Here is a 115,343-nt window from a genome sequence, read left to right on the forward strand (position 1 = left end):
GCGTTTACCGGTCATGGTCGAGTTTAATGACGGACAAGTTGGTGTAATTGATAAGGCCGATACTCAAGGAAATGTCAGTATCCAGTTTAGTGGGGATCAGGGACTTTCGCAAAATGCGTCTTTAAGTGCTTTGAAAGATACGGTCAAAAATATTTATATTTTGCGCCCTGAAACGTCTATTCCCGATGCGCGTATTGACGAATATATCAAACCATACGAAGCGAGCTGGTTCTGGTCGATTGTTTTAAGAGACTGGAAACGCTACGTTGACATTATGTTTGCCTCACTGATTGCAAATGTACTGGCCCTGGCAACCATTATTTTCTCAATGCAAGTGTATGATCGTGTTGTACCTTCACAGTCTATCCCGACTTTATGGGTGTTGGCAGGTGGTGTACTCATTGCAGCGCTTTTTGAGTTTACTTTACGTGTAGCTAGAGTTTATTTATCCGATATTATTGGTAAACGTGCTGACTTACGAGTGTCTGATCGTGTATTTGGTCATGCCTTACGCATCAGAAATAAAGACCGCTCAAAGTCTACAGGTAGTTTTATTTCCCAGATTCGTGAGCTGGAAGGTGTTCGTGAGCTGGTGACTTCAACCACCATTACTGCGATGGCAGATTTTCCGTTCTTTTTCCTATTCCTGATCATTTTTGCGATTATCGGTGGAAAACTGTTTTGGGTGATGTTGTTGGTTGTGCCACTTATGCTTTTGCCGGGTATTCTGGCACAGAAAAAGCTAGCGCAACTCGCACAAGAGGGCATGAGAGAGTCCTCAATCCGTAACGCCATTCTTGTTGAAGCGGTGCAGGGTATTGAAGACATCAAGTTATTACGTGCTGAGTCTCGCTTCCAAAACCAGTGGAACCACATGAACGAAGTTTCAGCTGACATTGGTATGAGACAGCGTAAAATTGTCGGTACCTTAATGGCATGGACCCAAAAGATTCAAGGTTTGACCTACGCACTTGTCGTTTTGGTGGGGTGTTTTGCGGTGATGGATGGTGAAATGACGACAGGTGCATTAGTGGCTTGTTCAATTTTATCTTCACGAATGTTGGCACCGATTAGTCATATCACAGGTGTTTTAGGGCGTTTACAGCAGGCGAAAGTTGCAAAACAAAGCCTAGATGAGCTTATGCAACGTCCGATTGATCAGCCAGAGCGTTCTCATCTGGTACATAAGGCTGTTTTAAATGGCGATTACGAACTAAAAAATGTCTTGTTTCAATATAGTGAGGATGAACCGCGTCCTAGCCTTGCGGTTCGTCATTTAAAAATTCGCGCTGGTGAAAAAATTGCAATATTGGGGCGTAACGGTGCAGGTAAATCAACACTGCTCCAGCTTCTATCGGGTATGCAAGTTCCAACTCAAGGCGCAGTACATTTAGATGGTCTGGATCTTTCATTAATTGATCCGTCTGATGTACGTCGTGATATGGGCTTACTCAACCAGAATGCGCATCTTTTCTACGGTACGATTCGTGAAAACCTCACTTTGGGCGCACCGCTTGCAACGGATGAAGAGATTCTTCGTGCATTAGTGGTAACGGGTGCATTACCTTTTGTTCAAGAGAAAAAAGAAGGGCTTGATCACCTGATTTTAGAAGGTGGTGTTGGTTTCTCTGGTGGTCAGAAACAAGCATTGTTACTGGCTCGTCTATTGATTCGTCAACCTAACATTTTATTGTTAGACGAACCGACAGCAGCCATTGATGACGTGGCAGAGAAACAACTGATTGATCATTTAAAAGGTTGGCTGGCACATCGGACCTTGGTCGTTGCGACCCACCGCCGCGCTGTATTAGAACTTGTAGACCGTATTATTGTCGTGAATGAAGGCAAAATCGTGATGGACGGTCCAAGAGATCAGGTACTCAATCAATCAACAGCCCAACAAAAACAAGTGAGCCAAGGGGGTAATTCATGAGCGAACCACAACAAGAACAACAACTCACCCGTTCAATGAATGTCTCTTATAGTGAGCCACCATTACCACGTGCCAGTCTAGTGATCTGGATTGTGGGCATTGGCTTGGTTATTTTCTTTATCTGGGCGTGGGTATTTAAACTTGACGAAGTTTCTACTGGTACGGGTAAAGTCATTCCATCATCTAAAGAGCAGGTCATCCAGTCTTTAGAAGGCGGTATTTTAACCAAGCTGAATGTACAAGAAGGTGACATCGTTCAAAAGGGCGAAATTCTTGCGCAGCTTGATCCAACCCGTTTTGCATCAAATGTTGGTGAATCAAAATCTTTACTGATCTCTGCTCAAGCGACAGCAGCGCGTTTGCGTGCGGAAGTAAACGGTACACCTTTAGTTTTTCCTGAAATTGTGATGAAAGAACCAAAGTTAGTACAGGAAGAAACTGCATTGTATACATCTCGTAGAGCCAATCTCGAAGAAACCCTTGCGGGTTTTAGGCAAGCTCTACAGTTAGTACAACAAGAACTGGCGATGACAGAACCGCTGGTGGCTAAAGGTGCAGCAAGTGAGGTTGAGGTTTTACGTTTACGTCGTGAAGCAAATGATTTACAAAACAAAATGAATGATGCGCAGAACCAGTACTATGTGAAAGCGCGTGAAGAGTTATCTAAAGCGAATACGGATAGCGAAACGCAACAACAAATCGTACTGGGTCGTAGTGACAGTTTAGATCGTGCAGTGTTCAGAGCACCGGTACGTGGTGTTGTCAAAGAAATTGCAGTGACTACCCATGGTGGTGTTGTTCCACAAAACGGTAAACTAATGACGATTGTACCGATTGATGAACAACTACTTATTGAAGCGCGTATTTTACCGCGCGACATTGCCTTTATTCGTCCGGGACAAGAAGCACTGGTTAAGATCACTGCCTATGACTACTCAATTTATGGTGGTTTAAAAGGTAAGGTTACTATTATTTCACCAGATACCATTCGTGATGAAGTAAAACAGGATCAATTCTATTATCGTGTTTATATCCGCACTGATTCTGACAAGCTTTACAATAAAGAAGGTAAAGCGTTTGGTATTACACCGGGTATGGTGGCAACAGTAGATATTCGTACTGGTCAAAAAACAGTACTTGATTACTTACTTAAACCATTTAATAAAGCCAAAGAAGCGTTGCGAGAAAGATAAATAAATGTATATCCATATGGTTTTTAAATGTTTAAAAACCATATAGATATTAATAAAGGAAATATCTTGTTTTAAATATGTGGTTTTTATTGTTTGTGTTTTAAAGCATAAAAAAATTAAAAGCATATTATGATTTTTTTTAAATTCTAATACTTTGAAAAATAATAAATAATATATTTTTTTTTATTTTGGTTAATAAATAAACTCCTCTTTGTTGTTTTTTTTGTGACGTAATTCATGTTTATAATTGAGTTGTGCGTTGAGGTTGGCCTTTGTTTTATCTAATTTATTCCTTAATTTGGGCTCTTCTTATTTCATAAAATTTAAGAGCTCTAAATTGGATTGGTTTAATTAAATAATCCTACGAAGGGGAAGAAATATGTCTGAGATAAGGGTAGTTTCTAAGGAGAGTCACGAAACCTTAGAAATTACGACAAAGGATACAGTCTCTCTTTCCGAAGCATCAGTTATTTTAATAAAAGTAAATAAAGATGATGTTTCTGAAATTAGACAAGACGGTAGAAATGCAATTATTACTTTAAAAAATGGTGAACAAATAGTAATAGTTGATTTCTTTAATGGTGGTAATTATTCAACCGATAATAGTCTGGTTTTTGAAGATGATAATCACAAGTTAATTTGGGTACAATTTACTGATGCTAATGGTGCATTATTAGAACATATTACTTATAGTTATATCGATAGTATTGAACCACTACTTTATCATGATGGAGCTGCATCTCCATGGGCATGGTTATCTGTACCGCTAACCGCAGCAGGAATTTTGTGGTGGGCTCATAATAGCGACGATAAAACAGATGACACAAAACAAAAAGATACAACTGCTCCTGATGCTCCAGTTATAGATCCAATCAATGGTACAGATCCGATTACAGGTACGGCAGAACCAGGTTCAACAGTAACTGTGACATTCCCAGATGGCACTACAGCGACTGTTGTTGCAGGCCCAGATGGTAGCTGGACTGTACCGAATCCTGGCCTTGAAGATGGCGATGAAGTTAAGGCAACGGCAACAGATCCGGCAGGTAACACCTCACCACCGGCAACAGAGATTGTTGATGCTGTAGCACCGGCAGCCCCAGAGATTGATCCAATCAATGGTACAGACCCAATTACGGGTACGGCAGAACCGGGTTCAACAGTAACCGTGACATTCCCGGATGGCACTACAGCGACTGTTGTTGCAGGCCCAGATGGTAGCTGGACTGTACCGAATCCTGGCCTTGAAGATGGCGATGAAGTTAAGGCAACAGCAACAGATCCGGCAGGTAACACCTCACCACCGGCAACAGAGATTGTTGATGCTGTAGCACCGACTGTAACTTTTGATGAATTATCTAGTCATGATAATACACCTACATTAACTGGTACTGTAGATGACCCTACTGCGAAAGTGATTGTAACTGTAGATGGTGTAGAGTACACAGCCGTAAATAACGGTGATGGAACATGGACACTAGCAGATAACACGCTACCAGCTTTAAATGAGGGATCACATACAATCCTTGTGACTGCTACTGATGCGGCAGGTAATGAAGGCTCTACAACAGGTACATTAATCATTATCGGTGAATCTGACAGCGATTCTGATAGCGACAGCGATTCAGACTCTGACAGCGATTCTGATAGCGACAGCGACTCAGACTCTGACAGCGACTCTGATTCCGACAGCGATTCTGACTCTGATTCTGACAGCGACTCTGACTCTGACTCTGATTCTGACAGCGACAGTGACTCGGATTCTGACAGTGACTCGGACTCTGACAGCGATTCTGATTCTGACAGCGATTCTGATAGCGACAGTGACTCTGATTCCGACAGCGACTCAGACTCTGATAGCGACAGCGATTCTGATTCTGACAGCGACTCTGACTCAGATTCCGACAGCGATTCTGACTCTGACAGCGACTCTGACTCAGATTCCGACAGTGACTCTGATTCCGACAGCGACAGTGACTCTGATAGCGACAGCGACTCGGACTCTGACAGTGACTCGGATTCTGACAGCGACTCGGACTCTGACAGCGACTCGGATTCTGACAGCGACAGCGATTCTGACTCTGACAGCGACTCTGACTCTGACAGCGACTCGGATTCTGACTCTGACAGTGATTCAGACTCTGACAGTGACTCGGATTCTGACAGTGACTCTGATTCTGACAGCGACTCGGACTCTGATAGCGACTCGGACTCTGACAGTGACTCGGATTCTGATAGCGACAGTGACTCTGACAGCGATTCGGACTCTGACAGCGACTCAGATTCTGACAGCGACTCAGATTCTGACAGCGACTCTGATTCCGACAGTGACTCAGACAGCGACTCGGACTCTGACAGCGACTCGGACTCTGACAGTGACTCGGATTCTGACAGCGACTCGGACTCTGACAGCGACTCGGATTCTGACAGCGACAGCGATTCTGACTCTGACAGCGACTCTGACTCTGACAGCGACTCGGATTCTGACTCTGACAGTGATTCAGACTCTGACAGTGACTCGGATTCTGACAGTGACTCTGATTCTGACAGCGACTCGGACTCTGATAGCGACTCGGACTCTGACAGTGACTCGGATTCTGATAGCGACAGTGACTCTGACAGCGATTCGGACTCTGACAGCGACTCTGATTCTGACAGCGACTCGGATTCTGACAGCGACTCGGACTCTGACAGTGACTCTGATTCTGACAGTGACTCTGATTCTGACAGCGACTCTGACTCCGACAGCGACTCTGATTCCGACAGTGACTCAGACAGCGATTCTGACTCAGACTCTGACAGCGACTCGGACTCTGACAGTGACTCGGATTCTGACAGCGACTCGGACTCTGACAGCGACTCGGATTCTGACAGCGACTCGGACTCTGACAGTGACTCGGATTCTGATAGTGACTCTGATAGCGACAGCGATTCAGACTCTGACAGCGACTCAGACTCTGATAGCGACAGCGATTCTGACTCTGACAGTGATTCAGACTCTGACAGCGACTCTGATAGCGACAGCGACTCAGACTCCGACAGCGACTCAGATTCCGACAGCGATTCTGATTCTGACAGCGACTCTGATTCCGACAGCGACTCTGATTCTGATAGCGACAGCGACTCTGATTCTGACAGCGATTCTGACAGCGACAGTGACTCAGATTCTGACAGCGACTCAGACTCTGACAGCGACTCTGATAGCGACAGTGACTCTGACTCTGACTCTGATTCCGACAGCGACTCAGATTCCGACAGCGATTCTGATTCTGACAGCGACTCTGATTCCGACAGCGACTCTGATTCTGATAGCGACAGCGACTCTGATTCTGACAGCGATTCTGACAGCGACAGTGACTCAGATTCTGACAGCGACTCAGACTCTGACAGCGACTCTGATAGCGACAGTGACTCTGACTCTGACTCTGACTCTGATTCCGACAGCGATTCAGACTCTGACAGCGACTCAGACTCTGACAGCGATTCAGACTCTGACAGTGACTCAGACTCTGACAGTGACTCAGACTCTGACAGTGACTCAGACTCTGACAGCGACTCTGATTCTGACAGCGACTCAGATTCTGACAGCGACAGCGACTCTGATTCTGACAGCGACTCAGATTCTGACAGCGACAGCGACTCTGATTCCGACAGCGATTCAGACTCTGACAGCGACTCAGATTCTGACAGCGACTCTGACTCAGACTCTGACAGCGATTCTGATTCCGACAGCGATTCTGACAGCGACTCAGACTCTGACAGCGACTCGGACTCTGACAGCGACAGTGACTCGGATTCTGACAGCGATTCTGACAGCGACTCAGACTCCGACAGCGACTCAGATTCCGACAGCGATTCTGATTCTGACAGCGACTCGGACTCTGACAGTGACTCGGATTCTGACAGTGACTCTGATTCTGACAGCGACTCTGATTCTGACTCTGACTCTGACAGCGACTCGGATTCTGACAGCGACTCGGACTCTGATAGCGACTCTGATTCTGACAGCGACTCTGATTCTGACAGCGACTCAGACTCTGACAGCGACTCTGATAGCGACTCTGATAGCGACTCTGATTCTGACAGCGACTCGGATTCTGACAGCGACAGTGACTCTGACAGCGACTCTGATTCTGACAGCGACTCGGACTCTGATAGCGACAGTGACTCTGATTCCGACAGTGATTCAGACAGCGATTCTGACTCAGACTCTGACAGCGACTCGGACTCTGACAGCGACTCGGACTCTGACAGTGACTCGGATTCTGACAGCGACTCGGATTCTGATAGCGACAGCGACTCAGACTCTGACAGCGACAGTGACTCAGATTCCGACAGCGACTCGGACTCTGATAGCGACAGCGACTCAGACTCTGACAGCGATTCAGACTCTGACAGCGACTCAGATTCTGACAGCGATTCAGACTCTGACAGCGATTCAGACTCTGACAGCGATTCAGACTCTGACAGCGACTCAGATTCTGACAGTGACTCAGACTCTGACAGCGACTCTGATTCCGACAGCGACTCAGACTCTGACTCCGACAGCGATTCAGACTCTGACAGCGATTCAGATTCCGACAGTGACTCGGATTCGGACAGCGACTCTGATTCTGACAGCGACTCTGACTCTGATAGCGACAGCGATTCTGACTCTGATTCCGACAGCGATTCTGATTCCGACAGCGACAGTGACTCTGATAGCGACAGTGACTCAGACTCTGACAGTGACTCGGACTCTGACAGTGACTCGGATTCTGACAGCGACAGTGACTCGGATTCTGACAGTGACTCTGATTCCGACAGCGATTCTGATAGCGACAGCGACAGTGACTCTGATAGCGACAGCGACTCTGATTCCGACAGCGACTCTGATAGCGACAGCGATTCTGACTCTGACAGCGACAGTGACTCTGATAGCGACAGCGATTCTGATAGCGACAGTGACTCTGATAGCGACAGCGATTCTGACAGCGACTCGGACTCTGACAGCGACAGTGACTCTGATTCCGACAGCGATTCAGACTCTGACAGCGATTCTGACTCTGACAGTGACTCAGACTCTGATTCTGACAGCGATTCTGACTCTGACAGCGACAGTGACTCTGATTCCGACAGCGATTCAGACTCTGACAGCGATTCTGACTCTGACAGTGACTCAGACTCTGATTCTGACAGCGATTCTGACTCTGACAGCGACAGTGACTCTGATTCCGACAGCGATTCAGACTCTGACAGCGACAGCGACAGTGACTCAGACTCTGACAGTGACTCTGATTCTGACAGCGACTCTGATTCTGATAGCGACAGTGACTCAGACTCTGATTCTGACAGCGACTCTGATTCCGACAGCGACTCTGATAGCGACAGCGATTCTGACTCTGACAGCGATTCTGACTCTGACAGCGACAGTGACTCAGATTCCGACAGCGATTCTGATAGCGACAGCGACTCTGATTCCGACAGCGACTCTGATAGCGACAGTGACTCTGACTCTGATTCTGACAGCGACAGTGACTCGGATTCTGACAGTGACTCTGATAGCGACAGCGACTCTGATAGCGACAGCGATTCTGACTCTGATTCCGACAGCGATTCTGATAGCGACAGTGACTCTGATTCCGACAGCGACTCTGATAGCGACAGCGACTCTGACTCTGACAGCGATTCTGACTCTGACAGCGACAGTGACTCAGATTCCGACAGCGATTCTGATAGCGACAGTGACTCTGATTCCGACAGCGACTCTGATAGCGACAGTGACTCTGACTCTGATTCTGACAGCGACAGTGACTCTGATTCCGACAGTGACTCGGATTCTGACAGCGACAGCGATTCAGACTCTGACAGCGACTCAGACTCTGACAGCGACTCAGACTCTGACAGCGACTCAGACTCTGACAGCGATTCTGACTCTGACAGTGATTCAGACTCTGACAGCGACTCAGATTCTGACAGCGACTCAGACTCTGACAGCGATTCAGACTCTGACAGCGATTCAGACTCTGACAGCGATTCCGACAGTGACTCAGACTCTGATAGCGACAGCGACTCAGATTCTGACAGTGACTCAGATTCTGACAGTGACTCAGATTCCGACAGCGATTCTGATAGCGACAGCGATTCTGACTCTGACAGCGACTCTGATTCCGACAGTGACTCAGACTCTGACAGCGACTCTGATTCTGACAGCGACTCTGATTCTGACAGCGACTCTGACTCTGATTCTGACAGCGATTCTGATAGCGACAGTGACTCTGATTCCGACAGCGATTCTGATAGCGACAGTGACTCAGATTCCGACAGCGATTCTGATAGCGACAGTGACTCTGATAGCGACAGCGATTCTGACTCTGACAGTGACTCAGACTCTGACAGCGACTCGGATTCTGACAGCGACTCAGACTCTGACAGCGATTCTGACTCTGACAGCGATTCTGACTCTGACAGTGATTCAGACTCTGACAGTGATTCAGACTCTGACAGCGACTCAGATTCTGACAGCGACTCAGACTCTGACAGCGATTCAGACTCTGACAGCGATTCCGACAGTGACTCAGACTCTGATTCCGACAGCGATTCTGATAGTGACAGCGACTCAGATTCTGACAGTGACTCTGATTCCGACAGCGACTCTGACTCTGACAGCGACTCTGATTCTGACAGCGACAGTGACTCAGACTCTGACAGCGACAGTGACTCAGACTCTGACAGCGACAGTGACTCAGACTCTGACAGTGACTCTGATAGCGACAGCGATTCTGACTCTGACAGCGATTCTGACTCTGACAGCGACTCTGACTCAGACTCTGATCTGGTTGCGAATGATGACTTGGCAACGCTTGATGCCAATATCGATCCAACCACAAGCCCAGTACCTACACAATCTAAGACATCTGTAGTTTTACCTTCTTACGATGGTTTGATTCTCGACTGGACATGGGCTGTGAACAATGCCTTGCAAGTAGAAGTTCCTCAAGGAACACTTCAAGATTTCAATATTGATATCAGTGGTTTGTATTTGGGTGCAGGTATTGTGAGTTTAGGCCTCGATGTTCTTCGTTTGAATGAAAACACTGGTCAATATGAGCTTTATGAGCATATTCCAAATGCCGGAACTGCTTTTGCAGCACTTGTAGGATTCTATACAGGTGGCACCACGATTAATGATTTACCTGAAGGTCAATATGCCATCGTCATGACAAATGACCAAGGACTTAACTTTACAGGTTTAGGCTTCCCAACTTTAACAATTCCATCAGGTGGTGTAGCAACCGATTATGGTGAGGTTGTTGTAAGTGGTAATGTTATTGTTCCTGAAGGTCCTGGTGATGTGGCGGATGTTGATCCTGAGGGTCAGCCTTTAGTTGTTACACAAGTAATTTCTGAAACAGGTAATACCTTAACTCTAGATCAAACTGCGAATGGTTTCCAAAAAATAGAAGGAGCTTATGGTGACCTCTATATTGATAAAGATGGTAACTATGAATACATCCGAAATCCGGAAATTCCTAATTCAGTAGGTAAAGTCGATACGTTTACTTATACAATTCAAGATGTTGATGGAAATGTAGCAACTGCTAATCTCAACATTCGAATTGATAGTTCTCAAGTAGACATTAATTGGCCAACGGATCCTACTTTAGATGGTACAGTTGATTTAGTTGCTACTAATGATATCAATGCTGCTCAAGTAGATTACAAAAACTTTGTTGAAACAAAATCGGCAGATCTTGGTTCAATGACTGCTTCGGTTACTCGTAGTGGTAGCTTATTTGGTGGTTATACTTATACGCGTGTTTCTGGAACCGATACTTCGGATGTTGTTACCGTAGATCCAAATGCTTCTGCTGTACTATCTATTAAAGTAACTACAACTGATTCATCGGGTGCTAATAATGATACCTTTGGTTATAGCGTACAAAAATTTGTAAGCGGTAGCTGGCAAACTGTATATGTGTCACCAACTACGACTTATAGTCATCCATTCTTGGGTGGTTCGAATGCTACAATCATTGATAGTAGTTATTCGATACCAGCGGATAGTGTGGCGACTCAATGGCGTGTTGTATATACAAGTACAGAAAGTAATGAATCATTCCTTATTAATGGTACTAATAGCACAACAGTACAAACCTCAGTTCAACCAACATTGACACATTATGATGTATTTACAGCTTCTGGAGAATTTACTCCAGCAACTGGCAACATAATTACTGATGATAGTGGCAATGGCACTGATGTAACAGGCGGTGTAGGTACTAAATTATTTGTAGAAAATGCAGCGGGTGTATTTGTTGAAGCTACTGGTCAAACTTTAGTTTACAGTAATGGAACATTAAATATTGCTGCTAATGGTACATATACCTTTACTCCAAATGCCACCGCAGATGGAAGTCAAGCTACAAGTTTCAATTATAAACTTATAGCTGCGAATGGCGATGAAAGTAATGTAGCTACATTAACAATTAATTTGGGTAGACATTATGAAACGGGTACTGGAAATGATTTAATTTCTGGCACATCAGGAAATGATGTTTATACAACTGGTACTGGTGCAGATACAGTTATATTTAAACTTCTTAATGCCACAGATCCTACAGGTGGCAATGGTAAGGATGAATGGACTGACTTTAATTTGGCGCAAGGTGATAAAGTTGATATTAGCTCGTTGTTAAATGGTGCTAATGCCGGCAATATCTCTAATTATGTGTCTGTTACTTCTGACGGTGCGGGTAATACTTTAATTAGTATTGATCGTGATGGTACTGGAAATACCTATAACTCAACTGATCTTATTGTACTGAAAAATACAGATACAACATTGGATGAGTTATTGAATAATAATCAGTTGTTATTTTAATTGATTGTTTTTGATAGAAATCTGTAAATAGAAGAGAAGGCATAAGTGCCTTCTCTTTTTTTATTTAAAATTATTTTAAAAGTAGTATTCAAAATGGCTTATTTAGGATTTATAAAAATAAAATCAATTAGTTTTTTTATTTTTTACGACTTTTTTTAAAAGGTTTTTAAATTTATTTTTCTCTATATTACGTTCGTCCATGCTCTCAAGAGTTATCAATAGGGTATCTAAAATTTGTTCGTTGAAATGAGCTGAATTTTGATCTATTTCCTTCCAATGATATAAGTTCCAATTATTTAAAACAGAAATTTTTTGATCTTGTCTTCCAAGATTTTCAAGAAACTTTCTTATAAAGAGTGTTCCTTTTAAATATTTGTCTTGGAACACAGGTTGTCCATCAGTGTATTTTTGTTGCATGAGAGAAAGTGGTAAAAATAACTGACCATCAGATCTATCTATAAGTGTAGTGAGACGGTTCCATAATTGAGATGTCCTATAAGTTCTTTGCAAGACATATTTTTCAAAATCCTCTTCATTTTCGGGCAAATTTCTTTGCCCATATATACCAAGCTTATCTTTTCTGATAATCCCTTCTGACCAAGCTGCCAAGCTTTCTGTCAGCCAAGGTTGCTTAAACATCGTATAACCATAGGTATAAAGATGAAATAGTTCATGTGCAATTAATGAAGAGTTTGTAGTTAAGTTTGGAATATTATTACTAATAAGAATAATTAGAGCACAAGCATTTTTTTTTAATGGATTATTGATATGCCGATGAGGTTCATCATACGCTAATCCTAGTCCATTAAGCTTCTGTATTTGTATATCAATATATTTAACATCATTTTTATAGCGTGGACTGTTTAAAGGATCTTGGTAACCTAAAACTGACCAAGCTTTTCGTATGGAATTGGCTTGAATAGCAATATTTTCAACATAGTCTGGAATATGATTTAGGTTTTTATCCTGCTGAAATGTTAAAGCATTATCACCAGAAGTAGTATAAAAAATACGCAGATTATTCATGCTATAATAGACTTGATCAAGTTGTTTAACAACAGGAGGGCTACTTGAATAACAATCAGTTTTTGCATGAATATAAGTAGATGCACAAAATGTAGAGAATAATAAAACCAAAGTTTTTTTATGCATGAAAAACATTACTGAATAGCCTGGAAAAGCTCTTGCCATTTTAGAGCAAATTGTTTTTGATCTGTGAGTTGACTACATGCATATGCATTTTCACTAAGTTTAAGCCGTTTGTGTTCATCTTTTAATAAAGAAACTACTTTTTGTGCAAATAATTCTTCATCTTGAAAAGTAACTAAATAGCCATTTTCATCATGTTTAATCATATCTGATGGTCCGTAATCGATGTCATAACTCACGACAGGGCAGCCATGGCATAGGGCTTCTAAAACTGCCATACCGAAACCTTCAGATCGGCTAGAAAAAAGGAATAAGCTTGCCTTATTATATAAAGCATCAGTGTTCTCATTATAGCCCATCAATTTAATATGGTTATTTAACTGATGTTCATCAATTTGACTTTGTAAGAAGTTATGCTCACTTCCAAAACCATAAATGTTTAAATAAGCATTGGGGATTACTTCTACAACTTTTTTGAAAATCCTAATTAAGCTATCTAAATTTTTCGCTTTATCATATCTAGCAATAGTTAAGCAAAACATTGGGTCTCTGTTTGAAAAATTGACATGGTCAATAGTTTTTTCATATATATGTGGAATAACAAATAATTTCTCTTCCATTCCAAAGCGCTGTTGAATATGTTGTTTTTGACGTTCAGTTAAGATTACTAGTGCGTCTAATTCATTACTATATTTAAAATAGCTACGATAATGACGATTAATTGTAGAATTTTGAATATCATGACCATTTAGATGGGTAGCATGAATTGTCCCAATAAATCGCATATTTTCTTGTTTTATCTCTCTAAGTGGCTCATAAAAATGAATTGCACGGTCAATAAGAATATACATCAGATCATTTTCATAAAGTTGAGAGATTTTTAGAAACCAATACTGAATGAGCTGAGATTCAGTCTCAAAAACCTCATTAATAACACCTTGTTTATTAAATAAAAAAATATTCGAAACAATGTTTTTATTCTTTTCGTTAGGTTGATAGTTTTTTATAATAACTGGATGACCTTCTGTATGATAATAAGTTTCAGTTATGATCATTTGATTTTCTGGGTTGATGACTTGAATACAACTAAGATAACCATAAGAATCATAAATAATTCGTCCTGTTTTGACTCCTTTTTTGAAAGTATTCACATACCGTAAAGTGATCGAGTCATTTTGTCGTATTTCATATAAATAGTTTTTATTATTTTTATCATGAAAACGTTGATTATAGGTGAAAGGAATTATAGTTTTTAAAATGTTACTGTTAAACATTTCTATCGCGGGATCATGAATTTTCTTATTAGCCAGTTTTAGATGCGTTCCTTGAAAATCAGCATATAGATTAAGATAACCAATAGAAGGAGGAGCTAAGTTTGTAGCTATAAGACTCCAATAATTTTCTGCAAGAGAGCGATCATACTCAGTAGTAATAATAGTGGGACTAATACCTAATTGTTCATTTAGTATTTTTGCTCGCTTTAAAAGAGCAAAAACTAATCCATTTTTCTTTTGGTCAATTTTTGGAAACAGAAAAAAATATTGAGTTTTCATAATAAATAACCATTTATAAGTTATGCAACATAAAAGATTTATTGGATTTAAGATGATTTCAGTAAATCATTTTTTGTAAAAATTGGTGGAAAGAATTCATTTAATTTTTCTAAATAAATTCTTTTTTGTAAATTATTTATGAAATCAATTGGTTCCATAAAATTTAAGCCTTTTAAATCATTCTTATGAAATCTCCACCATTTTAATTCTGTTAACTCCTTAATCACTGTATCTTCAAATCTTTTACGAATTAATCTGGCAGGGTTTCCACCAACAATAGTATATGGCTCTACATTCTTTGTAATAACACTATTAGATGCAATTATTGCTCCATCACCAATTGTAATATTATTTTTTAAAACTACATCAGCTCCAATCCAAACATCATTTCCGATAGTAACATTACGCCCACTTCTATAATTATGGGTGACTAATGCTGGGTCAGTATTATGATAATCTTCAGTATAAAAGTGAGGAGAAGTAGAAACCCAATCGGTGAAGTGATGAGCACCCATAATTTTAATATTACTAGCTAAGCTACAATAGCGGCCAATAGAAACACCATAACCAAGATTTGAGGATGAGTATGAGAAAGCACCAATTGTACAAAGGCTTAAAACACTATTATAAAAATTATTATATCCTTCAAGTTTCAAATCATTATTTAATGTAATAAGCCGATGTGGATTTTTTTTTAGAAAAAACATATTTATATTGAGTTTTTTAAGATTTTCTTCAATTTTAAAAAATTCAATACTTATTGTTTCATTTGATAAAGTAAATCTTTCTTCATTCATAAAGATACCTTTAATTACTCTATTAAAAATTTTTTGATATGTTGATCCTAAATTTAGAAATTCCAAGCTAATCTTTGAAATACAAATAGTACGCAATATAGCCTGATAAGTTATGTTCTTGATCATCAATACGGGTACGAAAACGATCATGCCTTACATAAAAAGAATTTAATATAGACTTAGGATTTTTCATATACATGGCTACTTCTGGATAGAAAAAACCTGTGCGTTGAAATTCAGTACGTAACTGAATAAGAGATTTTAATTCTTCGAATTTAGAAGATTTAAATAGATTTTCATGACCTTGCTCACTTAGGCGATTCACCATTTTATAAGCAGACATCATCATCTCAAGGAAAGTAGCATATACTGTTTTACGATTTTTAATAAAGTCCATGTGATTTAAATAGTTGTTTATACCAAATTGATAGTATTTAACTTCTGGACATACTACTGTTAATTCATTCGTACAATAACTTAACCAATGATCATGATATTTTTCATATGAATTAGATATGAAGTTATCAAACATTAATTTAACAGTATCTAAAAGAACTTTATTATTATTTAACTGATAAAGCCTTAATAGTGCCAATGCAGCTTCACCATCATAATAAACAATTCTAAATTTTTCTTTAATAGATAAGGAAGGATATTCCAAAATATGAATTGTTTTTCCTGTTTTATCAATCATTTGTAGAATTCCATTTGCTATTTTTTCTGCATATTCTAGATACTTTTTATTTTTAGTAATTTCCTGATATTTTGTTAACATTAAAATAGCAGCTGCATTCGCACCAAGCTTGATCTCATGATTATTGTCATTTCCATCAATCATATGAGCTGTATCTTCATCTATTAGCTTAAAAAATTTTTTGATGCTGTACTCAATTGCTAAGTGAATTTTAGGCCAATATTGATTATTCTCTTCAATCTCAAAAGTTTCTAAAAGAGAATAAATTGAAGTGCAATGTCGTATTGTATTGTAGCTTTTAATTTCATTATCAAAGGCAGGGAAATAGCCGTAGATAAATTTCCCATCTTCTAAAAGTTGATTGGATAGAAATTTAGCATTTTTATTAATTATTTCTTTAATATGAGATTTGTCATTTTTATCAATAAATCTAACCCCATTTTCACAACCGCCACTTTGAAGTTTAATAAATTTCCCATTTTCATAAAATACACTTTCAGTTTTAAAAAGCCATACATCTTTAATTTCACTAATTTCTAATTCTTTTTGAATAGAAGGATATTTTTTCTTGATTGCATTATTTAAATTATTCTGGTCAATAAAATTTTTTTGATCATATGAAATTCCTCGTATGATTGCATTCCCATAAATTTCTTGCTCTAAAAAACATATATTGAAATCTTTATCAAAACTAATACCTTCCCTAAAATGATTATTATGCTTTTGATTAGATATATCATTGGTAACATCAGTCCAACTTTTTTTTTCTATCTGAGTTACAATATCAAGTTTTATATAGGCTAGATAACGTTTATCTTTAAGAAAAATTTTTTCTAAAAAGCTATTTATTTTTTTTTGCAATTTTTGTATATCAGCACTAGTGATTGCAAAAACTTTACAACGTTGATCTAGGCAACCATATGAGATAAAGACTATTTTTTTATCAGAGTCAGTCTGATCATATAGTGATATCCATTCACTAATCTGATTCTTTAAATTACTTAAATCTAAATATTTCAATTGATGTAGCATATTATGACCTAATTAAGTTAATCTTGACTAGAAAACAATTAAATTGTTTTAATCCCTTTCTTAAAAAATAATAGAGTGATATTTAATTCTGATTGTTATTGTATTTGTTTTTTTGTGGTACTAGAAGTGATTTTAAGGCTTGAATTGTGTTTAAAATTATTCGAAATTTAATTCATATGTTTTAATTTGAGTATAGTTTAAAACATAATTTATATTTTTAATGTAATCTAGCTTGTTTTTTTTGATGAAAATAAATAGGTTGTATGGTTTCTAGTATTTAATTTTTATTGTTGTGTTAACTAATCTTGGTTATTAATTTAATTATCTAAAGTTTATCTAAATGAAAAAGGTTAATTATGAAAAAAATAATTTCTTTATTGATGTTGTTTGCTACTAATCATAGTTTTGCTGAAACAGTTAGTATTGATTTAACAAATGGAAACTTTATCGGAGATGATGCATATAAAGTTATTACTTCGACTCAAGCACAATGTACACAATTGGACAATTCTGGAATTGGAAGAACTGTATGGGTTGAGGTAAATTTAAATGGTTACTCATATAAGGAATGTATAAGATATTATTCTGCTGGATTACTCGAAAGCCAAACTAATAATAGAGCAATTGTGTACTTTTCTGGTGACGTAGGAGTTATAGGTGGTGCACCTGCATCATATACTAGCCTAAAACCACAAGATATGGTTAATAAAGCAGTTACTGCTTCTACAGAGTTATATAATTTCCCATATATATTTGTAGCTCGTCCAGGAATTTATGGATCATCTGGTGTACATAATGGTGCTAGAAAGCCATTAGAATCTTTATTAATGTCTGAAGCATTAAATAAAATTAAGCAAAGACATCAAATCCTTAATTATGTGTTAGTTGGCCATAGTGGTGGTGGACATATTGTATCTGCCTTATTATCAAAAAGGACTGATATATTATGCGCGGTTCCAAGTTCAGCACCTTCATCACCAAAAAAACAGGCAGAAGCATTAGGAAAGACCCCAGATCCAAGATTATTTGAAACTGTAGATGCGATAACTGCACTAACTCCTAAACATCCTGCGAATAGAGTATTTGTAGTAGGAGATTTAAATGACAGTATTGTACCTTGGGTTTCCCAACTGGTACTTCATGACAAGCTGATTCAATTATCTTGGGCCTCTAATATTATAAATTTACAAGCAATTGACGGATCTCATCATGATGTGGCCGAGAAAGCTAAAAAGATCGCAGGGATGTGTGCACGGGGGTTGCCAACCTTAAATATTCTTGACCAAGCATCAAGTTTATAAGCTTATTATATGATTTGCGTAAGACTAAAAATACTATCAGTTTTATCCAGTTTATCAAATAAGTTTTACGCAAATATTAAGAAATTAATTTAGATTAAATATATAAGTGGCTCTATAGAATTGATTGTTATTTAAATATAAATTTTATATAAAATAGAGGGGTTGTTTGGTGAATTTTACATGATTATAATAATAGTGCCGCTCTATTAATTTTAAGTATTTTAACTTTAAGCATTTAAAACATGTATTTAAAACATTTTTAATTTTTTTATTTTATAATTATTTGTAAAATAAGAATATTTTTTAAGTAAAAGTAAAGTGGTTCGAATTTATTTAATTTATAATTGATAGTTACTTGTTCTCGTGCAAATATGATCTTGAGGGTGTTAATTATATAAATATCCTCGTATTTCAGGTTTGAGTGATATTCACTAAGTCCACTATCTCTTGGGATGTGGACTCTTCTTAATTAATAAAGAATTTAAAATTAGATTAATTTTTTATTTAAAATTAAGAGAGTGGAGTTAAATTTCACTTAAGCATATTTTGGTAAGATATCTATTCTTAATAATCCTAATTTCATAATTTAAAATGGATTTTATAAAAATAGATTTTTAAATATTTAATATGAGGATTAAAGTTAGTGAAGAAATTAATTCTAACTCAAATCGTATTTTCCTTAACAATGATTTTAGCTGGGTGCGTAAATCAACCATATGGACATCAATCAGTTTATTCACCAGCTTCTCTTAATACCATCGCTAGTCACAAATTGTATTTGATAGCAGAAAAGACAGGCCATCCTAGCTTAGTTACGGGAGAAGTCACTGCAGATAAGGCTTCCCAATACGCAAGTAATCATAAGAAGACAGTTATTTGTGATAAACATCATTACTATGCTGCGAGTAATGCTAGTAGTGATGTGAAACAGACAAAGATTACTTTAGTAAGTGGAGAGGAGATTAATGTCTCTAAATCATGTTGGGTAGAAGATGCAAACCCACAAAATTCAATTTATGTTTCTAAATCATCTGTTAGTCATGGTTTTTGATAATTAAGTACATAGTGGAGATTAAGCATTAGTTGCTTACTCTCTCTGTAAGCTATTAAAATAGTTTAACAATTTTTCTTTAAAACATTAGCTATTTAAATTAAAATAATTGACTGAAGCAATAGCATGAAAATATTTTTTATAAATTTTTATATTAGAATCTAATAAATTATTTTTTTCAATTTCTATTAAATATATTTTGTTCTTATTCACATCTTTTCGATTTAAAATATAATCTATAGCAGAACCTATTTCATTACTTTTAAAATTATTGAATTGGTTTACATTCAATGTAACTAAAAATGAGAAGAAACCTATTTCTTTCATTTTTTTTGCATAAAAGGTGGCGTAATTTTTAGTACTTTTTTTTAATCCTGTATCAAAAATAAGAATTGCTGGAAAAGGGCCACTTCCATTGGGAATGTAAATTTCACCTGTGGCTAAGCCTACTGAGGAATTCCAAAAAATATCATTCATATTAAATATTTGTCATAGTTCAAGAAAAATAAATTTTCATAATAAATGCTTAAAAAAAGCATTTAATTATTCTATAAAGACTGAAATTCATAAAGTTTAAATAGTCAACTGTTAAGATAATCTTTGAAATTTGTAGACACTTTCAATATATTCTTGAAAGTTGTCTTATTTATATCAAAGAAAACAACTTTACTTTGTAACTAAGATATAATCAATAGTAAATACAAATAAATTATGCTTATTCTATAAATAAATGAAAATAAAGATAATTTAAAGATGCTGTATACTAAAATAATCCTAATTTTAGATAGACACTTAATAATAATAAGAGATATTTTAAGATAAAACTAACTTAATAAGTAGTTCTTTTAAGCTATCAATAATAGAAATTAAATTTTAAGCATAAAAATATATCTATATATATCAATATCTTATTAAGTAAGTTCCAATTTTAATGCTTTCTATGATTATGTTGTAAAGGAGTTAACCTTTATTAATATAATATAAGTCATCACTATTCCTTTTTATATTCTTCCATGTGTTTAGTAGATTTAAAATTTAAAATTTAACAATTACAATATGTTATTTTTTGAAGCATTGTTTAAAACTCTCTGAATTACTGTTCTTGTAACAGAGAATTCTTTAGCGAGAGAATATACGCTATAGCCCTTTTTGAACAATTCAATCACTCTATTTTTTTGTTCATTATTCAATATCTCTGGTCTACCAACTTTTCTTGCAGGTTTTAGATCCTTACATTTCTTATTATCAGTCTTAAATAATTTTTCAAATTCAGCGGATAGCTTTAAAAAATGTAAAAAGAAAATTTTTAAGTCACCATTAATTTCATTCTTAGAGTAATCCAAGCATATTAGTCGAATTTTTTTTTGCTCAATTTTATCAAATATACTTAAAATTTCTTCAAAACTATTACCTAAGCAATCCATACTTTTTATCACTAAAATATCACCTTCTTCTAATGAATAACTTATTAGGTTGAGAAATTTATCTCTATAAATAATAGATTTATCAACTGATACTTCTTCTACTACTAATCTATTCTTTTGAATTTTATAACCATACTCATTAAAAAAAGAGATGTATCGAGAAAATTCAAATTGCAAATTAGGCTCAATTCTAACATAGGCATATGTACGCATATTAAAAACACCAAAATTAAACAAAAACAAAACAAATATTAGCATCTTATTTTTTTAAAAAAAACATGAACTAAATCACATAATTGTACTATACAGTGTTTAAAACATATTAATTAAATGCATAGTTGGACTCTCACTACTTATTTGTTTTGATATCATATTTGTTATATTAGTTAATAATTTTATTGATTCTTTATTTTCTATTTTTTTCACATTTAATTACCTCATTGCTTATCTATTTCTGAATTTAATATAAATCTAATATTAAAATCTAGTTTTATTTTTACTAAATTAATTTAAATATCTAAGGTGCGGAAAAAGAATATGTTGTTAATTGTTTAGAAATTTTGTTTTTAAATTATTGATTTTAATAGTTTTTAATTAAATTTATTTTTCATCTTATGTTTAAAATTATTAATAATAGAATACATTTATTTTTTAAAATTTGTCTCATGATATATAAATTTCTCAAAAATTGTGTTTATTTATAATTTATCTATTATTTTTTATTAATTTTATTTTTTGAAATTTAAGTAGTAAAAAATCATACTTGTTAATAATTAACTATTTATATAATATTTTTAAATAATTTAATTTCGGTAGTTGGGGAAATTTTAAAACAGTAGAAATATAAAAATATTTACACTACTATAAAAGTAGGAGATTTATTATATAAAAAACAATAAGAGAAGATCTAAAAGTATATTTTCTTTAAATTTACTTTGATAGATATACTTCACATCACTCTAAGGAATGGGGGAAGAAATGCGTATCTATGCTTATATGCGGATAAATTCTAATAGTGAAGACATTGAAAAAGAAAAAGAGTCTTTTATTTCTTTGCTAGCTAGCTTTAACCATAAAGTTAATTCTAATAGAGTTATTTTTGAAATAGTATCAGTCGATAAATCTATTACGATACGAACTATTTTTTTAAATTTAGTTAATTATTCTTTAGAGGAAAACGATTTTTTAATTATTAAAGGTATTGATTGTTTGGGTAGTAATTTTACTGAAATATTATCTTCAATTAAGCTAATTGAAAAAAAGAAAGTTAAACTTATTATATTGGATTGTTTTAACTGCGAATTTAAAGATGATATTAAAAATAACTTTATTCACTTTATAGAAATTTGCATTAATTTTGAAAAACTTTTTTCATATGATCGTACTGCTCAGAAAAATCATAATTTATCTAGGAAAGGAGGGAGGCCCGAAAAATTAACGAATGATCAGAAGCTAGAAGTTATTAATAAATTCAAAAAAGGATTTAGTGTATATTCTTTAGCTAAAGATCTTGCTGTATCAAGGACGGTAATTCAGAGAATAATTGAAAAATATGAAAATTAGCTATATGAAAAATTAATCTATTATGTATTAAATTATGTTTTAAATTTATATTTAATAATTGTTAAATAAATATTTTAATTTAAGATTAAATTCATATTGATATTTTAATATTATTGTTGATATGGTGTTGTAGTTTTTCTAGATCTTAATGTAAAAAAGTTATATTCATGAACTTTGCTGTTTTATGATTTTGGTAGCTCTAAATATGGATATGAGTATTGATTTAATCAAATGGAAGTGTTCTATATGTGAAGGTTTTATAGTGGTTGATCATTCAAAAATACAAAAAGAAGATTTAGTACAATTTGTATTTAGACGCATAAATAAGAATGATTCTTTTTATTTTATTTATAAAGTTGGTTTAGTTATTGATCGAAAAGAAGAATTATTGATCATCAAATATAAGAATAGAACCTATAAGGTTTTCGAAAAAGATACTTATCCTGCAAGAGCGCCAACTCACCTTATCTATAATATGTTTTGGGTATGTACCTGTTAATTTTTATATTTTGATTTTAATATTTTTTATATGGAATAAATCTTTGATTTGCTAATTCTCTATATATTCAATAAAAAAGCCACTCGAGTAGAGTGGCTCTTTTGATTTGATAAGTTAGACTTACCAGCTTAACGCACCACCAGTTTGGTAGTCAGTTACGCGAGTTTCGAAGAAGTTCTTTTCTTTACGTAAGTCCATCATCTCAGACATCCACGCAAATGGATTCGTTACACCAGCAAATTGCTCTGGTAAACCTAACTGAGATAAACGGCGGTTACAGATGAATTTCAAATATTCTTCCATCATGCTTGCGTTCATACCCAATACACCGCGTGGCATCGTGTCACGTGCATATTCGATTTCAAGCATCGTACCTTCAACAATCATTTGAACCACTTCTTGTTGGAACTCAGCAGTCCAAAGATGAGGATTCTCAATCTTGATTTGGTTAATCATGTCGATACCAAAGTTCAAGTGCATAGATTCATCACGCAAGATGTATTGGAACTGCTCAGCAACACCGTTCATCTTATTACGACGACCCATACTCAAAATTTGAGTAAAGCCACAATAGAAGAAGATCCCTTCAAGAACACAGTAGAATGCGATCAAGTTACGAAGTAAGCGTTGGTCGTTTTCAGGTGTACCTGTGTGGAAATTAGGATCAGTTAAAGATTGAGTATATTTCAAGCCCCAAGCTGCTTTACGTGCAACAGATGGAACTTCACGGTACATGTTGAAGACTTCGCCTTCGTCCATACCTAAAGATTCGATACAGTATTGGTAAGCGTGAGTGTGAATCGCTTCTTCAAACGCTTGACGCAAGATGTATTGACGGCATTCAGGGTTAGTAATGTGACGGTAAATTGCCAATACTAAGTTGTTTGCAACCAAAGAGTCCGCAGTCGAGAAGAAACCTAAAGAACGCATAACAATAGTACGCTCATCTTCGGTCAAGCCATTTTCAGACTTCCAAAGCGCGATGTCATGGTTCATGTTAACTTCTTGAGGCATCCAGTGGTTCGCACACCCGTCAAGATATTTCTGCCAAGCCCATTCATATTTAAATGGTACAAGTTGGTTCAAGTCCGCACGACAGTTAATCATTGCTTTGTCGTCAACTTGAACACGTTGAGCACCCATTTCTAGCTCTTCAAGGCCAGGGGCAACGTCTAAATGTTCTAAGGCTTGAGCGGCTCTAGCCACTGTATCGGAGGCAACTGTTGGTCGCACGGAATGGGTTCCAGCGGATTGTGGAGCTGCCACGCTCGGCGATGATGGCTGCGCAGTAGATACATTCTGCGAATCTGACGCTTTTTCCGATTGGACGGGCGCAGACTTGTGTTCAGGTGTAGTCGGTTTTTGCGAATCATCTTCAAAATCGTCCCAACTAAGGATAGACATTTTTGTTCTCTCTTCGTTGTATATATCTATATTTGACATCTCTTAAACGAAGATGTCCCTACTATACGCTTTTAATGTGTAAACAAAATTAAGTTTTATTGATGCATGACCAAATTTTGGGCCTTTGGTCTCTACTCACTACAACTTATTTTGTTTACGCTGTTGCTTACGTATTGTGATAAATGCGTAAACCATCGGCATATAAAAGAAAATAAAGGCAAAGATTAAAACTCCAACACCAAGCATATAGTTATGGCTGAGATGAGAAAGCATAATCTTTACCTCTTTTAAGGTTGCTCTTTAGTGAAAAAGAGCAATCTTATTGAATGTTATTGGCAAGCTTCACAATCAGGGTTGTCGATTGAACAAGCCATTGGTACAGGAGCTGCTTGAGTGAAGCCTTCTTCCTCAACGGCTGCTTCTGGTTTCTTTGCTTCTACAACAGGGGCAGCAACAGCCGCTGCTTCAACAGTCGCAGGTTTAACTGCGTTTAAAGCACCTGTGTTAATTGTAGATTTTTCAGCAGAAGTTGCACCTAAAGCTCGAAGGTAATAGGTCGTCTTAAGACCACGTAACCATGCCATCTTGTAAGTGATGTCAAGTTTCTTACCGTTTGCACCAGAGATGTAAAGGTTAAGCGACTGAGCTTGATCAATCCATTTTTGACGGCGTGATGCAGCATCAACGATCCAACGTGTATCTACTTCAAATGCAGTAGCAAAGATTGCTTTTAATTCTTCAGGAATACGAGCAATTTTTTGTACTGAACCTTCAAAGTGTTTAAGGTCGTTAACCATTACTGTGTCCCAAAGACCACGTTCTTTTAATGCACGAACAAGGTATGGGTTAATAACAGTGAACTCACCAGACAAGTTAGATTTTACATATAAGTTTTGGAATGTTGGCTCAATAGACTGAGAAACACCACAAATATTAGAGATGGTTGCAGTTGGAGCAATCGCCATCACGTTTGAGTTACGCATACCGTCTTTTTGAACTTTGGCACGTAAAGTGTCCCAGTCTAAACGTTGAGTACGGTCAACTTCGAACATGCGCTCTGGACGAGATTTCGCAACAATTTCTAAAGAGTCGATTGGAAGGATGCCTTGATCCCACAATGAACCTTTGAATGTTGAGTAAGCACCACGTTCAACAGCCAAGTTGCTTGAAGTTTCAATCGCGTAGTAGCTAATTACTTCCATTGATTCATCTGCAAAATCAACAGCAGCGTCTGAACCGTAAGCAATACCCATTTCATATAGAGCATCTTGGAAGCCCATGATACCCATACCAACAGGACGGTGTTTCAAATTCGAGTTTTTCGCTTGTGGTACAGCGTAGTAGTTAATGTCGATCACGTTATCGAGCATACGTACTGCTGTTTTAATAGTGCGAGCTAACTTCTCACGGTCTAACACACCACCTTGAACGTGTTGTACAAGGTTGATCGAACCCAAGTTACATACTGCAATTTCGTCTTGATTTGTGTTCAAGGTAATTTCAGTACATAGGTTAGATGAGTGAACTACACCAACGTGTTGTTGTGGTGAACGTAAGTTACATACATCTTTGAACGTAATCCACGGGTGACCAGTTTCAAATAACATAGAAAGCATTTTGCGCCATAAATCTTTAGCACGTACTTTCTTGTGTAGCATGTTGGTTTCTTTCGCTACAGACTCGTAGTAGGCATAACGCTCAGCAAATTCAGCACCAGTTAAGTCGTGCAAGTCTGGAGTTTCAGAAGGGGTAAATAATGTCCATTCACCATCTTCAAATACACGTTGCATAAACAAGTCTGGAACCCAGTTCGCAGTGTTCATGTCGTGAGTACGGCGACGGTCATCACCAGTGTTTTTACGAAGTTCTAAAAACTCTTCGATGTCTAAGTGCCAAGTTTCTAAGTATGCACACACGGCACCTTTACGCTTACCACCTTGGTTTACTGCAACAGCTGTATCGTTCGCAACTTTCAAGAATGGAACAACACCCTGAGACTTACCGTTTGTACCTTTAATATAAGAGTTCAAGGCACGTACAGGTGTCCAGTCATTACCTAAACCACCAGCCCATTTAGAAAGCATCGCGTTGTCACGCATTGCGCCATAAATGTCATAAAGGTCATCGCCAATTGTTGTTAAGTAACAACTTGAAAGCTGTGGACGTAATGTACCTGAGTTAAACAGGGTAGGCGTAGAAGCCATGTAGTCGAAGCTAGACAATAAGTTATAGAACTCAATTGCACGCTCTTCTTTATCTTGCTCATTGAGTGCAAGACCCATTGACACACGCATGAAGAATAATTGTGGTAATTCGAAGCGAACGCCGTTTGAGTGAATGAAGTAACGGTCAAATAAAGTCTGTAAACCTAAATAGGTAAATTGATTCGAGCGTTCTGGCTGAATTGCTGCTGATAGTTTTTCTAAGTCGAAGTCAAGCAAGTCAGGTGAAAGCAAATCAAGCTCAACACCTTTTTTCAAGAATGCTTCAAGTGCATTGTTTTCTGGTGTGTCTGTTGATAAGCCTAAGAACGTTAAACCTGTGCTCACTAATTCGTTACAAAGCAAACGTGCAGTCACATAAGTGTAGTTTGGTTCTTGTTCAATACGGGTACGTGTTGCCATCATCATTGTAGTGGCAATATCACTTTCTTTTACGCCGTTATATAAGTTTTTAACGGTTTCATCCACAATGGCCTGAACGTCAATACCTTCCAAACCTTCAGCTGCCTTAGAAACAGTTGCTTGCAATGCACTTAAATCAAGTGGCTGAAGCTGACCGTTTGTGTCGGTAACTTGTAAAGTAGGGTGGTGGTTTGAGTTCGTTTGCTGACGAGCGCTAGCACGTTGTTCACGGTAAATCACATAAGCGCGGGCAACTTTTTGTTCCCCAGTACGCATTAAAGCAAGTTCTACTTGATCTTGAATTTCTTCAATATGGATCGTACCACCTGATGGTAAACGGCGAGTGAAAGTATTTAATACCATTTCCGTCAACTGGGTAATACGGTCATGAATACGGCTAGAATCCGAACTCTGTTGACCTTCCACAGCAAGAAAAGCTTTACCAATCGCAACTGAAATTTTCTCTGCATCAAATGCAGCAACATCTCCAGTGCGCTTAATCACCTGAATTTGACCGGGAGTCGAAGTAATTACGCTCATGCCAGCATAGCTCCATTGTCACTTTTGTTATGTTCATAGACCGTTTGAACCGAGCAAAAAACATGCCACGATATTTGAGGGATAAACACAAGACTTAGTAGTTAAAGTTTATTTTCAACACAAGATACGGGATTTTTCATAGCAGATCAATCTTGACTTTTTAGTAATTTTTTATCTGTATGATTTGATGGGAGATAGCATAGCAAAGCTGTTAAAAAACACTTATAGATAACTTTGTGGATAACTCAAAAAACAAACACTTAAATAAATTTAAACTAAACAGAGAAATAATTTGTTTAATATTCATACATTGGAAATATGAATAGAATATGAAATTTAATAACAATAAATAAATCTTAAAAACACGTGAAAATTCAAAGGTTAATAAAATGCAACAAAATACGATGGTCATGTATCAGTTTGGTGAACGCCTACTTGTTTACAATGTAAACGTGTGTATATTGCAAATGATAAACGAATGTATCTGCAAGATTTTTAAGATGCATGAAACGAGATTTATAGGGGCAATGATATGAGCCAAGAAGAAAAGTTACCAAAGATTCTGATCGTTGAAGATGACGAGCGCTTAGCGCGATTAACTCAAGAATATTTAATTCGCAACGGTTTGGAAGTTGGTGTAGAAACTGATGGTAACCGTGCAATTCGTCGTATTATTAGTGAACAACCAGATCTAGTAGTCTTGGATGTCATGTTGCCGGGTGCCGATGGCTTAACAGTTTGCCGTGAAGTTCGTCCACATTACCATCAACCGATTCTGATGTTGACTGCACGTACAGAAGACATGGATCAGGTACTTGGTTTGGAAATGGGCGCAGATGACTATGTTGCTAAACCAGTTCAACCACGTGTTCTTTTAGCACGTATCCGTGCATTATTACGTCGCACAGATAAAACTGTAGAAGATGAAGTTGCCCAACGTATCGAGTTCGATGACCTTGTAATTGATAATGGCGGTCGTTCTGTAACGCTAAACGGTGAACTTGTTGACTTCACTAGCGCAGAATATGACCTATTATGGTTGCTTGCATCAAATGCTGGTCGTATCTTGTCACGTGAAGATATCTTCGAACGTTTACGTGGTATCGAATACGATGGTCAGGACCGTTCAATCGACGTCCGTATTTCACGTATTCGTCCAAAAATTGGTGATGATCCTGAAAATCCAAAACGTATTAAAACAGTACGTAGTAAAGGTTACTTGTTCGTAAAAGAAACCAATGGGTTATAAGATCTGAATAAACTTCCTATAAGGTTGGTCGAGTGTTTAAACACAGTATATTCCTGCGAATATATGCGGGACTGGTAATTCTTGTTGTTTTGGTGGCTGTCTTTGGTTATTTGCTTGTACAAATTATCAATTATCAACGGGCACAAGAATACCGAGAATCTTTAACCGATGGTATTTCTTATGTCATTAGTGAGGGAGTCGCTCGACAACCAGGGAAGCAACAGAAAATAGACTGGGTTTCAGATGCGTCAGATTTATTGGAACTTCCAATTTACTATACTGATGCAAGTAAGGTTGAGTTATCTCGTACCGAGAAAAAACGAATCGAAGCTCAAAAATCTGTTGTCCGTTACGATGCCAGTAATAGTATTGCGTATATCATTATTGGCTTACGTGATGATCCTCAGCACTTTTTATCTATAAAAGTCGACAAAATTACTGAGCGCCAAATGAAGGCTCTCCCTATTTTTGTACTTGATTATCTAATGTTTTATCCGGGGCAAGAACAAGAATATCTTGCCAAGATTCAAAAACATTTCTCTTACCCAATTAATATCTACAATATTCAAGATATTAATCTGGACTCCGAACAAATTGGTCGTTTACGCCAAGACCAAAGCGTCATGTTGTACAAAGACAGTGCAACAGTACGCGGAACAACTATTTCAATCGTCTCTCCAATTCCGAATCAGCCTACACGGGTTCTCGTGCTTGGACCAGTTCCGATGTTTAACTGGATGCCTTTGCAGCTTTCAGCAGGGATTACTTTATTTAGCTTATTTTTGCTGAGTCTAGGTGTCTATGGGTTGATCTTGCCGCTAGAGCGTAAAATTCGCCAAGTACGTTATGCATTAAACCGCATGAAGTCTGGTGATTTGTCATTGCGTGTTCCTATTGAAGGAAGTGACGAAATGGCAAACTTGGCATCAAGTTATAACAACATGTCTGATCATATTCAGCGTTTAATCGAGGCTCAGCGTGAGTTAATGAGAGCGGTATCTCATGAGCTTAGAACACCTGTTGCCCGTATTCGTTTTGGTACAGAAATGTTGGCTGAAGAAGATGATTACAACCATCGTATGCATCAGGTCGATATGATTGATAAAGATATTGAAGCACTCAATACTTTAATTGATGAAATCATGACTTATGCAAAACTAGAGCAGGGTACGCCTTCACTTGATTTTGATGAAATTACTTTGTTTGAGGTGTTAGATCAGGTTGCGGTCGAAACCGAAGCTTTAAAAACGCAAAAAGAAATTGAACTGGTTGCTCCTCCACTTTATGTAAAAGTAGATGCAGAGCGTCGTTATTTACATCGTGTTGTTCAAAACTTAGTGGGTAACGCGGTTCGTTATTGCGATAATAAAGTTCGGATTACCGGTGGTATCCATAGTGATGGCATGGCCTTTGTTTGTGTTGAAGATGATGGTGCAGGTATTCCTGAACAAGACCGTAAAAGAGTATTTGAGGCTTTTGCCCGCCTAGACGATAGCCGTACGCGTGCGTCGGGCGGTTATGGTTTAGGGTTGTCTATCGTAAGCCGTATTGCCTATTGGTTTGGTGGTGAAATTAAAGTGGATGAAAGCCCAACCTTGGGTGGCGCCCGCTTTATCATGACATGGCCAGCAAAACGTTTTAAACAGCCTCCTTTAAAAGCCAATAAAAAAGCACCTTCATAAGGTGCTTTTTTATTGATCTATTTATAGTTGAGTTGCATCTGGTTCCAAAATAGGTTTTCCGCTTCTTAAGCTGGTTAACGCATCTGAATTAAAATCGATCAGTAACGAATTGTTTTTTGCATCAATCTGGTATTTTTGAATAAGAGGTTGATCTCCATTAAGTGTTTCTATTTTATATTCATCTGCAATATGCAAAATACCTTCTAGGTTTGTTGTCGTTGACGCAAAATCCTGTCTAAATATTTCATAGACATCCCGCAAGTCAAAAATTGCATTGTTGGCATCTGGATGTTTGTGAATATAGCTTTCTATATGTCGCACCAGTAATTGTGCAAACAAGTAGTAGTTTGGTTTATGCGTATATTCTAGAGTCATGCATTTTTCTCCTTATTATCTGTTATAAGCATACATGGCAAAACACAGGTTATTGTATAAAATTCATTACACTAGATGATGAAATGAAAAAATTATAAAGAGATAAACACTCGATTACGTCCTTGGCGTTTTGCTTGATATAAAGCGTCATCTGCCTCTTTAAATAAATTTTCAATAGCCCGATGAGAGGATGGGGAATATAAACTTATGCCAATACTCACCTGTATAAAAATTGGTAATTTCCCATAAATATAAATCGGTTGCTGACTAATTTTAATTCGTATTTGTTCAGCCAGTTCAAAAGCACTTTCCTTGGTGGTATCTGCAATAAAAATGGCAAACTCTTCACCACCAAAGCGACCTAATAAATCATGAGGATGCAAAATATTTTGTATGGTGGTGACACAAGTTTGTAGCGCACGGTCACCTATTTGATGGCCATAGTTATCATTAACTTGTTTAAAGTGATCGACATCAAGCATGAAAAAGGCTGAGGTCTTATTTTCTTTTTGTACTTTTTCTTGAAGTAATCTAACTGACTGTAAAAACTGGCGTCGAGTGAGGCTAGATGTCAGCTCGTCATGTGCAATTGCATGTTGAAGCTTCTGAATTAATTCTGAATGTAAAACGCTAATACTGGAAACTGTAAGAGGAGCGATGGTCATCATAATTAATCCAATGCGGATTGAAACCGTGTTACTGAAATAGTCATGTGGATAGAGTAAAAGATAATGCCCAGAAACATGATAAATAATGTAGGCGCTGGTGAAGCTTGTGATAAGTGCAACAACAATAGGTTTGTAGCGAATGGCACACCAGATTAGTGCAGCAATTGGGTAGAGTAGCGAACCAGGACCAGAGTCATAGTAACTGGCTGCAATAGAAATGAGCACAGCCCCAAAAGGTAAAAGGTCGGTTGGCTCTAGGCCACGATTTCTTGAAAAATAATGTTTTACCTGACTATATTGAGGTATGTTTAATATGATAGGTAAAAGAAGCAAGGCATTTTGTAATTCTGACGTGAACCAGTAGCCGAACTCATCCCATAAACCACCAAGCATAAATTTGGTATTAAACATAGGCACGAAAGTTGCTGCAAATAATCCAGCTACTATGCTGCCGACTCCGCATAAAGCAAATAAAAAAAGGTAAGAATAACCTCGGTACGCTGCTTTGATATGCTGATTAAAAAGCATGTAGAGCGCAAATGTAGTAACAACATAAAGAAAATTTGAAGTAGTTAGAACGAGTGTGAGTGCAAATGGTGTGCCCTGAAAGAGATCGGCAATGACATAGCCGCTATATGCACCTAAAAATGTGCTGATTCGACGTGTATTTGGAAAGCGGATCAGTAAACCAAGTAGAACTGAGTTGGCAGGCCAAAAGAATGCAAGAAAACTTAAAGGACGAGATGCGATACCGATGAAACAACATATTGCAATAATGAAGCTAAATAGGAGAAAAAACTTTAAAAAGGAGAGAAATGAAAATTCACGAAGTGAGTATGGCATCAGCTGCCCTTAATGATAAATACTCTTATCCAAGAGTAGTAAATATTATGCATGATTAAACATTCATCATAATTCAGAGGAGAAGCTGAATACAATAAAAAACAAACTAATATTATAAAAAAGTAAGTTATAAAAAGTTAATAAGCAGTTCAACTGTGTAAATATTCTAAAATTAAAAAATGAAAAAAATCATCATAATTAAAGAAACTATTAATTAAACCGATTATGTGCGGTGAAACCCCCCTTACAACACATAGATGAATAGTTTTGTATAGAAAATCATCCGAAAGACTAAGACGCTTCAACTAGCATGGGAAATTAGAAATCAGGTACAATTGGCGGGATTAATTTTGTGTTTGGTGTATTTGAAGGCCAATACATACATTCTTTGTTAAATAATAGGCCTGCCAGGAGTTATCCCCGCATGAGTGCCATTACTCCATACGACTGGGCGATTATCGCCTTCGTGATCGGCGTTACATTTCTTTGCGTCTTTATGCTCACAGTTCCCTTACTCCTCGGGGGAAAATCGTGGGGACGTGCTAAGCAAGAGCAGTTTGAATCAGGTGTCGTGAGTGCTGGTGGCGCTCGCATTCGCCTGTCTGCAAAGTTCTATTTAGTTGCAATTTTCTTTGTTGTCTTCGATTTAGAGGCGCTTTACCTCTATGCATGGTCTACTTCTGTGCGTGAAGTAGGGTGGTTGGGATATACCACTGTAGTGATCTTTGTCGTTGATTTATTGATTGCGCTTGTTTATGCCTTCTCTGTAGGTGCTTTAAGTTGGTCACCAGCAGATCGCCGTAAATCAGCAGGTGAGGCGGTTAAAATCGGTTCACCAACAATGAACATTGCTGAAATTACACGCTTTAATTCTATTGAAGAGCTCGTAACTGACCCTACAGGCCAGATTCCAGCTCAATCATCAGGTCGTGTTAAGTCAAAAACTACACCTGCATTGTCATCTGAAAAGGAGTAAGTCGGGATGAAATATACTCTGACCCGCGCGAATCCGGATGCTGATCAATACCCATTGCAAGAACGTCAAATTGTGACGGATCCGCTTGAAGAGGAAGTGAATAAAAACGTATTCATGACTCGTTTAGAGGATGTCTTGCATACAGCAGTAAACTGGGGACGTAAAAACTCTTTGTGGCCATTTAACTTTGGTACCTCATGTTGTTACGTCGAATATGCAACGACCTTAACCGGTGTGCATGACTTGTCACGTTTCGGTGCAGAGGTTATCCGTGCTTCACCTCGTCAGGCTGACTTGATGATTGTTGCAGGTACCTGCTTCGTAAAAATGGCACCAGTTATTCAGCGTCTGTATGAACAGATGTTAGAGCCTAAATGGGTCATTTCGATGGGTGCTTGTGCAAACTCTGGAGGTATGTACGACATCTATTCAGTAGTACAAGGTGTAGACAAAATTATTCCTGTTGACGTGTACGTCCCAGGTTGTCCGCCTCGTCCTGAAGCATTAATTCAAGCTTTAATGCTTTTACAAGACCAGATTCAATTAGAGCGACGCCCGCTTTCTGCCGTGATCGGTGATGATCTTCAGCCAGTATATAAGCCAAAGATGATGCCAGAACGTGACCGTAAGAATGCAGAGCGTATTGCCGTTAAAAACTTACGCTCTATGGATGAGATTAAATAATTTTTTGACGGTGTTTTGACATATCTAACTGATATGTTCATCGAGAAAATTGACAGAATTTGTATTAAATAGGAAGCCAAGCCAATGGCTGAAACTGACATTGCTATGCCAGAGTCAACAGCAGTTGATTCACGCCCAGCATTTGCAATCGTAGAAGAGCTCAAAACCAAATTTGGTGAGAACTTTTACGTGCAGGCGACTTTTGAAGAGTTTCCAACAGTCTGGGTCGAGCGCGCACGCGTGCAAGAAGTCCTTATGTTCCTGCGTAAAGTGGAACGTCCGTATGTAATGCTGTTTGACTTATCTGCGATGGATGAGCGTTTACGTGTTCATCGTGATGGTTTACCAGCATCTGACTTCACTGTGTTCTATCATTTATTATCGCTTGAGCGTAATAGTGACATTCGTATCAAGGTTGCCTTGAACGAAAATGATCTAAACATTCCGACAGCGACAAATATCTGGCCAAATGCCAACTGGTATGAACGTGAAGCTTACGATATGTTCGGTATCAATTTCGAAGGGCATCCAATGCTCCGTCGTATTTTGTTGCCAACCTATTGGGAAGGTCATCCGCTTCGTAAAGAATATTCAGCACGTGCGACAGAATATACGCCGTACATGCAAGACAAAGCGAAACAAGACTTTGAACAAGAGCACTTACGTTTTGTACCTGAAGACTGGGGTCTTAAGCGTGGTAACGCTGATGAAGACTTCATGTTCTTGAACTTGGGTCCTAACCATCCATCTGCACATGGTGCGTTCCGTGTTGTATTGCAGTTAGATGGCGAAGAAGTGAAGGACTGTGTACCTGATATCGGTTATCACCACCGTGGTGTGGAAAAGATGGCTGAACGTCAAACATGGCATTCTTTCATTCCTTATACTGACCGTGTTGACTACTTGGGTGGTTGTGCTCAAAACATGCCGTATGTGATGGCTGTAGAGCAAATGGCAGGTATTAAAGTTCCTGAGCGTGCGCAAGTGATTCGTGTCATGTTGAACGAGTTGTTCCGTATCAATAACCACTTGTTATTCTGTGGTACGGCAATTCAGGATGCCGGTGGTATGACACCAGTATTCTATATGTTCGCAGACCGTCAAAAAGTTTACGACATTGTCGAAGCAATCACGGGTTACCGTATGCATCCAGCATGGTTCCGTATTGGTGGTACAGCACACGATCTTCCAAACAACTGGCAAAAGCTTGTTAAAGAGTTGCTAGAGTGGATGCCTAAACGCTTAAACGAATACTACACAGCTGCATTGAAAAACTCTGTGTTTATTGGTCGTACGCGTAATGTTGCACAATACGATGCCAAATCTGCACTCGCATGGGGTGTAACTGGTACTGGTTTACGTGCAACAGGTATCGATTTTGACGTTCGTAAATATCGTCCATACAGCGGCTATGAAAACTTCGATTTTGATGTGCCGGTTGAGTATGAAGGCGATGCATACGCACGTGTGCTTGTTCACTTCCGTGAAATTACCGAGTCGCTAAAAATTATTCAACAGTGCTTGGATAACATGCCTTCTGGTCCATATAAAGCGGATCATCCATTGGCTGTTCCACCACCGAAAGATAAGACATTACAAGATATTGAAACCTTGATTACGCACTTCTTGAGCGTTTCATGGGGTCCTGTCATGCCAGCGGGCGAGTCATCATTTATGACTGAAGTGGTTAAAGGTGCAAGTACTTACTACTTGACTTCAGATAAAGCGACCATGAGTTATCGTACTCGTATTCGTACACCGACGTTTACTCACTTACAGCAAATGCCTTCAGTGATTAACGGAAGTTTAGTATCTGACTTAATCATTTATCTGGCGACCATTGACGTGGTTATGGCTGACGTGGATCGCTAAGAGGTAACACATAATGATGATTTTGACTGATAAAAAACCACGTGTGAATGTCGAAGGGATTTTGACTGCGGAAGAAATTCACGAAATCGAACATCACATTGGTCACTATCCATACCCTCGTGCAGCCTCTTTGGATGCATTGAAGTGTGTACAGCGCCGTAATGGTTGGGTAGATGACGCTCAGATGAATGCCATCGCACAGTTGTTGTCGATGAGTGTTGCTGATTTGGAAGGTGTTGCAACATTTTACAACCGTATCTATCGCCATCCGGTAGGTCGTCACGTGATTTTGCTTTGTGACTCAATTGCTTGCTTCTTGATGGGTGCAGAAACACTTGCTGAAGCATTCCAGCGCGAATTAGGAATTCAGTATGGTCAAACGACACCAGATGGTCGTTTTACGCTGCTTCCGATTTGCTGCTTAGGCAACTGCGATAAAGGCCCAACTTTAATGATTGATGAAGATACTCACGGTTTAGTCGAAGTGACATCAATTAAACAGTTATTGGAGAAGTATGTATGAATACTGAACCAAAACCAATTTATGGCGACGGTAATCCGGAAACTCATCCGCTCACTTGGCGTTTAAGCAAACAAGAAGCGGTACGTAATGCTGATGATTACGAAGCACTTGAAGGCTATGCTGGCTTTAAAAAAGCTTTAGGCATGAAACCTGCTGAAGTATTAGACGTCATTAAAGCTGCAACTGTAAAAGGTCGTGGTGGTGCGGGTTTCCCTGCGGGTATTAAATGGTCATTGATGGCACCAAATGATGGTGGTCCACGTTACTTGATCTGTAATGCTGACGAAATGGAACCGGGTACCTTTAAAGACCGTTTGTTGATGGAAAAACTTCCACATCAATTGATCGAAGGGATGTTAATTGCGGGTTATACCTTAGAAGCAACTCAAGGTTATATCTTTATCCGTGGTGAATACATCGAGGCTGCTCAATACCTAAATGAAGCGTTAGAACAGATTCGTGCTAAAGGTTATTTAGGCGAAAACATCTTAGGTTCTGGCTGGAATTTTGATCTGCATGTACATACGGGTGCAGGGCGTTATATCTGTGGTGAAGAAACTGCATTGATTAACTCGCTTGAAGGTCGTCGTGCTAACCCACGTACTAAGCCACCGTTCCCGCAAGTTGCAGGAGCATGGGGCCGTCCGACGATTGTGAACAACGTTGAAACTTATAATAACTTGCCAGCAATCATGCTTCGTGGACCAGAGTGGTATATCGGCTTGTCAGCGGGTAAATCAAAAGATCCAGGCACTAAAATTTATGGTGCATCGGGTAAAGTTAAATTCCCGGGTCTTTGGGAATTGCCATTTGGTACAACTGCACGTGAAGTAATTGAAGATCATGCCGGTGGTATGCGTGAGGGCTTAAAGCTCAAAGCATGGTTACCGGGCGGTGCTTCAACTGACTTTTTACCAGCAGATACCATTGATTTACCAATGGATGCAGACACGATTATGAAAGCAGGTTCTCGTTTGGGAACATGTTTGTTAATGGTGGTAGATGAAACCCAATGCATGGTATCGCTCACTCGTAACTTAGAAGAGTTCTTTGCGCGTGAATCATGTGGTTTCTGTACACCATGTCGTGATGGTTTGCCATGGGCTGTTAAAGCGCTTAAAGCACTTGAAGCAGGCGAAGGTAAGAAAGAAGATATCGACCATTTACAAGAACTAACTCGTAAATTATGGATTGGTAAAACTTTCTGTGCCCACGCACCAGGTGCGATGGAGCCGCTTATGGGCGCACTCAAACATTTCCGTGGTGAGTTTGAAGCGAAAGTGACGAATCGTCCTGTCGTGCAAACCAGCAACGTAGAACAAGCTTAAGGAATTCGACTATGGCTACAATTCATGTCGATGGAAAATCGTATGAAGTCAACGGCTCGGAAAACTTGCTACAAGCATGTTTGAGTCTGGGCATCGACATCCCATATTTTTGTTGGCATCCATCCTTAGGTTCGGTTGGTTCTTGCCGTCAATGTGCTGTTACGCAATATGCGAATCCAGAAGATACGCGTGGTCGTTTAGTCATGTCTTGCATGACACCAGCATCTGACAATACCTATATCTCAATTGAAGACAAAGAAGCAACGGATTTCCGTGCATCTATTGTTGAATTTTTGATGACGAATCACCCACACGACTGTCCAGTTTGTGAAGAGGGTGGTCACTGTCATTTACAAGATATGACTGTAATGACGGGTCATGACCGTCGTCGCTACCGTTTTACAAAACGTACGCATTACAACCAAGAACTCGGCTCATTCATTGCGCATGAAATGAACCGCTGTATTGCTTGTTACCGTTGTGTTCGTTACTACAAAGACTATGCGGGCGGTACAGACTTTGGCGTATATGCCAATGCATCTCGTGTTTACTTCGGTCGTCCGGAATCAGGTACTTTAGAGTCTGAATTCTCTGGTAACTTGACTGAAGTATGTCCAACAGGTGTATTTACTGATAAGACTCATTCAGAGCGTTATAACCGTAAGTGGGACATGCAGTATGCACCAAGCGTGTGTCAAGGCTGTTCTTCTGGTTGTAACATTTCTCCGGGTGAACGTTATGGTGAAATCCGTCGTGTAGAAAACCGTTTTAATGGTTCGGTTAACCAATACTTCCTTTGTGACAAAGGTCGTTTTGGCACAGGTTATGTAAACCGTGCAGACCGTCCACGTCAGCCTCAGTTCCGTAATGGTGAAACTGTTGCAACTGTTTCTGTCGACCAAGCTCTAGATCAAGCGATTGCTAAGCTTCAAGGCAAAAAAGTTTTGGGTATTGGTTCTCCTCGCGCAAGCTTGGAATCGAACTATGCATTACGTGAGCTTGTAGGTCAGGCAAATTATTCAACTGGTATTGCACAAAAAGAGCAAAAGCTTGTTGAACTTGCTGCATCTATCATGCAAACCGAGGGTATTTACAACCCGAATATGCGTGAAATTGAAAGCTATGATGCTGTTCTGATCTTAGGTGAAGACCTAACTCAAACTGCACCTCGTATGGCATTGTCTGTTCGCCAAGCTGCGAAAAACAAAGCACGTGAAATGGCTGCAAAAACACGTACACCAGATTGGTTAGCTGAGCCTGTACAACGTATTGGCCAAGAAGCAAAATCTCCGGTTTACATTTTAGCTGCAACTCAAACTCGTCTTGCTGACGTTGCAACTGGTGAAGTGGTTGCTTCTCCAAATGACATCGCACGTTTAGGCTTTGCAGTTGCTGCGGCAGTGAATGGTGAAGTTGTAAGTGGTTTAGATGAAGATGCAAAAGCATTTGCTCAAACCATTGCTGACACTCTAAAAGCAGCAAACAAACCATTAATTATTGCGGGTACAAGCTTGCAAGATGCTTCTATTATGGAAGCTGCAGCACAGTTGACTCAGAACTTAGGTTCTAAAGCTGGTTTAAGTCTTGTAGTTCCTGAAGTGAACTCTATGGGCTTGGCATTGTTCGGTGGTTTAAGCCTTGAACAAGCATTTGCTCAAGACTACGACACACTTGTTATTGTTGAAAATGACTTGTTCCGTCGCTTACCAGCTGCACAAGTACAAGCTGCATTAGATAAAGCTGAAACAGTAATTGTGCTTGATCACAGTGAAACTGAAACTGTGAAACAGGCTGATATCGTTCTTTCAGCAGCAAGCTTTGCAGAGGGTGATGGTACTGTTGTAAGCCAAGAAGGCCGTGCACAGCGTTTCTATCAAGTTTACGATCCAAGCTATTACAAACCTGAATACGCAATTAAAGAATCATGGCGTTGGTTACATGCTATTGAAACTGGCATTAAAGGCAAGGCTGTAGATTGGACATTGCTTGACGATGTAATTGAAAGCATCGTGAAAAATGTACCAGTACTTGAAGCTATCCAAGATGTTGCGCCTGATGCAGGTTACCGTATACATGGCTTGAAAATCGCGCGTGAACCACGTCGTTATTCAGGTCGTACAGCAATGCGTGCGCCGTTATCTGTTCATGAGCCTAAACAGCCTACTGATCCAGATTCAGCATTAACATTCTCAATGGAAGGTTATGTTGGTCCGCAAAAAGCATCATCATTAGTACCATTTGCATGGGCTCCGGGTTGGAACTCTCCACAATCTTGGAATAAATACCAAGATGAAGTCGGTGGTCACTTAAAAGGTGGTGATTCTGGTGTTCGTTTATTCGATCGCTTGGCAAAACGTCCTGCACGTAGCTACGTTGCTCCAGTGCCGGTTGTTGCAAACCCTGAAAGTTTCCGCTTAGTTCCAATGCACCATATTTTTGGTTCTGGTGAATTCACGATTAAAACACCTGCAATGGAAACTCGTATTCCAGAAGCTGTGTTTGCAGTGGGCGAACAAGATGCAACTCGTTTGAACCTTCAAGAAGGTCAACGCATTACGGTAAAAGCAGGCGAAACTACTGTGAGCTTGCCGGTACAAGTAATTGAATATTTACCTACAGGTTATATTGGTTACCCAGTTGGTTTAGCACCAATGGTGTCACTAGCTGAGCCTGTTTCAGTGGCTTTAGGAGTGTAATTCATGAATCAAGAAATTATACGTCAAACGCCACTTTGGGCTGACAACTGGCCGATTGCTTACGCTGTCGTTCAAGCAGTTGTAATTTTGCTTGTTGTGGTTTTAGTTGCAGCATTGATGTCTTTTATTGAGCGTCGTTTACTTGCTTGGTGGCAAGACCGTTATGGTCCAAACCGTGTTGGTCCTGGCGGTATGTTCCAGATCGTTGCCGACATGCTCAAGATCATGTTCAAAGAAGACTGGACACCAAAATTTGCTGACAAACTTACATTCCGTTTAGCACCAGCTGTTGCAATGGCAACAGCGGTTCTTTCGTTCATGGTAATCCCGGTGAGTCCTTCACTGGGTGTTGCCGACATGAGTATCGGTTTGTTGTTCTTCATGGCAATGGCTGGTATTGCAGTCTATGCGGTTTTATTTGGTGGCTGGGCTTCAAATAACAAATACTCATTGCTTGGTGGTTTACGTTCAGCAGCTCAAACCATTTCTTATGAAGTGTTCTTGGGTATTTCATTGATGGGTGTGGTTGCAATTGCAGGCTCATTTAACCTTCGTGAAATTGTTGAAGCACAACGTGATGTTTGGTTTGTCATTCCACAATTCTTAGGTTTCTTGATTTTCGTAGTTGCTGGTGTTGCGGTAACTCACCGTCATCCATTTGACCAACCAGAAGCAGAGCAAGAATTGGCAGAAGGTTACCATGTTGAATATGGCGGTATGAAATGGGGTATGTTCTTCGTTGCTGAATATGTCAACGTAGTACTGATCTCTGCATTGATCGTGACTTTATTCTTTGGTGGCTGGTTAGCGCCATTCAATTTAGAAATTCCATTTGTTCCACCAGTATTCTGGTTTGTGATTAAAACAGCATTCTTTGTAATGATGTTCGTATTGGCACGTGGTTCTTTAATGCGTCCACGTTATGACCAAGTCATGAACTTTGGTTGGAAAATTTGTTTGCCATTGGCGTTGGTCAACTTGTTAGTGACTGGTGCTGTGATTCTGATGAATCAGGCCTAGGACAGCAGGGAGTACAAAATGTATAAATTTCTAGCTGGATTCGGATCAATTGTACGTACGTTACTCATGGTGTTTAGCCATGCAACGCGTAAACGTGACACGATTTTATATCCAGAAGTTCCGGCTGAACAGATTGTGCCGCCACGCTTTCGTGGTCGTATCGTATTAACGCGTGACCCTGATGGGGAAGAGCGTTGCGTAGCATGTAACCTATGTGCGGTTGCGTGTCCGGTTGGCTGTATTTCACTACAAAAAGCAGAAACAGAAGATGGTCGTTGGTATCCGGAGTTTTTCCGTATCAACTTCTCACGTTGTATTTTCTGCGGTATGTGTGAAGAAGCTTGTCCAACAACTGCGATTCAGCTCACACCAGACTTCGAGTTAGGCGAATATGTACGTCAAGACCTTGTTTATGAGAAAGAAAACTTACTCATTTCAGGTCCGGGCAAATACCCAGACTACAACTTCTACCGTGTAACGGGTATGGCAATTAACGGTAAAGAGAAAGGTCAAGCACAAAAAGAAAGTGCACCAATCGATGTACGGAGTCTATTACCATGATGTGGCCGTTTTATTTGATGGCACTCGTGGCCATCGTTTCTACGGTTCGTGTAGTGACTAACACGAACCCTGTACACGCTCTACTTAGTCTAATTGTTTCATTGCTTGCTGTTGCTGGTATTTTCATGATCGTGGGGGCGCCTTTTGCAGGTGCTCTTGAAATCATTGTTTATGCCGGAGCAATTATGGTTCTGTTTGTCTTCGTGGTGATGATGCTTAACTTAGGTCAACACACCGTTGAACAAGAACGTAAATGGCTTTCTTCAGATGCTTGGGCATATCCAGCACTCATGAGTTTCTTGCTCGGCTTGCTTTTAGTTTGGATGCTTGGTGGTGAATACACCACTATTTCAGCACCGCTTGGGGCACAAGTGATTGGACCAAAAGTAGTTGGTCAAGCACTCTTTACTCACTATTTATTATTGGTTGAAGTTGCCGCGATGTTATTGCTAGCAGCCCTTGTTGCAGCATATCACTTAGGTAAACGTGAACCAGGTGCAGAAGAGGAAAAAGAATAATGGGCCAGATTCCTTTAGAACATGGTTTGATTGTTGCAACCATCCTTTTTGCACTCGGTTTTTACGGTGTAATGGTGCGACGCAACCTATTATTTATGTTAATGAGCCTTGAGATCATGATGAATGCTGCAGCATTGGCATTTGTTCTTGCGGGTAGCGTATGGGCACAACCAGATGGGCAAGTGATGTTCATCCTGATTTTGACCCTTGCAGCAGCAGAGGCATGTATCGGTCTTGCGATTGTCCTTCAGTTCTATCATCGCTTCCATCATTTGGATGTGGATGCTGCTAGTGAGATGCGCGGATGAGTTATTTATATCTAACAGTATTATTTCCGCTAATCGGTTTTATTTTATTGGCGGCAGGACGAGACAAACTCTCTGAAAACGTTGCAGCAGTTATTGGTGTAGGTTCTGTAGGTTTATCTGCATTATTTGCACTCATTGCTGGAATGGCATTTACCACGAGTGGTCAGCAAGTTTTCGTTCAAAACTTGTGGACATGGTTCAATGTTGGCGGTTTTGCTCCGGGCATTAGCTTACATTTAGATGGCTTATCTTTACTCATGATGGGCATGATCACGGGTGTTGGTTTCTTAATCCACATTTTTGCGTCATGGTACATGCGTGGTGAAGAGGGCTATGCGCGTTTCTTCTCTTATTTCAACCTATTTGTTGCAAGCATGCTTGTGCTTGTATTGGGTGACAACTTGGCGTTGTTATTCTTGGGTTGGGAAGGCGTAGGTCTTTGCTCTTACTTGCTAATCGGTTTCTATTATGCAAACCCTGCAAATGGTTGGGCAGCGATCAAAGCGTTTACAGTGACCCGTGTTGGTGACGTATTCTTGCTTATTGCTTTATTCTTGCTTTACCAACAATTTGGTACGCTGAATACTCAGTACATCGTTGAACACGCAGCAGAAGTAATGACGAAGAGTTCGTCACTTACTATCTGGACTGCATTAATGTTGTTCTTGGGTGCTGCTGGTAAGTCTGCTCAAATTCCATTGCAAACATGGTTGGCAGATGCGATGGCAGGTCCAACACCTGTTTCTGCATTAATCCACGCTGCAACAATGGTAACGGCTGGTGTGTACTTATGCTGCCGTCTATTCAGCGTATTTGAACTTGCTCCTGAAGTGATGCAATTCATTTCGGTAACTGGTGCGGTAACGTTGTTAGTTGCAGGTTTTGCGGCACTTGTACAAACAGACATCAAACGTATCTTGGCTTACTCAACAATGAGTCAGCTTGGCTATATGTTTATGGCTGTAGGTGCGGAAGCTTATCAAGCTGGCTTGTTCCACATGTTGGCTCACGCATTCTTTAAGGCATTATTATTCTTGTCTTCTGGTGCGGTTATTCTGGCTTATCACCACGAGCAAAACATTTTCAAAATGGGTGGTTTGTTCAAACGTAACAAATTCCTGTTTGCTTGTTTCGCGATTGGTGGCGGTGCATTAGCAGCGATTCCATTCTTGACTATTGGCTTCTTCTCTAAAGATGCGATTCTTGGTGAAGTTTGGGTACAAGGTCAATCAGTTGCTTTATATCACACCTTATATTGGGTGGGTGTAGCAGGTGCATTCCTGACTTCAATCTATACATTCCGTTTAATCTGGGTTGTATTCTTTGGTCAAGAAAACACGCCTTACCATGAAATTAAAGGTGCGACTTACTGGGCTCCATTGGGTATTTTAGCTGTATTGTCTACTTTTGTTGGCGCGGTATTAAAAGCACCGGTAGCAGGTATTCTGAATACTGCAAAAATCCCTGAATTCCATGTCGCTGAACAATTTGTAGAAGGCATGCATGGGGCAGAGCACTTAGCAGTAGGTATTGCGCTAGTTGGTCTTGTTGTTGGTATAGCATTATTTACATTTGCTTATGGTGCAGTGAAATCATTCGCTCAAACAAGTTTGGGTTCAGGTTTGGCACATATTTGCCGTACTGCTTTGGGTTTTGATGCATTGTATGACATCGTTTTTGTTAAACCTTATTTATTCTTCGCCAAAATCTTTGGCCGTGATCCGATTGACGGTTTGTGGTTAGTTCTTCCTGCACTCGTGAAAGGCGGAAATAGTTTTACAAGCTCACGTCAAACAGGTTCATTGCGTGAATACGCATCAAGCATGTCACTCGGTGTAGTGGTGTTATTGATGATCTTGATCGTTATTCAGGTAGTGGGGAAATAAAATGGAAAACAATTTAATTTTACCCGCGCTGATCCTTGTTCCGTTCATTGCCGGTTTTATTTGTTGGTTAGTCGATAAGCTCGACAAAACTTTGCCACGCTGGATTGCCTTAATTGGTATGCTCATTACTTTGGGCTTAGGTCTTGCACTTTGGCAAAGTGGAACTTATAGCTACGAGTTGGGTTCTAAAATCCCAACTTGGTCTGCTGAGTTCTATTTACCGTGGATTCAATCACTCGGTATTGGCATTCACTTAGCTGTGGATGGCTTATCTTTACTCATGGTGTTATTAACAGCGTTACTTGGTGTACTTGCTGTTGGTTGTTCATGGGGCGAGATTCAAAAGAACGTTGGTTTCTTCCACTTAAACCTATTATGGAGTTTAGGTGGCGTTATCGGTGTATTCTTAGCGATTGACTTGTTCTTGTTCTTCTTCTTCTGGGAGATGATGCTTGTACCAATCTACTTCTTGATTGCGTTATGGGGTCATAAAGGTTCAAACGGTCGTTCACGTGTTTACGCTGCTACTAAGTTCTTCCTTTACACGCAGATTGCCGGTCTAGTGATGTTAATCGGTATCCTAGGTCTTGTAGTTTATGGCTACATGATGACAGGCATGATCGGTTTTGATTACAACTATTTATTAGCTGTAGCTAACCATTTACCTGCAGGCTTAGCGTACGGTTTCATGATCTGTTTCTTCATCGGTTTTGCGGTGAAGTTACCAGTATTCCCATTACACGGTTGGTTGCCAGATGCGCATGCTCAAGCTCCTACAGCAGGTTCTGTAGACTTAGCAGGTATCTTGATTAAAACAGCTGCGTATGGCTTGCTTCGTTTTGTTATTCCATTCTTCCCGACAGCTTCTGCACAGTTTGCAGACATTGCGATTATTTTCGGTTTGATTGGTATTTTCTACGGCGCATGGTGTGCTTACCAGCAAACTGACATGAAACGTTTACTCGCGTATACGTCGATTTCACACATGGGCTTTATCTTACTTGCAATCTATGCAGGTAATATTTTGACCTTCCAAGGTCTAATGATCATGATGTTGGCACACGGTTTGTCATCAGCTGCATTGTTCATTATGTCTGGTCAAATCTACGAACGTTTACATACACGTGATTTACGTTTAATGGGTGGTCTTCGTGGCCAGCTTCAGTACTTGCCATTTTTCTTGATGTTCTTCGTTGCTGCTCTTGTAGGTGTACCAGGTTTAGGTAACTTTATTGGTGAATTCCTGATTTTGATGGGTTCATTTAATAAATATCCTGTCTTTACGATTCTTGCTTCTATCAGCCTTGTATTTGCAGGTTTATATGGCTTGATCTTGATTCACCGTGCTTTATTTGGTGAACCAAATCCTGAACAAAAGCAACATTACACTAGTCCATTGAAAGACTTATCTGCTCGTGAAGTTGGTATTTTGATGATTTGTGCGATTGGTCTCGTTTGGCTTGGTATCTACCCACAAACATTTTTGGATGTATCTCATTCAAGCATGCAGTGGTTGGTCAATAGTTATGTGCCAGTACAAGAAGTCGTTGAAACTGTTCAGCAAACAGCTACTCAACTTGACCATGTGGAGATCCAATAATCATGAACTTCACAGTATCATTCTCTACGCTTATGCCTTTAGCTCCGGTGATGATTGTTGCTTTGACAACAATCGTCGTCATGTTGTTAATTTCTATTAAGCGTAATCATAATTTAATCGCAACAACCTCTGTTGTCGGTTTAAACCTTGCTGCACTTTATATTTTATTTGCAGTATTTGGCGGTAAGTTTGTACCGGCAAATGTGATGGGCATGTTTATGGTTGATCCATTTACCATGTTCTATCAATTTATGATTTTGATTGCGGCATTGGCATGTTGTACTTTGTCTCATGCTTACATCGAAACTTATAAAGACAACCGCGAAGAGTTATATCTTTTGTTACTTGCTTCAGTAGCAGGTGCAATGTTGATGGTTGCAAGCTCTCACTATGCGTCGTTCTTCATTAGCCTTGAGTTAATGTCGATTCCTGTATATGGCTTACTTGCTTATACTTATCAACGTAGTAACTCACTTGAAGCGGGTATTAAATATCTTGTACTTTCAGCGACAGCTTCTGCAATGTTGTTGATGGGTATGGCATATATCTATGCATATACAGGTTCGCTTTCATTCTATGATTCTGTACAAGCATTATTTGAAGCAATCAAACAGCCAATGGTGTTATTAGGTTTAGCACTTATTATCTTTGCTGTTGCATTTAAATTATCGCTTGCGCCGTTCCATAAATGGACACCGGATGTATATGCAGGTGCACCAGCACCAATGGCAACTTTCTTAGCGACCGCTGCTAAAGTTGCAACAATTGGTTTGTTCGTGCGCTATATGCTTGCTTCAGGCGCAATGATGGTGAACTCGTTAGTAACTATTTTGACGATCATTGCTGTATTGTCGATTTTAGTTGGTAACTTACTCGCTGTTCGTCAAGTTAACTTAAAACGTATTCTTGGTTATTCATCTATTGCTCACTTTGGTTATTTGTTAATTGCTTTAATTAGCATGACTTATGCGAGCTTGGGTAGCGTAACTGTATATGTGGTGTCTTATGTATTAACAACTATTGGTGCCTTTGGTGCGGTAGCGTTAATGTCTAGCCCATATAACAACGTAGATGAAGCACAAAGCCTTGCAGACTACCGTGGTTTGTTCTGGCGTCGTCCAGTACTTACAGCAACTTTAACAGTCATGATGTTATCTTTGGCTGGTATTCCATTAACAGCAGGCTTCATTGGTAAGTTCTTGGTGGTAATGGCTGCTGTAACAACTCAACACTGGTTCTTAGCTGCAATGATTATTGTGGGTAGTGGTATCGGTTTGTACTATTACTTACGTGTGATGGTTGTAATGTATATGACACCACCAGAAACTCCTCGTATTGATGCAGATGCTCATTGGGGACAAAAAGTGGGTGGTTTAATGGTATTAGCTGCTGCTGCATTAGTTATTATTTTGGGTGTTTACCCAGATCCAATGATTAATTTGGCACTAAAAGCAGAAATTTTATCTCCATTACATTTCATGCTTTCACAACAGTAATTCTGGTGTACAAAAAAGCCTCCAAATCTGGAGGCTTTTTTTTATTGAGCGTTAAAAAAAGATTATAATAAATACGTTTTTATATTTTTAGGTAACATCTGTGGCCATTCAAGAAATTCGTCACCCACTTATTCGTCATAAATTAGGCTTGTTACGCCGTGCTGATATCAGTACTAAGAATTTCCGTGAGCTTGCTCAGGAAGTGACTATGTTGTTGACTTATGAAGCAACAAAAGATTTACCAGTTGTGGATTGTGAAATTGATGGATGGGCTGGAACCGTTACTACTCAGCGTATTGCTGGTAAAAAAATAACGATTGTGCCGATTTTACGTGCCGGAATTGGTATGTTGGATGGCGTACTTAATCTAATTCCAAGCGCAAAAGTGAGTGTTTTAGGTCTTGAGCGTAATGAAGAAACATTAGAAGTTCGCACGTATTACAAAAAATTAGTTCCAGATGTGGCTAATCGTCTTGCGATGATTATTGATCCAATGCTAGCAACTGGCAATTCTTTAGTTGCTGCTATTGATGTATTAAAGGCAAGTGGTTGTAAAGATATCCGTGTTATGGTGTTGGTTGCTGCTCCTGAAGGTGTTGCTAAAGTTGAAGCAGCTCATCCAGATGTACAAATTTATACGGCATCTATTGATAATGGCTTAAATGAACAAGGTTATATTGTTCCTGGCTTGGGCGATGCTGGCGATAAAATTTTTGGTAGTGTACAAAAAGATTAATTTTTTGAAATAGCATTAAAAAGAGACTTCATTCAACCGTATAATTTTAAAAACGGAATCGTGAGTCTCTTTTTTATTTACTGCAACGACTGGATTGGAAAAGTAGGGGAAAGATCATGAAGCAAGAGTTTTATACTGGATGGGTAAAACAATATAACCCTGATAAAGGGTTTGGTTTTATTGAAACTACTGAAGGAGATATTTTCTTTCATATTTCTGATTTCCCTGCATCAGAGGGCGAACCGAAAAGAAATGAAAAAGTGAGATTTCTTGCCGCAGATAATCAGGGCAAATTTAAAGCGATCAAAATTGAGCGTGTTGACCCGAATCCTGCGAAAACCAAGAAAAATAAAATTGCGGATCACAATAAAGCGATCACAAGCGAATTGTTGTCAAATTTTCGACGTTAATGAATGAAAAGATCAGGTTTTAAACCTGATCTTCACAGAATTGTAAGAATGCTTTGAGACCTGGACCTTGATACTTTTGACGGTGTACCAGCATATAAAGCGGACGGGTAAGCTGCCAGAATGGTGTATCTAAAATTACTAATTGTCCCTTTTCAATTAAAGGTTCAATGGCAAGTTTAGAAATACATGACATACCTAAACCACCAGCAACGATTTTTAAAATTGCTTCATTGTGACCTAGGGTTAAGCGAATATTCGCATCTGGCAGATCTTGCAATATAGCATTATCAAACACTTCACGAGTTCCTGAACCTTCTTCACGTAAAATCCATTCGACTTGAAGAAAATCATGCGCTGTTAGAGGTCTATTTAAACGTGCTAACGGGTGATTTGGGGCACAGCAAACTGCAAGCTCATCATCACGCCAATGAATACATTGGAGTTGAGGTAAGTGACATGATCCCTCAATTAAAGCTAAATCAAGTTGAAATTGATTGACTGCTTCAATCATTTGGCGTGTATTGCCCACCTGTAATTGCAAATGTGCTTTAGGATGATGCTGTAAAAAGTTTGCCATTAAATCTGGCATGAGGTAATCACTAATCGTTAAAGTGGCCCCAATACGTAAATCAATGCTTTGCAATTCACCTTTTGCAGCTTGCTCAAAAGCTTCACAGCGACCTAATATTTCTAATGCTTGAGGCAATAGAAAACGACCTAAATCATTAAGCTGTAATCGTTTACCTAAACGATCAAATAGAGGCGCACCAAGACCATCCTCTAAATCGGCTAAAGCCATACTTGCTGCACTTTGCGTCAGTCTGACCGCATCACTCGCTTTGGTGACAGTTCCTTCTTGAGCGACTGCTACAAAAACAGCCAACTGGCGTAATGTCATGCGCATGTTTAAAAAGCCTTAACGTTTAAAAGTATTCATTATTTCGGCTGTCATGCTAACATGAGCGCACTATTTCATGCCACGTTGAAATCATGTCAATTGAAAAATTTAGCGTAGAAAAAGTTTTATCTGTACACCGCTGGACTCCAACTCTTTTTAGTTTCACCATGACTCGCCCTGCACATTTTAAATTTACAGCTGGGCAATTCGCACGTATTGGGCTAAAAGTTGGAGAGGAACTCGTTGTTCGTGCTTATTCGGTAGTCTCATCACCATTTGATGAAACGCTTGAGTTTTTTTCGATTGTAGTACCAGACGGTGCATTTACGTCAAATCTTCAACATTTAAAGGTAGGAGATGAGCTTTATTTAGAAAAAATACCTTATGGTTATTTGACTTTAGCTCGCTATCAACAACCTTTACCGCATGATTTATGGTTATTGGCAACAGGTACGGGTTTAGCTCCATTTTTATCTATGCTACAAGACTTCGATACATGGTCTAAATATCAAAAAATTAATTTGGTCTACAGTGTCCGTACCGCAGCTGAGTTAGCTTATGTTGATCGTATTCAAGAGATTGCTGAAACTTTTGGGGAAGGACATAACGGATTTAAATTTATTCCGATTATTACTCGAGATCCATCTGCGCCATTGCATGATCGTTTGCCGATTCTAATTGAAAATGGTGAATTAGAAAAATCTGCTGGTATAGAGCTGAATCCTGCCACAAGCCACGTCATGCTTTGCGGAAATCCGCAAATGGTAGATGACACGAAAGAGGCTTTAAAACGCCGTGGTTTGACGATGAACCGTCGAGGTGAGGGAAATATTGCGGTAGAAAATTACTGGTAATAAATTGCGGTGAAAACAACTTTATAATTAATTTTATGGATATGTTTATTAGTGGACAAACATATCCATAAATTCGCGAATTTCTGAAATTGCGCTATCTACATCGGTTGAAAGCCAAGTTGGCTCAAAAAGACCTGCATAATGTTCCAAACGATCTTGTGGAACGACTAAGCGAACAGGACAGTCTTCTTCTAGTAAGCGCCAAGGCAAGATTGGAACATCATTGTCTAGAAAAATATTGATATTACGAATATCAACAATCATGGCATTAATGCAGTCAGGAAATGGCATGACCGAAAATTCTTCAGTACGGCGACGAAAATACTCTAAATCACCCCATTTGAGTTCATAACTTGGTTTATTAAATTCAATAATACCAATGAGATGTTCGTCTCTCGTCTGATGTATATAACATTGATGTGTGACGTCAGTGTCGAGATCAAGTGTTACGTTTTGCTGACGATACATCATAAAATAGAGCAGCTTTAAAACAAGGGGGCTTATTATAGCCTATTTTATAAAAAGTAAGCGCTAAAACATATTGTATTACAAATAGAACCTCAAAGAAGCTCGAGCATAACTTGTCATTATTTTTTAATGGCTAAATATTTTTGCCTAAATTTTATACTGTTTTTATTATTTTAATAGTAGAGTTTTGCAAACACAGACACCTTAGCATAATGCTTTTTCACACAATGCAACAAACCAAATTGCTATGATGATTATAAAGTTAATGATAAAAGAAGAGGGGAAAGAAGATGCATGATTTTTCAAAACCACCTCATGTGACGAGTCCTGAAGAAACTGCGAAAAAAAGAAGATTGCCAGTTTACATTTTAATTATTGTTGGGCTTTTTCTTATTGCACTCATCGTCTACATGGTTGCTGATCACAGCAAAACACCTAAAGAAGAAGCCGCTTTTCAACATGAGGTCACACCACATGTCATTAAGAGCACTTCAGATTTGAATATTTATAAAGGGTAATAAGCTAACCAGTATATCTTTATAGAAAGCCTTTGGGATGTGACCTGAAGGCTTTTTTTGCAACCTTTTGCATCAATTTGTTGTATTTATGCAGAAGTGTGTTGATTAGAAAATATTCAAAACATAAGGTGAGATAGACCGCATTTATCGTCATTTTTAACAACGAATGGTGTTTTTCATAATTGATGGCACTGAAAAGAACATAACAATTGAGGACATAACAATATGAATGAATTTTTTGATGGGCCTCGCGGCGCTCAGTTTGATGCGATGTATTACTGGGATCAGTTTCATCCTATTTTAGCTGCAATCGTCATCTTACTGGTTGGCTGGATAATCGCTTTATTAGTTGCGGCAGGTGTAAAAAAACTTCTGCAAAAAGTAAATACCAATGCAAAATTATCTTCAGCAACTGGGCGTGCTCCAAACATAGAAGGTCTTATTTCAAAAGTCGTATTCTGGTTTATTCTAATCTTAGCTGTTGTCGCAGCTCTTAATGTACTTAACATTAGTGGAGTAAGTGGCCCGTTCAGCAATATGGTGAACCAGGTACTCGTCTATATTCCAAATATTATTGCTGCTGTTGTGGTGGGTTTTATTGGTTGGATCGTTGCTCGACTGGTGCGAGCGGGGGTGACCAATGTTTTATCCCGAACTCAACTTGATGATAAATTAAGCAGTGAAGTGGGTGTAGGTGGAATTAGCCAGAATATTGGTGAAATTCTTTACTGGCTTGTATTGTTACTTTTCCTTCCGATTGTTCTTTCAATATTAGGATTAACAGGCTTACTGATTCCAGTTCAAAATATGGTAAATGACGCCGTAGCGTTCTTACCAAATATCTTTATTGCTGGTGTTATCGTTTTTGTTGGTTATATCTTGGCAAAAATTGTACGCGGTATTGTTGAAGGTTTAGTAAATAGCTTAGGTGTTCAGGCTCAGGCTGAAAAAATTGGTCTTTTCAAAAGCTCTAATGTAGGCAAATTCTTAGGTTCATTTGTTTTTGCAATCATCATTATTACAACATTGATTGTAGCGTTTGAAGCTTTAGGCATTGAGACAATTTCTCAGCCAGCAACAGCAATGCTCAATGAAATCTTGCAGGCGATTCCAAACATTATTGCTGCTGGTTTAATTCTACTGGTTGCTTATATTGTTTCTCGTTTTGTTGGCCGCTTAGTTGCTGAATTAATTGCAGGTACAGGTGTTGATGAAATTCCTGCAAAGTTAGATGTACAACGCTTTTTAGGTCAAACTAAAGTTTCTAATGCAGTTGGCTGGTTAATTGTATTCTTTACTATGCTATTTGCAGTTTCTGAAGCTGCGGATCGTCTTGGTTTCGATCAAATTAGTGGTCTAATCGCAATGTTTATCCATTTCGGTGCAAACATTCTATTGGGCGCTGTAATCTTGGTTATTGGTTTCTGGCTTGCCAATGTTGTGGCGAATGTGGTTCAACGCGGCGAATATAATAGCTCGCGTTGGTTAGGTAGTTTAGTTCGTGTGTTAATTATTGGTCTCGTACTTGCGCTTGGTTTAAGAGCGATGGGTATTGCAGATTCAATCGTTAATCTTGCATTTGGTTTGACTCTAGGCGCAGTTGCAGTTGCTTTTGCTCTTGCATTTGGTTTAGGTGGTCGCCAACCAGCAGAAAGACTGTTGAGTGATTTGTTAGATAAAGCTAAAAAAGAAGCGAATGAACCAAATCCTCTGTACCAACCACCTTCTACTACGACTACTCCCTCTGCAACTACTAGTTCGTCAACATCTACAGTTGTACCAACGACTACAACTTCACCGTCAACAGTTTCATCTGATGCAAAACCTGCTGACTCTGCACAAGTAAATCCAGCAGAACCACCAGTAAACAAACCGTTTGGATCTACTGGAGAAAATGACGAAATTTAGTAAGTAAAACTAATTTTCAGATAAACCGTACAAAAAATCTTTGATTTTTGTGATAAGTTCGACCACTCTATATTGAGTGGTCGAACTTTTTTGGGCCATTATAAAAAGAAATAAGTGAGGAAAATACGATGAAGAAACCAGGTCGTTTTTTAGCACCGATTGTCATTGCGGGAATTACCGTAGGTTTTTTAGCAAGTGCTTATAAGTTTGTATTTAACAAATCTAATTCATCAAAACAGGCAACAACTCATACGCGTAATTCTGAAAAATCTTCAAATGATTCGAAAGCGTCAAATTAGCTTATTCATCATTTAAACGTATTGTGCTGCTGCATAAGCGGAAGACCAAGCCCATTGGAAGTTATAGCCTCCTAAATGGCCAGTTACATCAAGTACTTCGCCAATAAAAAATAATCCTTTTTGCTTTTTACTTTCCATGGTTTTGGAAGATACTTCGGTTGTATCAATTCCACCTAAAGTAACTTCAGCAGTACGATATCCTTCTGTACCTGATGGTTTGACAGTAAAGCCATGTAACTGTTCGGCAATATGATCTAGCTGTACATCACTGATATTACCAATCGCTGTTTCGCTCTGCTCTGACCATATAAGTTGTTGTAGCTCTTGGATAATACTTTTCGCAGTAAACTCACTAAGAAGGGTGCGCAATAGAACTTTAGGTTGTGCTTTCTTTTTATCTTTTAAATAAGTTGCTAAATCTTGGCTTGGGAAAAAGTCAATTTTAAAACTTTCACCAGTATTCCAATAGTTTGAAAGCTGTAGGGAACTTGGTCCACTCAAGCCGCGATGCGTAAACAATAATGCTTCAGTAAAACTATTTTTCGAGTTACTTAGAGTCACATCTAAAGCATTGCCACTTAGGCGTGTAGTAACTTCTTTAATATGATCTGAAAAAGTAAATGGAACTAAACCTGCGCGGGTTGGGAAAACCTGATGTCCAAATTTTTGTGCCAGTTCATAGCCAAATCCAGAACCACCCAAAGTTGGAATGGATAAACCACCTGTAGCAACCACTAATGACTCACAGCTAAAACGTCCTTGGTTTGTATGTACGGAAAAACCACCTTGTTCTAATGGAACAATCTCTCCAACTTCACAATGGGTTTGGATCTCGACATTGTTGGTTTTATTGCATTCACTCACCAACATTTCTAAAATTTCTTTAGCACCGTTTAGTGTAAATAATTGCCCATGTTTTCGTTCTTCATAGGCAATGCCATAATCACATACCAATCCAATAAAGTCCCAATTGCTATAACGTGATAGAGCAGAAATGACGAAGTGTGGATTATGAGAAATATAGTTGTCAGGCTCTACATATAGGTTGGTAAAGTTACACTTACCTCCACCTGACATTAAAATCTTTTTACCAATTTTATTAGCTTTTTCTAAAATTAAAACCGAGCGTCCGCGTTTAGCAGCATGTGCAGCCAACATGAGTCCAGAAGCACCTGCACCTAAGACAATGACATCAACATGACTGTTAGACATAAGAGATTCTCGATTAATCGTGAAAATTTAAAAAGGGGCATATACTACCATGCCGAGCTTTAGTCATGCTAAAGACATTTATCACGGTAGTGAACAATACGACCTAAAAGATAGTCAGTTATTAATGTGATTTATTTCTTATATCTGCCTGTAAACCACCAGAATGAATTGCCAGAATGCGAGTTCCTTCAGGAAAGTAATTATTCTTTATAAGATCAAACAGACCGAACATCATCTTTCCCGTATAGATCGGTTCAAGTGGTACGGTATGTTGCTCTTCAAAATTTTCTATAAATGCCAATAACTCAGGTGAAGTTTTCGCATATCCGCCACAGCAGTATGAATCTGTCAGCGACCAATTCTGTTTTTTGGTCCATTGCTGAATATCTTGTTGTAGAAAGTCGCCTTTTAATGCTGAAAATCCTAAGACTTTCTGATCGGCTGAACTCCTTTCAATAAGACCCGAAATCGTTCCACCAGTTCCTACTGCACAGCAAATTACATCATAGTTTTGCAAATCGCTTTGACTTAGAATTTCCTGACAACCTTGAACTGCCAATTCATTGGTGCCGCCTTCAGGAATAATATAGGTCTGTGGAAATTGGCGTTGTAATTGTTGAAGATATTTTACTTCATCTCTCAAGCGATATTCATTGCGGGAGACAAAATGTAGATGCATTCCTAAACTTTGAGCTTTTGCTAGGGTTGGATTCAGAGGTTTGTCAGCTAACTCTTCACCACGAATAATTCCTATACTTTTTAAGCCAAAAAGATGAGCAGCATAGGCAGTCGCGGCAATATGGTTGGAATAAGCTCCACCAAAAGTCAAAATGCTCGATAAACCTTGTTGTTTTGCGGCAAGCAAATTGTATTTTAATTTATAAAACTTATTGCCCGAAATTTGAGGATGAACTAAATCTAAACGCTTAATGTCGAGATGAACTAAAGAGGGAGGGGCAATGTGTTGATAGAAAACAGGTTGGGCAATGTGATCAAACATTAGAAATTGAGAAAAATAATGATTGATCACATTGTAGCTTTTTAAATAGAGCTTTAAAAATCTGTTTACGAACTTGTATCGACAGAAGTAATTACTGACATGCCAGGGCGTAAGTGTTCCATTCCTTCCTGATTTGGATCAATGGTAATGCGTACGGCAATTCTTTGGACCACTTTGGTAAAGTTTCCTGTTGCATTGTCAGGCTTTAATACACTGAATTCAGAACCAGCAGCAGGTGAAATCTGTTCAACATGTCCTGTAAATTTTTTATGTTTCATGGCATCGACTGTGAACCATGCTTTTTGCCCAATTCGCATATTGGCAATTTGGGTTTCTTTAAAGTTAGCAATCACCCAAGTTTGCTGTGGGATGAGGTAGAGTAATTGTGACCCTGCTGCTACATATTGCCCAACACGAGGGTTCACCTCACCAAGTTGACCATCCATTGGAGCAACAATAACGCTATAGTCTTTGGTAGTTTGTGCCTGATCTAGTTGTGCCTTAGCACTTGAAACTTGTGCTTCTAAGCCAGCTTCTGCCACTTGCGCTGTTTTAAGCGCTTCTTTGGCAACTAAAACATTGGCCTCTGCCTGCTTCAGTGCTGCAAGGTTATTTTCAGCATCTGCTGCGGCTTTATCTTGCTCAGATTTAGAAGCTGCGCCACTATTTCCTAGCTGTTGATAGCGTCTAAGCTGTGCTAAAGAAAGCTCATATTGAGCCCTAACTTGTTCAACTTTTGCTTGTGCAGCCACAATATCAGCTTGTTTTTGAGCAATAGACTGTGTCTGATTGGCTAAAGTATTTTTAGCTTGTTCAACTCCAGAAGCCGCTTGCGCTACTTTTTGGTCGTAAGTCGTTGCATCAATATGCATTAATACTTGACCCTTTTTAACGTGGTCAAAGTCTTTAACTAATACATCTTTAACATAGCCATTAATTTGCGACGATAAAATCGTTGTTTTACCTTTAACATAACTATTGTCAGTTTGTTGAACACTCGTTGCGAAAGGTCCGATTCTCCATGCCCACAAAATCACTAAAATACCGACAATGAGCACAACTAGCATCCATAATAAAGTTGAGCGTTTTGTTGGAATCAGTTTGCTCGCAGGTGCAGGTTCATTAGACGAAGCGGGAGCTGCTTGAGGTGGAGCTTGTTCCGGTTTGTTTTGATCATCTGACATATATCAATCTCAATTTCTATTTCATCAATAAAGAAGCCATTAAGGACGGCTAATTCCTCTGCGTTGTAGATATTTACTACGTGCAATATTAAATCCACCCCACAAGAGTAGGGCGATAGCAAAAATACCGTTCAATGCAATAACGTCATTGTAGGCACGCACTTGCGCTTCACGAGTGACCACTTGATTAAGTGAGCGCATGGATTGGGCTGTTTGTAATGCTGGGTCAGTAGTCGTAACTGATGCACTGCGTTGATAGGTCGAGAGCCTTTGAGCAACTAGAGGATCTGCTTGTTCTAAATCTTTAATAATCTCGACTTGATAGTTTTGTGTGCGGTGTTGTTGATAGGTCGAGAAGAATGAAGACCCAACAAGGCCGCCAAATGTTTGCGTTGCAGAGAACAGCACAATAAAAGTCACCACATACGAAGGACCTTTAGCCAAAGTTTGCGCAAAGCCAATCAGGAGCAATGGCCCAATAAATAAACCACCTGCAAAGCCGACTAAAAACTGACTTGCAAAGAAATTCACAGGTCGAACATCACTAGTTAGGTGATAATCTAGTCCACAGGCCACTAAAATTAAAAACTCTGCAAAAAGTAAGTGGAAGATAATTCGTTCACGTGAAAAAGTCAGGGCACTAAAAAGAGTTCCACTTAAAATCCCCACTAATATGACCACATAGAGTGGAACAAATTGGTCTGGACCCATCCCCATTGTTTTTAAGAAGTTAACCGCTGCATAGCTTTGTTCTGACATTAAAAGCCGAATAGCAAAAGCACCAAAAATGAAGCGTAGGGTCGAAGCGGCACCTAACCAGCGTGTCATAATTAATGGATTGGCACGATAGTGTTCATAGAGCAAACCCAAAACAACTAAGCTGAAACCTGCAATTAAGACGTAAGCAAGCCACTGGCTATTAAACCACCATAAAATTGGACCTTGTGTGAGTACAATACATAAGCAGGCAAAGCCAGGCGCTAATAAAGCAAAGGTAAAGAAATCTTGCTTCTCAAAAACATAAATTCTTATGCTACGTGGTAACTTCAATGAAACGACCATAGCTAAACAACAAAGTGCTAAGCCGAGCTCAAAGGTATATAGAACAGACCAACTATCTGTATTTACGAGAAATGGAGAAATAATCCAAGCTAACGGCACACCAAGTTGCTGAAAACCAAAGGCAATATATATACCTTTTGCCATGTCTGCTTTTTTAAAAGCTTGCATGGTGTAATACATACCTAAAGAGCTTAATGGCGCACCAGCTAAACCTGCTACAACCCGTGCGAATAGGGCCATTTCATAGGTATGCACAAAAATGTGTAAAACAAGAACCGCAATAAAAATCACGAGTCCTATTTCTGAAAATAATCTCAAACCATATTGTTGTCTGGCTTTAAATAAAATCAGGTTTGAGCTAACGTTTGCCATAACATAGGCTGCAGGCAGCCAAGCAGCTTCGGAAGGAGTCAGTCCATACTCACCTTGAATTAAGGGTAAATTTGCCGTAATAAATCCATTACTTAAGCTTGCCGAAAGAGCGACGAATAAACCAATAAAAAAGTATATAAAGCGTTTAGGTACAGAATGCGCAATAGCTGCCGGCGAACCTGGTAAAGTCGGTTGCTCTTCTGGTGTCCAGTCGGGTGGTGTTTCTAAATAACGAGGCGTTTTACTCATTCTATCCCTCGAATTTTTTGTATTTGAATACCTTGAAACAGTAATTCAATTGCTCGTTTTGCTAATCGAACCTGTTCTTCTGTTTCATGTCCTTGAAATGAAGAACCCAACATTGCAGTGACCATTGCATAGTCATCAGCAGTTAGATCAGCTCGGCACAATTTTTGTTCTATCGCATTTTCAATCAGTGGGTTAAGTGCATTATTTCGCCGTTCATAAATTTTTAACATAATTGGATCTTGTCGATCAATTACTCTCCAAAAATCTTGCAAAATTGCGAGCTTGGGAAGTTGCCCAATGTGTCCTTCAATTAAACGAAATAAACCATCCTCGAATTGTTGAAAATGAGCTGCTTTTTGCTCTAGCTGTGTAATCGCACGCTCTAAAAGCGCGCTAATTAAAGCCTTGCGATCACAAAAGTTGCGGTAAAAAGTTGCTCTGCCGACCCCAGCGTGGTCAATTACAACTTGTAAGGGAACATTAATGCCATGAATACGAAAACATTCTTCGGCTGCATTGAGTAATTCATCCCGATTTTGGGCAGCAATTTTTTGACGTTTACTCATGTCATCGATTGGGGAGTTTCAAAGGTGATATATTTAACGGACATTTTTGTCCGTTGTGAAGATATAAATTGTAAAAACATGAAAATTCAATTTTCAGCATTTATATCTTCTGCATTTTTATATGCGTCATAAAAAGCTGTTAGAATACCGCGCAATTGCGTGATGCTAGGTCAATACAATGTTTGAGTCCCTTATTCCTCTTTTTTCAATTGCTATGGCATTGATGCTTGGAGCAATAAGTCCTGGGCCAAGCTTTATTTATGTTGCACAAAATTCAATTTCTAAATCACGTAAACATGGGTTGTTTACAGCATTAGGAACAGGGACAGGCGCAGCGCTTTTTGGTCTATTAGCAGTTATGGGATTGCAAGCAGTTTTATTGGCGGTGCCTTCTGCTTATCTAATTTTAAAAATTGGTGGTGGGCTATATTTGCTTTGGCTGGCTTTTAAAATTATTAAACATGCTAAAGAACCCATTGCGATGGAAAACGATGGCAAATCGAAAATGACCTATAAACAGGCATATCGATATGGCTTAATTACCCAGTTAAGTAATCCAAAAATCGCAGTTGTATTGGCCAGCGTATTTACGGCTTTACTGCCAAAAGAAATCCCTAATTATTACTATGTCGCATTACCAGTGATTTGTTTTATGATTGATGCGGGTTGGTACTCATGTGTGGCAATGCTGCTCTCTTCAGAGAAGCCTCGAAAAATGTATCTGAAAGCAAAAACAGGGGTGGATCGAGTTGCTGGAAGTATTGTGACTTTATTGGGTTTAAAATTAATTTTCTTCAAATGATTATTCTTTAATTAAAATATCTAAAAAATCCAAAGCCAGCTATTTATAGTCTGGCTTTATTTTTGCGTAAAATATATACAAATTGAAATATCTTTTTTAGCACTTAAATACTTTAAAAGTGGTAACTTAATAAATAAAACAAAAAGAAATGAGGATCACGTTATGAAAAAACTAATGGTGAGCATTTCTGTAGTTTTTCTCATCTTAACTACAGGATGTGAGATGAGAACGATGAGTAAGCAGCAACCAGCAAATGAGCGGACCATGAGTATTGTGGGTACTCCGGTTCATGAAAAGGATTATAAAATTTCCGATATACAAGTGAATAATCATGAGCAAGCTAACTATTAAGTTACTTGCTGGATGTGCAACTTACTGTATTTTGAATATGGTAAATGCGTGTGAGCCTGCTTCTTTAGATTGGGAGCTTTTTCAGGAAAAATATGATTTAAATCATGATGGCATGTATAGCCTAAAAGAATTTCAACGGGTTGAAGACTTTTATCCTTATAACTGGCCGAGTGATAAGCGTTTTCAAGGTGAAAACAAGCAGACAGAGCTATTTCATTATTTAGATGAAAATAAGAATGGCTATTTAACAAATGAAGAGTTGGGAAATATACACGTTTTATTTAATAACCCTTGCGAAGGGTGGCCGTGGCCCTAATTCAGTAAGCCTCTTTTAAACCTATTCAAAGCCCTTAAAACAAAAAAGCTCCCAATTTAGGGAGCTTTTTTTGAAAGCAGATTAAGAAACTTTATCGCCTGGTTTTGCACCGCTGTCTGGAGAAATAATGAAAATACCTTCACCATTTCCGGCAGCAAGTACCATTCCGTTTGAAACACCAAAACGCATTTTACGTGGTGCAAGGTTAGCAACCATAACAACCAATTTACCTTTTAGGTCTTCTGGTGCGTATTGGCTACGAATGCCACTGAATACATTTCGTGGTTCAGCTTCACCAACATCTAATGTCAATTGAAGTAATTTATCTGAACCTTCAACTGTACTTGCTTCAATGACCTGAGCAACACGCAAGTCAACTTTTAAGAAATCTTCAATACCAATAATTTCAGCTTCACCCACTGCTGGAGCAGGGGTAGCTTTTTTCTCGGCAGCTTTGTCCTTTTTCGCCGTTGCTTTAGTTGCTTCTGGAGCAGGAGCACCTAAAGACTCTTTAGAAGCATCAACCATAGCTGCAACAGCTTTTGGATCAACACGCTGCATAAGCGGTTGGAACTGCGCAATCTCATGGCTTACAAGAATTTGTTTGCGTGACTCGAAATCGAAGCTTTCAAGTTTTAAGAAATCTTGAACTTGTTGAGCTAAAGTTGGCAGAACTGGAGCTAAGTACACTGCGAGTTGACGGAATAAGTTGATACCGACAGAGCAGACATCAAGAACTTGTTGCTCTTGACCTTCTTGTTTCGCAAGTGCCCAAGGCTTTTTCTCATCAATATATTGGTTTGCACGGTCAGCAAGCGCCATAATTTCACGGATCGCCGTAGAGAATTCACGTGCTTCATATGCAGCAGCGATTGAATCGCCAGCATCAATAAAACTTTGTACTAAATCAGTTTCTGCACATTGAGCAGATAAAGTATTGTTAAAATTGCTGTTAATAAATTTCGCACAGCGACTAGCAATATTAACGACTTTACCGACTAAGTCTGAATTTACTTTCTGAACAAAGTCATCAAGGTTCAAGTCAGAATCTTCAACTTTATCTGAAAGTTTAGAAGCAAAGTAATAGCGTAAATACTCTGGGTTTAGATGTTGTAAGTACGTCTCGGCTTTAATGAAAGTACCACGTGACTTAGACATTTTTTGTCCATTTACAGTCAAGAAACCGTTTACAAACAAGCCTGTTGGGGTGCGATAGTTCGCGCCTTCAAGCATTGCGGGCCAGAATAAAGCATGGAAGTAAACAATATCTTTACCAATAAAATGATAAACATCATTTTGGCTATCTTTTTTCCAGAAATCATCAAAATTTAAATCGGGGCGTTTAGCTTTGATATAGTTTTCAAAACTAGACATATAACCGATTGGGGCATCTACCCAAACATAGAAGTATTTATTTGGTGCATCTGGAATTTCGAAACCAAAATATGGTGCATCACGAGAGATATCCCAATCTGCTAAACCTGCTTCAAACCATTCATCTAACTTGTTCGCAATTGAAAGAGGTAAACGTCCTTCATCACGCGTCCATTTTTGTAAATATTCAGAGAAGTTTGGAAGCTTGAAGAAATAGTGATCTGATGATTTTTCAACTGGTGTTGCGCCACTTAATGTTGAACGTGGATTAAGTAACTCAGTTGCATTATAAGTCGTACCACACACTTCACATGAGTCGCCGTATTGATCTTCTGATTTACATTTTGGGCATGTACCTTTAATGAAACGGTCAGACAAGAACATCCCTTTTTCTGGGTCAAATAATTGAGTTACAGGACGAACTGCAATATTTCCAGCTTCACGGTTTTTAATATAGATATCTGTTGAACGTGCTTTGTTTGCATCGCTATGCGTTGAATCGTAATGATCGAAATGTACGCCAAAACCGTCAAAATCACGGATGTGTTCTTTTTGAACATTCGCAATTTGCTCTTCTGGGCTAATACCATTTGCTTCGGCACGTAGCATAATTGCTGTACCGTGAGCATCATCCGCACATACATAAGTCACATCATGACCCATTGCTCGCATGGCACGAACCCAGATATCTGCCTGGATGTAACCGAGTAAATGACCCATATGAATTGGACCATTAGCATAAGGGAGGGCATTAGTGACTAAAATTTTACGCACGGATTTCATTCTCTCATTCGTATTTATAAGGTGGAAGATTTTAACTGATGCACGGAGATAAGCAAAGATTAATAATCTCCAGCTTGGCATAAGCGATTTCTATTAAAATGGATTTTGGTCAGGCGTGGTTTCTCTTTAGAACAGATAAACAAATCAAAAAATATTTGAATCTTCCTGTATTGTCTTTGTTTCAAATTGCAGTTACGGTCAGAAAATAAGCCATAACGATGTATAACTAATAACTTATTCAAGTAATTTTTTTTAATTAACTATGAGGATAACAACGATGACTACTGAAAATAAATTAGACGAATTAAAGGCAAAAGCGGCTGATGCAAAAGTACAAGGTGAAAAAGCTTTGGACGATTTAAAGGAAAATGTAAAAGAGAAGCAAGCTGCTGGTAAAGAAGCAGTTGAAGATAAGGTAGACCAATTAAAGGCAAAAGCAGCTGATGCGAAAGTACAAGGCGAAAAAGCTTTGGATGATTTAAAGGAAAATGTAAAAGAGAAACAAGCTTCTGGTAAAGAGGCTCTTGAAGAAAAAGCAACTGATTTAAAAGGTAAACTTGAGGATGCTCAGCATAGTCTACAAGATAAGTTTGATCATTTGCGTACAGAAGCAGCTCATAAACTTGACGATGCTAAAGCCAAAGCTGCGGAATTAAAGGAAGAGGCTGCTACAAAATTGGATGAGTTGAAAACGCAAGCAAACGCAAAACTTGATGAGTTGAAGAAAACTGCGACCGATAAACTCAATAAATTAAAGAACCATGATTCTGCTGAATAAGCTGATTTAAACTAAAATCTGCACTCCTTACCTAAAAGATGAGATCTGAAGTTAGTAATTATTCATCCTAAGGTGAGCGAGTGCGGAGCAATACTGTTACACTATCTCCATTAAGCTGTAATGATCTGTTTTTGGAGTAAACAATATGTCTTGGCTTTCTTCATTAAAGTCCGTTTTTTCACCCGCACAAGAGGTGAAAGAAGATGAAATCCAAACCATACTCCAAAATTATTTATTACCGCATTCAAAAGAGGCTTTAAAGGAGCGCATTAGTCAGCTTCAAGTTCAGGGTCGTGTATTACAACTTACGATTAATACATTTCCTGATGAAAAAGAGCATTTGCAGCAAATCCATGATGATTTAGCGGGTGCATTAGAAAAGTGCGGTATTGAAGAACTTAATTTACACGTGGTTCAACAAAAGCGCCCTACACAAGAAAGTTCAAATTTACCTCCTGTACTTGATGCCTCACCTAAATCAGAACCAGATCCAAATAATCCACCGATTCAAAAAGCCGCTCCGCAACAAAGAGATGTGCCACTTCACCCTCGCATTAAAAATGTTATTTTAGTTTCATCTGGAAAGGGTGGCGTTGGTAAATCGACAACTACCGTCAATTTGGCGCTTGCCTTGCAAAAAATGGGTCTTAAGGTTGGGGTATTAGATGCTGACATCTATGGTCCAAGTATTCCCACAATGCTAGGAAACGCTGGTAAAACCCCACTTATTGAAAGTGAAAATTTTGTACCTTTAGATGCTTATGGTATGGCTGTGCTTTCTATTGGACATTTAACTGGTGATAACAACACACCTGTTGCATGGCGTGGACCAAAGGCAACAGGCGCTCTAATGCAATTGTTTAATCAAACACTTTGGCCAGATTTAGATGTGCTCATGATTGATATGCCACCGGGTACTGGTGATATTCAACTCACGCTTGCACAGCGTATTCCAGTTACAGGCTCAATTATTGTGACTACACCTCAAAATGTTGCTTTGCTGGATGCTACCAAAGGAATTGAATTATTTAATAAAGTTGGTATTCCAGTATTAGGTGTTGTCGAAAACATGTCGACTCATATTTGCTCAAACTGTGGTCATGAAGAGCAAATTTTTGGTATCGGTGGTGGTGATAAGCTTTCCGAGCAATACCATATTCCATTGTTAGGTCGTTTGCCTCTAAATGCTCAAATACGTGAACATGCTGATCAGGGTAAACCGAGTGTTGTGGCAATCGATGATGCGGCTGATAGTTATATTGAGATTGCTAAAGCAGTCTGGCAGCAGATTGAAAAAATCCCTCAGCGTGCACGTGATGATAAGCGTATTTTCTAATTTATTAAAACCCGGCTTTAAGTCGGGTTTTTTATCATCTGATTAAAATAAAAATTTAAATTACTGAATCCTAATAACAAAGCTGAACTTGAAATTGGCATGTAGATTGCTACTTTACACTTTTTAAAAAGAAAGGTTAAAAAATGCAATTTAAGTATAGTTTGGGCGTAATCAGTTTATGTAGCGCTTTATTTTTAGTTGGATGTAATGATGACAACTCATCTGCTTCACAAACACCAACAGTTCAGGAACAAAAACAGAAGTTACAGCCGATCATTATTCAGGGTGCTTTGCCAGTAGAATCGGAAAAAATGGCTTCAAAATTAGAGAATAAGACTATTGAAGAAATTGGTGGGTGGAAATTCTGGAAGGGTACCTATAACGGTTATCCAATGATTATTTCTAAAACCCGCATGGGTATGAGTAACTCTGCCGCAGCAACTGCTCTAGCGATTGAACGTTATAAACCGATTGCGATCATTAATCAGGGAACATCAGGTGGACATGACCCAGATCTACATGTTTACGATATTGTTTTAGGAAAGTACGCAACTAATATTGGTGCATTTAGAACTCCTAAACAACCATTAGGAGCTGGATCAAATTCACTCACTTGGGTTGAAGCATTTGATGTTTTACCAACCGATGAGTCTGATCCCGAACCGATTGCAATTCGCAAATTTGAAGGCGATAAAGAGTTATTAATGGCGGCCCATAAAGTTCGTTATGACAAAGGTCAAGTAGTTGAAGGAACGATTGGATCAGCAGATGTTTGGAATAATGAATTGGATCGTATTCAATTTTTCCATCAACGTTATGGTACCTCTGTTGAGGAAATGGAAGCAGCATCTGTTGCGCAAATCGCAAGCCAGTTTAATATTCCTTTCTTGGGCATTCGAATCTTATCTAATAATATTACCAATAATGGAGCTTATGACCCTGGTACAGGAGAGGCTTGCCAAGAGTATGTTCTCAATGTGGCTGAAGAGTATATGAAATCAAAACTGCCAAAATAATGATTTAAACTTATGCAAGAAGAGTGAAAATTTTATAAAACCTCTTCTTGCTTTTTATAGCGATGTCTACTTTTCCAGTTTTTTATGACCATCCAGCGCCAGAAAATTTCTGTACATATATATAAAATGACAGCAAATACAAAAGCTTCGACAACCAAACCTGTCATCAAGATTTTCGCAAGACTAAAATCAATATGGCCATGGCCGAAATGAGTAATCCAACGAGAAATCTGATGCAATACACCCAGCAACATTTCTTTGTTAATCATATGCACATGAAAAATGTGAGCACCGAACCAAAAACCAATATATAGAATAGGAACTAATGTAAGCGGGTTACTTAACCAAGCGAGCATCAAGCTAATTGGTAAATTTACTTCAAATAGCAATACAGCCATCACAATAAATACGCTGTGAAAAGGAATAGGCAGTAAACCAAAAAAAGTTCCGACAAAAACAGCTCGAGTAATTGATTTTCGATTGACATACCAAAGCACAGGATTAAGGGTCTTTTTACCAAAAATCCTTAGAAATTTCATATTTGAAACTTTCTCGGGGGAGGGAAGCCAAGATTGAAAAAAATGCTTTGCCATAATCATTAAGGTAGTAGAGCGCGATACTCTAAAAAAAAATCATAAACAATATATGAATTGAAACTTATTAAAAGCTTAAAATTTAAACTTACCATTACTATATATTTTTTATTATAAAGGCTTTTGATGGAAAAATAGACTTAAAATAAAAATACTTATGTTACTTAACTCTAAATATATTTGAAAAGCATCCCAACTGACCGTAAAGTTTTCTTCTCGACTTTACATAATAATTGTATAAATAATTGTTTTTATATGATTTATTTTTATTATTGAAAATAATTTGAAATACTTTGTCTTACAATTACCTTTTGCCTTGTGACAGGATATCTATTAATCTGAGATGACTATATTGTGAGGTCATTCAATGATTTCATGGCTTTTTATTGGCTTAGTAGCCACAATTTTACTTACTCCTGGTCCAACCAATACACTACTCGCTTCTTCAGGGGTGCAAGTGGGCTTAAGGAAGTCAGTAAAACTTATTCCAGCAGAAGTTTTGGGTTATGTCATCTCTATTTCTGCATGGGGAATATTGATTGGAAAAGTGTCTAGCACACTGCCAATGCTGCCGCCTATTCTAAAGCTATTGAGTGCTTGCTATATTATTTTCTTAGCCATTAAGTTATGGCATACGGCAAATCAAGAAGTTGAATTAAATCAGCCAACGATTCGTGCTCGTGAGTTATTCTGTGCAACTTTATTAAACCCAAAAGCATTACTCTTTGCCTCAGCAATTTTCCCAGTAGCGGCATGGAGTAATTTTCATATTTATTTAATTCATATGATGGCTTATTTAGCGCTTATTACCCCAATTGCGTTATTCTGGATTTTCTTGGGATCGGTTTTAGCTTCTAGGAAAGTGGGTTGGTTAAATCAAACTAACTTGCAAAAAACTGCTTCACTTGTTTTAGTCAGCTTTTCAATTCCAATTAGTTATTCTGCTTTACTGAACCTTTAAATGTGCAACTGAGCTATTCTTATTTATTTGAGTAGCTTTGTATTGTTTTCATAATTGGTTTTTTAAGTTAAAGTACGTCGAAATCAATGAATTTACCTTTTGGATAGAAAATACATGGCCATTAAGTCTGATCGTTGGATTCGCGAAATGAGCGAAAAACACGGCATGATTGAACCTTATGCAGAGAATCAAGTCCGTTTTGATGAAAATGGTGAAAAGTTGATTTCCTACGGGGTCTCTAGCTATGGTTATGATGTACGCTGTGCCCGTGAATTCAAGGTTTTTACAAACGTACATTCTGCAATTGTCGATCCAAAGAATTTTGATGACAAAAGTTTTATCGATATTGAGTCTGATGTTTGTATCATTCCACCAAACTCATTTGCTCTAGCACGTACAATTGAATATTTCCGTATTCCTCGTAATGTGTTGACAGTCTGCTTAGGTAAATCGACCTACGCTCGTTGCGGTATTATTGTAAATGTGACTCCATTAGAGCCTGAATGGGAAGGTCACGTTACGTTAGAGTTTTCAAATACGACAAATTTACCTGCACGTATTTATGCTGGGGAAGGCGTAGCACAAATGCTTTTCTTTGAAAGTGATGAAGTATGTGAAACCTCTTATAAAGACCGTGGTGGTAAATACCAAGGTCAAACAGGTGTTACACTTCCTAAAACCTAATGTTTCACAGATGAAAAGATTTTAAAAAATAATGGGTCACTTAGGTGGCCCAATTTTATAAATAAAATTTTTGTGAGAGGCGTTTATCGGAATTATGATAAACGACAGTTTCCTTTTGTAAAAAATGATATAAAATGATCAATAATTGATTTGTTTTTTTGTTCTGTATCACAGAATTTAAAAGCAAATGTGGTTGATATAGGCTCTCTTTGATAATTTTTAGTTAAGTATTTATCAAATGCAGATAGGTCAAATAAAAAGAAATTAAACAGGATTATGCCCCCACGGATATGGAGGTCGGCCATGCGACAGTTTACGTCTCTTCATGTAGCGATATTAGCGCTTGGAAGCTTATGCTTTTCTTCGGCGCATGCTGCTTCTACATTAGTTCCTATGTCAGATGCTGAACTATCAGCGACTCGCGGCCAAGCTTTGATGAGTATGTCATATGTTGCGCCTACCGATTCTGCGAACTTGGAAAAACTGCGTGATAGTAATAGTAATGTAGGGTTTTATAAATTAGGTCTAGATGCTGATTTGGAACTGAACGCGAATATTAAAAAATTGCAGCTGGGATGTGGTGGAGCCAATGGAGCAGGTGCCTGTGATATTGATATCGATAATTTAAGTCTAAGTGGTATTTCTGATACTAATGATGGTCGTGCTAGTTCTTCAGCAAAATTAACCAATCCATTTATTGAATTTGCAATTAAAAATCCTAACAGTGCATCGACTCGCGAAGTTGCTGGGGTGAGATTAAGTGCCGAATCTATTCAGGGTTTACTTACTTTTGGTTCAGAAAATACAACTACAAAAAATGGTATTAACTCTTTTAGTGGTTATATGGTGACTCAAGCGACTGGAGGTACGGTTAGTACTTTACAAGCAGTGTCAGGGCAAGCTGGCTTAACTCAAACAAATTTAGGTACAGCAATTACGGGGAAAGTAAAAAGCACGACAGGGTTAGTCACCGCAGATTTCCAGACAACAAGCTATGATTTAGGCTTAAGTAGTGCATCTGGTAGCTTATTTTTACCGTCACAGGTTATTTCTGGAAAACGTATTACGACAGCTAATCTAACTGGTACAGCTGTAGTTAGTGGAATTAATTTATCGGGACCTATTCAAGCAAATGCCCAAGCATGGGGGGCTATCCCGCTTACTATTAGTGGGAATCTATCAGGGACAATTAATAATCTAGGTGTAAATGTAGCAGTTAATGAGGATTTGGGTTACTTCCATAAAGTTAATTTGAATGGGACTGCGGCCTCTCTTTCCTTGCAAGGACAAAATTTACAATGGACAGGAGCAAAATCAGTTTCTCAGGCAGGCTGGTGGTTAGAACTCTCAAATCCAATTGATATTGGTGATGTGACCCCACAATCACAGGTCAAAATTACAGACGATGTTGTCAAAGCCACTTTAGGTAAAGTGAGTCAGTATTTAACGGCTAATCCAATTGAATGTGGGATCCTTGCTACTTCTTGCTTATTGGGAGATATCAATGTTCAATCAGTTGATTTAACAGGTCAATATGTTCCTATGAATTTGACGAATTTAGTCTTAAAAAACCAAAGTTTTGCTCCGAACTGTTATGGCAGCTTAAAGTTCTGCTAACTTGAAAAGAAAGTAGCTTTTGCTATTTTACATTCATCGGAAAAGTAATTTTTTACATGCTTTTTTTTGCATTTGTGCAAATATTCCGCATAATAGAAATGTGGAAAGGTTGGCAATATCTTTTTAGATTTGCCTCTTTGTCTAAGGTGAAAAGGATAGCTTCACCTGGCATCAGGGAATGTTCAAGAAAAATAAATATGGTGCACGGCATCGTATAAAACAGGAAGGTCAAGATGACTACACTTAATTATACGGTAAGGTTTCAAAAAACCGTTTTGGCAAGTTTAATCGGGTTTTGTATAAGCCAACCTAGTTTCGCACTCGAAGAACTTTCTGATGCGGGCTTAAGTGAAACTACAGGTGAAGGTATTGCTATCTTGCCACAGAATACTTATATGGTATTTCGTGGTGCAGGTGCAAATGAAACCTCAACCCAGATTTTAACTGATCGTACTAAAGATACAGGTTATATCAATTATGTACCTGTTGGCCCTTTAAGCATGACAGCAGCTGATACCAATAAAAATGGTTCGATTGATTCTGGTGACCGTGCTGTAGGTAAAGCTGATATTTTTCTTTATGGCTTAGCACTTTCTAAATCTGATAATAATACCAATACTCGCCTTGCTTCTACTGATGCAGCTGCTGCAATCTCAAGTTGGGGTACTGCTGTTAACCCGTGGATTTTCAAAGTTGCGACTGAAAACTCAGTGCCGAATTTTAGTGCAAATAATTGTACAGGTGCGACTGATCCAACATGTCAGGTAACTTACTTAGCTTTAGAAGCCCCTTTATATGAAGTCGGAACGAAGGATTCTGCAGGTATTGACGCTTATAAGCTAAAACTAGGCTTATGGACAGATATTTTTGTCCGAAATCCAAATAAAATAAATGGCGCCGCAGATCAATTTAATTATGGTGATTCAAATGGTCTAATTGGAACAAGTACTGATGCAACTCGTGCAAACCGTCTTCGTTTACAAGGGGTTTGGAATAACTTTAGTTTAAACGGCAGTCGTTTACAGCTTTTCCAAACACTAGGTGGAGCGACATCTGCAGGAGGAATGAGCCCCTTCTACAATAATACTTTAGGTTTAGCTGGAGTTATTCGCTTAAACAGTGGTGATGCCTCCAATTTAAGAGCAACGATTACTTCAAATACCCCAACATCTACGGTAGGACCTTGGGTAAATCGTTATAGTACCCAATATACTGGTGCACCAAGTAATAACTCACCAAGTTCAGACTGGTTATATCGTATTCGTAGCCAGACCACGACTGTTACATCAACAGGCTCGTGGACTGCACCAACTGATAGTGCTATGAATAATGTTTTACGTTTAAGTACGCGCGAATCAGGGACTACACAAGGTAATTTGGTAACTCCAGCAATTAATGGAGGAGTTGCACCAACCTTCGATGCGAATGAAGGTCTATATCTCTATAATCCGAATATTAACCTTGTGTTGGGTTCTTTATATCAACCACTTGTTTTAAGCTCGGATGGCAAGAACTTTAGTTTAGAACTCGCCCGTATTCCAAATAAACCTGAAATTTATAAGAAGATTTATACAGACTATAGCGGGTCAGATAGTAGTTATTTAGGCTCAACTTGTAATATTTATCAGTGCGGTACGAACGTAACCTTAGGTGGTAAAACATATCAGGGTTCTAGTGCGACACATAGTAGTATTTCAATTGGTTCAACGGTCTATAATGCAACCAATAATACTTTAGAAGCCTTTAAAGGCAATAGCACACAAGACGCTGTAGGTATTTCATTTGGTAAATTACCTACAGGAACTGTGGCGGCGATAACACAAACTAAAAACTTCTACCAATTGCAAAATCAGGAACGTCGAGCAGGCAGTTATAGTTGTGGATTTTTGAATTTAAGTACTTGTTATGATACATGGCAATATCGGACAGCCACAGGCTGGACTGGCAATGCAGGCTCTGGTTTAAGATTTGATTCCCAAAGTGCGAACTGGGCTAATATTGATAGTACTTCCTATTATAACCCGACAGTAAATAATACAGGGTATACCTTAGCTGATGCTGGAAATGGTGCTCAATACACTGTGCCGAACAGCACCCCTTTGCCAGATGCTCGTTATGAGGGTGGTCGTTGGTATAGCACTACACCAAATGCAGATTTAAATACCTATAAGTTATCGGGGGCACAGATTAGCTCAGCGATTACCAATAACATGGGATCTGCTGTCATTGACGGTGTTTTAATCCAGCACTTGAAACTGACAACTAAAGGTCTATAAGAGGAGGAGAATGCTATGAAAAAAATAAGTACTTTAATCCTCGCTCTTTGTGCAACGGTCACTCATGCAGAGCTACAAACTTTAGACAATGAAGCATTACAGGCGATTAATGGTCAAGCTGGTGCTGATTTATCTTTAATGCTCAATTTAAACCAAACAGCTAACGGTGTATTTGACAATGGTAGTGGTGGTGTCTGTGAGAACGTAGAGTTTTGCCATATCGGCTTGGCAATTAATAAGCGTTTTGTACAAGCAGATGCAACGAAACCAAGTGGTTGGGCCGAAAATAGTGATAGTGGTAATAAACTTTGGCTCGTATTTAAAGGCGTACAAGGTACTTTAAATATTCAAAAGATGGGTTTGGATGGCGCTGATTTAAAGTATTTGGATAAAAATAATACTGAAATGATTAAGCCTGCTATTCAGCTTAGTTTTAGTGCGGCACAGCCAATTTTAATTCGTAACTTTGGTTTTAATGCTTTATCAATTGAGCAAGATAACTTTACCAGCTCAACAACAGCGCAAGGGTCGAGTGCAAATATGTATGATTATGCATATTTCAAAAAGCCAACTTATGCGGCCACTGCTAATAGTGCAAACCAGCAAGTTGCTACTGCAACACCATCGGCGTATGACCATGGACGTGAAACTGGTTTTATGGGCTTGATGATGAATGGGAATTTGGCTATCCAAGGAAAAGTCATGGTCTTTAGCTGTGATGGCAGCCATCCTCGTTGTTAAGCGTTAATGTAGATTTCAAAGGAACTGAAGTGATGAAAAAAAATAAAGAAAATCACAGCTCAAAGTTTATTTTAAACGCATTAACAACCAGCATGTTGTTAGTGAGCGGACATGCTTTTGCTTTAGAAGCTTTAACAGATGCTGACATGAGTGCTGTTAATGGACAAGATGGGATTTCGATTCAAACGACGTTTAATGAAATCAATATTGATAATGCTTACTGGGATGACCATGCAGGTACACCTAGTAGTGCAGATCAGGTCTTAAGAGCTCAAGCGAGCGGGATAAAAGTTCAAAAAAGTAATGCATCTAGTCAGCCTTTAAGTACAAATTACCGTTTAGATGTAGGGAGTAACCCAACTACGGGTAAAACTGGACTCGACTTTTCTATGCAAAGCAGTCCATCACTTATTACCGTAAATAGCGTTAAAGTATGTAATACCTCTGCTACTTGTTCACCAACAATGGGCCAGCTGGCTATTCAAACAACTTCCCCACTAAATTTGGCACTTACAACCCAAGATGGCTTATTTAATGCAAATAGCCAGTCAAGCATGACACTTGGTATTAATAATGCCAATATTTATCTAGGGCAATTGGATGCTCGCAGCCAGTTAAATCAATTAATTTTAAGAAATTTTAACTTTAATTTTGTTGGTAAAGGAGCCATGTTGATTGACCCAACTCGTGGCTTAGTTTTACAGACAAATACTGGAACTAATGTTGCTGGTGTAGGACAAACTCCGAATACTACCTATGGCTATGTTGATTTTAACCGTGTAGCAGATTCAGCTTCTGGTTTAACTGCGGGTACTTATGTTGACAGTAGTGGCAAAGTAACCAATTCAGGCCTGAATATTGAGGTGATGGTCAGTTCGAATGTAGATAAAACTAATCCTTATGCTTTAGATGCAACTAATAGCCCACAGAATGCAAAAGGTTTGATTCGTTTAGGTGCTAGCGGACGTATGGTAAATAGTTATTTACAAGTCCGTGGTATGGATGGTACGGCGGATACCACCACTTTAGGCACTGCAAATACTGCTACGGGTACGGGCTCAAGTAATAGTATTTTAGGTAATTCTGGAATTGCCTTTCGTATGAAAGGTGAATTCACTAAAGACAATGACTCAATGCTAGGCTCAGATGGCAAAGCAACCACTTTAGAAATTGGTGGAGCAGGTCTGAATGCCTATGGTTTCGAATTTGGTAATTTAACAGGTCTTAACTCAGCTACACGCGGTTATTTTGACAGTGGAAATATTTATTTAAATCTTGCTGATACAAAAACATTATTAATGCCAAACAACGCGACTTTAAATGCAATTCGTTTAGGATCCGGCACTTTAACAACAGCTGCTGATTACCAACATAACATTCACCGTGATACGGTCACTAATCCGTTTAGCTTAATTCTTGCGATGCGTGGAGCAGAGTTTCAAGCATTTTCAAGACGCGGTCGTTTTACGACAAGTGCGAATGTTGCCGCTGCCAATCAGTTTGCAGACAATGGTGCGAATAACCAGTGGGGCTTAGCATTACCTTTTTATAACTTAAATGCTAACGCTGCTGTATATGGTTTAGATGCACCAGCAAATAGTGCTTATTACTATACAAAAGATGCAAATGGTAAGCCTGTTCGAAATGTTGTGGCTACATCTGGAACGACTTCGCGTTTAGGTTTTGGTATTGCTGCTGGAACTACGGGACGTGATGCGACTGGAACTAAAACAACCTCAATTTTATTAATTGATGGTTCTCCAAATGCTAATAATGGTGGTAGTCCTACTGATTATTACATGGGCTTACGTAATATCGATATGTTCCTCAAAGGCAATGGAAGTATTGGTTTAGAAAATGGCAGTCTTAATATTAGTTTAAAAGAGATGCTACTTGCTTTATCAACAGAAATTGCAGCTGGTTATTTACCAGGGGCTAAATATAAAACTTGTCCAGCGACAGGTTCATGTACTTCACCTATAGATAATTTTGCCAAAAATAATGATGTCTTATTTGGTCTAAAACTCCGTTTAGGTGGCGATCTTAACTTATCAATTGTGCCAAATAGTTCAATTGCAGATGGTAGTGCCTTAACTGTACTCGGCGATTTCACAGTGCCTGCGACAGCAACTGGAAATACGGTTCAAATTAGTGATCCGATTGATGGTTCTGCAATTGGTTTTGACAATATTACAGGAAAGCTAGCGTTTAATAGTGCTTTGGTTGTGGGTAAAGATACAACAAGTGGTTTAGGTAAAGTTGGCGTAAATACGGCGGTTTATTTTAACCCTGATAAGAGTATTGACGGCGCATTACGTGTTAAAGATATTAATTTCTATCCGCCTTCAACAGGAGCTGGAGCACGTTTAGGTGAGCTTGCAATTACGGGTGGACGTTTAAATAGTAGCTTTAGTATTGTGCCTAGAAATGGGGCCTTTAACTAATATAAAAAAGTGACGATTATCGTCACTTTTTTATATAAATTTTATTTTAGTGTGATTGGATTTGCATTCGTCGGGTTATAGAGATAATTGCTTTGTACTTGAATATTATTCTGATAGTCTGAACAAATAATAAGCGTTTGTCTCTTAAGGATTAGAGCGACATGAAGAATAAAAATATAGGGTTTTGGCTGCTACTTGCCAGTAGTTCAAGTGTATTTGCAATGCAACCTTTGGATGATCAAAGCCTTGCAGCAGCGACGGGTCAAAATGGCTTAACTTTAGGAATTCAGGCCGATAAAGTTAAATTTAATCAAGTCGCACTCATTGATACTAACGGTATTGCTTCAACTTCTTATAACAGCAAGGCTGGTTTTGTTATTGCTGGAAACTCTACTAATCCAGTTCCTGGTATAGAGTTTATTAAAGCCGCTGTATCGGGTAATCCTTCTTTTAATATTGCAATGGATACCGATGCTGGGGGTGGAAATCCTTTTTTAAATTTAGCTATATCTATGGGGAATGATGTAAACGGAATTCGACTTCTACCTTTTTCAGTTTATTTAGCCCCAAGTACATCTTTATCTAGCCCATCCGATTATGCATTAACAAGTTATGCACCAAAATCAATTTTTAGTTCGGGAACGACAGTAAATACGGGTGTAAAAGAAATTATTCGTTCTAGTGGAAATCTGGATATTAACTTTGTACAAACCAATAAACCCCGTTTAAACATTCAACTTGGCCATGCTGCGCAGTCCGTCATGGTTAAATTGGGTGGGGCAATTCAATCTATTTGTTCTGCTGCGTCAGGTTGTCCAATTACTTTAGTGTCCGATAATACGGGTGCTACATTTGGGTTTAAGTTTGCAGGAACAAATACCTCAACTGGTTTTGTGTTAGATGGTTTTTATGCAGGTGTTGATCCAACTGGATTAACTTTTGGGAATACAGGCGCATCTAGTAAATTTGATGCTTCACTTAATAATGTCACTTTAGGGAATATGGGTACTCAAAATACAACAACGTTTAATAATTTACCTAATGGTTCTATGGGGAGTTTTGGTGTCACTGGTGTTTCTGTAACTGACTTTAAAATGAAAGTAAGCGGCTTTTAAAAAAGAATAATAGCTTAACCTGAAATACGAAAGAGGGCAGTTGTGAAAACAATCGCCCTCTTTTTTTAGGTTATAGCGAGTTAAATAGTATCTGATCTGGTATGTTCTAATTGTTGAACAATTTCATCTAAAGCTTTAATACGTTTCACTTGGTCCCATAATTCTTTCGCTTGAGGATAGGCTTTGGTCATCATGCCTAACCATTGCTTATAACGACCAACCATCCCAATTTCTGTTTTTGCTTGACCATTTAAAAAGCGAATTTGTAAATCAACAAGTTGTTCCCAACTAAATAACGCTTCATCCATATTTTGGCGAATGCATTGGGTTAAATCTGGAGTCGTTACCGCACCACGGCCAATCATTAAGTCTTCACAACCAGACTGTTGCTGACAAGCTCTAGCATCAGCATTGGTCCAGATTTCACCGTTAGCAATGACATTAATTTTTAAAGCTTCTTTAATGGGTAGAATTTTTTCCCAATAAGCTGGTGGCGTATAGCCATCTGCTTTAGTTCGAGCGTGTACAGTTAACCAGCTTGCACCTGCATCTTCAACAGCGTGGGCATTTTCCATCGTATGGTTTTCATCGAGGTAACCTAAACGCATTTTTGCTGAAACAGGAATGTGTGCAGGTACCGCATCTCTTACTGCTTTAATCAGTAGATGTACCACGTCTGGTTCATCCAGAAGTACTGAACCACCACGATGTCGATTAACGGTTTTTGCAGGGCAACCGAAATTAAGGTCGATTGCAGGTGCACCCAATTCAACAACTTTTGCTGCATTTGCTGCCAGCATATCTGGATTATTACCTAGAAACTGAACATGAACAGGGGTACCGGCTGCTGTTTTACCATCATTTTTTAGTTCAGGACAAAAACTATAATAGATGTGATCTGGCAAAATACTGTCTGTAACGCGAATAAACTCGGTCACACACCAGTCGAAATCACCAACAGATGTGAGTGTATCCCGCATGATCGGGTCAGTTAAACCTTCCATTGGAGCGAGTATGAGTTTCACAGTCTGTGTCACCTGAGTAAAACGAAAACAGCGTTATACGGGATATGCATAACGCTGTCTAGTATCGATTAAATTTTAATTTTTCTAGCGCCCTAAGATCATCTCAAGCACAAATTTACTGCCGATAAATCCGATCGCTAAAAGTACAAAACCCATTAAGGTAAAACGAATTGCTTTTTGGCCTCTCCAGCCAAGTTTGTAATGGCCGATCAGTAATGCACCATAGATAAACCAAGAAATAATACTAAATACGGTTTTATGAGCAAGATGCTGAGCAAAGAAGTTATCAATGGTTAAAAAACCAAATGTAAGCGCAATCGTTAATAAAATGAAACCAGTAATGATTAGATCAAATAACAAAGATTCCATCGCTTGAATTGGCGGGAGTAAGTTGACCCAAAAACGTTTTTTTTGTTTCTTTTTGAGTTCACGATTTTGGAACCATATTAAGATTGCATGTATGGTTGCCATCAGTAAAACTGCATAGGCAGAAAGTGAAAGAATAATATGAGTATCAAGACCTAGCGAATGCTGCTCAATAAATTGGTCTGGTCGACTAAATGCAAAACCTAAAATAAGACCAATAGCTGCGACAGGAATGCCTAACAAGTTTAACGGCAGAATAGGGCGGAAAGTACTAAAAATTAAGCTTAACAATAGCATAAGTCCCGATGTGAAAGACATCAGGTTAAATACATCGTAGTTAATTCCCGCTGGTGTAAGCATGGCATCGCATAAAACTGTACCGTGCAACAGTAGTGCCAAGATAGTAACAAAAGCAAATAACCATGAGTTTGGTTCACGTTTTGACATTAAACGAATAAACAGATACCAGAAAGAAGTGGTATATGCGATGAGTGCCAAAATTGTGTAAACCAAGGGGAGGCTAATCATGTCAAACCTTTTTCAGGATTAATTCATCTATATAAGATATAAATTCGCTGCGAACTAAAGTATCCTATAGCATTCTATGCATAAATTTTCTATTTCGAGAAAGATTTTTTTGCAACTAGCCATTTTAAGCGGATTTTGCAATGTTTGATACCTTAACAGAACGACTCACACAGAGTTTAAGAAATGTTACTGGCTCAGGGCAGCTGACCGAAGACAATATTAAAGATACCTTACGTGAAGTACGTATGGCACTTCTTGAAGCCGATGTCGCGTTACCTGTAACTCGTGAATTTATCGCGAAAGTTAAGGAAGAGGCATTGGGCCAAGAAGTGATGACCCAGTTATCACCAGGCCAGGCATTTGTAAAAATTGTCTATGACGAACTCACCAAGATGATGGGTGAGGCGAATGAAACACTTGATTTAAGTGCGAAACCTCCTGTTGTAGTATTACTTGCTGGTTTACAAGGTGCAGGTAAAACCACAACTGCTGCCAAGCTGGCACGTTTCTTAAAAGAACGTCAAAAGAAAAAAGTAATGACTGTTTCTGCCGACGTTTACCGTCCGGCAGCAATTAAACAGTTAGAAACTGTTTCAAATGAAGTTGGTGCAGGCTTTATTCCTTCAGATCCTTCTGAAAAGCCAATTGATATTGTTAATCGTGCAATTGAACAGGCAAAAATCCAGTTTGCTGATGTATTGATTGTCGATACGGCAGGCCGTCTACATGTCGATGCAGACATGATGGATGAAATTAAAGAATTGCATGCAGCAGTTAAGCCGACTGAAACTTTGTTTGTGGTTGATGCCATGACAGGTCAGGATGCTGCAAATACAGCAAAAGCATTTAATGATGCTTTAGCACTTACTGGTGTGATTCTTACTAAAACTGATGGTGATGCGCGTGGTGGTGCAGCGCTTTCTGTGCGTGCCATTACTGGTAAGCCAATCAAGTTCTTGGGTATGGGCGAGAAGCTTGATGCCTTAGAACCATTCCATCCGGATCGTGTTGCTCAACGTATTTTAGGCATGGGTGATGTACTTTCTTTAGTCGAAGAAGTTGAACGTAAAATCGACAAAGAAAAAGCCGAAAAAATGGCGAAAAAATTGCAAAAAGGCGGTAGCTTCAACTTTGAAGATATGCTGATGCAATTTGAACAAATGAAAAAAATGGGCGGCATGATGGGCTTCTTAGACAAGTTGCCTGGCATGAGCGGTGCAGGAATTCAGCAAGCAATTGAGCAAGCGAACCCTGAAAAACAAGTTAAGAAGATGGAAGCTATTATCCAGTCAATGACTGTTAAAGAGCGCCGTAATCCGGACTTAATGAACCCAAGTCGTAAAAAACGTATTGCAGCAGGTTGCGGTATGGATGTTGCTGAAGTGAATAAACTTATCAAGCAACAAGCACAAATGGCCAAAATGATGAAGAAGTTTGCCAATCCATCTGGTATGAGTAAAATGATGCGTTCATTAGGCAATATGCAAAAGCAATTTGGCGGTGGGGGTGGCGGAATGGGTCCACTGTTTGGTAACAACGACCAAAAGAAATAAATCCATAAAATAAAAGGCGCATATAGCGCCTTTTATTTTGTTGTGTATTTTAGTCTTTAGGATAATGAGCAATATATTGCTGTAGTCCTTTGAGTAAAAGGTCGGTTTCCACAACAGGCTTATATTTTTGTAAGAACTTGGCAAATAGTGTTGCATCGCCACCAGTTAGCAGCAGCTTTTTAGGTGATTGCTGTATAATATTTTCAATGGTACTAATGAGGCCTAATAAAATACCGTGATGTACTGCATCTACAGTGTTATTGCCCGGATTTAGGTTATCAAAAGCTGAGTCTGGAATTTTAATACCCTTGGTATTTTGAATAAGAGCATCTCGCTGCAAATACAAATTAGGCAGGATGTAACCTCCTAAATGCTGTTTACCTTGAGTTAGGTCAATTGTGAGCGCTGTTCCGCAACCAATAATGCAATAGTTTTCATCTGCTTGAGCTACAGCGAGTACTTGTAACCAGCGGTCAATCCCGAGCTGACTCGGAACTTCATAACCACAGTGTAAACCTGCATATTCAGAGTGAACTTTCGCAAAAACTACTGGAATTTCAAGCCATTTTAAAATCTGCTGAATGCGTTGATTATTCTCGGTATCAAGTACCGAAGAAATTCCAATGCGATGTAGACCTTGATGTTTAAAGTGTTGGATTAACCCAAGTAATAAATCGGCAGGAGACTGCAAATGTAGCTCAGCTGCATGTTCAATAATTTGCTGATTTTCAGTAATCCAGTATTTTAAACGAGTGTTTCCGATATCAAGCCATAAACTTTTCATGGAGAAAACACCTATTTACTGAGTTGTGTGTGGTCTTAAACGACCTTGATAAAACTGCTGTGGTTCTGGAGTTTCAATAATTACTGCACCTTCATTGGAGATTCCAACGAAACGGCCATGTACCAGTCCCTGACTATGTTCAAACTGAACTAGCTGATTAATCCATGCCGCATGATGGTTAAAACGTCCCGCTAAATTGTAGCAGCCATGATCAAACCAGCGAGCAGCATTTTGAATAGCAACATAAAGCTCTGAAATTAACTCAAGACGACCCATTTGCTCTAGACCTAAATCCTCTAAAGAGGTAATCGGTTGGTCACTATCAGTCACTGGTGGTGTTTTTAAATTAATGCCTACACCTACAATAGCCTGATGCTGAGACAGTGGTTCGACTAAAATTCCACCCCATTTTCCATGCGTACTATACAAATCATTTGGCCATTTCACTTGCAAATTCAGCGCTTGTAACTGCGGGATTTGCAAAATATTCAGAGCAACTTCAAGTGCTAAGCGACCATCTAAGGGTGTTCGAGTTTGCACCAATGTGCTTAAATAAATATTTCCTTCAGGTGAAATCCATTGCCGTTGATGTTGACCTCGCCCTTGAGTTTGTTGAGCACTGCAAACCAAGCCCGTTGTAATGCCTTTTTGGGCAATTTCACGAATATCATCATTGGTCGAAGTTGTGGTTGCTTTTAATAAAACCACTTCTGGAAGCTGGTTTTTTGCGCTTAAAAGTTGTTGTAGTTGGCGAGTCTCTAAATCCATGTTGAATATGAGCAGAGTGGTAAAACATTTATGGAGTTAATCATATATTTACTCATTGGCGCAATTGCTGGTTTTACTGCCGGATTGTTTGGAGTTGGTGGCGGACTAATTATTGTACCAATCCTCTATGTCGTTTTTACCCAATTGCACTACGATCCCGCGGTAATCATGCATATTGCAGTCGGAACATCGCTTGCAACTATTATCGTAACGTCTTTTAGTTCTGTTTCAGCTCATCATAAAAAGGGTGCTGTACTTTGGCCTGTTTTTCGTAATTTAGCACCAGGGTTAGTATTAGGTTCATTTTTAGGGGCGGGTATTGCCGACCTAATGTCTGGCCAGCATTTGCAACTTCTTATTGGTATTTTTGCGGTTGTGATGGCCTATAGGATGTTTAAAGGAGCACATGTAGTTGTTGATCCAACGCGTAAGCTCCCTTCAACCTCTATGCAATTCATGGCGGGTGGAGGCATTGGTATTGCCTCTGCAATTTTTGGAATTGGGGGAGGAAGTTTAACCGTTCCATATTTAAACCGTCATGGCGTGGTCATGCAAAAAGCAGTCGCGACTTCTGCCGCTTGCGGTTTACCAATTGCGGTTGCTGGAGCGATTGGCTTTATGTGGTTTGGTGCAAAAGAACAAATCTCAGTGCCTAACACGATTGGTTATGTGCATATCTATGCTTTTATTGGCATTAGTGTCATGAGTTTTGTCACGGCGAAGTTTGGAGCAAAGGTTGCTCATGCGTTGTCGCCGCAGATGTTAAAAAAATGTTTTGCTTGCCTGTTAGTGGTGGTAGGCAGTTATTTTATTTATAAAGGCATTATGCACTAGAGACTAAAATCTTAAATTTATAAGACTGCGGTGTAAGAGCTTGAATTTTTAGGAATTCGAGCTTTTTTTGTTTATAAAATATAAGAGCGTTTCAAGCTTTTATTCATCTGATTTTGGTGTTGTTTTTAAATGAGTTGGCTTAAAATGCAATAAAATTGTCAGACAATGACATAGTTTTTAATCGATGGGATCAGTTAAAAACAAGGATGCGAAAGAAAAGCATGGATTAATGCATATAAAAAGTAGCGGGTGATTTATGAATCTCGAAGACACAGAAAGTCTTTCTGAGCAAATTGTCAAATATATTAGCGAACAGATCATTAGTGGCGAGCTAGTAGAAGGCGAACGTATTCAAGAACTACGTATTGCCAAAGAACTTGACGTTAGCCGAGGATCAGTTCGTGAAGCATTGTTATTATTAGAGCGTACTCATTTAATTGAGATTTTTCCACGCCGTGGGGCAATTGTTTCAGAAATGTCTGCACAACAAGTTAAAGCGTTGTTTGATACAAATATGATGTTATTGGGGCATATTGTACAACGCATGAGCGAAACATGGCGTGCGCATGAAGCAGATCAATTACAATTGCTATTAGAGCAACTTCTTGAACATGTCAAAGCAGGTGATATCGAAAAATTTTATGATGGGGTCTTCCAATATTTAGCTGAACAGCAAGATATGGTGGGTAATCCTTATCTAATGAAATTTTATAAAGAGTTATTACCTTCATTACGTCGTAGTTATTTTTTGACCTTAAATACCTCTAAGCGGGAACTACAAGAAGCATTTGCATTATTTAAACTCGTGACTGATGCAATTTTAATCCGAAAATCACAACAAGCCGCTTTATTTATGGAAGATTTTTGTCGACACTTACGTAACCTTGTGTTGGAATCGCTGACACGAATGAAACAGATTGAATTGGCTTGGGCAAGACGCTCACGCCGCTAGTTAGGGCATTATGCGTTTAAGCAGTTTAAAACTTTCCGGCTTTAAATCTTTTGCAGATAGTACAACCTTAAATTTTAAGGCTAACCGCACAGCAGTGGTTGGTCCAAATGGTTGTGGCAAATCCAATGTAATCGATGCAATCCGCTGGGTGATGGGTGAATCAAACGCTCGTCAACTCCGTGGTGGTAGCATGCAAGATGTTATTTTTACGGGGACTTCCAAACGTAAGCCCGTTGGTGTGGCCAGTGTTGAGCTACGCTTTGATAATACTTATGGAAAGTTGGGCGGATCGTATAATGCTTATAATGAGTTAGCTGTTCGCCGTCAGGTCACGCGTGAAGGTAAGTCAGAATATTTCTTAAATGGTACACGTTGTCGCCGCCGTGATATTACCGATATTTTCTTGGGAACAGGCTTGGGACCACGCTCATATGCAGTCATTGAGCAAGGCATGATTAACCGTCTGGTTGATGCCAAGCCTGAAGAAATGCGTGTGTTCATTGAGGAAGCCGCAGGTGTTTCTCGTTATCAGGCTCGTCGCCGTGAAACTTTGCAGCATCTTGAACATACAGAGCAAAACCTTTCACGCTTAGACGATATTGCACTAGAGTTAAAATCGCAGCTTAAAACGCTTAAGCGTCAGTCGGAAGCAGCGGTTCAATATAAAACTTTAGAAAGCCAGATCCGTACGCTCAAAATTGAAATTTTGTCTTTTCAGGCAGAGAAAAGTGTACGTCTACAAGAAGAATATACCGTTCAAATGAATGAGTTGGGTGAAACCTTTAAATTGGTTCGCTCAGAATTAAGCACGATTGAACATGATTTAGAAGCAACCAGTGCTTTGTTTCAGCGACTTATTCAGCAATCTTCACCGCTACAACAAGAATGGCAACAAGCTGAAAAGAAACTATCTGAACTTAAAATGACTCTTGAACAAAAACAGAGTCTATATCAGCAAAATAGTACGACTCTCGTTCAGTTAGAGCAGCAAAAATTCCAAACTAAAGAACGTTTACAGCTTTCTGAATTGCAACTTGAAACACTGAATAATCAGCTAGAAGAACAAACAGAAGCTTTAACTGGAGTTGAGCATACAGCGACGGAGGCTGAACAAAACTTTGCTGATTTACAATCTCAGCAAAAACAAGCACAACAACAGTTTGAACAAATAAAAGCTCAGGTTGAAAAACAACAGCAGCAAAAAATGCAGATGTCAGCTCAAATTGAACAGTTGGGTAAAAATGTTCAGCGCATTGAGCAGCAAAAAGAAACGCTGCAACATCAAGCAAACCAAATTCAATCGCATGTTCATGAAGATGAGCAGGGCGAGCTTGAGCAACTGCAACAACAGCTGCGTAGTGAAATTTCGATGCTTGAAACTGAAATTGAGCAGCAATTACTGCATTTAGAGCAATCTCAACAGCAACATCAGTCAAGTAAAAATCAGCAGCAAACGCTGAAAACAGAAATCCAAGTTTTATTATCAGAGCAGAAAAACTTAAGCCAGCTTGTTGCTAAACAAAGTCCAAAGCAAAACCAAGATACGCTACGTTTAATGCAGGCTCTAGAGTTAACAGAGCAAGGTAAACCACATGCGCAGATTGTTGAGAAGTTTTTAGCAAAATGGTTACAAGCTCATATTCTTGAGACCGAACAAGTCTTTCAAGAAGGAGTTGCCCGCCAGTTAAAACCTTCAGAGCAAACAAGTAAATTTAAAGGAAACTTGGTTTGTTTGAATGAGTGGATTGCATCGCCACGGCTATCAATCTTTTCAAATGTAGCGATTGCACAAGATTTGACTCAAGCTTTAAATGAGCAAAAGCAGTTGCAACATGGCCAGTCTGTTTTGACTTTAGATGGCTATCATGTCGGGCAGGATTGGGTGATTGCCCTTATGTATGATGACGAAAGTCAAAGTGCACAAGGTATACTGAGCCACCGTATTCGTCTAGATGAAATTGAACAAGTTCTTGAAAAGCAACAACCTCAATTACAAACACTAGATCAAATTGTAGTTCAGCAAAAAGATGAGTTAGTGCAATTACAGTCAGGTGTGCAGCAAAAACAACAAGTCATTAAACAAAAACAAAAAGACTTGCAACAGCTTGATGTGCAAATTGCCAAGCAACAAACCGCAACACAAGCATTCTTACTGCAAAAACAGCAATTAAAAGATCAACTTGGTCAGTTAGACATGCAGCTTGAAGAAGATGCAATGCAAAAAGACGATCTTGAGATCGATTTGCATGCATTAGCAATCAAGCTTGAAACCATTTTACCTGACTATAAAACTTTGCAATTTAGGGTAGAAGAATTAACAGAGCAGCTAGACGAGCAGCAACAAGCCCTGCAACATCAGCAACAAGAACGTGAAATTTTACGCCGTAATAGCACGCAGACAACTCAACAGATTGAGTTGCTTGAAAAAGATATCTCATTCTTGCAGAGCCAATATCAGCAAATTGCAGCTCAAATGGAGCAAGCGAAAAAGTTTGTTGACCCTATTCAATTAGAGCTACCAAATCTTGAGTCAGAGTTTCAGCAACAATTTGCTCAAACTGAAAAGTTGCAAAAGAACTGGAATGAATGGCAGCTTGAACTCAATAGTGTGCAGGAAAAACAGCAGACTTTGACAGATCAGCGTCATCAATATCAACAAAAAGATGAGCAGCTTAGAGAACAACTTGAAGCGAAACGATTGGCATGGCAAGCAGCCAAGTCAGATCGTGAGCATTATCAAGAGCAGCTTAAAGAGCTAAATGCCGAACTCCAAAAAGGCTTACAAATAGATTTAACCGAGCACCAGCAAAAACTGGAAAAAGTACAGAAACAGTTTGAAAAAATTGGAGCGGTTAACCTTGCCGCTTCACAAGAGTTTGAAGAAGTTTCTCAGCGTTTTGATGAGCTGAGTCACCAGATTCAAGATTTGGAAAATACGGTAACTCAATTAAAAGATGCGATGAAAAGCATTGACCAGGAAACCCGTAAGCTATTTATGACAACTTTTGATCAGATCAATCAGGAGTTGCAAAACCTGTTTCCAAAGGTTTTTAATGGTGGTGAGGCGAGTTTAAGTCTTGAAGATGACTGGCAATCTGGTGTTAAACTGATGGCAAGGCCACCAGGTAAGAAAAATAGTTCTCTAGCATTACTTTCCGGTGGAGAAAAGGCTTTAACAGCGTTAGCATTAGTATTTGCGATTTTTAGATTAAATCCGGCACCGTTTTGTGTACTAGATGAAGTGGACGCACCACTTGATGATGCGAATGTTCAGAGATATTGTAATTTGGTAAAAGAACTTTCTGAACATGTACAATTCATTTACATTACACATAATAAGCTGGCGATGACCATGGCAACTGATTTGTTGGGTGTGACCATGCCTGAACCGGGTACATCAAAATTAGTCACTGTCGATTTAGAACAGGCAAAAGAATACGGGTTAGTTTCGGAGTCATAGAATGGAAATCAATACGATTATTGGCATCGTTGTTGCCATTATAATTATGCTAATTGGCTTAAAAATGATTTTAAAAAAGCCAAACCATGCTGAACCCTCATTAGACAGTGATTTGCATATTAATCCTGATAGTAATCAACCGGTTATACCTAGACACGTGAGAGATCAGCTTGAGAAAACTGAAGCTGAATCTGTGGCGGTGACTAGTGCAGAGCGAGTAGAACCGACTTTAAGCGAGGCTGCGCCGTCACAAGTACCTGAAACAAAACAGTCAGAAATTGAAACCGTAGAACCCGCTAAAGCAATTCAAACTGAACAAACTCAAGCAGTTGTTGAAAATGCTTCTGTAGAAGAAATTAAATCTGAACAAATAGTACCAAGCTCTACCATTCATAAAGATGGTTCAGTTGAGTTGGTTGATACAGTTTCTGTTAAACCGGAAGCTGAAGCTTTAGCAAAAGAAAATCTGGAAGCTGAAAGCGAAAAAACTGAGCCTGAGTTGAGTTTAAACCCGAATATTGAAACTGCCGAAATTGCTGAGTTTGAAGGCGAGAGTAATATTCTGGATGTGCATTTACATGAACAACAACGTTATGATGATGAAAGTGCATTAGCGATGGCTGAACAGATTATTGCGCTAAATGTTTATCCAAACCCTCGTCGTGCATTGTCTGGTGATAAAGCACTTAAAGTGCTGTTAAAATATGGTTTACGCTACGGTGAAATGTCGTGCTTCCATCGTTATGAAAATACCGATGAGCCGAGTGTACTCATGTTCTCTGTATTACGTATGACAGACAATGGACCAGCTGGTTTTGATCTTGAAACTCTATCTACTGAACAAGTTCAAGGGTTAGCATTTTTCCTTGCGCTTCCAAACAGTAAAGCCGTGACTGGTTTTGACATGATGGCGAGTATTGCAGGTTTAATTGCTCGCGAAATTGATGGCAAAGTTTACGATGAGAATAATCTTGAATTTACGCCACAGTTAAAAGAACACTGGCGTCATCATGTGATTGATTATCGTCCGGCACAGGCGACCGCCTAGTTTTAATTTTTTACGTTCGTTGCGATAATTGCAACATATCTAGTCGCAGCTCAGGGTGGAGAAATTTCCACCCTTTTTTATGGTGAATAACATAATGGCAACAACTTCCGTGATCGAACAGATGCGTCAGCTTATTCAACTGATTGCAAAGCATAACCATGCCTACTATGTCATGGATCAGCCGACAATCTCGGACAGTGAATATGATCATTTATTTCACCAGTTAAAAGCTTTAGAAGAGCAATATCCTGATCTTGTTCAATCAGATTCACCAACTACAAAAGTAGGGGGACAAGCGCTCTCTAAATTTCAAAGTGTGACTCATGTAGTTCCGATGCTTTCTTTGGGGAACGTTTTTAATCAGGAAGACTTATTCGCATTTGCACGCCGTGTTGAAGAGCGTTTGCCTAATCAAAAAGTACAATACGAAGTCGAACTAAAACTTGATGGTCTTGCGATTTCTCTCTGGTATGAAAATGGTGTGTTAATACGTGGCGTTACACGTGGTGACGGAGAAACCGGAGAGGACATTACCCAGAACGTTAAAACGATTCGTAATTTGCCTAAAGTGTTACATTCAGATCACTTTGAAATTCCACATTTGCTGGAAGTTCGTGGTGAAGTACTTATGCCAAAGTCCGGTTTTGAAAAACTCAATGCCGAACAGGAAGCTAAAGGCGATAAAACATTTGCGAACCCGCGTAATGCAGCAGCTGGTAGTTTAAGACAACTTGATCCTAATATTGCTGCGGCTCGACCTTTAGCATTTTATGCTTACGGCATTGCGCAATGTGAACCTAATCATGGCTTAACTACCATGCATGACAGCCTGCAATGGCTCACAAAACTTGGATTTGAAATTGCTGAACGTCAATATCTGTGTAATTCAATTCAAGAAGTACAGCAACGTTATGAGCAAATTCAGCAAGAACGTTCAGATTTACAAGTTGAAATTGATGGGATGGTTGTAAAGGTTGATGACTTAAAGCAACAACAACAACTTGGTTTTTTAAGTCGTGAACCACGTTGGGCAACTGCTTATAAATTCCCTGCACAAGCTGCATTAACTACAGTTGATCAGATTGATTGGCAAGTAGGGCGTACAGGTACTTTGACTCCTGTAGCGCGTTTAAACCCTGTATTTGTGGGAGGAGTTACAGTTTCCAATGTAACTTTACACAACATTGGTGAGATCCATCGCCTAGATGTACGTGTTGGTGACACGGTGAGTGTTTATCGTACAGGCGATGTTATTCCTAAAGTAGAAAAAGTTTGGCCAGAGTTCCGTCCTTTTGATGCCGAAGTTGTACATTTACCTGAAAACTGTCCTGTTTGTGCTTCACCAGTGGTAATGCCTGAAGGGGAAGCTTTAGCACGTTGTTCTGGTGGACTGTATTGTGCTGCTCAGCGTATTGAAGCGATTCGTCACTTCGTATCACGTAAAGCTCTAGATATTGAAGGTCTAGGCGATCGTTGGGTAGAGTCTTTATTACATCTCGATTTGCTCAAAGATGTTGCAGATATTTACCATTTGCACGAACACCGAGAAACTTTACTCGGGATTGAAAAAATGGGCGAGAAATCTGTACAGAACCTAATTGATGCCATTGAAGCCAGTAAAAAGACAACGCTTGCGCGTTTTATTTATGCTTTAGGAATTCGTGGGGTGGGTGAAACAACAGCTAGAATGTTAGCCAATACTTTCCAAACTTTAGAAGCGCTTAAAGCTGCTGATGTAGAAGCTTTAAAGAAAACCCCAGATGTTGGTGATATTACTGCAGAGTGGATTGCTGACTTTTTCTTGGCACCGCACAACATTGAAGTGCTTGATCGCTTAATTGCAGCGGGCATTCATTGGGATGCACCGACTGCACCTACACGGCAGCCATTAAATGGCGAAAGCTGGGTATTAACGGGCACATTAGAGCAAATGACGCGTGATCAGGCGACTCAAATGCTACAAGCATTAGGGGCGCGTGTAAGTGGTAGTGTATCGAGTAAAACCAAATGTGTTGTTGCGGGCGAGAAGGCTGGTTCGAAATTAGAAAAAGCAGCAAAACTAGGTATTGCTGTTATGAATGAGACTGATTTCTTATCACTCATGGCGAGCTACGGGCAGACTTTAAGCGAATAGATCTACCGAAATAAGAACCATTGATTTTAGTTACAAATTTATAAATTGATGGTTTGAGCCATATTTTAACGCTTGTCTGAACTTATAAATTGGACAAGCGTTTCTTTTTGCAGAGGAAATTTAAATAACTTAAACTGCAAATGCGTATGTTTCTCATTTTAATTTTATAAAAATCATAAACTTAACCATTTTTTGTTTTGCAATCACTTTTAAGATTGCCCATAATAGTTCTCATACGATAGGAGATTTATTATGCGTGGCAATCCAGAAGTCATAGACTATTTAAATATGCTCATTGGCGGAGAATTGGCTGCCCGTGATCAATATCTAATCCATTCTCGTATGTATGAAGATTGGGGTTTAAATAAAATTTATGAACGTATTGATCATGAGATGCAAGAAGAAGCTTCTCATGCTGATGCGATTATTCGCCGTGTATTGTTTTTAGGTGCTAAACCAAACATGCACCGTGAAGATATCAATGTTGGTACAGACGTTGTATCTTGTTTAAAAGCTGATTTGGCGCTTGAATATCACGTTCGCGAAAAGTTAGCGACAGGTATCAAACTTTGTGAAGAGAAGGGCGATTACATTAGCCGTGATATGTTGCGTCAACAATTATCAGATACTGAAGAAGACCATACATACTGGTTAGAAAAGCAATTACGTTTAATTGAGTTGATTGGCTTGCAAAACTATATTCAATCTCAAATTTAATAAAAAAACCCAGCTAAGGCTGGGTTTTTTTATTGGCTCATTTTAATAAAATGAAGTCTTAACTTAGATGTTGATTTTGTCAAATTGAACATATTCAGAGCCTTACTATATAAGGCTTTGGCAGTTACAAAAAAGTCAGAAAAATTGTATCACACCCCCTGTTTTTTTTATGGAATTGTTTATAATTTCGCCAACAAAACCCTTGCCTAGAAATTTAATGAGGCAAGGGTTTTTCTATGGAAAATCGGTTGGTATGGATCGCCAATGATTTTATGGTGAGTTCGCGAAATATGTTATTTACCAAACCTGCTGTTTTAGATACAGCTACTCTCCTAAGCACACAGCGTCTTGCAACACGACTAAGCTTTTTTAGTTTAGGTTTTGCGACTGCAGCTTGGGCACCTCTTATTCCTTTTGCACAGCAGCGTTTAAACCTAAATCATGCCGATTTTGGTTTACTTTTGCTGTGTATGGGTATCGGGTCAATGATTGCTATGCCTGCGACTGGTGCTTTAGTAAAGCGCTGGGGATGTCGTCCGTTAATTGCTTTGGCATTGATGCTGTTAATGGTTTTATTGCCTAGCCTTACGATGTGGAGCAGCATTGTGACGATGGCTGTAGCATTGTTTATTTTTGGATCGGCAGCAGGATGTCTTGGAGTAGCTATCAACTTACAAGCAGTAGTTGTTGAAAAACATAGTGTGCGAGCTCTCATGTCGAGCTTCCATGGAATGTGCAGTCTTGGTGGCTTAACAGGCGCTATGCTTGTGACAGCACTATTAGCCGTGGGCCTTTCTCCTTTAATGAGCACTTTATCAGTTGTTATGATTTTGCTTGTTATTGGTGGCGTTGCTATTCCTTCTTGTTTAACGTCTTTTGAACAGGATGAAAAGCCACATGAAGATACAACTCAAGCACCGAAAAAATTTTATCGTCCTGATGGCATTATTCTGCTTATTGGTATGATGTGCTTTATTGCCTTTTTATCAGAAGGTGCAGCAATGGACTGGGGGGGGATTTATTTAACAAGTAAATATCAGCTTAATCCTGCTTTTGCTGGTCTGGCTTACACTTTCTTTGCGCTTAGCATGACGACTGGTCGTTTTGCAGGTCATATTTTGCTTAAGCAATGGGGTGAAAAAAATATTGTGACTTATAGTGCGATTGGTGCTGCTATTGGTATGGCTGTTATTGTAATGGCACCAGTGTGGCAAGTGGTTGTATTGGGCTATGCATTATTAGGATTAGGTTGTTCTAATATTGTACCCGTGATGTTTTCTCGTGTTGGTCGACAAAACAATATGCCTAAAGCAGCAGCACTTTCTTTAGTATCAACAATTGCCTATACAGGTTCATTAAGTGGGCCAGCTTTAATCGGTTTAATTGGAGAATGGACTGGTTTAAGTACGGTTTTAACAGGAGTAGCTGTATTACTATTTATTATTGCTTTACTTAACCGTTTTACATTAGTAAAGACAAATTAATTTATAAATAATAATCACCAAATAGCGAACCTCGAGAAATTAAATTTCTCGAGGTTCTTTTATTTAGATTTATAGAACCTGATAAATAGATTGAGAATTATCTTGTAATAAGCGCTGAGGCTTCATTAGTAAAGTTGGTGTCTTTTCTAAATCATCCAAGAAATTGTTTCGCCAATTGGTAAGATCAGATGATGTTAATCCCTCTATCAATTGTTGATAACGATTACTACGCTCAGTTTTAGACATTTCTAAAGCCATTTTTAAAGTATCCATCATTGCGGCTCTATCTTGCGGATCAACAATCAAGGCTTGAGACATCTGTTCAGCAGCACCAGCATATTTAGATAAAATGAGCACACCTGGATTTTCTGGGTCTTGTGCCGCAATATATTCTTTAGCTACTAGATTCATCCCATCACGTAGTGAACTGATCCAGCAAATATCTGAATTGCGGTAAATGTGCATGAGATTATGGTGTTGTACCGTGTCATAGCAGCAATCTACAGGTCTCCAGTCTTCATGCGCAAACTCTTCGTTAATTAACTCCAGCTTGGTTTTAAAACGTTGATATAAGCGTTGATAAGCTGGAATATCGGTACGAGAAGGGATCGCCACTTGAAGATGTCGAACTAAGCCATGATATTCAGGGCTGGTTTCCAAAAAGGTTGCAAATGCATTAAATCTTTCGAGTAAACCTTTTGAATAATCAATACGATCAACTCCAATAATAGTTTTTTGACGTGGAATTTCTTCAAAATTAAACACCGAAGAGGTCGCCAAATCTTGTTGGGCTTGTTTTTGTATAAGTTCAGGCTGAACACCAATTGGGTACGATTTAATTAATATTTGACGTTTTTTATAGCTAATACTGTTGCTTTGAATTTTTTGAGCTTCGAGTAAATTCAGACAAGTCTGCATGCAGGCATTTTGGTCAATCTGAGTTTGTAAGCCAATAACATCATATTGGCTCAAGTCTTGAATTAACTCACGGGCTACCAGAATTTTGTGCCAGATATTCAGACTGGCAAAAGGAATATGTAAGAAGAAACCAATTTTGTTTTGCATGCCTAATTCACGGCAATAGCGAGCCACACTAAAAAAGTGGTAATCGTGCACCCAAATAAGATCTTCAGGCTGAGCAAGCTCTTTTAGCTTTTGAGCAAATAAGCGATTAACCTTTTGATAGGTCTTATATTCTTCTGCATCATATTCAATTAGATCATCTCTATGATGCATTGCTGGCCACAAAACTTTGTTAGCAAAACCACAATAATATTGGGCATATTGCTGATGAGTGAGGGGACAGGTAATGTAGTCAATTCCTTGAGAATAAGCCTGCTCAAATTCTGGCGCTTCGCTATCGGTAATTTGCTGCCCATTCCAGCCTAACCAGATGCCGTTACTATCATTTAGTGCATCCTGTACAGCTACAGCGAGACCACCTGCTGAAGCTTTACCCGATGGCATACTTATTCTGTTCGATAATACGATTAATTTAGACATAATTTTTCTCCATTCTGATTTTGGCTATTTTTGACATATAAGCTTTTTATTTTGTTTTGAAATAAAAGAAGAAAATCCGCGACATTATCAATATCTTTTAATATATAATTTGCTTGTGTTTCGCCTGAACCTACTTTAATACTAAGGCCAGATTGCTGATTAATATAAGTAAAACCAGATTCATCTGTTAAATCATCCCCTATAAAAATAGGTAATACAGGAGGTAAATTAAGGTGATTTAATATAGTCTCAATTGCTCTACCTTTATCAGCTTGGTTTGGAATTAATTCAATAACAAATTTTCCTCTATTTATTTTTAAGTGGGGATAATTGAGATTGATTTGCTGCATAATATTAATAGCATTATTTTCTAAATTAGGATTTTTACGATAATGTAAGGCAATAGAATATCCTTTGTCTTCGATTAATAATTCGGGGTGTTTATCACAATTTTTGAGAATATCTTGTTTTAATTTTTTGAAATTAATACTGCTTAAATCTGGTCGAATATAATTTCCTGAATCAAAATAAATATCTAAACCATGTAAACCAGCAATTGGAACTTCAATAGGATGTAGTAGTTTTCTTGCAGTATCTACATCACGACCTGTTACAGCAATAACAGGTATATTTAATTTAGTAATTTTTTTTATAACTTCTAATGTAGTCTGTGGAATAAAACTATGCTCAGGATTAATTTGAAAGGGTGCTAATGTGCCATCAATATCCAAAAATAAGCAGTAATTTTTATCGAAAGATAAGTTATTTATAATATCGTTGGGTGTAACAAAAGATGTATTTTTTTCTCTCCCATCAGATATTGTGTTTTGACTGTTCATATTAGCCTTCCTAATACTTTTTGATCAATAATTAATCTTCTAGCATTAAAATGAATTGATGAGTCATTTCTTTTAATAAAAAAACATAAGTATTAACATTAATTACATTGCATAATGGATTTATAGGCGAAGTGTGGAGTATGTTGTTTTTTGATTGGCTTCAATGTTTAGATAATTAACTTTTTGTATGTTTACTATGAATAATGCGGGTATTATTTATCAATATATTTCAGAATATTATCTCATTATAAATGCTTAATTTTATGCTCTAAAGTTTACTTTTTATATTGATTTTAAAAGATATTTTAAATCGATATTATTATATAATCTTTATAAAGTTGGCTTTGGATAGGCATATGAAGTTACAAAATAAAATTTTATTAATTACAGGTTGGGGAGTAGGAGTGGAGCCTTTGCAGTCTCTTAAATTGCAATTGGAAAAAGCTGGCTATCAAACACAACTTATTAATATTTTTAATATTTTAGATGGTAACTATTGTGCCCAGCTTGATTTAGTTGCTGAGGTTGATGTAGTAATAGGTTGGTCTTTAGGTGGACAGTTAGCAACTCAACTGGTTAATACTTTTTATGAACAAACAGGGCAAACTAAAACGTTAATTACGCTCGCTTCAAATCCATGTTTTGTTACCAACGATAATTGGCAAACTGCTATGCCTGCTGATGTGTTTAGTCAATTTAAAGCTTCTTTTTTTCAAAACCCGCAAGTCACTTTAAAGCGTTTTTATTATTTAATTACACTCGGTTCATCTCAGGCCAAACAAGATTGGGTAAGCATACAAAACATAGCAAATCCGCCTTCAAGTGAATTGCTATCAGTGGGTTTGAAAATGCTTGAACAACTAAATTTGGTAGATAAATTAAAAAGCTATCTAGGTCCGCAGCTTCATGTGTTTGCCGAGCAAGATAATGTTGTTCCTTGCAAAATTATTGAAAATTTCAAGAATATCACGACAGAAAACATGAATTATAAAGTGCTAGAAGGCGCTACTCATGCTTTTCCATACCTAGAAGTAGATCGAACAATTGAAGAAATCTGCCAATTTTTAACAATTCATCAGCAAAGTTAATAAGCTTTGGTTGATCTCGCAATTTTCTTTCATTCTTAACAGGTTTAACATGTGCTAAATGAAAGATTTAATTGCTGTAAAAGGGTATAGAGGATGACCGATAATTTTGATTTGGAACATATTTGGCATCCATATACCTCAATGACCCAACCTTTACCAACGTTTAAAGTTAAACGTGCCTATGGGGCAACGATTGAACTAGATGATGGTAAGACTTTAATTGATGGTATGTCGTCATGGTGGTGTGCAATTCACGGCTATAACCACCCTGAACTCAATCAGGCAGTGACAGATCAATTACAGAACATGTCGCATATCATGTTTGGTGGTTTAACTCATGATCCTGCAATTGAACTTGGAAAAATTCTTTTAAAAATTACTCCACCGAGTCTCGATAAAATTTTCTATGCAGATTCAGGTTCGGTTGCCGTTGAAGTTGCTTTGAAAATGGCTGTGCAATTCTGGACAGCACAAGGCCAACCACAAAAAACAAATTTTATTACTACACGTTCTGGTTATCACGGTGATACATGGAATGCGATGTCTGTGTGTGATCCAGTGACAGGCATGCATCAGATTTTTGGTACAAGTTTACCGAACCGTCTTTTTGTAGCAGCTCCGCAAACCAAATTTCATGAGGAGTGGAACCAAGAAGATATTGCCGAGTTAGAGCAAGCTATTCAGCAAAATCATGAAAACCTTGCTGCACTGATTATTGAGCCGATTGTTCAAGGTGCAGGGGGGATGCGTTTTTATCATCCTGAATATTTACGTCAGGCTAAAGCGCTTTGTGAAAAATATCATCTGTTATTAATTTTTGATGAAATTGCCACTGGTTTTGGTCGTACAGGTAAGCTCTTTGCTTGGGAACATGCTCAAGTCGAGCCGGATATTATGTGCCTAGGTAAAGGGTTAACAGGCGGTTATATGACTTTGTCTGCGACCTTAACGACAAAGCATGTAGCAGAAACCATTAGTCGCGGTGAGGCTGGGGTATTTATGCACGGCCCAACTTTTATGGCCAATCCACTCGCTTGTGCTGTTGCTTTAAAAAGTACGCAATTATTAATTGAGCAAGATTGGCAGGCCAATATTAAGCGAATTGAGCAACAGCTTAGCCAATATCTAGCACCTTTAAGTCAGCTTGATTATGTTGCTGATGTAAGAGTGCTAGGTGCAATTGGTGTGGTAGAACTCACCTTTAATGTTGATATGAAAACCTTACAGCAACAATTTGTAGACCGCGGAATCTGGATCCGTCCTTTTGGAAAATTGGTTTATGTGATGCCACCGTATGTCATCACGCATCAAGAGTTAAGCGATTTGCTCGAACAATTAGTTGAAGTTGTTCAAACGATGCAGGGAGCGAATTAAGATGTCTTTACTCGATCATTTTTCTACCGAATTAGATGAGTTAAAGCAACAAGGTAACTTTAGACAATTTACCCAAAATGTGCAGCACGGACGTTTTATTATGATCCAAAATAAAACGATGCTCAACTTAGCTTCAAATGATTATCTTGGGTTGGCTGCTGATATCAATCTTCGTCAAGAGTTTTTAGATAGCTTTCCAATCGAGCGTAGCTATTTTAGTTCTTCATCTTCACGTCTATTAACGGGCAATTTTGATGAATATGAACAATTAGAAAATAGCTTTAGCCAAGCATTTGGTGGTCGCGCGGCACTATTATTTAATAGTGGCTACCATATGAATATTGGTATTTTGCCAGCTGTTGCTGATAGTAAAACTTTAATATTGGCGGATAAGTTAGTTCATGCCAGTATGATTGACGGTATACGTTTATCTGGCGCTCAGTATGTGCGTTATCGACATAACGATTTACAACACTTGGAACAACTCCTCCAAAAATATCATGATGATGACAAGATTGAACGAATCATTGTGGTCACAGAAAGTATTTTTAGTATGGACGGTGATGAGACGGATTTAGCCGCTTTAGTTCAGCTAAAAAAACGGTTTGCTAAAACTATGTTATATGTTGATGAAGCGCATTCAATTGGCGTTCGTGGTCAGCAAGGCTTAGGATGTGCTGAACAATATAATGTGATTCAGGAAATTGATTTTCTGGTTGGTACATTAGGTAAAGCATTAGCGGCGGTCGGTGGTTACATTATTTGCGATCCAATTATTAAAGATTATCTCATTAATAAAATGCGCCCACTTATTTTTAGTACTGCACAGCCTCCGATTGTTATGGCATGGGCAAACTTTATTTTTCAAAAAGTATTACTCGCTCAATCTCAACGTGAACACTTAAAAAATATTAGCCAATATCTTCAACAAGCTGTTGTGCAAAAGGGCTACGATAGCCCATCGACCAGCCATATCATTCCAGTCATTGTTGGAGAAAGTCAGGCTGCTATCACTAAAGCAATGCAGGTTCAGGCAAGTGGTTTTTATGCCATGCCTGTGCGTCCACCAACAGTACCTAAAAACAGTTCACGTTTGCGTATTTCTTTAACGTCAATGGTGCAGCAACATGAACTTGAAGAATTGGTGAGTTTTCTGTGAGTTTGAATAAAAACTTGGTTGCCCAGCGTTTTGCCAAAGCAGGGCAAAGCTATTCAGAACATGCAATTGTTCAAAAACAGATTTGCCAAAATTTAACAGGTTTAGTTCAGCAGTTCTGCCCACGTACGATGTCGCGTGTCTTTGAAATTGGTTGTGGTTCTGGCAATTTAACTCATCTTCTTACTACATATTTTCAGTTTGAAGAGTTAATTTTGAATGATCTATATGCAGATGTGCAGCAACACTTTAGTCATCAAGAAAATTTAGAATGGTTGATTGGGGATGTTGAAACTTTAGATTTTCCCCAGCAGCTCGATATGATTGTTTCAGGTTCAGCTTTACAGTGGATGCAAGATTTACCGCACTTGCTCAAACGTTGTAATGAAGCTTTAACTGAGCGAGGTTGGTTATGCTTTTCAACATTCGGCTCTCAGAATTTAATAGAAATTAAAGAGCTAACAGGACAAGGTTTAAGTTATTGGTCAGTTGAAAATTGGAATAGTGCCTTAATTCAGGCCGGTTTTGAGATTTTGCATTTGTCAGAATCAGAAACTCAACTCTATTTCGATTCACCTAAAGACGTGTTACAGCATTTAAAAGCAACAGGTGTAACAGCAACTGCTCAGCATCGTTGGACTAAGCAAACTTTACAACAGTTTTATCAAGATTATGATCGGTTTAAGTGTGCCGAAGGATATTCCCTAACGTATCATCCGATTCATTGTATTGCCCGGAGAATGAAGTAAATGAGTGGCCAGATCTATTTTGTGAGTGGGATTGATACCGAAATTGGTAAAACCTACGCAACAGGATTTTTAGCAAAATTATGGACTGAGCAGGGTAAAAAAGTGATTACCCAAAAACTCATTCAGACAGGTAACGCTGATATTTCTGAGGATATTGAAAAGCATCGTGAAATTATGGGGCAGGGTTGGTTTCAAGAAGATCATGACAAGCTAACCATGCCTGAAATCTTCAGTTATCCTGCTTCACCTCATCTTGCAACACGTCTTGATAACCGAGAAATTGATTTTCAAAAAATTGAAGATGCGACTCAAACATTGGCGGAGCGTTTTGAAATCGTATTGTTAGAAGGTGCCGGAGGCTTAATGGTGCCACTAACCACCAGTCTGCTGACCATTGATTATGTCGCTCAGCATCAGTTTCCTGTTATTTTAGTAACATCGGGTCGTTTGGGAAGTATTAACCATACTTTGCTTAGTCTTGAAGCACTTAAGTCTCGTGGACTGAAGTTGCATGCCTTGGTTTATAACCTAAAAGATGAATCAAAAGATCCATTAATTTCTCAAGATACTTCAAATTTTTTGAAAGATTATTTAGCTATTCATTTTTCTGAAGCTGAATGGATTGAACTGGCAAAAATGAACTAAGTTAAACAGGTTATAAAAAAACCGCTCTAATTTGAGCGGTTTTTTTACATCTTTTTAATATCTTAGAATTTCTTCGAACCGCGGTTAAAACCAGTCGATTTACGTTGGTTCCCTGTGTTAACAGGAGCTTCTTTTTCATCATCACGACGTTGTTGACGTAAGTAACCGCCACGACGCGCAGCCATTGGTTTTTCAGTCATACGATCAGTACGGCGTTTTGCCATACCAAATAAACCTGTACCTTGACGTGGTTTTAACTCAACCGATTTGGCTAAGTTGTCGATGTCAGTTTTGTCGAGTTCCATCCAGCGACCAGTACGTAATTCGCGTGGTAAAATAACTGTACCGTAGCGTGTACGTAATAAACGGCTTACTTTAAGATCTTGCGATTCAAAAATACGACGTACTTCGCGGTTACGACCTTCTTTTACTACAACTTGGTACCAGCGGTTAATACCTTCACCACCAATTTCAGAGAATGATTCGAATTTGGCAGGGCCATCTTCGAGCTCTACTCCGTTGACCATGTTTTGGCGTAGTTTTGGCGTTACTTCACCCATTACTCGAACAGCGTATTCACGTTCGATTTCATTAGATGGGTGCATTAAGCGGTTAGCAAGTTCACCATCATTTGTGAATAGTAATAAACCAGTACTGTTAATATCCAGACGACCTACCATTACCCAGCGGTCATTGGCAATTTGTGGTAAATGATCAAATACGGTTGGGCGTTTTTCAGGATCATTACGTGAACAGATTTCACCCTCAGGCTTATAATAAATCAGTACGCGACGACGAATTTCGTCTTCAATCTGAAACTGAACTTTACGGCCATCAATGCGTAATTCATCGCCTGGTTCAATGCGCTCACCCACTTGGGCAACACGACCGTTTACACTCACGCGTCCTGCGGCAATAACCTCTTCCATATATCGGCGGGAACCTAATCCGATTCGCGCTAATACTTTTTGCAATTTTTCACTCATGACAGCACAACCTTAGACATAATGATCAACAGTCCACCTCTTTATGATTTCGGTGCATTTGCATCGAGAGCCATAAAGGCTTCCTTGGCGTTCTGTAGGGGAGGCAATTGGCCTAGAGAGGCTAGACCAAAAGCATTCAGAAACTGAGGCGTTGTAATTAGCAACGCAGGTCTTCCGGGTAAATCTCTAAAACCGGCTTCTTTAATCCAGTTCCAGTCAAATAGTGTTCTAAGAATTTGACTATTATTAGATACACCACGAATTTGTTCAATATCAGCTCGGGTAACCGGTTGATGATAAGCAATGACAGCCAGGGTTTCTAGTAATGAAGGCGACAGTTTTGTTGGTCGCTCTGGCCAAATTTGCGCAATAATACTACGATATTTAGATCTTACCTGAAAGCGAAACCCTTGTGCTGTTTCAATCAGCTCAATAGACCGACCATGTTGTAATAGTGCGAGCTGTTGCAAAAGTTGACGAAGCTGTTGTTTATTATATTGATTGTTAAATGCTTCTTTTAAGCGGGCAATTGAAACAGGCGCTTCACTGGCAAAGATAATTGCTTCAAGTTGTAATAAGACTTCATGATGTATGTCAGCTAATGACAAATCACTATTATTTTGTTCAAAACTACTCATATTGAAGATCCTTGAATTGCTAACGGGGCTTCAATACCAGTGGCAATAATTTTAATTTTCTGTTGGCGAGTCAATTCTAAAACTGCCATAAATGTAACAACCATTCCCATACGACCTTGCTGGGGATTGAGTAATTCTTTAAAACTTAACACGTCACCAGACTCTAATTTCTCTTCAATATATGCAATACGTTCTTCGAGTAAAACAGGTTCTTGAGCGACAACATGGGTAATAGGTTCGGGGCGATTAAATACACAGAACAACGCATCATGTAGCGCTGAGATATCGTAACCTTCATAAACAGGAGAGATATGTCCCAAGCTTACATTGGCACTAAATGTATCGCGTTCAAGAATTGGCATTTGACCTAAACGCTCAGCTGCTTGCTTAATGCGTAGATAGGTTTCAAGACGATCAATAAGCTCCTTCTTAGGATCTTTTTCAATGCTTATAATTGTAGGTTTTGGTAGAAGTAGGCGAGATTTTAGGTCAGCTAATAGAGCAGCCATCACCATATAATCTGCTGTCAACTCGATATTTAAAGACTTCATACTATCCATATAGGCTAAATATTGAGTCGCTATAGGAGCAATATCGAGTTGAATTAAATCGAAGCCATTTTTCTGAATCAGATAAATTAAAAAATCTAATGGACCTTCAAACCGCTCGAGCAAAATCTCAAATGCAGCTGGAGGTATATAGAGATCTTCTGGAATTTTGTCATGCCACTCATCTAAAACACGGATGTGTGGAGCGTCTTCCATGGATTGATGAAGTGATTGATTCATTACGATTATAAGCCACGCGAATTTTCAAAAGCATGAGACTTGTTATTCAAGTCCTAGACAGCTGTAAGTAGAAGAACAGCAGATAGTGAAAATCATTCTAAATGAATTGTGTCCTTTAATAAATTACTTAACGACTAAAGTGTAAAAAAAATCCAAAATAAATAAAGAGTATTTTTTTGAGTGATAATACTTTTTTTTAAACTATTGGTAAAAAATGTAAGTGCTTATTCAAAAGCACTTACATCGCCAACACCACGACGGATAATTTCAGGATGTTCACCCGATAAATCAACGATACTTGTACTGGTCAAGGTACCAAAACCTCCGTCAATAAATACATCAATTCGTTTATCTAACTGATTTTCAATATCGTAAGGATCATCTAGAGGGTCTTCTTGCCCTGGTAAAATTAATGTACTGGTGAGTAGAGGTTCGCCAAGCTCTTGTAATAAAGCCTGACAAATTGGATTACTTGGAATACGTAAGCCAATTGTTTTCTTTTTAGGGTGCATCAATCTACGAGGAACTTCACTTGTTGCAGGTAAAATGAAGGTAGTAATAGCTGGTGTATTCGCTTTCAATAAACGATATGTCGCATTATCAACTTTTGCATAAGTTGCAATATCAGATAAGTCACAGCACATAATGGCATATTGATGTTTAGGCCCTAAGCCACGAATCTGTGCAATACGTTCCATGGCATTTTTATTACCGATTTGACACCCAATTGCATAGGCAGCATCGGTAGGGTAGACCACAACATCTCCTGCTCGGATACGTTCAACCGCTTGGGCAATGAGGCGTTGCTGTGGATTTTCAGGATGTACATGTAAATGCATCATATTTTAGAGACTCCATCACGCCAGTGTTAAAAATAATTATTAGGCTTTTTAAATGGCCTAGGCAAGCAATTAACGTAGCTTTTTTGTCAATTAATCAAGGAGTTCACGTTTAAATTCATTTAATTGTAAAGGTGTGCCCGAACGTGTACATTGGCAAATAAAACCAATAAATGCTGATGCATCACGTGGCAACTTAGCTTCACCCGAAAAGTAACGTTGAACTTGAGCATAAACGTTATCTTTAAATAGTTTGCCATCACCGCTATCACCCGTAAGGTTATCGAGTGAAACTCTAAATTTTCGGCCAAAAGATTGCGCAAATAACCATTCAATTGCTTGTGGCTTAATTTCTACTTGTTCAAATAAACTTTGCTGTTCTTGGGTGCGACCATCAGGTGCATACCAATAACCTAAATCTGGTAATAGACGTCTTTTTTCACCTGCAATAGACCAGTGACTAATTTCATGCAAAGCACTATTAAAGAAACCGTGAGCAAATTGGATCTTGGCTGGTTCTTTATTTGTCGCTGGGAAATATTCAGGTTCAAAATCACCACGAACTAATGTCACATTATGGTGGGAAAACCAGTGATTAAAGTGTAAAATAAGCCAATCAACTTGCTCAGACTCCGATTTTGAGCTTGACCATGGTGAGAGTTGCACTAGGTCAGGTACAAGAGTGTTCTGATGAGTTGAATGGGTGCAAACGAGTAATGAAGTGTTAACTTCAGGTTGCGGCTGCAACAGGTGCATTGCTTAATTTACCCCGAGTTCTGTCTAAAGAAGTGCAAAATTGTATCTTAATCTTTGACAGAGTACCGATGAATTTGTAGAATTGCCGCCTTAATTATGTCAGCAAATACCTTTCCGGCACAGATTGAGCCGTTTAAATGGGCTGAACAAGGCTTTACATGGTCAGGTCAACTGCCCTTGTCTCGCTTTGCTCGTATCGCTCGTGAAGCTGTTGGATCAATTGATAATCAATTGATCAACATAGACTGTAAGCTATCAATGGATGCATATCATCGCATTGTGTGGATGGACGGTCACATGGACACGAAAGTTCCAATGGAGTGCCAACGTTGTTTGGAACCTGTTGAAATGCCTCTTGTCTTAGACTTCCATATTGCATTAGTGGATGATGAGTCACTGATAGAGCGCTTGGATGAGGATGCTGATTTCATCGTTTTAGGTGAAAGTGAGTCTTCGACGAAAGGCGATTATGATACGCCTGCCTCGATTAACTTACTCGCATTACTAGAAGATGAACTGTTATTGTTGATGCCTTTATCTCCCAAGCATGATGCTTGTGAACATAAACATCAACCTACCATTCAGAATGTTGTCGAAGAAAAACGGGATAATCCGTTTGATGTTTTGGCAGGTTTGAAGGGTAAACTTAACTCATAATTTGTGTTATAATTGTGAGATAAGACAACTGAATTTGTTCTGATCCATTTTTTCGATCTTTGTAAGGAGCCATCATGGCCGTTCAGCAAAACCGTAAAAGTCGCTCTCGCCGTGACATGCGCCGTTCACATGACGCTTTAACCGAGAATGCATTAACAGTAGACCAAGCAACTGGTGAAACTCATCGTCGTCACCACGTGACTAAAGACGGTTTCTACCGTGGTCGTCAATTATTCGCTAAAGCAGCTGATGCTGAATAATTGCATGATATGCATTAAGCGTGATGCTTAAGTATAGAAAAAATGGGAGCGAAAGCTCCCTTTTTTTGTTGTTTTTCGCAATTATAAATATATAAATAACATGTTAAATTTCCGCTCCAGAAATGAGTGAAAACCCAAAAAAGGATTTCTTATGTCTGCTAAACGTCTTGAACAAGTAGCTTTAGCCACAAAAACTGCATTTGTGTTTCCTGGTCAAGGTTCACAAAAAGTCGGTATGCTTGCTGAACTAGCAGAACAGTTTAGTGGGGTCGGGCAAACTTTTGCAGAAGCTTCAGATGCTCTTGGATTTGATCTTTGGCATATTGCGCAAAGTGGCGAAGGTCTCGACCAAACAGAAAATACCCAACCTGTGTTATTAACTGCCAGTATCGCTTTATGGCGTGTATGGCTTGATTTAGGTGGTCTGGCACCTAAATACCTTGCAGGACATTCACTAGGTGAATACAGTGCATTGGTAGCTGCAGGCTCTATGAGCTTGGCGGATGCAGTTAAATTAGTTAACTTGCGTGGCAAGCTCATGCAAAGTGCTGTACCTCAGGGTCAAGGGGCTATGGCTGCAATCCTTGGTTTGGCTGATGAAAAAGTGGTTGAACTTTGTCAAACCGTGAGTGCATCAGGTGAAGGTTCTGTAGAAGCTGCAAACTATAATTCACAAGGTCAAGTTGTGATTGCAGGAAGTACAGCTTCTGTACAAGAAGTTATGGCTTTGGCAAAAGAGCAGTCAGCTAAAGCAATTGCTTTACCAGTGTCAGTTCCTTCTCATTGTTCGTTGATGAAACCTGCCGCTGAGAAATTTGCAGAAGCTTTGGAACAAACTGCCATTGAGCTACCTACCATTCCTGTAATACAAAATGTCAACGCGGGAATAGCTACCGATGTTGCTCAATTGCGTCAGGCATTAACTGCACAATTGTATCAATCAGTACAATGGACACGTACCATGCAGTCTCTACAAGACCAAGGTATTCAATACATTGTTGAGTGTGGTCCAGGTACAGTATTGAGTAACCTCGCAAAGCGTTTACCAAATATTGAAAAAGCTTTTTCTATTGATAGTAAGAGCAAAATGGAAGATGCCCTAAATGCTGTTTTAGTGGCAGAAGGAAAAATTGCATGACACAAGAACGCAAAGTTGCATTAGTAACGGGCGCGAGTCGGGGTATTGGCGCTGCCATTGCCCAGCAACTTATTCAAGACGGTTATTTTGTTGTAGGTACTGCGACTTCTGAATCTGGTGCACAAAAGTTAAGTGATAGCTTTGGTGAACAAGGTGCAGGTTTGGCGCTCGACGTGCGTAATCTCGATGAGATTGAAGCAGTCGTTTCTCATATTGAACAGAACTATGGTCCTGTACTTGTTCTAGTTAACAATGCAGGTATTACGAAAGACAATTTGTTGCTTCGTATGTCTGAAGATGATTGGGATGACATTCTCAACATTCACCTTAAAGCAGTTTATCGTTTATCTAAACGTGTGCTTAAGGGTATGACGAAGGCACGTTTTGGTCGAATTGTTAATATCAGTTCTGTTGTAGCTCACTTTGCAAACCCAGGCCAAGCGAACTATTCTGCTGCTAAAGCAGGTATTGAAGCATTCAGCCGTAGCCTTGCAAAAGAGATGGGTAGCCGCCAAATTACTGTAAACAGTGTGGCGCCAGGCTTTATTGCAACAGAAATGACAGATGCACTTAGTGAAGACATTCGCAAAAAAATGAGTGATCAAGTGGCTTTAAATCGCTTAGGTGAGCCACAAGATATCGCAAATGCGGTGAGTTTCCTTGCAAGTGATAAAGCAGGTTACATTACCGGTACGGTATTACATGTAAATGGTGGTTTATACATGGCCTAACGCCGATGTATAAACTTTTAAAAATTTTTATATTCAATTAAACTAGTGGCAAATTAAACGCCACAAGCAATGAGGAGAATTCCTGTGAGCGATATCGAACAACGCGTTAAACAAGCGGTTGCAGAACAACTTGGTCTTAAAGCTGAAGAGATTAAAAACGAAGCATCTTTTATGGATGACTTAGGTGCTGACTCTTTAGATTTAGTTGAACTTGTTATGTCTTTCGAAAACGACTTCGACATCACTATCCCTGATGAAGATTCTAACGAAATCACTACAGTTCAATCTGCAATTGACTATGTAACTAAAAAACTTGGTTAATTCGCATATTGCTGAATAAAAAGAAGGCCACCGTAAGGTGGCTTTTTTTTATTTTAGAAAAAATTTAAGAGATACATAATTTTACAAGATCAACCTCAATTGATAGCAGAGGCATAACTTTTTTGAAGTATAACAATAAGGGTCAGTTTAGTGACTTTACTATAAACAATAATATGAGGACTAAAAGATGGGTCTTTTTGATTTTGTAAAAGGTATTGGCAAGAAAAATACCGCACCAGCAGAACCACAACCAGCTCCGGCAACACCAGCAGAACCTTCTGCACAAGAAGTTGCAAATAAATTATTAGGTTTAATTAAAAGTTTGGGCTTAGGGGTAGAAGGCTTATCTGTAACCTATAACGGTACTACTGATACTGCAATTATTAAAGGGCAGGTAAAAAGCCAAGCAGATAAAGAGAAAATTATTCTTATTGTTGGAAACATTGATCATGTGGCTCAAGTAGATGACCAGATGACAGTGGCAACTCCTGAACCAGAAAGTAAATTTTATACAGTGAAATCTGGTGATAACCTTTCAAAAATTGCGAAAGAAGTTTACGGTGATGCAAATCAATATCCAAAAATCTTTGAAGCAAATAAACCAATGTTAAAAGATCCCGATGAGATTTTCCCAGGACAAGTTTTACGCATTCCTCAATAATTAAGATTAATAAAAAAGGCGCTTTAAGCGCCTTTTTTGTGCTTTTAAAAACGCTTTGGAATCTTTTGTCCGTTTGGTACAGGGGTGTCTGCATTTTTTAAAACACCGAATAACCATGTTTCAGCATGCTGTACTGCAATTTTTAAAGAATCACCTAAAGCTAAACGGCCAGCGATAAAGCTAGCTAAAGAACAACCTGAGCCGTGATATTCACCTTCAAGGCGAGGACAGCTACTACTCGCTGCTAGTTCACCATCGATATATAAACTATTTTTAATATGATCTGGTGTATCTTCATGTCCACCTTTCACTAGAACAGCTTTAGCACCCATTTCAAAAAGCTTTTGAGTGGCTTGATCTAAATCAGTAATACCTGTTAGAGCGCGTAATTCAACGGTATTTGGGGTAATAATTGTGGCGAGAGGGATAAGTTCAACGAACGCTTTAACGAGAGTTGCCTGATCACCTAAAGAGCCACCACTGTTTGCGACTAAAACAGGATCAAGTACATATTGATAGTCAGGATGAGCACGTAAAAATTCAGCTAGTGCAGCAATATTATCTGTCGTACCAAGCATGCCTGACTTAACACATTTAATGGGTAAGTCACCTACAACTGCATTTGCTTGTGCTAATAAGAGTTCTTTTGAGGTTGCTTCGAAGCCAAATACTTGTTGTGAGTTTTGAATAGTGAGGGCAGTACATGCAATTGCTGCATGGGCACCACTTTGTCCAATTGCTTCGATATCGGCTTGTAAACCTGCACCACCTGAAGGGTCTAAACCCGAGAAACAAAGTACGGTTGGACGCACGGTTATTTCCTTTTCAATTTAAATTTACGTTAGTATAAGAGAGTTTGATTAAACTCTCGACCAATTGAATTAAATACTTTACTGGGTTAATGATTGAATGGCTATAAAACATATTTTGATTGATTTAGATGGAACCTTAACAGACCCAAAAGTTGGAATCCATACTTCAATTCGCTATGCAATGGAGAAATTAGGCTATCCATTGGCTGCCGATTTAGATATTGATTGGACAATTGGCCCACCCTTGAAGCCATCACTCGCAAAATTATTAGCTACTCAAGATGATGCTTTAGCTGAACAAGCTTTACTTGCTTATCGCGAGCGTTTTTCGGTGGTTGGCCTATTTGAAAATGAAGTATATCCATCTGTTGCAAAAACGCTTAGCGCTTTAAAAAAAGAAGGATATCGTTTATTTGTCGCAACTGCTAAACCAACGATTTATGCAAAACGCATCTTGGAACATTTTGAATTAAGCCAATACTTTGTACATATTTATGGAAGTGAATTAACTGGTGAGCGCACTAATAAAGCTGAACTCATTCATTATATTTTGGAACATGAGCAACTAAATCCTGAAGAGTGTTTAATGGTCGGTGATCGCCAATATGACGTTTTAGGTGCTCGTCATAATGGTATTGAGGCGGTAGCGGTGACTTATGGTTACGGAACAGCAGAGGAACTTGCTCAAGCACAGCCAAAAGCAATGATTACGCAATTTTCTGAGCTTTTGGACTATGTTGAAGAACTGGCAGCACAAAAGAAAGTTTCTTAAATATTATTAAATTTTAATTTGAAGGTTTGGCTTTGATCTAAAGCCAAACCTTTTTTATTTAAATACCGTGTTGCTGGCGGTATTGAACAAGTTCTTCAATCGTAATCACCGTTAAGTGATGAGTTTGAGCATATGCTAAAACTTGAATGCCCGATGCCATCGTGCCATCTGGATTGGTTAATTCACATAATACGCCAGCAGGTTTTAAACCGGCTAATCTTGCTAGATCAATTGTTCCCTCGGTATGACCTCGACGAGTAAGGACTCCACCATTACGTGCACGTAATGGGAAAACGTGTCCCGGACGATTTAAGTCACTTGCAACAGCGCCATCTTTAATAGCAGTTTGAATAGTTGTTACACGGTCTTTAGCAGAAACACCAGTGGTAACGCCTTGAGCTGCCTCAATGGTCACTGTAAAAGCGGTATGAAACTGGCTTGAGTTTTGAGAAACCATTGGAGGAAGTTCTAGATGATCTGCTAGCTCTTCTGTAAGGCATAAACATACAATCCCTGAACCATCACGAATCATACGTGCCATTGTTTCTACCGTTAAAGTTTCGGCTGCAACAATTAAATCTGCTTCATTTTCGCGATCAAAGTCGTCCATAACCAAGACAGGCTTGCCTTGACGGATATCTTCTAATGCTTGTTGAATGCGTTGCTCAGCAGGAGAGAGGGCTGAGAAAAAAAGTTCTGGTTGAATTAAGCTAGACATAATGAAACGCTCTCGTAAAAAATACGGTTGAACATTTCAGGACTGATGTAAAAACAGGCTGGCACTGAAATAAAACGGATTTATCCCAGTTCGTCGTCTTCTTTCATCCGGACTATACCGTCGGCTTTGGAGTTTCACCAAATCTGCTCAAATTACACAATTTAAGCTCGTGGGCTTGTTAATCTATTTATAAAAATTAACTTTACCACCGGTGGGGAATTGCACCCCGCCCTGAAGCGATGGGTTTTATTATAGCGCGCTTGATAGAATTGGCTAGATGCTTTTATAGAATGCTAAGTTTCTTTATGAATAAGCATTTTCATAAATCGAAATAGGCTTTTTAACAAGAGCTTACTTGTTGATATGAAAATGGAATGCTATGTTTTTTATAGAAAATTATAAATAAAATAGGTGTTTCATGCAGATAAGAGACTATTATCCTCTAACCAATAGCTCATTTATTCAGCATCTCCATATTTTCAGTTATGTATTTATGGCGGTAAGTATTCTGTATTTAATTGCTGCCAACTGGTTGATGCTTCCAGACAGTATTCAACTCGCTATCCCGCCCGTTATATTACTTGTAACAGCATGGTTCAGCACAAAAGATACTTTAAGCGATGGGGTTAGGCAGACCTTACATAGCGTTTGTGGTTTGATGATAGGTTTAAGCTTGGCTGTTATTGGACAGGTTTATCAAACTGGTGCAGACAGTTATTTGCTTTTTTTAATTTGGACATTGCTTTTACTGCCGTGGTTATATCGACCGAATATTGGAATCTTTGCTTTAATTTGTATTACCAGTCAACTTACACTTTTTTTATTTTTTAAACAGACTTTCTGGTCTGAAAAGTTTCCTTATTTATATTTAATCGCTCTAAATTTATTAAGCCTTATTGAGTTTTGGGTATGTATAAAGAAATATCGTGCTTTACGATTTGTCTTTATCGCTTGGTTCGCCATTATTTCGATTATTGGAATGATTCAATATTTATCGAATGAGAATATTCCTTATCTAATTTCTGCCTTCTTTTCCGGAATAGTCGTTTTTTATTATTTCTTCAAAAAAGATGATCAGCTATGTGCTAGTTTGATGGCAGCTGTTCTTGGTGTGACTGCAACGATATGGCTTGTAGATGGGATTAATAACCTATTTAAAGACTCTAATGAGTTCATATTTTTATTGATTGCAGGCATTATTTTTATTTGGTTTGCGCTGATCAGCTATCTTTTAATAAAAATTTTTCGTCAAAGCCGCTTTTATGTCATTCCATTGGCAATTGGTGCTTGGCTTGCTGGCTTGTCACTTGCAGCTTTTACGCTGGTGTTTTGGGAAGCTATTTCTTTAGTTATTGGAGTTGTTTTTGTTGGATTGACGTTTATTCTTTTAAAGAAATCACAAAGCTATTTCTTTCGGCAATTTGCCTATTGTTTGTTTATCAGTGGGCAGACCGCTTTCTTGTTTCATCTTGGTTCAGAAACAGATCAAATTCTATGGGTTTTAATTGCACAGATTATTATTCTATGTATTAGTTATTTTCTTAAACCACATTGGTTCTTCATTTTAATTCAAATGCTTGCTACGTATGGCATAGCTTTTATCTATTTGCTACAACTGGACCATTCATTGTGGTCAATACATTCTACTCAGACTTATTTAAATTTAACTTTGCTCAGTTACTTGGTTTTTAGTTTGGTGCTCTTACCTAAGAGAGAATCAATAGCCCTATACGAGCGTAGTATTTTTTTATGCGTGCTGGTCGTAATTCTTGTAGCTTCTTTTTTCAATACTTTTATGGGGTTGGTACCAGAAAATTCGATAGATCAGCAGTTATGGGTTTTATATTTGCTACCTGTTGTTTGGTTACTTTGCTTTAGTGTTCTTCATTTATATCGACAACTTAAGGCACTCACTTTTTTCGCCTTTTTAATATTTGGTGTGTTACTTATTGTGTTGGGATATTTTGAAATTTTCATCCTGCTTATTATTTTAACGTGGGCATTAAAAAAGAAAGATTATATTGTGTATGGAGTGAGCTTAACTGTATTCGTTTTTGTGTTCTGGCAGCTCTATTACAACCTAGAAATAACTTTTCTGGCTAAGAGTGCATCTATTTTTATTTCGGGCATTGTTTTGTTGGCTCTGTATTGGTTACTTCAATGTGAAAGTAAAAATGATCTTATTAAAGGAGAGAAAGAATGAAAAAGTATTTTTCTCTTATTCTTGCCGTTATCACGCTATTATTTTTTGCAGGTTTAGTGGCGAAAAACGAATGGCATTTGCACCATAGTAAAAGTATTTTCATTGAGCTTAAGCCAGTTGATCCTCGTTCAATTTTACAAGGTGACTATATGGCACTGGCTTATGAATTACATTTACAATCTCTTAAAGCTAAAGCTCTTGCAGGAAGTGAAGGTGAGGCTCTGGAACAGGTGATTTTTAATCGCTCTTCCGTTCCCGCAAAAGTTATTTTGGATTCACAAAATCGCGTAGTTCGTACCATTTTAGATATCAATAATTCATTTGCTGGGCAGAGGTTAATTTTAAAAAATCCTGAAAATCGTTTGCAGGCTTTATATCCTGCCTCTCGCAGTTTCTTGTTTGCAGAAGGCTTGGCTCAATGTTATGAAAAAGCCAAATATGCTGAATTTAAGGTAAATCCTGAAGGAGAGGCGATATTGTTCGAATTACGAGGAGAGCAGCTTCAACCATTAAATTGTGAAAAACAAAAGAACTGGTGGGAAGGAACTATTAAGGATTTATAAAATAATAAAAGCCCGTCAATGCGGGCTTTTTATTCTTAAAATAAATTAGGCAACTTGAACAGGAATGCAATTCGCTGTGTGGTTGACTGTATTATTTGGATTAGCATATACCAAACGTGGTTTATGAATATTTGCTTCAGCTTCAGTAAAATCACCAAATGTAGCAATAATTACTAAATCGCCAACGTCTGCTTGATGTGCAGCACCGCCGTTTACTGAAATAATTCCAGAGTTATCTTCACCACGAATCGCATAAGTTGTGAAGCGTTTGCCATTGGTTACATTCCAAACATGAATTTCTTCATATTCACGAATACCAGCTAAGTCCATCAATACGCCATCAATTGCACAAGAACCTTCATAGTGAAGTTCAGCATGGGTTACAACTGCACGGTGAATTTTGCATTTTAATAAACGAGATAGCATGGCTAGCGTCTCCTGAGTAGACCTAAGATGTAGATCTTATGGTGAAATCTTTAGCTTTTGCGGTTGGCAAAGTGGCTGATGCGCATTTTGCTCCTAAAAAAGCAAGATAGCAAGCATGATTGTTCAACAATTTAAGTGGGTTTATATGCATTAATTTGATTCATGGCCTGTGGAACTTGTCCTTGAACAAGTAGCTTCACTTTAGAAAGGGCATGATCAATTGCAGCATCCATCAGACTTTGTTCACTACTTGGTGCTTTTCCAAGTACGTGACCTGAAACTTTCTCTTTCGAGCCAGGATGTCCGATACCAATACGTAAACGGTGAAAATTTGGACCAATATGAGGGACAATGTCACGTAAACCGTTATGACCACCGTGTCCACCGCCTGTTTTAAGACGAATTACACCTGGGTTCATATCAAGTTCATCATGAGCAATCAAAATTGCTTCGGGAGCAATTTGATAGAATTTTGCAAATGGAACTACACTTTGTCCAGAACGGTTCATAAATGTAGTGGGTAGAAGTAGACGGACATCGTGTCCTTCTATATTACCACGTCCACTGATTCCGTGAAATTTCGGATCATTTTTTAATGTAATGCCATATTTGTCAGCAAGCTGTTCAATGAACCAAAAACCTGCATTATGGCGGGTTTGGGCATATTCTGAACCAGGATTGCCCAAACCAACAATTAGCGAAATATTTGACACTAATCTACGCCTTTAAACACTTATGCGCGTTTAAAGTCAGCGTGCATAGGAGTGTTTTTAGATGGGTGACGTTGTAACGCTTGGATTTTAACGTTTTCAACTTTGTCGCCCACTTTGATTTCTACAACTTCTTCAAAGAAAGCATTGCTTTCTAAAGCTTTTACAAGCTCACGAAGTTCTAAAGTAACAGTTACAGGCTCAGCGTTGCCACCATAAATGATAGCTGGAATTAAAGCTTCGCGACGAAGGCGGCGGCTCGCACCTTTCCCTTGTTTGTCTTCAGCACGCGCTTGAGCGTTTAATACGAAGTTTGCCATGAGTAAATCCTCATTAAAGTTTAAAAGACTAAACTTGCGACCAGTTTAGTGATAGAAAACCCCAGCCAAGGCTAGGGTTTATAAAAAGCTGCAATATTATAAACTATCGAACATTGCACTGATAGACTCTTCGTTATTAATACGACGAATCGTTTCAGCAACCATGCTAGCAACAGAAACCTGACGGATCTTGCCTAAGGTCAATGCTTCTTCAGAAAGAGGAATGGTATCAGTCACAACCAGTTCATCAATAACTGAATTACGTAAGTTTTCAATAGCCTTACCTGATAGTACAGGGTGAGTTGCGTATGCAACTACACGACGTGCACCAAATTGCTTAAGCGCATCAGCTGCTTTACACAATGTACCAGCAGTATCAACCATATCGTCTACGATAACGCAATCACGATCTTTTACGTCACCAATTAAGTGCATAACTTGCGACTCATTGGCTTTTTGACGACGTTTATCAATAATTGCTAAATCGATGTCACCCATCTGTTTGGCAACAGCACGAGCACGTACTACACCGCCAACGTCAGGAGAAACCACCATAAGGTTGTCATGTTGTTGTTGACGTAAGTCAGCAAGCAAAGCAGGAGTACCGTAGATGTTGTCGACTGGAATATCGAAGAAACCTTGAATTTGGTCAGCATGTAAGTCGATCATCACAACACGGTCAATACCAACAGTGGTAAGCATGTCTGCGACAACTTTAGCTGTAATCGGCACACGTGCAGAACGTGGACGACGGTCTTGGCGAGCGTAACCAAAATAAGGGATAACAGCGGTAATACGACCAGCACTTGCACGACGCAAAGCATCTGCCATAACCAAGATTTCCATAAGGTTATCATTGGTAGGGGCACAAGTAGGCTGAACGATAAATACGTCTTTACCACGAACATTTTCAGTAATTTCTACTGAAATTTCTCCATCAGAAAAGTGACCGACTGATGCAGCACCTAGAGGGATATGTAAGTGACTTACGACTTTTTGAGCGAACTGTGGATGAGCATTTCCACTAAAAACGACAAGATTGGGCATGAAGCACCCTTGGCGGTTGGTATGTAATGAAATAGATGGCAGGGGCGGCTGGATTCGAACCAACGGATGCCGAGATCAAAACCCGGTGCCTTACCACTTGGCGACGCCCCTAATGCGGCAGAACTTTAATATTTTTGCAATACAATGTCAAGATTAATCAAC

Annotated in this window: 100 protein-coding genes, 1 tRNA gene, 1 pseudogene and 1 riboswitch; of the genes and pseudogenes, 64 read left to right on the forward strand and 38 right to left on the reverse strand. The window is 38.7% G+C overall.

The features are described from left to right. From MKX14_RS15505 to MKX14_RS15520, 3 genes are all read left to right on the forward strand, one after another. On the forward strand, nucleotides 1-1,933 hold a 1,933-nt coding region (locus MKX14_RS15505; protein WP_240282907.1), incomplete at its 5' end, for a type I secretion system permease/ATPase. Next, nucleotides 1,930-3,126 (forward strand): HlyD family efflux transporter periplasmic adaptor subunit, encoded by a 1,197-nt coding sequence (locus MKX14_RS15510; protein WP_240282908.1) that lies wholly within the window; start codon nucleotides 1,930-1,932, stop codon nucleotides 3,124-3,126. The genes MKX14_RS15505 and MKX14_RS15510, both read left to right, overlap by 4 nt. Before the next feature lie 379 nt (nucleotides 3,127-3,505). Further along, nucleotides 3,506-11,989 carry a BapA/Bap/LapF family prefix-like domain-containing protein gene (locus tag MKX14_RS15520; protein WP_345892629.1) on the forward strand — a complete coding sequence of 2,828 codons (8,484 nt, stop codon included), beginning with the start codon at nucleotides 3,506-3,508 and terminating at the stop codon, nucleotides 11,987-11,989. Between the two features lie 123 nt (nucleotides 11,990-12,112). On the opposite strand, the gene MKX14_RS15525 is transcribed toward MKX14_RS15520, so the two are convergent. The 4 genes from MKX14_RS15525 to MKX14_RS15540 all read right to left on the reverse strand — a co-directional run bounded on the left by MKX14_RS15525 (nucleotide 12,113) and on the right by MKX14_RS15540 (nucleotide 17,214). Next, nucleotides 12,113-13,150: a peptidase MA family protein gene (locus tag MKX14_RS15525; protein ID WP_345892628.1), complete on the reverse strand. Its 1,038-nt coding sequence runs from the start codon at nucleotides 13,148-13,150 to the stop codon at nucleotides 12,113-12,115. Next, nucleotides 13,150-14,691 carry a glycosyltransferase gene (tagE, locus tag MKX14_RS15530; RefSeq protein WP_240282911.1) on the reverse strand — a complete coding sequence of 514 codons (1,542 nt, stop codon included), beginning with the start codon at nucleotides 14,689-14,691 and terminating at the stop codon, nucleotides 13,150-13,152. Before tagE ends, MKX14_RS15525 begins: the two co-directional genes overlap by 1 nt. Before the next feature lie 47 nt (nucleotides 14,692-14,738). Next, entirely contained in the window at nucleotides 14,739-15,488 is a 750-nt protein-coding gene (gene vat, locus MKX14_RS15535; RefSeq protein ID WP_240282926.1) for a CatB-related O-acetyltransferase, read from the reverse strand. A gap of 67 nt (nucleotides 15,489-15,555) precedes the next feature. Further along, complete coding sequence (locus MKX14_RS15540; RefSeq protein WP_133482009.1) at nucleotides 15,556-17,214, reverse strand: poly alpha-glucosyltransferase; 1,659 nt, start codon at nucleotides 17,212-17,214, stop codon at nucleotides 15,556-15,558. Between the two features lie 698 nt (nucleotides 17,215-17,912). Here MKX14_RS15540 and MKX14_RS15545 point away from each other — a divergent pair. Both MKX14_RS15545 and MKX14_RS15550 read left to right on the forward strand, forming a co-directional pair. Continuing rightward, a pseudogene (locus tag MKX14_RS15545) lies at nucleotides 17,913-18,528 on the forward strand (hypothetical protein). 630 nt (nucleotides 18,529-19,158) lie between these two features. Beyond that, the gene (locus MKX14_RS15550) at nucleotides 19,159-19,566 is read left to right on the forward strand and encodes a hypothetical protein (protein WP_240282927.1); all 408 of its coding nucleotides are present in this window, start codon (nucleotides 19,159-19,161) and stop codon (nucleotides 19,564-19,566) included. A gap of 87 nt (nucleotides 19,567-19,653) precedes the next feature. On the opposite strand, the gene MKX14_RS15555 is transcribed toward MKX14_RS15550, so the two are convergent. Continuing rightward, nucleotides 19,654-20,043, reverse strand: a complete 390-nt coding sequence (locus tag MKX14_RS15555) for a hypothetical protein (protein WP_240282929.1) — start codon at nucleotides 20,041-20,043, stop codon at nucleotides 19,654-19,656. A 572-nt stretch (nucleotides 20,044-20,615) separates the two neighbouring features. Then, nucleotides 20,616-21,203, reverse strand: coding sequence for a recombinase family protein (locus tag MKX14_RS15560; protein ID WP_046813648.1), 588 nt, complete (start codon nucleotides 21,201-21,203; stop codon nucleotides 20,616-20,618). Between the two features lie 765 nt (nucleotides 21,204-21,968). On the opposite strand from MKX14_RS15560, the gene MKX14_RS15565 reads away from it, so the two are divergent. Continuing rightward, nucleotides 21,969-22,553 (forward strand): recombinase family protein, encoded by a 585-nt coding sequence (locus tag MKX14_RS15565; RefSeq protein ID WP_240282930.1) that lies wholly within the window; start codon nucleotides 21,969-21,971, stop codon nucleotides 22,551-22,553. Between the two features lie 205 nt (nucleotides 22,554-22,758). Then, the gene (locus MKX14_RS15570; RefSeq protein ID WP_002120070.1) at nucleotides 22,759-23,052 is read left to right on the forward strand and encodes a hypothetical protein; all 294 of its coding nucleotides are present in this window, start codon (nucleotides 22,759-22,761) and stop codon (nucleotides 23,050-23,052) included. A gap of 120 nt (nucleotides 23,053-23,172) precedes the next feature. Here the strand turns inward: MKX14_RS15570 and MKX14_RS15575 are convergent, their stop codons facing one another. The 3 genes from MKX14_RS15575 to nrdA form a co-directional block, all read right to left on the reverse strand. Then, entirely contained in the window at nucleotides 23,173-24,456 is a 1,284-nt protein-coding gene (locus MKX14_RS15575) for a ribonucleotide-diphosphate reductase subunit beta (protein ID WP_005803276.1), read from the reverse strand. A gap of 138 nt (nucleotides 24,457-24,594) precedes the next feature. Then, nucleotides 24,595-24,729, reverse strand: coding sequence for a hypothetical protein (locus MKX14_RS15580; RefSeq protein WP_002120013.1), 135 nt, complete (start codon nucleotides 24,727-24,729; stop codon nucleotides 24,595-24,597). Between the two features lie 56 nt (nucleotides 24,730-24,785). Further along, nucleotides 24,786-27,620, reverse strand: coding sequence for a ribonucleoside-diphosphate reductase subunit alpha (nrdA, locus tag MKX14_RS15585; protein WP_005071099.1), 2,835 nt, complete (start codon nucleotides 27,618-27,620; stop codon nucleotides 24,786-24,788). Between the two features lie 353 nt (nucleotides 27,621-27,973). Here nrdA and MKX14_RS18280 point away from each other — a divergent pair, with 353 nt between their 5' ends. Genes MKX14_RS18280 through bfmS form a run of 3 tightly spaced genes read left to right on the forward strand, consistent with a single transcriptional unit; the run spans nucleotide 27,974 to nucleotide 30,551 of the window. Then, complete coding sequence (locus MKX14_RS18280) at nucleotides 27,974-28,156, forward strand: hypothetical protein (RefSeq protein WP_031945032.1); 183 nt, start codon at nucleotides 27,974-27,976, stop codon at nucleotides 28,154-28,156. Then, nucleotides 28,153-28,869 carry a response regulator transcription factor BfmR gene (bfmR, locus tag MKX14_RS15595; protein ID WP_000076440.1) on the forward strand — a complete coding sequence of 239 codons (717 nt, stop codon included), beginning with the start codon at nucleotides 28,153-28,155 and terminating at the stop codon, nucleotides 28,867-28,869. Before MKX14_RS18280 ends, bfmR begins: the two co-directional genes overlap by 4 nt. 32 nt (nucleotides 28,870-28,901) lie before the next feature. Next, entirely contained in the window at nucleotides 28,902-30,551 is a 1,650-nt protein-coding gene (gene bfmS / locus MKX14_RS15600; protein WP_213067366.1) for an ATP-binding protein, read from the forward strand. A gap of 21 nt (nucleotides 30,552-30,572) precedes the next feature. Here the strand turns inward: bfmS and MKX14_RS15605 are convergent, their stop codons facing one another. Both MKX14_RS15605 and MKX14_RS15610 read right to left on the reverse strand, forming a co-directional pair. After that, a complete protein-coding gene (locus MKX14_RS15605) occupies nucleotides 30,573-30,926 on the reverse strand; it encodes a hypothetical protein (protein WP_002120022.1) in 354 nt (117 codons plus the stop codon). Between the two features lie 92 nt (nucleotides 30,927-31,018). Then, complete coding sequence (locus MKX14_RS15610) at nucleotides 31,019-32,437, reverse strand: sensor domain-containing diguanylate cyclase (protein WP_046812192.1); 1,419 nt, start codon at nucleotides 32,435-32,437, stop codon at nucleotides 31,019-31,021. Nucleotides 32,438-32,861: 424 nt separating this feature from the next. Between MKX14_RS15610 and ndhC the strand changes: the two genes are divergently transcribed. The 15 genes from ndhC to MKX14_RS15685 all read left to right on the forward strand — a co-directional run bounded on the left by ndhC (nucleotide 32,862) and on the right by MKX14_RS15685 (nucleotide 49,051). Beyond that, complete coding sequence (ndhC, locus tag MKX14_RS15615; RefSeq protein ID WP_002120061.1) at nucleotides 32,862-33,413, forward strand: NADH-quinone oxidoreductase subunit A; 552 nt, start codon at nucleotides 32,862-32,864, stop codon at nucleotides 33,411-33,413. A 6-nt stretch (nucleotides 33,414-33,419) separates the two neighbouring features. Then, entirely contained in the window at nucleotides 33,420-34,097 is a 678-nt protein-coding gene (gene nuoB / locus MKX14_RS15620) for a NuoB/complex I 20 kDa subunit family protein (RefSeq protein WP_002120034.1), read from the forward strand. Nucleotides 34,098-34,181: 84 nt separating this feature from the next. After that, the gene (gene nuoC, locus MKX14_RS15625) at nucleotides 34,182-35,969 is read left to right on the forward strand and encodes an NADH-quinone oxidoreductase subunit C/D (protein ID WP_002120052.1); all 1,788 of its coding nucleotides are present in this window, start codon (nucleotides 34,182-34,184) and stop codon (nucleotides 35,967-35,969) included. Nucleotides 35,970-35,982: 13 nt separating this feature from the next. After that, complete coding sequence (gene nuoE, locus MKX14_RS15630; protein ID WP_002120040.1) at nucleotides 35,983-36,492, forward strand: NADH-quinone oxidoreductase subunit NuoE; 510 nt, start codon at nucleotides 35,983-35,985, stop codon at nucleotides 36,490-36,492. Then, complete coding sequence (gene nuoF / locus MKX14_RS15635) at nucleotides 36,489-37,820, forward strand: NADH-quinone oxidoreductase subunit NuoF (RefSeq protein ID WP_240282931.1); 1,332 nt, start codon at nucleotides 36,489-36,491, stop codon at nucleotides 37,818-37,820. Before nuoE ends, nuoF begins: the two co-directional genes overlap by 4 nt. A gap of 11 nt (nucleotides 37,821-37,831) precedes the next feature. Then, the gene (gene nuoG / locus MKX14_RS15640; protein WP_240282932.1) at nucleotides 37,832-40,516 is read left to right on the forward strand and encodes an NADH-quinone oxidoreductase subunit NuoG; all 2,685 of its coding nucleotides are present in this window, start codon (nucleotides 37,832-37,834) and stop codon (nucleotides 40,514-40,516) included. Between the two features lie 3 nt (nucleotides 40,517-40,519). Beyond that, nucleotides 40,520-41,536 (forward strand): NADH-quinone oxidoreductase subunit NuoH, encoded by a 1,017-nt coding sequence (nuoH, locus tag MKX14_RS15645; protein ID WP_240282933.1) that lies wholly within the window; start codon nucleotides 40,520-40,522, stop codon nucleotides 41,534-41,536. Nucleotides 41,537-41,554: 18 nt separating this feature from the next. Then, complete coding sequence (nuoI, locus tag MKX14_RS15650; protein WP_002120012.1) at nucleotides 41,555-42,097, forward strand: NADH-quinone oxidoreductase subunit NuoI; 543 nt, start codon at nucleotides 41,555-41,557, stop codon at nucleotides 42,095-42,097. After that, nucleotides 42,097-42,615, forward strand: coding sequence for an NADH-quinone oxidoreductase subunit J (gene nuoJ, locus MKX14_RS15655; RefSeq protein ID WP_014205902.1), 519 nt, complete (start codon nucleotides 42,097-42,099; stop codon nucleotides 42,613-42,615). The genes nuoI and nuoJ overlap by 1 nt, the downstream gene beginning before the upstream one ends. Beyond that, the gene (gene nuoK / locus MKX14_RS15660) at nucleotides 42,615-42,923 is read left to right on the forward strand and encodes an NADH-quinone oxidoreductase subunit NuoK (RefSeq protein WP_000529822.1); all 309 of its coding nucleotides are present in this window, start codon (nucleotides 42,615-42,617) and stop codon (nucleotides 42,921-42,923) included. The genes nuoJ and nuoK overlap by 1 nt, the downstream gene beginning before the upstream one ends. After that, nucleotides 42,920-44,809: an NADH-quinone oxidoreductase subunit L gene (gene nuoL, locus MKX14_RS15665; RefSeq protein ID WP_240282934.1), complete on the forward strand. Its 1,890-nt coding sequence runs from the start codon at nucleotides 42,920-42,922 to the stop codon at nucleotides 44,807-44,809. The genes nuoK and nuoL overlap by 4 nt, the downstream gene beginning before the upstream one ends. Before the next feature lies 1 nt (nucleotide 44,810). Further along, nucleotides 44,811-46,409, forward strand: a complete 1,599-nt coding sequence (nuoM, locus tag MKX14_RS15670) for an NADH-quinone oxidoreductase subunit M (protein ID WP_002120006.1) — start codon at nucleotides 44,811-44,813, stop codon at nucleotides 46,407-46,409. A 2-nt stretch (nucleotides 46,410-46,411) separates the two neighbouring features. Next, a complete protein-coding gene (gene nuoN, locus MKX14_RS15675) occupies nucleotides 46,412-47,905 on the forward strand; it encodes an NADH-quinone oxidoreductase subunit NuoN (protein WP_017386603.1) in 1,494 nt (497 codons plus the stop codon). 100 nt (nucleotides 47,906-48,005) lie between these two features. Beyond that, nucleotides 48,006-48,641 (forward strand): uracil phosphoribosyltransferase, encoded by a 636-nt coding sequence (gene upp, locus MKX14_RS15680; RefSeq protein WP_002120045.1) that lies wholly within the window; start codon nucleotides 48,006-48,008, stop codon nucleotides 48,639-48,641. Nucleotides 48,642-48,757: 116 nt separating this feature from the next. Continuing rightward, nucleotides 48,758-49,051, forward strand: a complete 294-nt coding sequence (locus MKX14_RS15685) for a cold shock domain-containing protein (RefSeq protein ID WP_005803269.1) — start codon at nucleotides 48,758-48,760, stop codon at nucleotides 49,049-49,051. A gap of 19 nt (nucleotides 49,052-49,070) precedes the next feature. Here MKX14_RS15685 and gigC read toward each other — a convergent pair whose 3' ends face one another. Beyond that, nucleotides 49,071-49,955, reverse strand: coding sequence for a LysR family transcriptional regulator GigC (gene gigC / locus MKX14_RS15690; RefSeq protein ID WP_002120024.1), 885 nt, complete (start codon nucleotides 49,953-49,955; stop codon nucleotides 49,071-49,073). A gap of 86 nt (nucleotides 49,956-50,041) precedes the next feature. Between gigC and fpr the strand changes: the two genes are divergently transcribed. Further along, entirely contained in the window at nucleotides 50,042-50,803 is a 762-nt protein-coding gene (gene fpr, locus MKX14_RS15695) for a ferredoxin--NADP reductase (protein WP_002120057.1), read from the forward strand. A 48-nt stretch (nucleotides 50,804-50,851) separates the two neighbouring features. On the opposite strand, the gene MKX14_RS15700 is transcribed toward fpr, so the two are convergent. Continuing rightward, nucleotides 50,852-51,271 (reverse strand): hypothetical protein, encoded by a 420-nt coding sequence (locus MKX14_RS15700; RefSeq protein ID WP_014205905.1) that lies wholly within the window; start codon nucleotides 51,269-51,271, stop codon nucleotides 50,852-50,854. Between the two features lie 290 nt (nucleotides 51,272-51,561). Between MKX14_RS15700 and MKX14_RS15705 the strand changes: the two genes are divergently transcribed. The 3 genes from MKX14_RS15705 to MKX14_RS15715 all read left to right on the forward strand — a co-directional run bounded on the left by MKX14_RS15705 (nucleotide 51,562) and on the right by MKX14_RS15715 (nucleotide 53,996). After that, the gene (locus MKX14_RS15705; RefSeq protein WP_002120072.1) at nucleotides 51,562-51,789 is read left to right on the forward strand and encodes a hypothetical protein; all 228 of its coding nucleotides are present in this window, start codon (nucleotides 51,562-51,564) and stop codon (nucleotides 51,787-51,789) included. A 225-nt stretch (nucleotides 51,790-52,014) separates the two neighbouring features. Continuing rightward, entirely contained in the window at nucleotides 52,015-53,697 is a 1,683-nt protein-coding gene (locus tag MKX14_RS15710; protein ID WP_126645178.1) for a mechanosensitive ion channel, read from the forward strand. Between the two features lie 128 nt (nucleotides 53,698-53,825). Further along, entirely contained in the window at nucleotides 53,826-53,996 is a 171-nt protein-coding gene (locus MKX14_RS15715; RefSeq protein WP_002120038.1) for a hypothetical protein, read from the forward strand. A 12-nt stretch (nucleotides 53,997-54,008) separates the two neighbouring features. On the opposite strand, the gene MKX14_RS15720 is transcribed toward MKX14_RS15715, so the two are convergent. The 5 genes from MKX14_RS15720 to MKX14_RS15740 all read right to left on the reverse strand — a co-directional run bounded on the left by MKX14_RS15720 (nucleotide 54,009) and on the right by MKX14_RS15740 (nucleotide 59,641). After that, entirely contained in the window at nucleotides 54,009-55,208 is a 1,200-nt protein-coding gene (locus MKX14_RS15720; protein WP_240282935.1) for an NAD(P)/FAD-dependent oxidoreductase, read from the reverse strand. Between the two features lie 121 nt (nucleotides 55,209-55,329). Further along, entirely contained in the window at nucleotides 55,330-56,208 is an 879-nt protein-coding gene (gene dcyD, locus MKX14_RS15725) for a 1-aminocyclopropane-1-carboxylate deaminase/D-cysteine desulfhydrase (RefSeq protein WP_240282936.1), read from the reverse strand. 65 nt (nucleotides 56,209-56,273) lie between these two features. After that, nucleotides 56,274-57,392, reverse strand: a complete 1,119-nt coding sequence (gene hlyD, locus MKX14_RS15730; RefSeq protein ID WP_240282937.1) for an HlyD family secretion protein — start codon at nucleotides 57,390-57,392, stop codon at nucleotides 56,274-56,276. A gap of 39 nt (nucleotides 57,393-57,431) precedes the next feature. Next, nucleotides 57,432-59,075, reverse strand: coding sequence for an MFS transporter (gene emrB, locus MKX14_RS15735; protein WP_240282938.1), 1,644 nt, complete (start codon nucleotides 59,073-59,075; stop codon nucleotides 57,432-57,434). Further along, the gene (locus MKX14_RS15740) at nucleotides 59,072-59,641 is read right to left on the reverse strand and encodes a TetR/AcrR family transcriptional regulator (RefSeq protein WP_240282939.1); all 570 of its coding nucleotides are present in this window, start codon (nucleotides 59,639-59,641) and stop codon (nucleotides 59,072-59,074) included. Before MKX14_RS15740 ends, emrB begins: the two co-directional genes overlap by 4 nt. 178 nt (nucleotides 59,642-59,819) lie before the next feature. Here MKX14_RS15740 and rhtC point away from each other — a divergent pair, with 178 nt between their 5' ends. From rhtC to MKX14_RS15755, 3 genes are all read left to right on the forward strand, one after another. Further along, a complete protein-coding gene (gene rhtC, locus MKX14_RS15745; protein WP_002120398.1) occupies nucleotides 59,820-60,443 on the forward strand; it encodes a LysE family translocator in 624 nt (207 codons plus the stop codon). A 162-nt stretch (nucleotides 60,444-60,605) separates the two neighbouring features. Further along, nucleotides 60,606-60,794, forward strand: coding sequence for an NF038215 family lipoprotein (locus tag MKX14_RS15750; RefSeq protein ID WP_005302999.1), 189 nt, complete (start codon nucleotides 60,606-60,608; stop codon nucleotides 60,792-60,794). Continuing rightward, nucleotides 60,775-61,110, forward strand: coding sequence for an EF-hand domain protein (locus tag MKX14_RS15755; RefSeq protein WP_046812181.1), 336 nt, complete (start codon nucleotides 60,775-60,777; stop codon nucleotides 61,108-61,110). Before MKX14_RS15750 ends, MKX14_RS15755 begins: the two co-directional genes overlap by 20 nt. Before the next feature lie 81 nt (nucleotides 61,111-61,191). Here the strand turns inward: MKX14_RS15755 and metG are convergent, their stop codons facing one another. After that, nucleotides 61,192-63,258: a methionine--tRNA ligase gene (gene metG, locus MKX14_RS15760; RefSeq protein ID WP_240282962.1), complete on the reverse strand. Its 2,067-nt coding sequence runs from the start codon at nucleotides 63,256-63,258 to the stop codon at nucleotides 61,192-61,194. A 286-nt stretch (nucleotides 63,259-63,544) separates the two neighbouring features. On the opposite strand from metG, the gene MKX14_RS15765 reads away from it, so the two are divergent. From MKX14_RS15765 to MKX14_RS15775, 3 genes are all read left to right on the forward strand, one after another. After that, nucleotides 63,545-64,045, forward strand: a complete 501-nt coding sequence (locus MKX14_RS15765; RefSeq protein WP_046812180.1) for a hypothetical protein — start codon at nucleotides 63,545-63,547, stop codon at nucleotides 64,043-64,045. Nucleotides 64,046-64,190: 145 nt separating this feature from the next. Next, on the forward strand, nucleotides 64,191-65,381 hold the full coding sequence (apbC, locus tag MKX14_RS15770; protein WP_046812179.1) for an iron-sulfur cluster carrier protein ApbC: 1,191 nt from the start codon (nucleotides 64,191-64,193) through the stop codon (nucleotides 65,379-65,381). A gap of 143 nt (nucleotides 65,382-65,524) precedes the next feature. Next, a complete protein-coding gene (locus MKX14_RS15775) occupies nucleotides 65,525-66,397 on the forward strand; it encodes a 5'-methylthioadenosine/S-adenosylhomocysteine nucleosidase (protein WP_046812178.1) in 873 nt (290 codons plus the stop codon). A 32-nt stretch (nucleotides 66,398-66,429) separates the two neighbouring features. Here MKX14_RS15775 and MKX14_RS15780 read toward each other — a convergent pair whose 3' ends face one another. Next, entirely contained in the window at nucleotides 66,430-66,996 is a 567-nt protein-coding gene (locus MKX14_RS15780; RefSeq protein WP_046812177.1) for a DUF2062 domain-containing protein, read from the reverse strand. A gap of 361 nt (nucleotides 66,997-67,357) precedes the next feature. On the opposite strand from MKX14_RS15780, the gene MKX14_RS15785 reads away from it, so the two are divergent. The 7 genes from MKX14_RS15785 to MKX14_RS15815 all read left to right on the forward strand — a co-directional run bounded on the left by MKX14_RS15785 (nucleotide 67,358) and on the right by MKX14_RS15815 (nucleotide 76,828). Further along, nucleotides 67,358-67,951 (forward strand): LysE family translocator, encoded by a 594-nt coding sequence (locus MKX14_RS15785; RefSeq protein ID WP_046812176.1) that lies wholly within the window; start codon nucleotides 67,358-67,360, stop codon nucleotides 67,949-67,951. Nucleotides 67,952-68,065: 114 nt separating this feature from the next. Beyond that, a complete protein-coding gene (gene dcd, locus MKX14_RS15790) occupies nucleotides 68,066-68,635 on the forward strand; it encodes a dCTP deaminase (RefSeq protein ID WP_003653416.1) in 570 nt (189 codons plus the stop codon). A 303-nt stretch (nucleotides 68,636-68,938) separates the two neighbouring features. Beyond that, nucleotides 68,939-70,252, forward strand: a complete 1,314-nt coding sequence (locus tag MKX14_RS15795) for a hypothetical protein (RefSeq protein ID WP_108011814.1) — start codon at nucleotides 68,939-68,941, stop codon at nucleotides 70,250-70,252. Between the two features lie 233 nt (nucleotides 70,253-70,485). Beyond that, on the forward strand, nucleotides 70,486-72,528 hold the full coding sequence (locus MKX14_RS15800) for a hypothetical protein (RefSeq protein WP_240282940.1): 2,043 nt from the start codon (nucleotides 70,486-70,488) through the stop codon (nucleotides 72,526-72,528). Between the two features lie 15 nt (nucleotides 72,529-72,543). Then, nucleotides 72,544-73,269 (forward strand): DUF6160 family protein, encoded by a 726-nt coding sequence (locus MKX14_RS15805; protein WP_002120383.1) that lies wholly within the window; start codon nucleotides 72,544-72,546, stop codon nucleotides 73,267-73,269. Nucleotides 73,270-73,301: 32 nt separating this feature from the next. After that, nucleotides 73,302-75,713, forward strand: coding sequence for a DUF6160 family protein (locus MKX14_RS15810; RefSeq protein WP_240282941.1), 2,412 nt, complete (start codon nucleotides 73,302-73,304; stop codon nucleotides 75,711-75,713). Between the two features lie 161 nt (nucleotides 75,714-75,874). Then, a complete protein-coding gene (locus tag MKX14_RS15815) occupies nucleotides 75,875-76,828 on the forward strand; it encodes a DUF6160 family protein (RefSeq protein ID WP_046812171.1) in 954 nt (317 codons plus the stop codon). 80 nt (nucleotides 76,829-76,908) lie between these two features. Here the strand turns inward: MKX14_RS15815 and dusC are convergent, their stop codons facing one another. Further along, nucleotides 76,909-77,853 (reverse strand): tRNA dihydrouridine synthase, encoded by a 945-nt coding sequence (gene dusC / locus MKX14_RS15820; RefSeq protein WP_025464116.1) that lies wholly within the window; start codon nucleotides 77,851-77,853, stop codon nucleotides 76,909-76,911. 84 nt (nucleotides 77,854-77,937) lie between these two features. Then, nucleotides 77,938-78,747: a cytochrome C assembly family protein gene (locus tag MKX14_RS15825; protein ID WP_240282942.1), complete on the reverse strand. Its 810-nt coding sequence runs from the start codon at nucleotides 78,745-78,747 to the stop codon at nucleotides 77,938-77,940. A 140-nt stretch (nucleotides 78,748-78,887) separates the two neighbouring features. Here MKX14_RS15825 and ffh point away from each other — a divergent pair, with 140 nt between their 5' ends. Then, complete coding sequence (gene ffh, locus MKX14_RS15830; RefSeq protein ID WP_002120334.1) at nucleotides 78,888-80,300, forward strand: signal recognition particle protein; 1,413 nt, start codon at nucleotides 78,888-78,890, stop codon at nucleotides 80,298-80,300. A 49-nt stretch (nucleotides 80,301-80,349) separates the two neighbouring features. On the opposite strand, the gene coaX is transcribed toward ffh, so the two are convergent. Further along, nucleotides 80,350-81,084, reverse strand: coding sequence for a pantothenate kinase (coaX, locus tag MKX14_RS15835; protein WP_233735035.1), 735 nt, complete (start codon nucleotides 81,082-81,084; stop codon nucleotides 80,350-80,352). A gap of 15 nt (nucleotides 81,085-81,099) precedes the next feature. Further along, nucleotides 81,100-81,852: a biotin--[acetyl-CoA-carboxylase] ligase gene (gene birA, locus MKX14_RS15840; protein ID WP_233735037.1), complete on the reverse strand. Its 753-nt coding sequence runs from the start codon at nucleotides 81,850-81,852 to the stop codon at nucleotides 81,100-81,102. A 30-nt stretch (nucleotides 81,853-81,882) separates the two neighbouring features. On the opposite strand from birA, the gene MKX14_RS15845 reads away from it, so the two are divergent. From MKX14_RS15845 to MKX14_RS15875, 7 genes are all read left to right on the forward strand, one after another. After that, the gene (locus tag MKX14_RS15845; RefSeq protein WP_240282943.1) at nucleotides 81,883-82,686 is read left to right on the forward strand and encodes a sulfite exporter TauE/SafE family protein; all 804 of its coding nucleotides are present in this window, start codon (nucleotides 81,883-81,885) and stop codon (nucleotides 82,684-82,686) included. A gap of 256 nt (nucleotides 82,687-82,942) precedes the next feature. Beyond that, nucleotides 82,943-83,638: a GntR family transcriptional regulator gene (locus MKX14_RS15850; protein ID WP_002120391.1), complete on the forward strand. Its 696-nt coding sequence runs from the start codon at nucleotides 82,943-82,945 to the stop codon at nucleotides 83,636-83,638. Between the two features lie 10 nt (nucleotides 83,639-83,648). Then, nucleotides 83,649-87,098, forward strand: coding sequence for a chromosome segregation protein SMC (smc, locus tag MKX14_RS15855; RefSeq protein ID WP_240282944.1), 3,450 nt, complete (start codon nucleotides 83,649-83,651; stop codon nucleotides 87,096-87,098). 1 nt (nucleotide 87,099) lies between these two features. Then, nucleotides 87,100-88,146 carry a cell division protein ZipA C-terminal FtsZ-binding domain-containing protein gene (gene zipA, locus MKX14_RS15860; RefSeq protein WP_005803241.1) on the forward strand — a complete coding sequence of 349 codons (1,047 nt, stop codon included), beginning with the start codon at nucleotides 87,100-87,102 and terminating at the stop codon, nucleotides 88,144-88,146. 94 nt (nucleotides 88,147-88,240) lie between these two features. Continuing rightward, entirely contained in the window at nucleotides 88,241-90,280 is a 2,040-nt protein-coding gene (gene ligA / locus MKX14_RS15865) for an NAD-dependent DNA ligase LigA (RefSeq protein WP_240282945.1), read from the forward strand. Between the two features lie 252 nt (nucleotides 90,281-90,532). Continuing rightward, on the forward strand, nucleotides 90,533-90,997 hold the full coding sequence (ftn, locus tag MKX14_RS15870; protein WP_001214863.1) for a heteropolymeric bacterioferritin subunit Ftn: 465 nt from the start codon (nucleotides 90,533-90,535) through the stop codon (nucleotides 90,995-90,997). Between the two features lie 290 nt (nucleotides 90,998-91,287). After that, the gene (locus MKX14_RS15875; RefSeq protein WP_240282963.1) at nucleotides 91,288-92,481 is read left to right on the forward strand and encodes an MFS transporter; all 1,194 of its coding nucleotides are present in this window, start codon (nucleotides 91,288-91,290) and stop codon (nucleotides 92,479-92,481) included. A 69-nt stretch (nucleotides 92,482-92,550) separates the two neighbouring features. On the opposite strand, the gene otsA is transcribed toward MKX14_RS15875, so the two are convergent. Continuing rightward, nucleotides 92,551-93,984: an alpha,alpha-trehalose-phosphate synthase (UDP-forming) gene (gene otsA, locus MKX14_RS15880; RefSeq protein ID WP_240282946.1), complete on the reverse strand. Its 1,434-nt coding sequence runs from the start codon at nucleotides 93,982-93,984 to the stop codon at nucleotides 92,551-92,553. Continuing rightward, entirely contained in the window at nucleotides 93,972-94,823 is an 852-nt protein-coding gene (gene otsB, locus MKX14_RS15885) for a trehalose-phosphatase (protein ID WP_240282947.1), read from the reverse strand. Before otsB ends, otsA begins: the two co-directional genes overlap by 13 nt. A 356-nt stretch (nucleotides 94,824-95,179) precedes the next feature. On the opposite strand from otsB, the gene MKX14_RS15890 reads away from it, so the two are divergent. The 5 genes from MKX14_RS15890 to bioD all read left to right on the forward strand — a co-directional run bounded on the left by MKX14_RS15890 (nucleotide 95,180) and on the right by bioD (nucleotide 99,835). Beyond that, the gene (locus MKX14_RS15890) at nucleotides 95,180-95,911 is read left to right on the forward strand and encodes an alpha/beta fold hydrolase (protein ID WP_240282948.1); all 732 of its coding nucleotides are present in this window, start codon (nucleotides 95,180-95,182) and stop codon (nucleotides 95,909-95,911) included. 93 nt (nucleotides 95,912-96,004) lie between these two features. After that, on the forward strand, nucleotides 96,005-97,285 hold the full coding sequence (bioA, locus tag MKX14_RS15895) for an adenosylmethionine--8-amino-7-oxononanoate transaminase (RefSeq protein WP_240282949.1): 1,281 nt from the start codon (nucleotides 96,005-96,007) through the stop codon (nucleotides 97,283-97,285). Between the two features lies 1 nt (nucleotide 97,286). Continuing rightward, nucleotides 97,287-98,444: an 8-amino-7-oxononanoate synthase gene (gene bioF / locus MKX14_RS15900; protein ID WP_240282950.1), complete on the forward strand. Its 1,158-nt coding sequence runs from the start codon at nucleotides 97,287-97,289 to the stop codon at nucleotides 98,442-98,444. Then, nucleotides 98,441-99,190 (forward strand): malonyl-ACP O-methyltransferase BioC, encoded by a 750-nt coding sequence (gene bioC, locus MKX14_RS15905; RefSeq protein WP_240282951.1) that lies wholly within the window; start codon nucleotides 98,441-98,443, stop codon nucleotides 99,188-99,190. The genes bioF and bioC overlap by 4 nt, the downstream gene beginning before the upstream one ends. Continuing rightward, the gene (gene bioD, locus MKX14_RS15910) at nucleotides 99,191-99,835 is read left to right on the forward strand and encodes a dethiobiotin synthase (protein WP_240282952.1); all 645 of its coding nucleotides are present in this window, start codon (nucleotides 99,191-99,193) and stop codon (nucleotides 99,833-99,835) included. Nucleotides 99,836-99,897: 62 nt separating this feature from the next. Here bioD and rluB read toward each other — a convergent pair whose 3' ends face one another. The 5 genes from rluB to MKX14_RS15935 all read right to left on the reverse strand — a co-directional run bounded on the left by rluB (nucleotide 99,898) and on the right by MKX14_RS15935 (nucleotide 103,842). Then, the gene (gene rluB / locus MKX14_RS15915; protein WP_002120431.1) at nucleotides 99,898-100,821 is read right to left on the reverse strand and encodes a 23S rRNA pseudouridine(2605) synthase RluB; all 924 of its coding nucleotides are present in this window, start codon (nucleotides 100,819-100,821) and stop codon (nucleotides 99,898-99,900) included. 41 nt (nucleotides 100,822-100,862) lie between these two features. Beyond that, a complete protein-coding gene (gene scpB / locus MKX14_RS15920; RefSeq protein ID WP_002120355.1) occupies nucleotides 100,863-101,459 on the reverse strand; it encodes an SMC-Scp complex subunit ScpB in 597 nt (198 codons plus the stop codon). Continuing rightward, entirely contained in the window at nucleotides 101,456-102,247 is a 792-nt protein-coding gene (locus tag MKX14_RS15925) for a segregation and condensation protein A (RefSeq protein ID WP_240282953.1), read from the reverse strand. Before MKX14_RS15925 ends, scpB begins: the two co-directional genes overlap by 4 nt. A 224-nt stretch (nucleotides 102,248-102,471) precedes the next feature. Continuing rightward, on the reverse strand, nucleotides 102,472-103,089 hold the full coding sequence (locus MKX14_RS15930) for an L-threonylcarbamoyladenylate synthase (protein WP_002120255.1): 618 nt from the start codon (nucleotides 103,087-103,089) through the stop codon (nucleotides 102,472-102,474). Between the two features lie 90 nt (nucleotides 103,090-103,179). Then, complete coding sequence (locus MKX14_RS15935; RefSeq protein WP_240282954.1) at nucleotides 103,180-103,842, reverse strand: elongation factor P hydroxylase; 663 nt, start codon at nucleotides 103,840-103,842, stop codon at nucleotides 103,180-103,182. A 96-nt stretch (nucleotides 103,843-103,938) separates the two neighbouring features. Between MKX14_RS15935 and MKX14_RS15940 the strand changes: the two genes are divergently transcribed. The 6 genes from MKX14_RS15940 to lysM all read left to right on the forward strand — a co-directional run bounded on the left by MKX14_RS15940 (nucleotide 103,939) and on the right by lysM (nucleotide 107,610). Next, on the forward strand, nucleotides 103,939-104,499 hold the full coding sequence (locus MKX14_RS15940; protein ID WP_002120393.1) for a YceD family protein: 561 nt from the start codon (nucleotides 103,939-103,941) through the stop codon (nucleotides 104,497-104,499). 74 nt (nucleotides 104,500-104,573) lie between these two features. Further along, nucleotides 104,574-104,759 (forward strand): 50S ribosomal protein L32, encoded by a 186-nt coding sequence (rpmF, locus tag MKX14_RS15945; RefSeq protein WP_000290730.1) that lies wholly within the window; start codon nucleotides 104,574-104,576, stop codon nucleotides 104,757-104,759. Between the two features lie 151 nt (nucleotides 104,760-104,910). Beyond that, entirely contained in the window at nucleotides 104,911-105,897 is a 987-nt protein-coding gene (gene fabD, locus MKX14_RS15950) for an ACP S-malonyltransferase (protein ID WP_002120357.1), read from the forward strand. Next, entirely contained in the window at nucleotides 105,894-106,628 is a 735-nt protein-coding gene (gene fabG / locus MKX14_RS15955; RefSeq protein ID WP_046812153.1) for a 3-oxoacyl-ACP reductase FabG, read from the forward strand. Before fabD ends, fabG begins: the two co-directional genes overlap by 4 nt. An 84-nt stretch (nucleotides 106,629-106,712) precedes the next feature. Further along, nucleotides 106,713-106,949 (forward strand): acyl carrier protein, encoded by a 237-nt coding sequence (gene acpP, locus MKX14_RS15960; RefSeq protein WP_001279871.1) that lies wholly within the window; start codon nucleotides 106,713-106,715, stop codon nucleotides 106,947-106,949. A gap of 187 nt (nucleotides 106,950-107,136) precedes the next feature. Continuing rightward, entirely contained in the window at nucleotides 107,137-107,610 is a 474-nt protein-coding gene (gene lysM / locus MKX14_RS15965) for a peptidoglycan-binding protein LysM (protein WP_002120434.1), read from the forward strand. Nucleotides 107,611-107,654: 44 nt separating this feature from the next. On the opposite strand, the gene thiED is transcribed toward lysM, so the two are convergent. Further along, a complete protein-coding gene (thiED, locus tag MKX14_RS15970) occupies nucleotides 107,655-108,422 on the reverse strand; it encodes a hydroxymethylpyrimidine/phosphomethylpyrimidine kinase (RefSeq protein WP_016144494.1) in 768 nt (255 codons plus the stop codon). 97 nt (nucleotides 108,423-108,519) lie between these two features. On the opposite strand from thiED, the gene MKX14_RS15975 reads away from it, so the two are divergent. Further along, the gene (locus MKX14_RS15975) at nucleotides 108,520-109,194 is read left to right on the forward strand and encodes an HAD-IA family hydrolase (protein WP_046812152.1); all 675 of its coding nucleotides are present in this window, start codon (nucleotides 108,520-108,522) and stop codon (nucleotides 109,192-109,194) included. 58 nt (nucleotides 109,195-109,252) lie between these two features. On the opposite strand, the gene ribB is transcribed toward MKX14_RS15975, so the two are convergent. Further along, complete coding sequence (ribB, locus tag MKX14_RS15980; RefSeq protein ID WP_005070969.1) at nucleotides 109,253-109,912, reverse strand: 3,4-dihydroxy-2-butanone-4-phosphate synthase; 660 nt, start codon at nucleotides 109,910-109,912, stop codon at nucleotides 109,253-109,255. A 91-nt stretch (nucleotides 109,913-110,003) separates the two neighbouring features. Continuing rightward, nucleotides 110,004-110,154: riboswitch (FMN riboswitch) on the reverse strand. Nucleotides 110,155-110,330: 176 nt separating this feature from the next. Between ribB and MKX14_RS15985 the strand changes: the two genes are divergently transcribed. Both MKX14_RS15985 and MKX14_RS15990 read left to right on the forward strand, forming a co-directional pair. Next, entirely contained in the window at nucleotides 110,331-112,115 is a 1,785-nt protein-coding gene (locus MKX14_RS15985) for a DUF2157 domain-containing protein (protein ID WP_240282955.1), read from the forward strand. Further along, complete coding sequence (locus MKX14_RS15990; RefSeq protein ID WP_233735061.1) at nucleotides 112,112-112,678, forward strand: GDYXXLXY domain-containing protein; 567 nt, start codon at nucleotides 112,112-112,114, stop codon at nucleotides 112,676-112,678. The genes MKX14_RS15985 and MKX14_RS15990 overlap by 4 nt, the downstream gene beginning before the upstream one ends. 45 nt (nucleotides 112,679-112,723) lie before the next feature. On the opposite strand, the gene panD is transcribed toward MKX14_RS15990, so the two are convergent. The 5 genes from panD to MKX14_RS16015 form a co-directional block, all read right to left on the reverse strand. Next, nucleotides 112,724-113,104 carry an aspartate 1-decarboxylase gene (panD, locus tag MKX14_RS15995; RefSeq protein ID WP_002120296.1) on the reverse strand — a complete coding sequence of 127 codons (381 nt, stop codon included), beginning with the start codon at nucleotides 113,102-113,104 and terminating at the stop codon, nucleotides 112,724-112,726. 131 nt (nucleotides 113,105-113,235) lie between these two features. Then, nucleotides 113,236-113,817, reverse strand: coding sequence for an aminoacyl-tRNA hydrolase (gene pth, locus MKX14_RS16000; protein WP_002120328.1), 582 nt, complete (start codon nucleotides 113,815-113,817; stop codon nucleotides 113,236-113,238). Nucleotides 113,818-113,837: 20 nt separating this feature from the next. Next, entirely contained in the window at nucleotides 113,838-114,134 is a 297-nt protein-coding gene (gene rplY, locus MKX14_RS16005) for a 50S ribosomal protein L25 (RefSeq protein WP_002120443.1), read from the reverse strand. Nucleotides 114,135-114,230: 96 nt separating this feature from the next. Continuing rightward, on the reverse strand, nucleotides 114,231-115,181 hold the full coding sequence (locus MKX14_RS16010) for a ribose-phosphate pyrophosphokinase (protein ID WP_002120445.1): 951 nt from the start codon (nucleotides 115,179-115,181) through the stop codon (nucleotides 114,231-114,233). Between the two features lie 36 nt (nucleotides 115,182-115,217). Continuing rightward, nucleotides 115,218-115,292, reverse strand: a tRNA-Gln gene (locus MKX14_RS16015). Between the last annotated feature and the right edge of the window lie 51 nt (nucleotides 115,293-115,343).

It is taken from the genome of Acinetobacter pittii (genome assembly GCF_022449185.1).
Lineage (GTDB): Bacteria > Pseudomonadota > Gammaproteobacteria > Pseudomonadales > Moraxellaceae > Acinetobacter > Acinetobacter pittii_I.

Bases quoted from the DNA above. Each gene is read 5' to 3' on its own strand.
- MKX14_RS15785 (WP_046812176.1), top strand. From the start codon at position 67,358: ATGATTTCATGGCTTTTTATTGGCTTAGTAGCCACAATTTTACTTACT.
- nuoL (WP_240282934.1), top strand. From the start codon at position 42,920: ATGAGTTATTTATATCTAACAGTATTATTTCCGCTAATCGGTTTTATT.
- apbC (WP_046812179.1), top strand. From the start codon at position 64,191: ATGTCTTGGCTTTCTTCATTAAAGTCCGTTTTTTCACCCGCACAAGAG.
- bioF (WP_240282950.1), top strand. From the start codon at position 97,287: ATGTCTTTACTCGATCATTTTTCTACCGAATTAGATGAGTTAAAGCAA.
- MKX14_RS15765 (WP_046812180.1), top strand. From the start codon at position 63,545: ATGACTACTGAAAATAAATTAGACGAATTAAAGGCAAAAGCGGCTGAT.
- otsA (WP_240282946.1), bottom strand. From the start codon at position 93,984: ATGTCTAAATTAATCGTATTATCGAACAGAATAAGTATGCCATCGGGT.
- MKX14_RS15825 (WP_240282942.1), bottom strand. From the start codon at position 78,747: ATGATTAGCCTCCCCTTGGTTTACACAATTTTGGCACTCATCGCATAT.
- MKX14_RS15940 (WP_002120393.1), top strand. From the start codon at position 103,939: ATGTCAGCAAATACCTTTCCGGCACAGATTGAGCCGTTTAAATGGGCT.
- fabG (WP_046812153.1), top strand. From the start codon at position 105,894: ATGACACAAGAACGCAAAGTTGCATTAGTAACGGGCGCGAGTCGGGGT.
- MKX14_RS15845 (WP_240282943.1), top strand. From the start codon at position 81,883: ATGGAGTTAATCATATATTTACTCATTGGCGCAATTGCTGGTTTTACT.
- nuoB (WP_002120034.1), top strand. From the start codon at position 33,420: ATGAAATATACTCTGACCCGCGCGAATCCGGATGCTGATCAATACCCA.
- ribB (WP_005070969.1), bottom strand. From the start codon at position 109,912: ATGTCTAGCTTAATTCAACCAGAACTTTTTTTCTCAGCCCTCTCTCCT.
- MKX14_RS15700 (WP_014205905.1), bottom strand. From the start codon at position 51,271: ATGTATCGTCAGCAAAACGTAACACTTGATCTCGACACTGACGTCACA.
- MKX14_RS15575 (WP_005803276.1), bottom strand. From the start codon at position 24,456: ATGTCTATCCTTAGTTGGGACGATTTTGAAGATGATTCGCAAAAACCG.
- nuoI (WP_002120012.1), top strand. From the start codon at position 41,555: ATGTATAAATTTCTAGCTGGATTCGGATCAATTGTACGTACGTTACTC.
- MKX14_RS15565 (WP_240282930.1), top strand. From the start codon at position 21,969: ATGCGTATCTATGCTTATATGCGGATAAATTCTAATAGTGAAGACATT.
- MKX14_RS15975 (WP_046812152.1), top strand. From the start codon at position 108,520: ATGGCTATAAAACATATTTTGATTGATTTAGATGGAACCTTAACAGAC.
- MKX14_RS15775 (WP_046812178.1), top strand. From the start codon at position 65,525: ATGCAATTTAAGTATAGTTTGGGCGTAATCAGTTTATGTAGCGCTTTA.
- MKX14_RS15890 (WP_240282948.1), top strand. From the start codon at position 95,180: ATGAAGTTACAAAATAAAATTTTATTAATTACAGGTTGGGGAGTAGGA.
- MKX14_RS15715 (WP_002120038.1), top strand. From the start codon at position 53,826: ATGAAGAAACCAGGTCGTTTTTTAGCACCGATTGTCATTGCGGGAATT.
- hlyD (WP_240282937.1), bottom strand. From the start codon at position 57,392: ATGTCAGATGATCAAAACAAACCGGAACAAGCTCCACCTCAAGCAGCT.
- MKX14_RS15935 (WP_240282954.1), bottom strand. From the start codon at position 103,842: ATGCACCTGTTGCAGCCGCAACCTGAAGTTAACACTTCATTACTCGTT.
- MKX14_RS15705 (WP_002120072.1), top strand. From the start codon at position 51,562: ATGCATGATTTTTCAAAACCACCTCATGTGACGAGTCCTGAAGAAACT.
- ffh (WP_002120334.1), top strand. From the start codon at position 78,888: ATGTTTGATACCTTAACAGAACGACTCACACAGAGTTTAAGAAATGTT.
- otsB (WP_240282947.1), bottom strand. From the start codon at position 94,823: ATGAACAGTCAAAACACAATATCTGATGGGAGAGAAAAAAATACATCT.
- MKX14_RS15925 (WP_240282953.1), bottom strand. From the start codon at position 102,247: ATGAATCAATCACTTCATCAATCCATGGAAGACGCTCCACACATCCGT.
- MKX14_RS15805 (WP_002120383.1), top strand. From the start codon at position 72,544: ATGAAAAAAATAAGTACTTTAATCCTCGCTCTTTGTGCAACGGTCACT.
- MKX14_RS15750 (WP_005302999.1), top strand. From the start codon at position 60,606: ATGAAAAAACTAATGGTGAGCATTTCTGTAGTTTTTCTCATCTTAACT.
- rhtC (WP_002120398.1), top strand. From the start codon at position 59,820: ATGTTTGAGTCCCTTATTCCTCTTTTTTCAATTGCTATGGCATTGATG.
- nuoF (WP_240282931.1), top strand. From the start codon at position 36,489: ATGAATACTGAACCAAAACCAATTTATGGCGACGGTAATCCGGAAACT.
- MKX14_RS15875 (WP_240282963.1), top strand. From the start codon at position 91,288: ATGTTATTTACCAAACCTGCTGTTTTAGATACAGCTACTCTCCTAAGC.
- bfmR (WP_000076440.1), top strand. From the start codon at position 28,153: ATGAGCCAAGAAGAAAAGTTACCAAAGATTCTGATCGTTGAAGATGAC.
- MKX14_RS16010 (WP_002120445.1), bottom strand. From the start codon at position 115,181: ATGCCCAATCTTGTCGTTTTTAGTGGAAATGCTCATCCACAGTTCGCT.
- MKX14_RS15555 (WP_240282929.1), bottom strand. From the start codon at position 20,043: ATGAATGATATTTTTTGGAATTCCTCAGTAGGCTTAGCCACAGGTGAA.
- nuoN (WP_017386603.1), top strand. From the start codon at position 46,412: ATGAACTTCACAGTATCATTCTCTACGCTTATGCCTTTAGCTCCGGTG.
- MKX14_RS15610 (WP_046812192.1), bottom strand. From the start codon at position 32,437: ATGCCATACTCACTTCGTGAATTTTCATTTCTCTCCTTTTTAAAGTTT.
- MKX14_RS15510 (WP_240282908.1), top strand. From the start codon at position 1,930: ATGAGCGAACCACAACAAGAACAACAACTCACCCGTTCAATGAATGTC.
- nuoG (WP_240282932.1), top strand. From the start codon at position 37,832: ATGGCTACAATTCATGTCGATGGAAAATCGTATGAAGTCAACGGCTCG.
- MKX14_RS15740 (WP_240282939.1), bottom strand. From the start codon at position 59,641: ATGAGTAAACGTCAAAAAATTGCTGCCCAAAATCGGGATGAATTACTC.
- emrB (WP_240282938.1), bottom strand. From the start codon at position 59,075: ATGAGTAAAACGCCTCGTTATTTAGAAACACCACCCGACTGGACACCA.
- MKX14_RS15520 (WP_345892629.1), top strand. From the start codon at position 3,506: ATGTCTGAGATAAGGGTAGTTTCTAAGGAGAGTCACGAAACCTTAGAA.
- ftn (WP_001214863.1), top strand. From the start codon at position 90,533: ATGCGTGGCAATCCAGAAGTCATAGACTATTTAAATATGCTCATTGGC.
- MKX14_RS15795 (WP_108011814.1), top strand. From the start codon at position 68,939: ATGCGACAGTTTACGTCTCTTCATGTAGCGATATTAGCGCTTGGAAGC.
- MKX14_RS15990 (WP_233735061.1), top strand. From the start codon at position 112,112: ATGAAAAAGTATTTTTCTCTTATTCTTGCCGTTATCACGCTATTATTT.
- MKX14_RS15930 (WP_002120255.1), bottom strand. From the start codon at position 103,089: ATGATGCATTTACATGTACATCCTGAAAATCCACAGCAACGCCTCATT.
- dcd (WP_003653416.1), top strand. From the start codon at position 68,066: ATGGCCATTAAGTCTGATCGTTGGATTCGCGAAATGAGCGAAAAACAC.
- lysM (WP_002120434.1), top strand. From the start codon at position 107,137: ATGGGTCTTTTTGATTTTGTAAAAGGTATTGGCAAGAAAAATACCGCA.
- MKX14_RS15780 (WP_046812177.1), bottom strand. From the start codon at position 66,996: ATGATTATGGCAAAGCATTTTTTTCAATCTTGGCTTCCCTCCCCCGAG.
- ndhC (WP_002120061.1), top strand. From the start codon at position 32,862: ATGAGTGCCATTACTCCATACGACTGGGCGATTATCGCCTTCGTGATC.
- MKX14_RS15985 (WP_240282955.1), top strand. From the start codon at position 110,331: ATGCAGATAAGAGACTATTATCCTCTAACCAATAGCTCATTTATTCAG.
- bioD (WP_240282952.1), top strand. From the start codon at position 99,191: ATGAGTGGCCAGATCTATTTTGTGAGTGGGATTGATACCGAAATTGGT.
- MKX14_RS15685 (WP_005803269.1), top strand. From the start codon at position 48,758: ATGAAGCAAGAGTTTTATACTGGATGGGTAAAACAATATAACCCTGAT.
- MKX14_RS15540 (WP_133482009.1), bottom strand. From the start codon at position 17,214: ATGCTACATCAATTGAAATATTTAGATTTAAGTAATTTAAAGAATCAG.
- rluB (WP_002120431.1), bottom strand. From the start codon at position 100,821: ATGAGTGAAAAATTGCAAAAAGTATTAGCGCGAATCGGATTAGGTTCC.
- MKX14_RS15525 (WP_345892628.1), bottom strand. From the start codon at position 13,150: ATGTTTTTCATGCATAAAAAAACTTTGGTTTTATTATTCTCTACATTT.
- birA (WP_233735037.1), bottom strand. From the start codon at position 81,852: ATGGATTTAGAGACTCGCCAACTACAACAACTTTTAAGCGCAAAAAAC.
- MKX14_RS15800 (WP_240282940.1), top strand. From the start codon at position 70,486: ATGACTACACTTAATTATACGGTAAGGTTTCAAAAAACCGTTTTGGCA.
- dcyD (WP_240282936.1), bottom strand. From the start codon at position 56,208: ATGTTTGATCACATTGCCCAACCTGTTTTCTATCAACACATTGCCCCT.
- fabD (WP_002120357.1), top strand. From the start codon at position 104,911: ATGTCTGCTAAACGTCTTGAACAAGTAGCTTTAGCCACAAAAACTGCA.
- MKX14_RS15580 (WP_002120013.1), bottom strand. From the start codon at position 24,729: ATGCTTTCTCATCTCAGCCATAACTATATGCTTGGTGTTGGAGTTTTA.
- MKX14_RS15815 (WP_046812171.1), top strand. From the start codon at position 75,875: ATGAAGAATAAAAATATAGGGTTTTGGCTGCTACTTGCCAGTAGTTCA.
- tagE (WP_240282911.1), bottom strand. From the start codon at position 14,691: ATGAAAACTCAATATTTTTTTCTGTTTCCAAAAATTGACCAAAAGAAA.
- MKX14_RS15570 (WP_002120070.1), top strand. From the start codon at position 22,759: ATGGATATGAGTATTGATTTAATCAAATGGAAGTGTTCTATATGTGAA.
- bioA (WP_240282949.1), top strand. From the start codon at position 96,005: ATGACCGATAATTTTGATTTGGAACATATTTGGCATCCATATACCTCA.
- MKX14_RS15850 (WP_002120391.1), top strand. From the start codon at position 82,943: ATGAATCTCGAAGACACAGAAAGTCTTTCTGAGCAAATTGTCAAATAT.
- nuoJ (WP_014205902.1), top strand. From the start codon at position 42,097: ATGTGGCCGTTTTATTTGATGGCACTCGTGGCCATCGTTTCTACGGTT.
- rplY (WP_002120443.1), bottom strand. From the start codon at position 114,134: ATGGCAAACTTCGTATTAAACGCTCAAGCGCGTGCTGAAGACAAACAA.
- nuoK (WP_000529822.1), top strand. From the start codon at position 42,615: ATGGGCCAGATTCCTTTAGAACATGGTTTGATTGTTGCAACCATCCTT.
- smc (WP_240282944.1), top strand. From the start codon at position 83,649: ATGCGTTTAAGCAGTTTAAAACTTTCCGGCTTTAAATCTTTTGCAGAT.
- nuoM (WP_002120006.1), top strand. From the start codon at position 44,811: ATGGAAAACAATTTAATTTTACCCGCGCTGATCCTTGTTCCGTTCATT.
- MKX14_RS15710 (WP_126645178.1), top strand. From the start codon at position 52,015: ATGAATGAATTTTTTGATGGGCCTCGCGGCGCTCAGTTTGATGCGATG.
- fpr (WP_002120057.1), top strand. From the start codon at position 50,042: ATGTCAATTGAAAAATTTAGCGTAGAAAAAGTTTTATCTGTACACCGC.
- vat (WP_240282926.1), bottom strand. From the start codon at position 15,488: ATGAATGAAGAAAGATTTACTTTATCAAATGAAACAATAAGTATTGAA.
- MKX14_RS15560 (WP_046813648.1), bottom strand. From the start codon at position 21,203: ATGCGTACATATGCCTATGTTAGAATTGAGCCTAATTTGCAATTTGAA.
- zipA (WP_005803241.1), top strand. From the start codon at position 87,100: ATGGAAATCAATACGATTATTGGCATCGTTGTTGCCATTATAATTATG.
- MKX14_RS15810 (WP_240282941.1), top strand. From the start codon at position 73,302: ATGAAAAAAAATAAAGAAAATCACAGCTCAAAGTTTATTTTAAACGCA.
- rpmF (WP_000290730.1), top strand. From the start codon at position 104,574: ATGGCCGTTCAGCAAAACCGTAAAAGTCGCTCTCGCCGTGACATGCGC.
- nrdA (WP_005071099.1), bottom strand. From the start codon at position 27,620: ATGAGCGTAATTACTTCGACTCCCGGTCAAATTCAGGTGATTAAGCGC.
- nuoH (WP_240282933.1), top strand. From the start codon at position 40,520: ATGAATCAAGAAATTATACGTCAAACGCCACTTTGGGCTGACAACTGG.
- gigC (WP_002120024.1), bottom strand. From the start codon at position 49,955: ATGCGCATGACATTACGCCAGTTGGCTGTTTTTGTAGCAGTCGCTCAA.
- coaX (WP_233735035.1), bottom strand. From the start codon at position 81,084: ATGAAAAGTTTATGGCTTGATATCGGAAACACTCGTTTAAAATACTGG.
- nuoC (WP_002120052.1), top strand. From the start codon at position 34,182: ATGGCTGAAACTGACATTGCTATGCCAGAGTCAACAGCAGTTGATTCA.
- MKX14_RS15605 (WP_002120022.1), bottom strand. From the start codon at position 30,926: ATGACTCTAGAATATACGCATAAACCAAACTACTACTTGTTTGCACAA.
- MKX14_RS15720 (WP_240282935.1), bottom strand. From the start codon at position 55,208: ATGTCTAACAGTCATGTTGATGTCATTGTCTTAGGTGCAGGTGCTTCT.
- nuoE (WP_002120040.1), top strand. From the start codon at position 35,983: ATGATGATTTTGACTGATAAAAAACCACGTGTGAATGTCGAAGGGATT.
- MKX14_RS15755 (WP_046812181.1), top strand. From the start codon at position 60,775: ATGAGCAAGCTAACTATTAAGTTACTTGCTGGATGTGCAACTTACTGT.
- ligA (WP_240282945.1), top strand. From the start codon at position 88,241: ATGGCAACAACTTCCGTGATCGAACAGATGCGTCAGCTTATTCAACTG.
- panD (WP_002120296.1), bottom strand. From the start codon at position 113,104: ATGCTATCTCGTTTATTAAAATGCAAAATTCACCGTGCAGTTGTAACC.
- scpB (WP_002120355.1), bottom strand. From the start codon at position 101,459: ATGAGTAGTTTTGAACAAAATAATAGTGATTTGTCATTAGCTGACATA.